The organism is Burkholderia sp. Bp8984, from assembly GCF_003853755.1.
GTDB lineage: Bacteria > Pseudomonadota > Gammaproteobacteria > Burkholderiales > Burkholderiaceae > Burkholderia.
Genome location: NZ_QTQN01000001.1, coordinates 286,079 through 401,095, shown reverse-complemented (window position 1 = coordinate 401,095; position 115,017 = coordinate 286,079). Strand labels below are relative to the sequence as shown.

At 67.7% G+C, this 115,017-nt stretch carries 97 protein-coding genes and 1 pseudogene (2 of these 98 only partly in view); 48 read left to right on the top strand and 50 right to left on the bottom strand.

Features of this window, described 5'->3' with window-relative positions:
• The 3 genes in view from gsiD to DID98_RS01710 are tightly spaced (each overlapping or abutting the next) and all read left to right on the top strand, a layout consistent with a single transcriptional unit that may run on beyond the window.
• Positions 1-33, top strand: partial view of a glutathione ABC transporter permease GsiD gene (gsiD, locus tag DID98_RS01720; protein WP_044842910.1) — the 3' portion only. 861 nt of this gene lie to the left of the window's left edge; 33 of the gene's 894 nt are visible here — the last part of the coding sequence; the start codon falls outside the window, past its left edge; the stop codon is at positions 31-33.
• Entirely contained in the window at positions 33-1,124 is a 1,092-nt protein-coding gene (locus DID98_RS01715; protein WP_124519656.1) for a P1 family peptidase, read from the top strand. The genes gsiD and DID98_RS01715 overlap by 1 nt, the downstream gene beginning before the upstream one ends.
• On the top strand, positions 1,121-1,948 hold the full coding sequence (locus DID98_RS01710; RefSeq protein ID WP_124519655.1) for a M55 family metallopeptidase: 828 nt from the start codon (positions 1,121-1,123) through the stop codon (positions 1,946-1,948). Before DID98_RS01715 ends, DID98_RS01710 begins: the two co-directional genes overlap by 4 nt.
• A 35-nt stretch (positions 1,949-1,983) precedes the next feature.
• Here DID98_RS01710 and DID98_RS01705 read toward each other — a convergent pair whose 3' ends face one another.
• Positions 1,984-2,763 carry an alpha/beta fold hydrolase gene (locus DID98_RS01705; protein WP_124519654.1) on the bottom strand — a complete coding sequence of 260 codons (780 nt, stop codon included), beginning with the start codon at positions 2,761-2,763 and terminating at the stop codon, positions 1,984-1,986.
• 142 nt (positions 2,764-2,905) lie between these two features.
• On the opposite strand from DID98_RS01705, the gene DID98_RS01700 reads away from it, so the two are divergent.
• A complete protein-coding gene (locus tag DID98_RS01700; protein WP_044842914.1) occupies positions 2,906-3,685 on the top strand; it encodes a helix-turn-helix domain-containing protein in 780 nt (259 codons plus the stop codon).
• A gap of 460 nt (positions 3,686-4,145) precedes the next feature.
• Here DID98_RS01700 and pcaG read toward each other — a convergent pair whose 3' ends face one another.
• Positions 4,146-4,739, bottom strand: a complete 594-nt coding sequence (gene pcaG / locus DID98_RS01695) for a protocatechuate 3,4-dioxygenase subunit alpha (protein ID WP_124519653.1) — start codon at positions 4,737-4,739, stop codon at positions 4,146-4,148.
• 3 nt (positions 4,740-4,742) lie between these two features.
• The gene (pcaH, locus tag DID98_RS01690) at positions 4,743-5,450 is read right to left on the bottom strand and encodes a protocatechuate 3,4-dioxygenase subunit beta (protein WP_124484995.1); all 708 of its coding nucleotides are present in this window, start codon (positions 5,448-5,450) and stop codon (positions 4,743-4,745) included.
• Positions 5,451-5,726: 276 nt separating this feature from the next.
• On the opposite strand from pcaH, the gene pcaQ reads away from it, so the two are divergent.
• From pcaQ to DID98_RS01670, 3 genes and pseudogenes are all read left to right on the top strand, one after another.
• Positions 5,727-6,740, top strand: coding sequence for a pca operon transcription factor PcaQ (gene pcaQ / locus DID98_RS01680; RefSeq protein WP_124519651.1), 1,014 nt, complete (start codon positions 5,727-5,729; stop codon positions 6,738-6,740).
• 107 nt (positions 6,741-6,847) lie between these two features.
• A pseudogene (locus DID98_RS01675) lies at positions 6,848-7,205 on the top strand (type II toxin-antitoxin system RelE/ParE family toxin).
• A 70-nt stretch (positions 7,206-7,275) separates the two neighbouring features.
• A complete protein-coding gene (locus DID98_RS01670; RefSeq protein ID WP_044842919.1) occupies positions 7,276-7,572 on the top strand; it encodes an XRE family transcriptional regulator in 297 nt (98 codons plus the stop codon).
• Positions 7,573-7,668: 96 nt separating this feature from the next.
• Here DID98_RS01670 and DID98_RS01665 read toward each other — a convergent pair whose 3' ends face one another.
• The 3 genes from DID98_RS01665 to DID98_RS01650 form a co-directional block, all read right to left on the bottom strand.
• A complete protein-coding gene (locus tag DID98_RS01665) occupies positions 7,669-8,943 on the bottom strand; it encodes an APC family permease (protein WP_124484993.1) in 1,275 nt (424 codons plus the stop codon).
• A gap of 138 nt (positions 8,944-9,081) precedes the next feature.
• Positions 9,082-13,587 (bottom strand): DEAD/DEAH box helicase, encoded by a 4,506-nt coding sequence (locus DID98_RS01660; RefSeq protein ID WP_124519650.1) that lies wholly within the window; start codon positions 13,585-13,587, stop codon positions 9,082-9,084.
• A gap of 291 nt (positions 13,588-13,878) precedes the next feature.
• On the bottom strand, positions 13,879-14,403 hold the full coding sequence (locus DID98_RS01650) for a metal-dependent hydrolase (protein WP_044842922.1): 525 nt from the start codon (positions 14,401-14,403) through the stop codon (positions 13,879-13,881).
• A 401-nt stretch (positions 14,404-14,804) separates the two neighbouring features.
• On the opposite strand from DID98_RS01650, the gene ggt reads away from it, so the two are divergent.
• On the top strand, positions 14,805-16,526 hold the full coding sequence (gene ggt / locus DID98_RS01645) for a gamma-glutamyltransferase (RefSeq protein ID WP_124519647.1): 1,722 nt from the start codon (positions 14,805-14,807) through the stop codon (positions 16,524-16,526).
• 124 nt (positions 16,527-16,650) lie between these two features.
• On the opposite strand, the gene DID98_RS01640 is transcribed toward ggt, so the two are convergent.
• Positions 16,651-17,574: an alpha/beta fold hydrolase gene (locus tag DID98_RS01640; protein ID WP_124519705.1), complete on the bottom strand. Its 924-nt coding sequence runs from the start codon at positions 17,572-17,574 to the stop codon at positions 16,651-16,653.
• Between the two features lie 335 nt (positions 17,575-17,909).
• On the opposite strand from DID98_RS01640, the gene DID98_RS01635 reads away from it, so the two are divergent.
• Both DID98_RS01635 and ppk2 read left to right on the top strand, forming a co-directional pair.
• Entirely contained in the window at positions 17,910-18,359 is a 450-nt protein-coding gene (locus DID98_RS01635) for a helix-turn-helix domain-containing protein (RefSeq protein WP_124519704.1), read from the top strand.
• A gap of 212 nt (positions 18,360-18,571) precedes the next feature.
• Complete coding sequence (gene ppk2, locus DID98_RS01630; protein WP_124484988.1) at positions 18,572-19,522, top strand: polyphosphate kinase 2; 951 nt, start codon at positions 18,572-18,574, stop codon at positions 19,520-19,522.
• A gap of 55 nt (positions 19,523-19,577) precedes the next feature.
• On the opposite strand, the gene DID98_RS01625 is transcribed toward ppk2, so the two are convergent.
• A complete protein-coding gene (locus tag DID98_RS01625; RefSeq protein WP_124485084.1) occupies positions 19,578-19,865 on the bottom strand; it encodes an H-NS family nucleoid-associated regulatory protein in 288 nt (95 codons plus the stop codon).
• A 221-nt stretch (positions 19,866-20,086) separates the two neighbouring features.
• Complete coding sequence (locus tag DID98_RS01620) at positions 20,087-20,674, bottom strand: YigZ family protein (protein WP_124484987.1); 588 nt, start codon at positions 20,672-20,674, stop codon at positions 20,087-20,089.
• Between the two features lie 761 nt (positions 20,675-21,435).
• Here DID98_RS01620 and DID98_RS01615 point away from each other — a divergent pair.
• Together DID98_RS01615 and DID98_RS01610 are read left to right on the top strand one after the other, a co-directional pair.
• Positions 21,436-22,497: a porin gene (locus tag DID98_RS01615; RefSeq protein WP_409333434.1), complete on the top strand. Its 1,062-nt coding sequence runs from the start codon at positions 21,436-21,438 to the stop codon at positions 22,495-22,497.
• 121 nt (positions 22,498-22,618) lie between these two features.
• The gene (locus DID98_RS01610) at positions 22,619-23,539 is read left to right on the top strand and encodes a LysR family transcriptional regulator (RefSeq protein WP_124484985.1); all 921 of its coding nucleotides are present in this window, start codon (positions 22,619-22,621) and stop codon (positions 23,537-23,539) included.
• 156 nt (positions 23,540-23,695) lie between these two features.
• On the opposite strand, the gene DID98_RS01605 is transcribed toward DID98_RS01610, so the two are convergent.
• The 8 genes from DID98_RS01605 to DID98_RS01565 all read right to left on the bottom strand — a co-directional run bounded on the left by DID98_RS01605 (position 23,696) and on the right by DID98_RS01565 (position 31,827).
• The gene (locus DID98_RS01605; RefSeq protein ID WP_124484984.1) at positions 23,696-23,989 is read right to left on the bottom strand and encodes a putative quinol monooxygenase; all 294 of its coding nucleotides are present in this window, start codon (positions 23,987-23,989) and stop codon (positions 23,696-23,698) included.
• Positions 23,990-24,122: 133 nt separating this feature from the next.
• The gene (gene pqqE, locus DID98_RS01600; protein WP_185500276.1) at positions 24,123-25,295 is read right to left on the bottom strand and encodes a pyrroloquinoline quinone biosynthesis protein PqqE; all 1,173 of its coding nucleotides are present in this window, start codon (positions 25,293-25,295) and stop codon (positions 24,123-24,125) included.
• Positions 25,267-25,542 carry a pyrroloquinoline quinone biosynthesis peptide chaperone PqqD gene (pqqD, locus tag DID98_RS01595; RefSeq protein WP_044842933.1) on the bottom strand — a complete coding sequence of 92 codons (276 nt, stop codon included), beginning with the start codon at positions 25,540-25,542 and terminating at the stop codon, positions 25,267-25,269. Before pqqD ends, pqqE begins: the two co-directional genes overlap by 29 nt.
• On the bottom strand, positions 25,539-26,291 hold the full coding sequence (gene pqqC, locus DID98_RS01590) for a pyrroloquinoline-quinone synthase PqqC (protein WP_044843142.1): 753 nt from the start codon (positions 26,289-26,291) through the stop codon (positions 25,539-25,541). Before pqqC ends, pqqD begins: the two co-directional genes overlap by 4 nt.
• 103 nt (positions 26,292-26,394) lie before the next feature.
• Entirely contained in the window at positions 26,395-27,306 is a 912-nt protein-coding gene (gene pqqB / locus DID98_RS01585) for a pyrroloquinoline quinone biosynthesis protein PqqB (protein WP_044842934.1), read from the bottom strand.
• Positions 27,307-27,390: 84 nt separating this feature from the next.
• Complete coding sequence (pqqA, locus tag DID98_RS01580; protein ID WP_124485082.1) at positions 27,391-27,462, bottom strand: pyrroloquinoline quinone precursor peptide PqqA; 72 nt, start codon at positions 27,460-27,462, stop codon at positions 27,391-27,393.
• Between the two features lie 399 nt (positions 27,463-27,861).
• Positions 27,862-30,063 carry a glycoside hydrolase family 3 C-terminal domain-containing protein gene (locus tag DID98_RS01575; RefSeq protein ID WP_124570070.1) on the bottom strand — a complete coding sequence of 734 codons (2,202 nt, stop codon included), beginning with the start codon at positions 30,061-30,063 and terminating at the stop codon, positions 27,862-27,864.
• A 504-nt stretch (positions 30,064-30,567) separates the two neighbouring features.
• Complete coding sequence (locus DID98_RS01565) at positions 30,568-31,827, bottom strand: oligosaccharide flippase family protein (protein ID WP_124484981.1); 1,260 nt, start codon at positions 31,825-31,827, stop codon at positions 30,568-30,570.
• A 575-nt stretch (positions 31,828-32,402) separates the two neighbouring features.
• Between DID98_RS01565 and DID98_RS01560 the strand changes: the two genes are divergently transcribed.
• The gene (locus tag DID98_RS01560) at positions 32,403-34,259 is read left to right on the top strand and encodes a serine aminopeptidase domain-containing protein (protein ID WP_124570065.1); all 1,857 of its coding nucleotides are present in this window, start codon (positions 32,403-32,405) and stop codon (positions 34,257-34,259) included.
• Between the two features lie 161 nt (positions 34,260-34,420).
• Here the strand turns inward: DID98_RS01560 and DID98_RS01555 are convergent, their stop codons facing one another.
• The gene (locus DID98_RS01555; protein WP_124519701.1) at positions 34,421-34,840 is read right to left on the bottom strand and encodes a hypothetical protein; all 420 of its coding nucleotides are present in this window, start codon (positions 34,838-34,840) and stop codon (positions 34,421-34,423) included.
• 127 nt (positions 34,841-34,967) lie between these two features.
• Here DID98_RS01555 and DID98_RS01550 point away from each other — a divergent pair, with 127 nt between their 5' ends.
• The 8 genes from DID98_RS01550 (at position 34,968) to DID98_RS01515 (ending at position 46,404) form a co-directional block, all read left to right on the top strand.
• Positions 34,968-36,194 carry a polysaccharide biosynthesis/export family protein gene (locus DID98_RS01550; protein ID WP_124519638.1) on the top strand — a complete coding sequence of 409 codons (1,227 nt, stop codon included), beginning with the start codon at positions 34,968-34,970 and terminating at the stop codon, positions 36,192-36,194.
• Between the two features lie 58 nt (positions 36,195-36,252).
• A complete protein-coding gene (locus DID98_RS01545; RefSeq protein WP_124519636.1) occupies positions 36,253-38,526 on the top strand; it encodes a polysaccharide biosynthesis tyrosine autokinase in 2,274 nt (757 codons plus the stop codon).
• Positions 38,523-39,857 (top strand): oligosaccharide repeat unit polymerase, encoded by a 1,335-nt coding sequence (locus DID98_RS01540; protein ID WP_124570063.1) that lies wholly within the window; start codon positions 38,523-38,525, stop codon positions 39,855-39,857. The genes DID98_RS01545 and DID98_RS01540 overlap by 4 nt, the downstream gene beginning before the upstream one ends.
• 380 nt (positions 39,858-40,237) lie before the next feature.
• The gene (locus tag DID98_RS01535) at positions 40,238-40,483 is read left to right on the top strand and encodes an acyl carrier protein (RefSeq protein WP_059666713.1); all 246 of its coding nucleotides are present in this window, start codon (positions 40,238-40,240) and stop codon (positions 40,481-40,483) included.
• 55 nt (positions 40,484-40,538) lie between these two features.
• A complete protein-coding gene (locus tag DID98_RS01530; protein ID WP_124519632.1) occupies positions 40,539-42,482 on the top strand; it encodes an HAD family hydrolase in 1,944 nt (647 codons plus the stop codon).
• Positions 42,483-42,485: 3 nt separating this feature from the next.
• A complete protein-coding gene (locus DID98_RS01525) occupies positions 42,486-43,640 on the top strand; it encodes an SGNH/GDSL hydrolase family protein (protein WP_124570060.1) in 1,155 nt (384 codons plus the stop codon).
• Between the two features lie 52 nt (positions 43,641-43,692).
• The gene (locus DID98_RS01520; protein ID WP_124519628.1) at positions 43,693-45,123 is read left to right on the top strand and encodes an MBOAT family O-acyltransferase; all 1,431 of its coding nucleotides are present in this window, start codon (positions 43,693-43,695) and stop codon (positions 45,121-45,123) included.
• Between the two features lie 111 nt (positions 45,124-45,234).
• On the top strand, positions 45,235-46,404 hold the full coding sequence (locus tag DID98_RS01515) for an acyltransferase (RefSeq protein WP_124570058.1): 1,170 nt from the start codon (positions 45,235-45,237) through the stop codon (positions 46,402-46,404).
• A 59-nt stretch (positions 46,405-46,463) separates the two neighbouring features.
• Here DID98_RS01515 and DID98_RS01510 read toward each other — a convergent pair whose 3' ends face one another.
• The 3 genes from DID98_RS01510 to DID98_RS01500 form a co-directional block, all read right to left on the bottom strand.
• A complete protein-coding gene (locus DID98_RS01510) occupies positions 46,464-47,543 on the bottom strand; it encodes a glycosyltransferase family 1 protein (RefSeq protein WP_124570056.1) in 1,080 nt (359 codons plus the stop codon).
• A 27-nt stretch (positions 47,544-47,570) separates the two neighbouring features.
• Entirely contained in the window at positions 47,571-48,719 is a 1,149-nt protein-coding gene (locus tag DID98_RS01505) for a glycosyltransferase (protein ID WP_124570054.1), read from the bottom strand.
• Between the two features lie 439 nt (positions 48,720-49,158).
• A complete protein-coding gene (locus DID98_RS01500; protein WP_124570052.1) occupies positions 49,159-50,208 on the bottom strand; it encodes a glycosyltransferase family 2 protein in 1,050 nt (349 codons plus the stop codon).
• Positions 50,209-50,642: 434 nt separating this feature from the next.
• On the opposite strand from DID98_RS01500, the gene DID98_RS01495 reads away from it, so the two are divergent.
• Positions 50,643-51,932, top strand: a complete 1,290-nt coding sequence (locus DID98_RS01495) for a nitrous oxide reductase family maturation protein NosD (protein ID WP_124570090.1) — start codon at positions 50,643-50,645, stop codon at positions 51,930-51,932.
• A gap of 125 nt (positions 51,933-52,057) precedes the next feature.
• Here the strand turns inward: DID98_RS01495 and DID98_RS01490 are convergent, their stop codons facing one another.
• Positions 52,058-53,632 carry a mannose-1-phosphate guanylyltransferase/mannose-6-phosphate isomerase gene (locus tag DID98_RS01490; RefSeq protein ID WP_124519616.1) on the bottom strand — a complete coding sequence of 525 codons (1,575 nt, stop codon included), beginning with the start codon at positions 53,630-53,632 and terminating at the stop codon, positions 52,058-52,060.
• Entirely contained in the window at positions 53,629-54,213 is a 585-nt protein-coding gene (locus DID98_RS01485) for a drug:proton antiporter (protein WP_124485079.1), read from the bottom strand. Before DID98_RS01485 ends, DID98_RS01490 begins: the two co-directional genes overlap by 4 nt.
• Positions 54,214-55,510: 1,297 nt before the next feature.
• Between DID98_RS01485 and DID98_RS01480 the strand changes: the two genes are divergently transcribed.
• Positions 55,511-56,902: a sigma-54 dependent transcriptional regulator gene (locus DID98_RS01480; protein WP_185500279.1), complete on the top strand. Its 1,392-nt coding sequence runs from the start codon at positions 55,511-55,513 to the stop codon at positions 56,900-56,902.
• A 63-nt stretch (positions 56,903-56,965) separates the two neighbouring features.
• Here DID98_RS01480 and DID98_RS01475 read toward each other — a convergent pair whose 3' ends face one another.
• The 6 genes from DID98_RS01475 to DID98_RS01450 form a co-directional block, all read right to left on the bottom strand.
• Entirely contained in the window at positions 56,966-59,440 is a 2,475-nt protein-coding gene (locus DID98_RS01475; protein ID WP_124570050.1) for a glycosyl hydrolase 2 galactose-binding domain-containing protein, read from the bottom strand.
• Positions 59,437-60,492, bottom strand: coding sequence for a DUF1839 family protein (locus DID98_RS01470; protein ID WP_124484966.1), 1,056 nt, complete (start codon positions 60,490-60,492; stop codon positions 59,437-59,439). The genes DID98_RS01475 and DID98_RS01470 overlap by 4 nt, the downstream gene beginning before the upstream one ends.
• The gene (locus DID98_RS01465; protein WP_124570048.1) at positions 60,489-61,460 is read right to left on the bottom strand and encodes an amino acid--[acyl-carrier-protein] ligase; all 972 of its coding nucleotides are present in this window, start codon (positions 61,458-61,460) and stop codon (positions 60,489-60,491) included. The genes DID98_RS01470 and DID98_RS01465 overlap by 4 nt, the downstream gene beginning before the upstream one ends.
• Positions 61,457-62,653 carry an acyl-CoA dehydrogenase family protein gene (locus tag DID98_RS01460; protein WP_124570046.1) on the bottom strand — a complete coding sequence of 399 codons (1,197 nt, stop codon included), beginning with the start codon at positions 62,651-62,653 and terminating at the stop codon, positions 61,457-61,459. Before DID98_RS01460 ends, DID98_RS01465 begins: the two co-directional genes overlap by 4 nt.
• Complete coding sequence (locus DID98_RS01455; RefSeq protein WP_044842951.1) at positions 62,650-62,901, bottom strand: acyl carrier protein; 252 nt, start codon at positions 62,899-62,901, stop codon at positions 62,650-62,652. Before DID98_RS01455 ends, DID98_RS01460 begins: the two co-directional genes overlap by 4 nt.
• A 168-nt stretch (positions 62,902-63,069) precedes the next feature.
• On the bottom strand, positions 63,070-63,852 hold the full coding sequence (locus DID98_RS01450) for a Crp/Fnr family transcriptional regulator (protein WP_185500280.1): 783 nt from the start codon (positions 63,850-63,852) through the stop codon (positions 63,070-63,072).
• A gap of 904 nt (positions 63,853-64,756) precedes the next feature.
• Here DID98_RS01450 and DID98_RS01445 point away from each other — a divergent pair.
• On the top strand, positions 64,757-65,539 hold the full coding sequence (locus DID98_RS01445; RefSeq protein WP_124484962.1) for a Crp/Fnr family transcriptional regulator: 783 nt from the start codon (positions 64,757-64,759) through the stop codon (positions 65,537-65,539).
• A 32-nt stretch (positions 65,540-65,571) separates the two neighbouring features.
• Positions 65,572-66,963, top strand: a complete 1,392-nt coding sequence (locus DID98_RS01440; RefSeq protein ID WP_185640813.1) for an undecaprenyl-phosphate glucose phosphotransferase — start codon at positions 65,572-65,574, stop codon at positions 66,961-66,963.
• Positions 66,964-67,036: 73 nt separating this feature from the next.
• On the opposite strand, the gene DID98_RS35680 is transcribed toward DID98_RS01440, so the two are convergent.
• The gene (locus DID98_RS35680) at positions 67,037-67,210 is read right to left on the bottom strand and encodes a hypothetical protein (RefSeq protein ID WP_185640812.1); all 174 of its coding nucleotides are present in this window, start codon (positions 67,208-67,210) and stop codon (positions 67,037-67,039) included.
• Between the two features lie 342 nt (positions 67,211-67,552).
• Here DID98_RS35680 and DID98_RS01435 point away from each other — a divergent pair, with 342 nt between their 5' ends.
• Both DID98_RS01435 and polX read left to right on the top strand, forming a co-directional pair.
• A complete protein-coding gene (locus DID98_RS01435) occupies positions 67,553-67,945 on the top strand; it encodes a TraR/DksA C4-type zinc finger protein (protein ID WP_124519602.1) in 393 nt (130 codons plus the stop codon).
• 167 nt (positions 67,946-68,112) lie between these two features.
• Complete coding sequence (gene polX, locus DID98_RS01430) at positions 68,113-69,906, top strand: DNA polymerase/3'-5' exonuclease PolX (protein ID WP_124570043.1); 1,794 nt, start codon at positions 68,113-68,115, stop codon at positions 69,904-69,906.
• Positions 69,907-69,939: 33 nt separating this feature from the next.
• Here the strand turns inward: polX and ald are convergent, their stop codons facing one another.
• The gene (ald, locus tag DID98_RS01425; protein ID WP_124484957.1) at positions 69,940-71,055 is read right to left on the bottom strand and encodes an alanine dehydrogenase; all 1,116 of its coding nucleotides are present in this window, start codon (positions 71,053-71,055) and stop codon (positions 69,940-69,942) included.
• A gap of 350 nt (positions 71,056-71,405) precedes the next feature.
• On the opposite strand from ald, the gene DID98_RS01420 reads away from it, so the two are divergent.
• From DID98_RS01420 to DID98_RS01395, 5 genes are all read left to right on the top strand, one after another.
• Positions 71,406-71,822 carry a DUF3995 domain-containing protein gene (locus DID98_RS01420; protein WP_124570041.1) on the top strand — a complete coding sequence of 139 codons (417 nt, stop codon included), beginning with the start codon at positions 71,406-71,408 and terminating at the stop codon, positions 71,820-71,822.
• A 638-nt stretch (positions 71,823-72,460) separates the two neighbouring features.
• On the top strand, positions 72,461-73,198 hold the full coding sequence (locus tag DID98_RS01410) for a gluconate 2-dehydrogenase subunit 3 family protein (RefSeq protein WP_124484955.1): 738 nt from the start codon (positions 72,461-72,463) through the stop codon (positions 73,196-73,198).
• Positions 73,198-74,976 (top strand): GMC family oxidoreductase, encoded by a 1,779-nt coding sequence (locus DID98_RS01405; RefSeq protein ID WP_124570039.1) that lies wholly within the window; start codon positions 73,198-73,200, stop codon positions 74,974-74,976. The genes DID98_RS01410 and DID98_RS01405 overlap by 1 nt, the downstream gene beginning before the upstream one ends.
• Positions 74,973-76,400, top strand: coding sequence for a cytochrome c (locus DID98_RS01400; RefSeq protein WP_124519594.1), 1,428 nt, complete (start codon positions 74,973-74,975; stop codon positions 76,398-76,400). Before DID98_RS01405 ends, DID98_RS01400 begins: the two co-directional genes overlap by 4 nt.
• Positions 76,401-76,609: 209 nt before the next feature.
• Positions 76,610-78,325: a cation:proton antiporter gene (locus DID98_RS01395; RefSeq protein ID WP_124519592.1), complete on the top strand. Its 1,716-nt coding sequence runs from the start codon at positions 76,610-76,612 to the stop codon at positions 78,323-78,325.
• 195 nt (positions 78,326-78,520) lie between these two features.
• Here DID98_RS01395 and DID98_RS01390 read toward each other — a convergent pair whose 3' ends face one another.
• The 3 genes from DID98_RS01390 to DID98_RS01380 form a co-directional block, all read right to left on the bottom strand.
• Complete coding sequence (locus DID98_RS01390) at positions 78,521-80,413, bottom strand: penicillin-binding protein 2 (RefSeq protein ID WP_124519590.1); 1,893 nt, start codon at positions 80,411-80,413, stop codon at positions 78,521-78,523.
• Positions 80,414-80,449: 36 nt separating this feature from the next.
• Positions 80,450-80,722, bottom strand: a complete 273-nt coding sequence (locus DID98_RS35675; RefSeq protein ID WP_185640811.1) for a hypothetical protein — start codon at positions 80,720-80,722, stop codon at positions 80,450-80,452.
• Positions 80,723-80,861: 139 nt separating this feature from the next.
• On the bottom strand, positions 80,862-81,209 hold the full coding sequence (locus DID98_RS01380) for a DUF3564 family protein (RefSeq protein ID WP_044842963.1): 348 nt from the start codon (positions 81,207-81,209) through the stop codon (positions 80,862-80,864).
• A 640-nt stretch (positions 81,210-81,849) separates the two neighbouring features.
• Between DID98_RS01380 and DID98_RS01375 the strand changes: the two genes are divergently transcribed.
• A complete protein-coding gene (locus tag DID98_RS01375) occupies positions 81,850-83,061 on the top strand; it encodes an SDR family oxidoreductase (RefSeq protein WP_124519586.1) in 1,212 nt (403 codons plus the stop codon).
• A gap of 82 nt (positions 83,062-83,143) precedes the next feature.
• Here DID98_RS01375 and hpaR read toward each other — a convergent pair whose 3' ends face one another.
• Positions 83,144-83,584, bottom strand: a complete 441-nt coding sequence (gene hpaR / locus DID98_RS01370; protein ID WP_044842965.1) for a homoprotocatechuate degradation operon regulator HpaR — start codon at positions 83,582-83,584, stop codon at positions 83,144-83,146.
• 153 nt (positions 83,585-83,737) lie between these two features.
• Between hpaR and DID98_RS01365 the strand changes: the two genes are divergently transcribed.
• From DID98_RS01365 to hpaI, 7 genes are read left to right on the top strand one after another with little or no spacing between them, the layout of a single operon-like run.
• Positions 83,738-84,427, top strand: a complete 690-nt coding sequence (locus DID98_RS01365) for a fumarylacetoacetate hydrolase family protein (protein ID WP_124570037.1) — start codon at positions 83,738-83,740, stop codon at positions 84,425-84,427.
• Positions 84,424-85,188 carry a fumarylacetoacetate hydrolase family protein gene (locus DID98_RS01360; protein WP_124519581.1) on the top strand — a complete coding sequence of 255 codons (765 nt, stop codon included), beginning with the start codon at positions 84,424-84,426 and terminating at the stop codon, positions 85,186-85,188. Before DID98_RS01365 ends, DID98_RS01360 begins: the two co-directional genes overlap by 4 nt.
• A gap of 22 nt (positions 85,189-85,210) precedes the next feature.
• Positions 85,211-86,674: a 5-carboxymethyl-2-hydroxymuconate semialdehyde dehydrogenase gene (hpaE, locus tag DID98_RS01355; RefSeq protein WP_124484947.1), complete on the top strand. Its 1,464-nt coding sequence runs from the start codon at positions 85,211-85,213 to the stop codon at positions 86,672-86,674.
• Positions 86,675-86,728: 54 nt separating this feature from the next.
• Positions 86,729-87,577 carry a 3,4-dihydroxyphenylacetate 2,3-dioxygenase gene (gene hpaD / locus DID98_RS01350; RefSeq protein ID WP_124519579.1) on the top strand — a complete coding sequence of 283 codons (849 nt, stop codon included), beginning with the start codon at positions 86,729-86,731 and terminating at the stop codon, positions 87,575-87,577.
• Between the two features lie 29 nt (positions 87,578-87,606).
• Entirely contained in the window at positions 87,607-87,999 is a 393-nt protein-coding gene (locus tag DID98_RS01345) for a 5-carboxymethyl-2-hydroxymuconate Delta-isomerase (RefSeq protein ID WP_124519577.1), read from the top strand.
• A gap of 20 nt (positions 88,000-88,019) precedes the next feature.
• The gene (gene hpaH, locus DID98_RS01340; protein WP_124484945.1) at positions 88,020-88,823 is read left to right on the top strand and encodes a 2-oxo-hept-4-ene-1,7-dioate hydratase; all 804 of its coding nucleotides are present in this window, start codon (positions 88,020-88,022) and stop codon (positions 88,821-88,823) included.
• Positions 88,824-88,835: 12 nt separating this feature from the next.
• Complete coding sequence (gene hpaI, locus DID98_RS01335) at positions 88,836-89,642, top strand: 4-hydroxy-2-oxoheptanedioate aldolase (RefSeq protein WP_124519575.1); 807 nt, start codon at positions 88,836-88,838, stop codon at positions 89,640-89,642.
• A gap of 155 nt (positions 89,643-89,797) precedes the next feature.
• Here the strand turns inward: hpaI and DID98_RS01330 are convergent, their stop codons facing one another.
• Positions 89,798-90,577 carry a helix-turn-helix domain-containing protein gene (locus tag DID98_RS01330; RefSeq protein ID WP_044842973.1) on the bottom strand — a complete coding sequence of 260 codons (780 nt, stop codon included), beginning with the start codon at positions 90,575-90,577 and terminating at the stop codon, positions 89,798-89,800.
• A 95-nt stretch (positions 90,578-90,672) separates the two neighbouring features.
• Here DID98_RS01330 and DID98_RS01325 point away from each other — a divergent pair, with 95 nt between their 5' ends.
• A complete protein-coding gene (locus DID98_RS01325; protein ID WP_124519573.1) occupies positions 90,673-90,924 on the top strand; it encodes a hypothetical protein in 252 nt (83 codons plus the stop codon).
• 46 nt (positions 90,925-90,970) lie between these two features.
• Positions 90,971-91,933 carry a zinc-binding alcohol dehydrogenase family protein gene (locus tag DID98_RS01320; protein WP_124519571.1) on the top strand — a complete coding sequence of 321 codons (963 nt, stop codon included), beginning with the start codon at positions 90,971-90,973 and terminating at the stop codon, positions 91,931-91,933.
• A 175-nt stretch (positions 91,934-92,108) separates the two neighbouring features.
• On the opposite strand, the gene DID98_RS01315 is transcribed toward DID98_RS01320, so the two are convergent.
• The 4 genes from DID98_RS01315 to DID98_RS01300 all read right to left on the bottom strand — a co-directional run bounded on the left by DID98_RS01315 (position 92,109) and on the right by DID98_RS01300 (position 97,402).
• The gene (locus tag DID98_RS01315; RefSeq protein WP_124519569.1) at positions 92,109-93,200 is read right to left on the bottom strand and encodes a porin; all 1,092 of its coding nucleotides are present in this window, start codon (positions 93,198-93,200) and stop codon (positions 92,109-92,111) included.
• Positions 93,201-93,353: 153 nt separating this feature from the next.
• Positions 93,354-94,421 carry an ABC transporter ATP-binding protein gene (locus tag DID98_RS01310; RefSeq protein ID WP_059450179.1) on the bottom strand — a complete coding sequence of 356 codons (1,068 nt, stop codon included), beginning with the start codon at positions 94,419-94,421 and terminating at the stop codon, positions 93,354-93,356.
• Positions 94,414-96,186, bottom strand: a complete 1,773-nt coding sequence (locus tag DID98_RS01305; protein ID WP_124519567.1) for an iron ABC transporter permease — start codon at positions 96,184-96,186, stop codon at positions 94,414-94,416. Before DID98_RS01305 ends, DID98_RS01310 begins: the two co-directional genes overlap by 8 nt.
• Positions 96,187-96,301: 115 nt before the next feature.
• The gene (locus tag DID98_RS01300) at positions 96,302-97,402 is read right to left on the bottom strand and encodes an ABC transporter substrate-binding protein (RefSeq protein WP_044842979.1); all 1,101 of its coding nucleotides are present in this window, start codon (positions 97,400-97,402) and stop codon (positions 96,302-96,304) included.
• A gap of 125 nt (positions 97,403-97,527) precedes the next feature.
• Here DID98_RS01300 and DID98_RS01295 point away from each other — a divergent pair, with 125 nt between their 5' ends.
• Together DID98_RS01295 and DID98_RS01290 are read left to right on the top strand one after the other, a co-directional pair.
• Positions 97,528-98,202 carry a response regulator gene (locus DID98_RS01295; protein WP_124519565.1) on the top strand — a complete coding sequence of 225 codons (675 nt, stop codon included), beginning with the start codon at positions 97,528-97,530 and terminating at the stop codon, positions 98,200-98,202.
• Between the two features lie 196 nt (positions 98,203-98,398).
• Positions 98,399-99,799, top strand: a complete 1,401-nt coding sequence (locus DID98_RS01290; protein WP_124519563.1) for a sensor histidine kinase — start codon at positions 98,399-98,401, stop codon at positions 99,797-99,799.
• 173 nt (positions 99,800-99,972) lie between these two features.
• Here DID98_RS01290 and DID98_RS01285 read toward each other — a convergent pair whose 3' ends face one another.
• The 8 genes from DID98_RS01285 to DID98_RS01250 form a co-directional block, all read right to left on the bottom strand.
• On the bottom strand, positions 99,973-100,839 hold the full coding sequence (locus DID98_RS01285) for an MOSC domain-containing protein (RefSeq protein ID WP_124519562.1): 867 nt from the start codon (positions 100,837-100,839) through the stop codon (positions 99,973-99,975).
• Positions 100,840-100,937: 98 nt separating this feature from the next.
• Positions 100,938-101,897 (bottom strand): ABC transporter substrate-binding protein, encoded by a 960-nt coding sequence (locus DID98_RS01280; protein WP_124519560.1) that lies wholly within the window; start codon positions 101,895-101,897, stop codon positions 100,938-100,940.
• A gap of 37 nt (positions 101,898-101,934) precedes the next feature.
• Positions 101,935-103,119, bottom strand: coding sequence for a cytochrome c (locus tag DID98_RS01275; RefSeq protein WP_124519559.1), 1,185 nt, complete (start codon positions 103,117-103,119; stop codon positions 101,935-101,937).
• A 50-nt stretch (positions 103,120-103,169) separates the two neighbouring features.
• The gene (locus DID98_RS01270) at positions 103,170-103,994 is read right to left on the bottom strand and encodes an ABC transporter ATP-binding protein (RefSeq protein ID WP_124484935.1); all 825 of its coding nucleotides are present in this window, start codon (positions 103,992-103,994) and stop codon (positions 103,170-103,172) included.
• Positions 103,988-105,094 carry an ABC transporter permease gene (locus DID98_RS01265; protein ID WP_124519558.1) on the bottom strand — a complete coding sequence of 369 codons (1,107 nt, stop codon included), beginning with the start codon at positions 105,092-105,094 and terminating at the stop codon, positions 103,988-103,990. Before DID98_RS01265 ends, DID98_RS01270 begins: the two co-directional genes overlap by 7 nt.
• A 4-nt stretch (positions 105,095-105,098) precedes the next feature.
• Entirely contained in the window at positions 105,099-106,133 is a 1,035-nt protein-coding gene (locus tag DID98_RS01260; RefSeq protein ID WP_124519557.1) for an ABC transporter substrate-binding protein, read from the bottom strand.
• Positions 106,134-106,168: 35 nt separating this feature from the next.
• Positions 106,169-107,014 (bottom strand): class II aldolase/adducin family protein, encoded by an 846-nt coding sequence (locus DID98_RS01255; protein ID WP_124484933.1) that lies wholly within the window; start codon positions 107,012-107,014, stop codon positions 106,169-106,171.
• 20 nt (positions 107,015-107,034) lie between these two features.
• The gene (locus tag DID98_RS01250) at positions 107,035-108,120 is read right to left on the bottom strand and encodes an LLM class flavin-dependent oxidoreductase (protein WP_044842988.1); all 1,086 of its coding nucleotides are present in this window, start codon (positions 108,118-108,120) and stop codon (positions 107,035-107,037) included.
• Positions 108,121-108,571: 451 nt separating this feature from the next.
• On the opposite strand from DID98_RS01250, the gene DID98_RS01245 reads away from it, so the two are divergent.
• Positions 108,572-109,918 (top strand): acyl-CoA dehydrogenase family protein, encoded by a 1,347-nt coding sequence (locus DID98_RS01245; RefSeq protein ID WP_124519555.1) that lies wholly within the window; start codon positions 108,572-108,574, stop codon positions 109,916-109,918.
• A gap of 97 nt (positions 109,919-110,015) precedes the next feature.
• Here the strand turns inward: DID98_RS01245 and DID98_RS01240 are convergent, their stop codons facing one another.
• Positions 110,016-110,939 carry a LysR family transcriptional regulator gene (locus DID98_RS01240; protein ID WP_124519553.1) on the bottom strand — a complete coding sequence of 308 codons (924 nt, stop codon included), beginning with the start codon at positions 110,937-110,939 and terminating at the stop codon, positions 110,016-110,018.
• 74 nt (positions 110,940-111,013) lie between these two features.
• Here DID98_RS01240 and DID98_RS01235 point away from each other — a divergent pair, with 74 nt between their 5' ends.
• Together DID98_RS01235 and DID98_RS01230 are read left to right on the top strand one after the other, a co-directional pair.
• Complete coding sequence (locus tag DID98_RS01235) at positions 111,014-111,580, top strand: cysteine dioxygenase (protein ID WP_124519551.1); 567 nt, start codon at positions 111,014-111,016, stop codon at positions 111,578-111,580.
• 122 nt (positions 111,581-111,702) lie between these two features.
• Complete coding sequence (locus DID98_RS01230) at positions 111,703-113,328, top strand: rhodanese-related sulfurtransferase (protein WP_124519549.1); 1,626 nt, start codon at positions 111,703-111,705, stop codon at positions 113,326-113,328.
• Between the two features lie 92 nt (positions 113,329-113,420).
• Here the strand turns inward: DID98_RS01230 and DID98_RS01225 are convergent, their stop codons facing one another.
• The gene (locus DID98_RS01225; RefSeq protein WP_044842993.1) at positions 113,421-114,566 is read right to left on the bottom strand and encodes a glycerophosphodiester phosphodiesterase; all 1,146 of its coding nucleotides are present in this window, start codon (positions 114,564-114,566) and stop codon (positions 113,421-113,423) included.
• 426 nt (positions 114,567-114,992) lie between these two features.
• On the opposite strand from DID98_RS01225, the gene DID98_RS01220 reads away from it, so the two are divergent.
• Positions 114,993-115,017: the 5' end (the start) of a phytoene/squalene synthase family protein gene (locus DID98_RS01220; RefSeq protein WP_124484928.1), read on the top strand. It continues 1,040 nt past the right edge of the window; only the first 25 of its 1,065 coding nucleotides appear in the window; the start codon lies at positions 114,993-114,995; its stop codon lies off the right edge, out of view.

Here is a 115,017-nt window from a genome sequence, read left to right as displayed (position 1 = left end):
GACGCGCTCGACCCGAAGCTGGAGCGGCGCTGATGCGAGCCGTGCCCATGTGGGCCGCGACGCTGCCGGCCGGGCCGCGCGGCACGATCGCCGACGTGCCGGGCGTGACGGTCGGCCATGCGACGCTCGATGCGGGCGACGTGCAGACGGGCGTCACCGTCGTGAAGCCGCACCCGGGCGACCTGTACCGCAGCAAGGTGCCGGCCGGCGCGGCCGTGATCAACGGCTTCGGCAAGAGCGTCGGGCTCGTGCAGGTCGACGAACTGGGCACGCTCGAAACGCCGATCGCGCTGACCAACACGTTCGGCGTCGGCGCGGTGGCGCAGGCGCAGATTCGCGCGGCGGTCGCGGAGAACCCGCAAATCGGCCGCGACTGGCCGACCGTCAACCCGCTCGTGTTCGAGTGCAACGACGGCTATCTGAACGACATCCAGGCGTTCGCGGTGACGGCCGCGCATCACGACGAAGCCTGCAATACCGCGGCGCGAGATTTCGCACGTGGCGCGGCAGGCGCCGGGCGCGGGATGTCGTGTTTCGACCTGAAGGGCGGGATCGGCTCCGCGTCGCGCGTGGCCGTCGCGGCCGGCAGGCCGTATACGGTCGGCGCGCTGGTGCTCGCGAATTTCGGCCGGCTGCCGATGCTGATGCTCGGTGGCGTGCCGGTCGGACGGATCGTCGCGCAGCGGCGTGCCGCAGCGGACGCTCAGCCGACGCACGCGGCGCCGCCCGAGCAAGGCTCGATCATCCTGCTGCTCGCGACCGATGCGCCGCTCGACGCGCGGCAACTGTCGCGGCTCGCGCGCCGCGCGGGCGCGGGGCTCGCCCGCACCGGCTCGGTCTACGGGCATGGCAGCGGCGACATCGCGCTCGCCTTTTCCACCGCGTACACGATCGCGCACGATGCGTCGACCGTCGCGCTGCCGGCCCTCGTGGCCGATGCGGCGCTCGATCCGCTGTTCATGGCCGCGGCCGAAAGCGTCGAGCACGCGATCGCCGACGCGCTGCTGCAGGCCGTGACCGTGACCGGCCGCGACGGCCACGTACGGCAATCGCTGCGCGATGCGGTGCCCGAGCTCGAGCGGTTATTCAACGCAGGCAACGAAGGACGTCCGAGCCATTCATGAAGATTCTGATCTCGACCGACATCGAGGGTGTCGCCGGCGTGTTCGCCCTCGAGCAGACGCGTGCCGGCAATCCGGAATACGAACGTGCGCGCCGCTGGATGACCGCCGAGGCGAACGCGGCGATCGAAGGCGCGTTCGCCGGCGGCGCGCAGGCCGTCTGGGTCAACGATTCGCACGGCAGCTTCCGCAATCTGCTGCCCGACGGGCTCGATGCCCGCGCCCGCGTCGTGCTCGGCAAGCCGCGCACGCTGGGGATGATGGCAGGCCTCGAGCAGCAGCCCGACCTCGTGTTCATGATCGGCTTTCATGCGAAGTCGCAGACGCGCGGCGTGCTTGCGCACACCATCAACAGCTTCGCGTTCACGCAGGTGTGGCTGAACGGCGTCGAACTCGGCGAAGCCGGGCTGTACGGCGCGCTGGCGCGCGAATACGGCGCGCACGTCGCGCTGGCGTCGGGCGACGACGTATTCGCCGAGGAAACCCGGCCGCTGTTTCCGGACGCGCGTTTCGAGACGGTCAAGACGGCCGGCGGCGCATCGAGCGGCGACACGCTCACGCCGGCCGCGTCCTGCGCGCGCATCGCGACCGCCGCACGCGAAACGGTCGCGCATGCGCTGTCGTCCGGCTGGCGTGCGGGCGCGCACCGGCCCGCGCCGGCCGCTTGCACGCTGCGCGTGCAGACGGCCGCGCTCGCCGATCTGTTCTGCGTGCTGCCGTCGCTCGAGCGGGTCGATGCGGTGACGCTGCGCTTCGACGGGCCGTCGGTCGAGCACGTGGTGCGCACGCTGAACAGCCTGTCGGCCATGTCGTTCATGCTGCGGTGATGCGTGCCGACCGGAGGCCGCCGATGCGCGGCGCGTCACGCACCGGGCGCGCGGTCTGCCGCCGTGTCGAGCAGGAACGCTTCCATCGCGGCGACCAGCGCGAGCGGGGTTTCGTTCATCGGGTAATGACCGGCATTGCGCAGCACGTCGACGGTCGCGTGCGGATAGCGCCGCAGATAGGTGCGCGCCATCAGCGCCGCGTCGAACGCCGGATCGTGTTCGCCGATCAGCACCTTCACCGGATGGCGGCCCGTGATCTCGTCGGTGAAATCCGTGTCGGCCCACGCGCGGAAGTACGCGCCGAACGCGTGCGGCGACGAACAGGATGCCGAATACGCGGCTTTCCACTCGACCCAGGCGGCGGGCAACCGGCCGCCGGTGCTGCGATCGATGATGGTGCGGCGATCGGCGAGCTGGTCGGCGGCGCGTTCGAATAGCGCGCGTCGCGCGGCGTCGAACGGCAGGCCGCCGCACGGCACCGGCGCGATCGGCACCAGCGCGCGTACCCGGTCGGGCGCCATGGCGGCGACCTTCTCGATCGCCATGCCGCCCATCGAGTGGCCGACGAGGCTGAACGTGCGCCAGCCGAGCGCGTCGGCGAGGGCGAGCGTGTCGGCGGCGATTTCGGCGATCGAGTACGCGCCGTGCGCGCCGCGCATGCCGCCGTAGCCGCGGTAGTCCATGAACACATAGGTGAAGCGTTCGTGCGACAGCCACGTCTCGACGGGCTCGAACGCACGCGCGTCGCCGAACCAGCCGTGCAGCACGAGAACAGGGTGGGGGCCGTCCCCCACGCGATGAAACGTATTGGGCATCTCCGCTCCGAAGAAGTCGCTATCCGGCCGATTCGGCCGTCGGGTCTTGCGGCCATCCGGTCGCGCAAGCGTGGAGCGGATCGTAGACCGATCGAAGGTGACCCGCCTTCGATATCGGGTCATTCATGATGGAATTCGGGCCTTGAGAAATACGCTGCTGGATCCCTACGAAGACATTCCCCGTAGCGTCGTGGTGACCGCCAACGACTACGCGGCGGGCACGACGTTTCCGGAGCACGCGCACCGGCGCGGGCAGTTCGCGTTCGCGTCGCGCGGCACGATCAGCGTGTCGACGCCGCACGGCCGCTGGCTGGTGCCGCCGCAGCGCGCGTGCTGGGTGCCGGCCGGCGTGCGGCACGAAATGACGATGACCGGGCCGGTCACGATGCTCAACACGTTCGTGTCGGACGACACGGCCGAGGCCGCGGGGCTGCCGGACCAGTGCGGCGTGTACGGCGTGTCGCCGCTCCTGCGGCAACTGATCGACGATGCGATCGACCTGCCGGCGATGTATGACGTCGACGGCCGGGCGGGCAAGCTGATGGCGCTGCTGGTCGCGGAAATCGCGACGATGCCGCGGCTGTCGCTGCACGCGCCGCTGCCGGCCGACGCGCGCCTCGCGAAGATCTGCCGGCATCTGTTCGCGTCGCCGTCGATCGCGGCCGATCTCGACCAGGTGGCGACCGACGCGGGCGTGAGCCGGCGCACGTTTACGCGGCTGTTCCGCGCGCAGACCGGCGTGAGTTTCGCCGCCTGGCGTCAGCAGGTCTGCATGCTGGCGGCGATTACCCGCCTGAGCGACGGTCAGCCGGTGACGCGGGTCGCGTTCGATCTGGGCTATGCGAGCGCGAGCGCCTTTACGTCGGCGTTTCGCCGCATCCTCGGCGAAACGCCGAGCCGGTATCTGGAGGTTCGCCGCTAGCCGGAGCGGAGGCGGCGGCGAGTGCGGCGGCGTGCTCCGGTCGCGGACGAAAAAAACGCGTCTGCCAGGTTTCGGTCAGACGCGCTTGAAGGCACTCGGTCAGAAAAATCCGCGCTCAGGCAGCGGGGCAGTGTTCGCGCATTGCGGGTGAAATTGTTGCCTGTTCCGATTCAATCCCGTCGGTGTCGGGCGGATAGCAAAGCATACGCCGTGTAACGCGCAAACGATATCGTGCGGGCCCGACGATTCATGTGCTGTCGCAGCATGCGTTTCAATCGCGCGTTTGATGCCGGAGGCGGGAGCAGTCAACCAAGGGCGTCGGCCGTCCCGATCGGGCGTGCTGCGGCACGGCATCGAATGTGGGGGCCCGAAAGCGAAAACCGCCGCACGACGCGATGCCTGTCGGTATCGCGCCACACGGCGGTTCGGTGCGGGCAGCCGGCGTGCGCCGGCTCACGCGTCACACGTCGAAGAACACGGTCTCGTCCGGCCCCTGCATGCGGATATCGAAGCGGTACACGACGGGCCGGCCCGGTGGCGCGTCGCGCTTCGCGACGAGCGTCGCGCGGCGTTCGGCCGGCACGAGGTTCAGCACCGGATCGGCCGCGTTCGCCGCGGCTTCGTCGTCGAAATACACGCGGGTGAACGCGTGGGTCAGGATCCCGCGCATCATCACGGTCACGTTGATGTGCGGCGCTTCGTCGGCGGCGGCGCGGCCCGGCTTGACCGTCTGGATAACGAAGCGGTGCTGCGCATCGGTGCCCGTGCCGACGCGTGCGAAGCCCGTGAAGCCGGACTTCGCGATGTCGTCGCGCGACGCGGGATAGCGGCCCGCGCCGTCCACCTGCGTGAATTCGAGCACCGCGTCGCTGACGACGTTGCCGTCGCCGTCGAACACCTGTCCGACCAGCAGCACGTGCTCGCCTTCGGCGTCGGGCGTGGCGATCACCGGCGTGAACAGGCTCTTCAGGTCGTAGTCGTATTGCTGCGGGCACAGGCCGTACGCGAAGTACGGGCCGACCGTCTGCGAAGGGGTTTGCTTCAGCGTCGTCATGGTTCAGCGCTCCATCGGGGTGGCGTCGCGGCCGCGCAGCACGATGTCGAATTCGTAGCCGAGCGCATAGCCTTCTTCGGTGATGTCCATCGAGAAGCGCGAGATCAGGCGGTCACGCGCCGCTTCCGGCGTGCCCTGGAAGATCGGGTCGTACGCGAGCAGCGGATCGCCGGGGAAGTACATCTGCGTGACGAGGCGCGAGCCGAAGTAGTCGCCGAACAGCGAGAAGTGGATGTGATTCGGGCGCCATGCGTTCGGATGGTTGCCCCACGGATACGCGCCGGGCTTGATCGTCAGGAAGCGGTAGCGGCCTTCGGCGTCGGTCATGCAGCGGCCTGCGCCGAGGAAGTTCGGGTCGAGCGGCGCGTCGTGCTGGTCGACCTTGTGCACGTAGCGGCCGGCCGCGTTCGCCTGCCATACCTCGACGAGCGTGTTGCGCACGGGCTTGCCGCCTTCGTCGAGCACGCGGCCGGTGACGACGATGCGCTCGCCGAGCGGTTCGCCGTTCTTCACGGCGTTCTTCGTCAGGTCGTGGTCGAGCGCGCCGAGATCGTCGGTGCCGTAGACGGGCACGTACTGGTCGCGCAGCTTTTCCTTCAACGGGATCAGCGGGCGGGTCGGGCCGCGCTTGACCGACGAACGGTACTCGGGGTGGATATACGCGGGATGCGACGGCCAGTCGCGCGGCGTGAGGATCGTGGGGGAATCCATCGGGCGTCTCCTGTCAGGTATTTCGCGAAGTGGATGGCAAGACTTTAGCCAATCCGGAAAGTTATGCAAAATGACCTTTTTTCGCGAATCGCATAACCGTTCGTTATGTTCGGCGGCGCCCATGGAAATCCGCCGGACAGCGGCGTGATCGCGTTGCTGCCCGGCGACCGGAGTCCATGCGCGGCGGCGTCATGCGTGACGCCGCGCCGAATGCTTGGGCGTTTCCGGAAAGTTATGCAAAATGGCGTGATATCACCATTCGCATAACCGCCCGTTATGAATAACCGTATCGCCGACGGCCGCGTCAAATTCCGGCACCTGCAGTGTTTTCTCGCGGTCGCGCAGTTGGGCGGCGTGCAGAAGGCGGCCGAAAGCCTGTCGATCACGCAGCCGGCCGTGTCGAAGACGATCGCCGAACTGGAGTCGATCCTCGGCGTGAAGTTGTTCGAACGCGGGCGGCACGGCGCGCAGCCGACCCGCGAAGCCCAACTGTTCATCCCGCACGCGAACGCGTGCGTGCTGGCGCTGCGGCAGGGTGTCGGGCTGCTCGCGCGCGAAGGCGGCGCGGCCGCGGCGACGCTCGAAATCGGCATGCTGCCGACGGTCGCGGCATCGCTCGCGCCCGCGCTGATGAAGGCGCTGACCGCACGCTGGCCGCGCATCGTGGTGCGGATCGCGACGGCTGCCAATACCGAGCTGCTGGAGCGTCTGAAGGCAGGGGCGATCGAATGCGCGATCGGGCGCCTGTCGGAGCCGGAACGGATGATCGGGCTCGCGTTCGAGCAGCTGTACAACGAACCGCTCGTCGCGGTCGTGCGCGCCGGCCATCCGCTGCTGGCGAGTGCCGCGCCGGCCGCCGAGCTCGCGCGCTATCCGGTCGTGCTGCCGCCGTTCGGCACGCTGATCCGCCAGTCGGCCGAGCAACTGCTCGGCGCGTGCGGCGCGCCGCCGCTTGATTCGTTCATCGAGGTGCTGTCGGTGTCGGTCGCGCGTGCGCTCACGCTCGAGAACGACGCGGTCTGGTTCGTGCCGCTCTATGCGGCCGAATACGACTTGTCGGCCGGCGCGCTCGCGCGGCTGCCGCTGCCTTCCGCGGGCACCGACGAGCCGGTCGGGCTCGTGCTGCGCACCGATGCGCAACCGTCTCCCGTCGCCCGGACGCTGATCGACGCCGTGCGCGACATCGCGCAGGCGCGGTTCGCCGATGCGCACACCCATCGCGCCCCCCGTAGCGCGCGCAAGCCGGCTCGCCGCCAGCGTCGAGACGCCGGGCAGGGCGTGGATGGATGACGTCCGGCTGCCGCTCACTCACCGTCATTCGTTAGCCATCCGGTCAGTAGCGGGTGTCGTCGTGCTTGGCGTATCGTACCTTTTTTGATACACTCGATGACACGACGATGGCGAGACAGCAGATTCAGATCACGCTCGACGTGCGGTTCTCCCGCACCGCGCGTGGCAACGAGCCGGTGCGCGAATGGCTCACGGCGCTCGGGCAGGTCGAGCGCAGGGTGATCGGCGAAGAGATCAAGACCGTTCAACTCGGCTGGCCGCTCGGCATGCCGCTGGTCCGGAAGATGTCGCAGGATCTGTGGGAAATCCGCGTGATGTTGCCGCAGCGAAGCGCGCGCGCTGTTCACGGTCGTCGGCGACACGATGGTGCTGCTGCACGCGTTCTTCAAGCAGTCGCAGGCCACGCCGTCCGACGATCTCGACGTGACCGTCGCGCGGCTGAAAGCGCTGACGCGCGCCATCTGAATTCCTCCGGCTGCGCCGGCACATGCGATCGGCGATGTGCCGGCCGGCCACGCCATGCACTGGAGTACCCATGACGACCACGAACAACCCGCATATCGGCAGCGATTTCGACAGCTTCCTCGAGGACGAAGGCCATCTCGAAGCGGCCACCGCCACCGCGATCAAGCGCGTGATCGCGTGGCAGATCGGCCAGGAAATGAAGGCGCAGCACATCACGAAGACCGCGATGGCCGCGCGGATGAAGACCAGCCGCGCCGCGCTCAACCGGCTGCTCGACGAAACCGACACGAGCCTCACGCTCGCGACGCTCGCGAGCGCGGCCACCGCACTCGGCAAGCGGCTCAGCTTCGAACTGGTGCCGGCCTGACGCCCGCGGCGCAGCGGTGCGCGGCCGGTTCGCGGTGTGCCGGCGCAGCGCGGCGAGCGCCCGTTTGCTCGTCCGCACACGGGCGCCGGCACGCGATCACGTGCGTCGCCCGGCCATCCGCAGATAAAGCAGCGCACCGCCCGCAAGCAGCAGCGGGCACAAGATGAACCACCCCGTCGTCAGGAACAGCCCGGCGACGGCGACCAGCGAAATCCACGCGCAGCGATATGCGATGCCGCCGCGCGGCAGCAGTTTCAGCGCGGCCGCCGCGCCGAGCCCGTACACCATCACGAAGCATCCGGACGTGACGAGCACGAGCGGCTTCGGCCCGACGTCCGAGAGCGTCGTCGCGGCCAGCGCGACGACGGCCAGCACCGCGATCACGCCAAGACTTCGGCGCGGCACGCCGCCGACCTGGCTGCCTTGTGCGAGCCACGCAGGCAGTGCGCCGTCGCGCCCGAGCGCTGCGCCGAGCTTCGCCGCGCCCGCGAAATACGCATTCATCGTGCCGAGCGTGAGCAGCAGCGCGGCCGCTGCCGCCAGCACCTGCGCGTGACCGCCGATGCCGCCCGCGATCAGTTCCGCGAGCGGCGCACCCGACGCGCCGGCCGACGGCCCGAGCACCGTGACGCTCGCGGCCGCGACCGACAGATACAGAAAGCCGACGACCACGACCGCGATCCCGGCCGAGCGCGGCATGTCGTGCGCGGGCCGTCGGAACTCTGCCGCGAGGTGCGTGATCGCTTCCCAGCCCGCGAAGCTCCACACGAGCAGTGCGGCAGCCTGGCCGACCGCGAGCCAGCCATGCGGCGCGAACGGATGCAGGTTCACCGTGCTTGCATGCGGCGCGGACGCGAGCACGGCGGCCAGCAGCAGCGTGACGAGCAGCGCCGACAGCACGAGCTGCATGCGGCCCGACACCGTGACGCCGAACGCATTCGCGGCCGACACCGTAGCGATCAGCGCGGCAGCCGTGACGATCACCGTGACGTGTCCGCCGCCCGTGACGGCGGCGACGTACGCGCCGCCGAACATCGCGGCGGCCGGCGCACCGGCCGGCACCGCGAAATAGAAACACCAGCCGACGATTGCCGCGGCCTTCGGCCCGAATGCGCGTCGCGCGTAGGTCGATACGCCGCCCGCGTCCGGATAGCGCGCGCCGAGTGCGGCGAAGGTGGCGGCAAGCGGCCCCGACAGCACGACGAGCGCGGCCCACGCCAGCAGCGATGCAGGGCCTGCAACCTCGGCCGCGAGCGCGGGCAACGCAATGACGCCGGTGCCGAGCACCGCGCCGATATACAGCGCGGCGCCCTGGAAAATCGTCAGCGAGCCCGCGTGATGAACGGCGGGCGAATCGGCATGCGAGGGCATGAAAGGCAGTCTCCTGAAGGCTCGTTATGGGCACGCTCGGGCGCGCAATGAATCGTTCGATGCTACCCGAACGTACGCGGTGCTGCCGCGCGGCGTTTAGTAGTCCGCGATGTGCCGTGTGTCAGCCGATGTCAGGAGTCAGTGGCGGCGTGCGAGCCGCAGGCGCGCATCCTCGCGCGCGGCAGGCGGCAGCTCGGGCGCGTAATGGAACGTGCCCGCCACGAGCGACGCGACCGGCACGCCGTCGCGGAACAGCACGCGATTGCCGGCCAGCGCGGGCACCTTGTCGCCGGGCAACAGCGTGCCGGCAAGGTTCAGCGGATCGGCGCCCGTCACGCACACGTACTGGCCGTCGCCCGGTTGGCGACGCAGCTCGCGCAGGACCGGGATCGCTTCCGGCAGCGCGAACTGCTCGCCCGCGAGCCCCGCGACGAAGCGGCCGCCGCGAATCTCGCCGCGCGCTTCGAGGCGTTGCAGCACCCGCACGAGTTCGCGCCAGCTCGGCAGCCAGTCGGCTTCGCGTTCGAGCAGCCGCCAGAACACCACGCCATAGCGGCGCAGCAGCGTCCACGCGATGTGTTCGAGCGCATCGGGATCGATCGCGGGCGCACCGCGCTTCGGTGCCGGGGTTGGCGCATCGTCCGGCGCCGACATGCGTTGCACGAGCGCCCAGCGGCCGGCGTCGTCCATCCCGCCGATCAGCGCGCCACCGCGCCGCGTGCGCGGCGCATAGGTCGCGCTGCGCTTGACCGCGGGCTTCAACAGCGCGCGCAACCCGGCGAAGCTGTCTGCATTCACGAGGCCGGCCGACACGAGTTCGCCGAGCGCCTGCTCGAGTTCGACCGGCAGCATGTGCAGTTCGTCGAGCAGCGCGTCGAAGAACATCGCGCCGTGTGCGGCAAGTGCATCGCGCACCTGCGTCGCACGCGCGGATAGCGCCGGCTGCGCGTCCGGGTCGCGCAGCGCCTGCCATGCGCCGAGGTGGCGGCGCGGCAGCAGCACGATCGGCGTCGTTTTCACGGGCGTGCCGGCCGCGCGCGCCGGCGCGCCGATGCGGGTCCACACGAGTTTGCCCGAGCGGCACAGCTCGTCGAGGCCGCCGGCCGTGTAGTCGGTCAGGCGCGCGGGCAGCAGCGCGTCTTCCCATGCGCTCGCCGCGGCTTCGTAGCCTTCGAGCTGCTCGACGACGGCCGCGAGCGCGTCGCGGCCCGTGCCGCGCGTGTCGGGCGTCAGGTGCTGCCAGTGGAACAGGAAGCGCATGAAATCGGCGCGCTCGACCGGCTCGATCTCGCGGCGCAGCCGCTTGACCGTGTAGCGATGAATGCGCGCGAGCAGGTGGCGTTCGCACCATTCGTCGGTCGTGGCGCCCGGCGTGAAGCGGCCATGCATCACGTAGCCTTCGCGCTCCAGTGCGGCGAGCGCGGTCGCGATCGCCGCGGACGGCAGGCCGAGCGGCTGCGCGATGGCGTCGAGCGTCGATGGCCCGAAGCCGGTGAGCCGCGCGCGGATCACGTCGACGAGCGCGGCATCGGCTTCCCAGGGTTGCGCGCAGGCGGCCGGCACCTTCAGCGCGGGCACGACGCGTGCATTGGGATGCAGCGCGCGCATGCAGACCAGCCGTTCGACCGGCACCCACAGCACGGCGCCGTCCGGCGTGACGAGTTGCGTCGCACGACGGCGCTCGGCCAGTTCCGCGAGCCGTTCGGGCCAGCCTTCGTGCGCGTGCGCTTCGCCGTCGGCGACGCACGCGAGCGTGAGCAGGGCGTCGTGCATTTCGTCGGCATCGCGTACGAGCGGCCACGCTTCGTCGCGCACCGCATCGATGGCATCGGCGTCGAGCGCGCCGAGATCGTCGGCCGATTCGGGATCGCTCCAGCGGCGCGACTGCACGGCCTGCGTGCGGCGCTCCTCGAGCGGCGCGTCGTCGAGGAACGCATAGGGCTTCGCGTTCAGGATCTCGGCCGCGAGCGGCGACGGCGCGGGCAGGTCGCGCGCGATCAGTTCGATCGCGCCGCTTTCGATCCGGCGCAGCAGCGCGAGCCAGCCGTCGGTATCCATCGCGTCGTGCAGGCAATCGTCGAGCGTCTGGTCGACGAGCGGATGGTGCGGGATCTCGCGTTCGCCGACGACGTTCTCCACGCACGCGACCTGGTCGGGGAACACGGTCGCGAGCAGGTCGTCGCTCTTCATCCGCTGCAGTTGCGGCGCGGTGCGCCGGCCGCCGGTGAAGCGCGGCAGCGCGAGCGAGGTCGTCGCGTTCCAGCGCCAGCGCACGCCGAACATCGGTGCGTCGAGCAGCGCCTGCACCAGCACGTGCTCGGCGCTCGCCGAGCGCAGGTAGCGCCACACTTCGTCGAGCGCGAAGCTGTGCGCGAGCGACAGCGAAAGAATGATCGCGTCGTCGGTCGCGGCGGCCTGCAGCTCGAAATTGAACGTGCGGCAGAAGCGCTTGCGCAGCGCGAGCCCCCACGCGCGGTTGATACGGCTGCCGAACGGCGAATGGATCACCAGCTGCGTGCCGCCCGATTCGTCGAAGAAGCGCTCCATCACGAGCGTGTCCTGCGTCGGCAGGGCGCCGAGCGCCGCGCGCGTGCGCGCGAGGTAGTCGGCGATCTGGCGGGCCGCGTCGGGCGACAGGCGGAGATCGTCGACGAGCCAGCGCAGCGCCGGCGCGAGGCGGCTTGCGGGCGGGGCGATCGCGGTGCCGCCGTTATCGCTGCGCGAGTCGGCCAACGCGTCGGCTTCGGCGGCCGCCTTGCCGGTTTTGCCGCGCGTGCCCGTCTTGCCCGCTGCGTCGTCGCTCGCGCGTTTGCGTGCTCCGGCCTCGGAGTGCCGATCGCCTTCGGCGAACAGCCCGTCGAGCCGCGCCCGCAGCCGGCCGACCGCCGCCGACAGCTCGTCGCTGCGCCCGAGCCCCTCGCCGAGCCAGAACGGAATGCCCGGCGCTTGACCTTGCGCGTCCTCGACGCGCACACGGCCGGTTTCCACGCGAATGATCCGGTAAGACTGGTTGCCGAGCTGGAACACGTCGCCCGCGAGGCTCTCGACCGCGAAATCCTCGTTGACGGTGCCGACCTGGATACCCTGCGGTTCGAGCAGCACCGCGTAGTCGGCCATGTCGGGAATCGTGCCGCCCGACGTCGTCGCGGTCATCATCGCGTTGCGGCGCCCGCGCACCGTGCCGCCGACCACGTCGCGATGCAGGTACGCACCACGCACGCCGCGGCGGCTAGTGAAGCCTTCGGCGAGCATCTTCATCACGTCGTCGAAGCGTTCGCGCGACAGGCGTGCGTAGGGCGCCGCGCGCGTGAAGCTCGCGTACAGCGCGTCCTCCTGCCATTCCGCGCAGGCGACTTCGGCGACGATCTGCTGCGCGAGCACGTCGAGCGGTGCCTCGGGAATCCGCAACGTGTCGAGCTCGCCGCGTTGCACGCAATCGAGCAGCGCCGCGCATTCGACCAGCTCGTCGCGCGACAGCGGGAACAGGCGGCCCTTCGGCACGCCGCCGACATGGTGCCCCGAGCGTCCGACACGCTGCAGGAACGGTGCGATCCCGCGCGGCGAACCGACCTGGCACACGAGATCGACGTCGCCGATGTCGATGCCGAGTTCGAGCGACGCGGTCGCGACCAGCAGCTTCAGCTCGCCGCGCTTGAGCCGCTGTTCGGCGTCGAAGCGATGCTCCTTCGCGAGACTGCCGTGGTGGGCGGCGATCGCGTCCTTGCCGAGACGGTCGGCGAGATGGCGCGCCATGCGTTCCGCGGTGCGCCGCGTGTTCACGAACACGAGCGTCGTGCGATGCGCGGCGGCAAGCGCGGCGATCCGGTCGTACACCTGTTCCCACACGTCGGTCGCCATCACCGGCTCGAGCGGCACGTTCGGCAGTTCGAGCGCGAGGTCGCGTTCGCGGGTGTGACCGGTATCGACGATCGTGCAGTCGCGCGGCGCATCGGCCGGGCCGCCGACCAGGAAGCGCGCGACCGCGTCGATCGGTTTCTGCGTGGCCGACAACCCGATGCGCGGCAACGCGCGGCCCGTCAACGCGTCGAGGCGTTCGAGCGACAACGCGAGGTGGCTGCCGCGCTTGGACGACGCAAGCGCGTGGATCTCGTCGACGATCACCGAACGCACGCTCGACAGCATTTGCCGCCCCGACGTGGACGACAGCAGCACGTACAGCGATTCGGGCGTCGTCACGAGGATGTGCGGCGCGCGCTTGCGCAGCGCCGCGCGTTCGGCCTGCGTGGTGTCGCCGGTTCGCACGGCGGTGCGGATCGCCGGCACCGGCAGGCCGAGCTGCGCGAGCGAGTCGGCGATGCCGGCGAGCGGCGCGTCGAGGTTCACGTGGATGTCGTTCGACAGCGCCTTCAGCGGCGACACATAGACGACGAGCGTCGCGTCGGGCAGCGCGCCGTCGTGCGCGAGCGCATCGCGCACGAGGTCGTCGAGTGCGCACAGGAACGCGGTGAGCGTCTTGCCGGAGCCGGTCGGCGCGGCGACGAGCGTCGACCGGCCGGCCTTGATGTGCGGCCATGCGAGTGCCTGCGCGCCGGTCGGCGCGGCAAACGTGCGGCGGAACCACGCGGCGACGGCCGGGTGGAACACGTCGAGCGCGTGTGCGGGGCGGGTGGCTGTGACGTCCATCGGAGCGTTGAAATGGGGTGCGAGCGCGCGGGCGGCCGCGTGCGAATCGTCAGTGTGCCAGACGTCGCGTGCGCGTGCCGGGCACCGCGCGCGGCGGGAATGCGCGCGCCGGAGATTCAGATGAGGCGCGGCGCCGGCATTTCAACGGGCGTGCGTGCGTAACGGAACCCGCTCGTTCGCGGGTGCTGGATCGAGGAGAGAAGGAAGTCGGGTTCGACGCGCGCCGGGCGGGTGCGGAGCACGAGTCGTGACGACATGTATCGGCGCGCGACTATGCGCTACGACGTGTCACTACACGCGATGCAGCCAGCCGAGCCAGTGTTCGAGGAACGGCGCGCGCGTCCACAGCGATTGCGCGAGCCACAGCGTGCCGCCCCAGGCGGCGGCCACGACGATCAGGTCGCAATGTCCGCTGTTCCACAGGTTCAGCGAATGGCGCCGCCAGATCCACGGCACGCCGAGCGGATTCGGCCAGTCGGCGAGCAGGTGCATCACGCCGCCGCACGCGAAGCCGAACAGCGGCGCCGCCCACAGCGGATGCGGATGATGCGTGAGCCCGTGCCAGCCGAGCGCGAGCAACGCGATCCAGCCGATGCCCCAGTGCGTGATGGTGCGGTGCGTGATCCACAAGCGGCGCTTGCGGGTCCACCACGCGACTTCGAGCCAGTCGGGCGCGGTGCCGCCCGCGACGCCGGCCGCGAACGCGGCGAGCAGGCCCGCGTGCCAGGGGCCGGTCGCGCCGGTTTGCGCGACGAGGACGGCGGCGGCGACGCCGGCCGCGAAGCCGGACGCGTGATGCGCATTGTGTGATGCCATAGGAAACGAGACGAAGAAGCGTGAAGCGGCCGCGGACGAGCGCGAACGATCGGGCGCGAAAGCGGGGCGCTATCTTCTCAGATCGGCCTGCTCAGCGGGCGGTTCGATCGCATTTTTTTACATGTGCCGGAGCCGCGCATGCGGCGCGTGCCGTGATTTCCGATCGCGCGGGTGCGCTGCGAATCCGCCGCATGCCATTTCGACTGATCCGCCGGCTCATTTTTTGCTCCGCCGTGTGACCGACCGTACACGATCCACGGCAATTCGTAGTGTGCCGCGAGTTTTCCGGCCGCATTCCCCGATTCACTACGAAACCGGCATAGGGCTGACCGTGCGCCAGCGGCTATAAGCGGATCAGGGGCTATTTCCAGCCCGCCGGAGACCTACATGGGGGACATGCAATGTCTATGCTGAATCGCTTCAAATCATCCGCCGTCGTGCTCGCGACGATGGCCGGCATCGGCTTCCTGCCGAACACGCCGGCCTACGCGAAAGGGCCGCAGCCGGCGGTCCTGACGAGCTCGGCGGTTGCGGTGGCCGACAAGTACAGCGCGGACGCCGCGGAGCGGATCTTCAAGGAAGGCGGCAACGCGATCGACGCGGCCGTCGCGATCGCGTTCACGCTTGCGGTTACATACCCGGAAGCCGGCAACATCGGCGGCGGCGGTTTCATGACGATCTACAAGGACGGCAAGCCGTATTTCATCGACTATCGCGAGCGCGCGCCGCTCGCCGCGACGAAGGACATGTATCTCGACAAGGACGGCAACGTCGTCAAGGGCATGAGCCTGTACGGCCCGCGCGCGGCCGGCGTGCCGGGTACGGTCGCCGGCATGTGGGAAGCGCAGAAGCGTTTCGGCAAGCTGAAGTGGAAGCAGGTGCTCGCGCCGGCGATCCACTATGCGCGCGACGGCTTCGTCGTCGACGAGCAGCTGGCGCAGCGCGGCGTCGACGCGTCGAAGGAATTCGGCGGCAAGACCAACTTCGACAAGTACTTCGCGTCGATGAAGGCCGGCACGAACTTCAAGCAGCCCGATCTCGCGGCGGTGCTCACGCGCATTGCGGATGGCGGCGCGGAAGGATTCTACAAGGGCAAGACGGCCGAGTTGATCGCCGCGTCGATGAAGACCGGCGACGGCAACGGGCTGATCACCACCGAGGATCTCGCGCAATACCGCGCGGTGTGGCGCCAGCCGGTGCAGGCGAAGTGGAACGGCTATGACGTGATCACCGCGCCGCCGCCGAGCTCGGGCGGCATCGGCCTCGTGCAGCTGCTGAAGATGAAGGCCGATCTCAAGCAGGAGTTCGAGGGCGTGAAGCTCAACTCGCCGCAATACATCCACCTCGTCGCGGAAATCGAGAAGCGCGTGTTCGCGGATCGCGCGCAGTATCTCGGTGACCCCGACTTCTACAAGGTGCCGGTCGCGCAGCTGACCGATGACGCGTATATCGCGAAGCGCGCGGCGGAGGTCAATCCGAAGGAACCGTCGGACACGAAGAGCGTGCAGCCGGGCCTCGGCACGTCGATGCCGGAGAAGGCGGAGACGACGCACTTCTCGGTCGTCGACAAGTGGGGCAACGCGGTGTCGAACACGTACACGATCAACGGCTATTTCGGTTCGGGGGTGGTCGCCGACGGTACCGGGATCGTGCTGAACGACGAGATGGACGACTTCTCCGCGAAGCCGGGTGTCGCGAACATGTTCGGCGTCGTCGGCAGCGACGCGAACGCGATCGAGCCGAAGAAGCGTCCGCTGTCGTCGATGTCGCCGACGATCATGACGAAGGACGGCAAGGTGTCGCTCGTGATCGGCACGCCGGGCGGCTCGCGGATCTTCACGTCGATCTTCCAGGTGATCAACAACATCTACGACTTCAGGATGCCGTTGAAGGAGGCCGTCGGCGCGATGCGTTTCCACCATCAGCTGCTGCCGCCGAACACGATCTTCTGGGAGCCGTACCACCCGATCGAAGGCGAACTCGCGAAACAGATCGAGGCCCGCGGCTACACGCTGACGGGGCAGGACTTCAGCGGCGACATCCAGGTGATCAAGATCGACGGCAGGACGCCGGAGGCGATGGCCGATCCGCGTGGGCGCGGGGTCACGCGGATCATTCGGTGACGTCGAGTAGCGGGTGAGTGACGCGTGCGCGAAAGCGGTCGCGCACGCGGTTCCGCGGCCGGCATGCAGTCCGGTGCCGGGCGGGTAGCCGCGTCGGATGGCTCGGACGCGCGGTGCAACGCGCTCAGGCGGTGGCGCGGATGAATCCGGCGATCCGGTCGGTCACCGCGTCGGGCGCATCCTCGAAGCAATAGTGCCCGACGCCGGCCAGCCGCTCGACGGGCGCCGACGGAAACAGCGCAGTGAACAGCGGCAGGAAGTGCTCGGCGCCGAGGGTGCGATCGGCGTCTCCCCAGATCGCGAGCGCGGGCTTGTCGCGTATCGCGCGTACCGCTGCAGCATCGGGCTCCTCGAACCGGTGCATGCCGTCGGCAAATCCGCGCGCCCATCCGATCGCGCCGATACAGTCGGCCGGTTGCGCGAACGGCGCACCGTATGCGGCGATCCAGGTATCGTCGATGACGGCATGATTCTCGAAACCGTTGAGCTTCAGCGTACTCAGGATGTTGAAGCCTAGCTGCCCGAGCACCGTTTCGAGTGTGTCGTCTGCCGCCGCGCGCACGATCCACTGGAACCACGGTGCGTCGCGACCGTTCGCGGTCACGCGCTCGACCAGATCGGGCTGGCCGAACGGCGTCGGCCCGTTCGCCGACACGATGCGCCGGATCCGGTCAGGGTGCCGCGCGGCGAGCCCCATGCCGACCGGGCCGCCGAAGTCGTGCATCACGAGCGTCAAGCGCTCGAGGTCGAGCGCGAGAACGAAGCGCTCCAGGTTGTCGATATGGTCCTGCAACCCGTAGTTGCGATCCTGCGGCGTCGCGCTTTTGCCGAATCCCATGTGGTCGGGCACGACGATGCGGTGTGTCGGGCTCAGTGCCGCGATCAGGTGGCGGAACAAGTAACCCCACGTGGGTTCGCCATGCAGGCACAGAACCGTTTCGCCGTCGCGCGGGCCTTCATCCACGTAGTGCATCTGGAAACCGGGCGCGTCGCTGAAGTGCGGAGCGAATGGAAAGGTGCCGTCGAACGTGGCATCGGATGAAATCATCGAGCGCTCCTTCGTATGGTCGTGGATAGTGGTTTCATGTTGAAACCATTTGGAGCGTAGGACATGAGGTTTCAAGTTGCAACTGAATGAATGATCAGGACACGGTCGAACGCCTCGACGACGGGATGACTTCAGGTAAGAAAAATCGAAAATTCGGCAATTTTTGGCATCGAAATGCATGACCAGACTAACCCCGACTAACCAATTCCGATGAGGAACCCGGTTTCGTTCGTGCTCCTCGAACAATGGACGCACGGCGATTGATTTTCAGTATTGTTGGTTTTATATTGAAACCTTCATTGCCCATGGCACCATCCGCCGTTCGACTTCCATCGATGACCAGACGAACCACCCACGAAGATTCCCCTTGCGGCGTTGCCCGCCCGCTGGATGCGATTGGCGACTGGTGGTCGCTGCTGATCGTCCGCGATGCATTCGACGGGCTGCGCCGTTTCGGCGAATTCCAGAAAAATCTCGGCCTGGCGAAGAACATCCTCGCCGCGCGTTTGCGCAACCTCGTCGCGCACGGAATCATGGACATGGTGCCGGCCGCGGACGGCGGCGCACATCACGAATACGTACTGACCGAAAAGGGGCGAGGCCTGTTTCCGCTGCTCGTCGCGCTGCGGCAGTGGGGCGAGGATTTCTTCTTCGAACCGGACGAGGCGCACGTGCTTCTCGTCGACCGCAAGACCGGCTTGCCCGTCAGGAAACTGGAGCTTCGCTCGCAGGACGGCCGCGTGCTCGGGCCCGAGGACACGGTCGTGCTGCCGCCGCCCGGTTGATGCATCGCCAGCGGGCGGGCGTCACCGCGTCAGCGGCGCATGTGCGCTCCCGTTCTGCTCGGGAGCGGTTAGACCGCGTTCAAGTACGCTCTCGGCGAGCGCGGCCCGGATTCCGCTTCTGAGGGGCGGATCGACCCCTTTTTCATCAATTTGACGCGAGACGCTGGGATAATGGTGGTGTTTGGCTGCGCCAATTGAAGGAAGGAGGCCCCATGGGCGATAACGATACCCGCACCGAGTCCGACGACTTCACCGATACGGCATCGCTCGAATCGCGCCAGCGCCGTTTTGAGGAAGACCTCGTCGACGCGTACGACGAAGAACTCGAAATGGAGCTCGACGACCGCCGCTTCGACAACGACGAGGATCTGCTGTTCTCGCCGGAGCGCCGCGAAGCGCGCAAGCAGTATTTCCGCGAGCTGTTCCGGCTGCAGGGCGAACTCGTGAAGCTGCAGGACTGGGTCGTGAGCACGGGGCACCGGCTCGTCGTGATTTTCGAGGGGCGCGACGCTGCAGGCAAGGGCGGTGCGATCAAGCGCATCACGCAGCGCCTGAATCCGCGCGTGTGCCGCGTGGCGGCGCTGCCGGCTCCGAACAATCGCGAACGCACGCAATGGTATTTCCAGCGCTATGTCGCGCATCTGCCCGCCGGCGGCGAGATCGTGCTGTTCGATCGCAGCTGGTACAACCGCGCAGGCGTCGAGCGCGTGATGAATTTCTGCACCGACGACGAATACGAGGAGTTTTTCCGCTCGGTGCCCGAGTTCGAGAAAATGCTCGTGCGCAGCGGGATCCAGATCGTCAAGTACTGGTTCTCGATCACCGACCATGAGCAGGAGCTGCGCTTCCAGAGCCGGATCGAGGATCCGTTGAAGCAGTGGAAGCTGAGCCCGATGGATCTCGAGAGCCGCCGCCGCTGGGAAGCGTATACGGCCGCGAAGGAAGAGATGATGCTGCGCACGCACATCCCCGAGGCGCCGTGGTGGGTCGTGCAGGCGGTCGACAAGAAGCGCGCGCGCCTGAACTGCATCCATCACCTGCTGACCCAGGTGCCGTATCACGAGGTGCCGCGGCCGACGATCGATCTGCCTCAGCGCGAGCATCACGAGGACTACATTCGCCGTCCGACGCCGGACAGCATGATCGTCCCGGACGTTTATTGAGCGGTTCGGGTCGACTGCATCGACCACGGAGGCGCGCCGTGCAACGCGGCGCGCGTTAATCCCGGATCAGGAACGCGGCGCGGTCGCGCCCGGCGATCCAGGCGGGCGCACGACCGCGGCCGCTCCAGGTCGCGCCCGTCGCCGGATCGCGATATTTCGTGCCCATCGTGAACAGCTTTACGCGATCGCTGTAACCCTGCCCGAAGATTTCCCGCGCGGTCAGCGCATGGTCCGTCACGAGCTGGCGTACCTGCACCAGTGCCGCTTGGCGTTCGCGGCGGCGCGCCACCCGGATGCGTCGATCGAGTTCCGCGAGCTGGGCTTGCAGTTTTTGCAGTTGCATGCGTCCGATATCCCCGTAGCTGAATTCTGATTGTTGGCGATCGTTGGCGACGCGCGGTGTGCCGCATGTCTGCACGCCCGGCCAGGCGTTTGCAGGACGCGTCGCGAGGAACACGGAGGAGATTAAGCTTCGGCGCGCGGGTTTTCTATCGGACGCATCTGAATTTTCACGGGAATCTGTGTGAAACCCGTGGCGGCGAGGCCGGGCGGGTTGCCCGATCCTCACAGGTCGGGGAAGCCCGAGCGCCCCTGCGTCAGGTCGAACAGTTCGGTCTTCGCTGCTGCCTCGGCCGTTTCCGGCAGCTTGATCACGAGCTTCACCGTCATCCCGTACGCGCTGTCCACCAGCGCGTAACCCGCCTGCTCGATCCAGCGGCGCACCCGCGCTTCGTCCGGGTAGCCGATTTCGATCGCGATCCGCGTGTGGCGAATGCGTTCGACGCGCTCGGCGTCGAGCAGCGCCGACGCGATCGCATCCGTATAGGCGCGCACCAGGCCGCCCGCGCCGAGCTTCACGCCGCCGTAGTAGCGGACTACCGCGCCGAGCACGCCGTCGAGATCGTGATGACGCAGCACTTCGAGGATCGGTCGGCCGGCAGTGCCCGACGGTTCGCCGTCGTCGGACATGCCGGACTGGCCGCCGGCGAGCAGGGCCCAGCACACGTGGGTGGCCGCCGGGTGTTCGTCGCGCAGGCGCTGCAGCGCCTGCATCGCGGCATCGCGGTCCTCGACGGGGATCGCGAACGCGATGAAGCGGCTCTTGCGGATCTCGAGTTCCCGGGTGTACAGGGTGGCAAGCGAGTAAGTCATGTTCCGGGAAACGGTGAATGTATAGGAATCAAGGAGATAGGGGCTCCTGTGCGGCGCGCTCCTGATGGCAGGCGATGCATGCCGCAGCAGGCCCGGCAGGGCGCCTGAACGGGATGAGCAACGGGTCACGACGGAATTTTACCGTGGCGCGCGTCGAGAGATTCGGCGCGGTTGCCGCGCCGGCCGCTCCGGAGCGTGAAAACGCGTGCGACGAACGCGACCGCCGGGTGACGATCGCTTAATGGAGCGCTTCGCCCGGGTTCAAACATCGGACGTGAAGCGCGGTCTGGACTTTCCGGAGGACGAAAGCCGGAGGAAGGAGTTCCGGGCCTGGCAAGTGGGGACCTGGCGTGCGCCGGTCGGCTCGACCTGAGCGCGAAGCATCGGGCGCGGCGGAGGGTGTCGCGATCGCATGCGCAATCGATTCTCGTCGGCGACGGATCGCGGCTCGGGTCGTGGCTCGAATCGCGGCGCATCTGCCGATGCACCGAACGAGTGTAGGCGAACCGCGATGCGTTGCGTAGCCGGGAGATGCAGAACATTGTGTTCTCGCGGGCCGAACGTCGAAGCGTCATTCCGTGCGCTAGACTCGTGCCGTCGATGCGTGCCGCCTGTCGCGCGATCGGGCATGACGGCGGCGTGCGCGTGCGTACCTGCATTGCGCGGGATGATTGAAAGGTCCGGTCGTTGTGATTCGGATTGCGAAGCAATGAAGAAGGCGGTTCATGTTCGGAAAGCGTCTCTATGCCCCGGCCCTGTTGATGATTGCGCATGTGCCGATCGCGTGCGCGCAGAGCAGTGTCACGTTGTTCGGCGCGCTCGACGTGGGACTGAGTTACGTCAGTAACGAAGGTGGCCACGGCAATGCGAAATTCGACGACGGGATTTTTACGCCGAGCCTGCTCGGCTTGCGCGGAAGCGAAGATGTCGGCGGCGGCTCAAAGGTCATTTTCCAGCTGGTCAGCCAGATTTCACCGGGTACCGGCGCGCTGATCGGCAATGGCCTGTTCGCGCGTACCGCGTACGTCGGTGTGCAGAACGACCGGCTGGGCACGCTGACGTTCGGCAACCAGTATGAATTCATGGCCGATACGCTGTTCTTCAGCGGCACTGACGCGGCGGCCGATGTCGCCGGACTGTACAACCTGCGCAACGGACCCTTTCGCAAGCTCGCGCTGCCCGGCAACCCGACCGGCGCGTTCGACTGGGACCGGATGGCGGGCAGTCAGCGTGTAGCGAACGCCGTCAAGTTCGTGAGCCCGGTCATCCATGGGCTGAAGGCGGGTGCGCTTTATGCGTTCGGCGGCGTGCCGGGCTCGATCGGCGCGGGCAATACGGTGAGCGCCAGTCTCGACTACGAGGCCGGACCGTTCGGCGCCGCCGCCGCGTACACCAACGAGAAATATGGCGCACAGCCGGGCTCCGTCGCGACGAGTGTGCGTAACTGGGGCGCAGGGGCGCACTACCGGATCGGACGGGCGAACCTGAGCGCGCTGGTGACGACCGTTCATAACGCTGCGTCCGGTGGCTCGGTGTGGATGGCCGAGTCGGGCGGTACCTGGCAACTCTCCGGTCCGGTCAGGATCGGCGCGGATTACATGTACATGAAGGGCAATGCGGCGCTCGACAACGACCACGCTCACCAGGTCACGGCGACGGTGCAGTACACGCTGTCGAAGCGAACGATGGTGTACGCGACCGGTGTGTGGCAGCGGGCAAGCAGCGGTGCCCGGGCGCAAATCAACGGTGTGATGGATCCGGATGGCGCGTCGTCCGGCGCGAACCAGGCCATTGCCCGCATCGGCCTTCATACGCTTTTCTAGCGGTGTGCACATCGCGCAGCCGGTGTCGGCGGCGGTGCTCATGCAGCGCGAACGCTGCAGGGCGCGGCACCGGTATCGGCAGGAAACCGGCCGGATCGGCCAACCGGAGGCTTGCTGTCTGATGCAGATACTTCCTGACCTCGAGGCGTGGGCGATTTTCGCGCACGTGCTCGAAACGGGCTCTTTCGTCAGGGCCGCGGAGGCGCTCGACCTCTCGCAGCCGACCGTGTCGAAAGCCATTTCCCGACTCGAACGCCGGCTCGGCACGGCGCTCTTTTATCGAAACTCGCGTCAGGTTTCGCTGACGGCCGCCGGCGAAATCGCCAAATCGCGAGCGATTCGCATTCTCAGCGAAGCCGCGGCGGCGGAGACCGAGGCGTCGTCGCACGCGACGGAACTGCGCGGCCTGGTGCGCGTTGCCGTGCCGATGTCGTTCGCGAGCCGCCACGTCGCGCCGTTGATCCCCGCCTTTCTCGAACGCTATCCGCAGGTGGAGATCGACCTTTGCGTCACCGACCGCATCGTCGATGTGGTCGGCGGCGGGTTCGACGTGGCGGTGCTCATCGCGGAACTCGCCGACTCGTCGCTGCGGGCGCGCCGGCTCTGTGCGGTGAATCACCCGCTGGTGGCTTCGCCGGCCTATCTGAAACGATGGGGGCGACCGACGCATCCCCGCGACCTGGCCCGGCATGCGTGTCTCGTCTACACGGGGTTGGCGACGCCCGAGCTATGGCAATTCCGTCATGCGTGCGGAGACGCGTTCGCGGTCACGGTGCGCGGCATCATCCGCAGCAACAGCGCCGACGTGATCGTTCCCGCGCTGCTGGCTGGCCGGGGCGTCGCGTTGCAACCCGAGTTCGTCGTCAGGGACGCGTTGATGCGAGGCGAACTGGTGGACGTATTGCCCGAGTGGCGGATCGATCCGGTGGGCGTGAATCTCGTGACGCCGCCGAGCAGCTTGCGGCCGTTGCGCGTGACCGCGTTCCTGGACTATCTGGCGGAGCGCCTCGCTGCCGCGCCATGGGCGGTAGCCGGCGCGTGACGGGCCGTCGGTGCGCAACGTTGCAAAAACGGATTCGATGGGTTGCCGGACACCGCGTCGCTCCTCGCTGAATCCGGGGCGACGACGCGGCGCGCGGCGAGATGTCCGGCGTCGCGCGCACGCGCACGAAACGGTGGTCAGCGCGGGAAAGGAGGGTCAGGCGAGGCGAGACAGTTTGAAGACTTCCGAGCGCTCGACATTCTTCACGCCGTTGGCGTGGAAATTCAGGATGTGTGCGCCTTGCGTGTGATGCTTTTCGCGCAGGGCGGGATCTGCCCAATGTTCGACAAAAACGAACCGGCGCGGATCTTCGCTGTCGACATGCACCTCGTAGCGCAGATTGCCTTCTTCATTCTGCGACGGACCGGCAAGGGCGATCAGGTCTTCGCGCAATTGCGCCTCCTGCCCCGCCTTGGCGTACAGCACGGCGACGATATGAAGGTCGTTCATGGTCTGCTCCGGTAATGGGTCTGACGATCGCTTTCGATCGAACGAATTATAGTGAGCCGGCCCGACGCGATGCGCGAACATTGCGTTCCAAATCAGGAAACACCGGCGATCGGCGGCGAGCGCGCGGCGCCGTTCAGGTCTTCGTCAATTCACGCGAATTGCGTACGTTGCGAAACACGAGTTGCGTCATGGGTTGCAGCGGCGCGAGCGCGGCCTCGCGTGCTTTCTCGATCAGGCCGTGATGAGGCGACTTGCCGCAGACGGGATCGGTGAGGCTTGCATCGCCCGTCATCAGATACGCCTGGCATCGGCACCCGCCGAAGTCCTTCTTCTTCTCGTCGCACGACTTGCAGGGTTCGGGCATCCAGTCGTCGCCGCGGAAGCGGTTGAAGCCGAACGATTCGTACCAGATGTGTCGCAGGTCGTGATCGCGCACGTTCGGAAAGGCGATCGGCAGTTGCCGCGCGCCGTGGCACGGCAGTGCGGTGCCGTCCGGCGTGACGATCAGGAACAGGCTGCCCCAGCCGCTCATGCAGGGCTTCGGCCGCTCCTCGTAATAGTCGGGCGTGACGAAGATCAGCCTGCATGGGTTGTTCGCGGCGGCGAGCTTCGCCCGATACGCGTTCGTGATGCGCTCCGCGCGCTCGAGCTGTGCGCGGGTGGGGAGCAGCGCCTGACGGTTCAGGTAGGCCCATCCGTAATACTGGCACGTCGCGAGCTCGACGTAGTCCGCGTCGAGCGCGATGCACAGCTCGATGATGCGGTCGATGTCGTCGATGTTGTGGCGGTGCGTGACGAAGTTCAGCACCATCGGATAGCCGTGCGCCTTGACCGCGCGGGCCATCGCGAGCTTGTGGGCGAATGCCTTTTCCGATCCGGCCAGCATGTCGTTGACCGTCGCGTCGCTCGCCTGGAAGCTGATCTGGATGTGATCGAGGCCGGCTTGGCGAAACGCATCGATCTTCTGTTCGGTCAGGCCGATACCCGACGTGATCAGGTTCGTGTAGTAACCGAGGCGGCGCGCCTCGCCGATCAGTGTGGCAAGATCCGGACGGACGAGCGGTTCGCCGCCCGAGAAGCCGATCTGCACGGCGCCCATCTCGCGCGCTTCGGCCATGACCCTGAACCACTGTGCCGTGTCGAGCTCCGCGCCCTGGCGCGAGAAATCGAGCGGATTCGAGCAGTATGGGCACTGCAGCGGGCACCGGTACGTCAGTTCGGCCAGCAGCCACAGCGGCAATCCGGTTGCCGCCCGCGCGGCGTCGGGCGTCACCGGCTCACGCGAGTTCGATCCAGTGTTGGGCACGGGCGGTCTCCATGAAATCCTCGACGTCGGTACCGAGTTCGGGCACGTCGGGGAATTGCCGTTCGAGATGCGCAACGATGTCCGCGACGGTGCGCGTGCCATCGATCAGCCCGCCGATCGCACTCGCGCTTTCGTTGAATCTGACCATGCCTTCGGGGTACAGCAGCACGTGCGCATGCTGGGCCGGCTCGAACTGGAAGCGAAAACCCGGCCGCCAGCGCGGCACGCGATTCCTGTCGAAATTCATGGTGCGATTCCCTTGTGCCAGACCGGCTGGTCGGTGACGGTGTGATAAGGCGGCCGGTGCAGTTCGTAGGCCATCGACATCGCGTCAAGCATCGTCCACAGCACGTCGAGCTTGAACTGCAGGATATCCAGCATCCGCTGCTGGCTCTCGTAGGTCGTGTAATGCCGCAGCGTGATGTCGAGCCCGTGCTCGACGTCGCGGCGCGCCTGACCGAGGCGCGTGCGGAAATACGCGTAGCCGTCCGGATCGATCCACGGGTAGTGGCGCGGCCAGGTGTCGAGGCGCGACTGGTGGATCTGCGGCGCAAACAGTTCCGTGAGCGAGCTGCTCGCAGCTTCCTGCCAGTTCGCGCGGCGCGCGAAATTCACGTAGGCGTCCACGGCGAAACGCACGCCGGGCAGCACGCGTTCCTGCGAGCGCAACTGCGCGCGGTCCAACCCGACCGCTTCACCGAGCCTCAGCCACGCCTCGATACCGCCTTCGTCGCCGGCGGTTCCGTCGTGATCGATCAGGCGCTGGACCCACTGGCGGCGAACCTCGCGGTCGGGGCAATTCGCGAGGATCGCCGCGTCCTTCAGCGGAATGCTGACCTGATAGTAGAAGCGGTTCGCGACCCAGCCCTGGATCTGCTCCCGGGTCGCGCGGCCTTCGAACATCGCGACGTGGTACGGGTGGTGGATGTGATAGAAGGCGCCCTTGGCACGCAGCGCCTGCTCGAACTGGGCGGGAGTGAGAGCGGGTTGGCTCATCGACGGTTCCATGACGTTGGGGACACTGGAAGGGCGTGCGTCGTACCGCAATCGACGTCGTATGCGTCACGATGTGCGTCGCGGAAGCGGGACCATGCGTTTTTTATAGCACGATGTCCATCCCGTCAAAGGCGACCTCGATCCCGCGCTGCCGCAATTCCGCGCGTTCGGGAGAACCTTCGTCGAGGATCGGATTGGTGTTATTGACGTGAATCAATACCTTGCGCGGGCCCGGCACCCGGGCCAGCACGTCGAGCATGCCGCCCGGACCGTTCAGTGCGAGATGACCCATTTCGCGGCCGGTGCGTACACCGACGCCGCGTCGCAGCATCTCATCGTCGTCCCACAGCGTGCCGTCCACGAGCACGCAGTCCGCGTCGTTCATCCGTTGCAGCAGCGCGTCGTCCACCGTGCCGAGCCCGGGTGCATGGAACAACGTGCCGCCGGTGCGGCGATCCTCGACGAGCAGGCCGATGTTGTCGCCGGGATGCGGATCGAAGCGATGCGGCGAATAGGGTGGCGCCGCACTGCTCAGCGGCAGCGGCGTGAAGCGCAGGTTCGGGCAGGCCGGCACGGTGAAGCTGTCGCCGAGCACGATGCGGTTCCAGACCAGCCCGCCGTTCCAGTGCGCGAGCATGTTGAACAGCGGAAAGCCGCTGATGAGGTCATGGTGGACCATGTCGGTACACCACAGCTGCAGCGGACAGCCTTCGCGCAGGCTCAGCAGGCCGGCGGTATGGTCGATCTGGCTGTCCATCAGCACGACGGCGGCGATGCCGGTGTCGCGCAGCGCGCGGCCCGGCTGCAACGGCGGGAAGGCTTGCAGCTGCGCGCGAATGTCGGGGGACGCGTTGCACAACACCCAGTTCGCGCCGTCGTCGGACAGCGCGATCGACGACTGGGTGCGGGCCTGCGCGTCGATCGTGCCCGCGCGAAAACCCGCGCAGTTCGCACAGTTGCAGTTCCATTGCGGAAAGCCGCCGCCCGCGGCGGATCCGAGGATGTGTATGAGCATGACGGTGCGACGAGGGGCCGGGGTGCGAAGCAAAGAAAAAGCCTCGGCAGACCGAGGCTTTCCTTTCCGGATGGCGTGCCCGAATCAGCGATTCGACACGTACATCGTGACTTCGAAACCGAGTCGCAGATCAGTGTAGGCAGGTTTGGTCCACATGGGAGAACTCCTTTGCAATGACGACTGACGACGAAGCGCGCCCGCGGACCTGCCGACATGTTCTACTCCGACCATCGGCGACGAGACCGTGTTGCGGCTTCACTACGCTATCACATTCGTGCGGTGGGCGGCCGGCACGAAGTCCGGTAAATCGCACGTTCACATCCTAGCCGAACGGGGCGCACGAGCAAGTCAATCCGGGCATGGATGGCATTCCCGGTTTTCATTCATGTGCGCATCGCGCACGCATTGCCGACACCTGGTCGACAATGTGAACGAAACGCGGCGATTGTGCATCGTTTGCCGGCCGGTGGCGCCTCTTTAATCGTACGAATCGACGCGTTGTGCGCGGGTGCCGGGCGGCGTTCCACCCGACACCGGCATCGTCAGGCCGGCTGCCTAGCTACCCTGCAGCCGGATATCGCGCGACGACGCGCCGACATACACCGTCCCGCCCGGCACGACCTTCCAGCCATTGCGCGACGTATCCCACACGCTCTGCATCCGCGGCGACACGGTCACGCGGACATGCCGTGCCTCGCCCGGGTTCAGCAGGATCTTTTCCCAGCCGACCAGCCGCTTCGGCGGCTCGTCCTTGTAAGGCACGCCGAGATAGACCTGCGGCGTTTCCGCGCCGGCGACACGCCCGTCGTTGCGCACGGTAAACGCGACGCTCAGCGAGCCGTCCCGTTGCCGCGACACCGACAACCCGGAATACGCGAAGTGCGTGTACGACAGCCCGTGGCCGAATTCGAACATCGGCTTGATGTTGCGAGCGTCGTACCAGCGGTAGCCCATGTTCAGCTTCTCCGCGTAGACGGGGTCGTTGTCGAATGCGCCGCCTTGCCCCCACGTCGGCGTGTCCTGGTCGCGCGCCGGGAACGTGACGGGCAGCTTGCCGGACGGGTTGACCGCGCCGAACAGCACGTTCGCGATGGCCTTGCCGCCGCCTTCGCCCGGATACCACGCCTCGACGATTGCCGACACGTTGTCCTTCCACGGCATCAGCACCGGGTTGCCGCTCTGGACGACGACGATCGTGTGCGGGTTCGCCCGCGCGACCGCTTCGACGAGCGCATCCTGATTCGACGGATTCGCGAGGCTCAGGCTTTGCAGATCGCCGAAATCCTCGCCGGCCGGCTGCGCGACCACGACGATCGCGACGTCCGAGCGGCCCGCGAGCGCCGCGGCCTGGTCGATTTCCTGCTGCGTGTACGCGCGGAACGGCGACTGCTGGTCGCTGTTGCCCGCGAACGTGACTTGTGCCGCCGGCGCGAGCGCGCGGATCGCCGCGACGATCGGCACGTCGACCTTGAGCCACGGATTGCGCCACCAGCTGCAGCCGGTCGACGCCCCGAACGTCAGGCCGCCGCAGCCCGCGAACGAACCGGTGACCGGATCGCGCGTGTTGCCCGAGCCGCCGCCCGACAGCACGGCCGCGTCGGCGTGGCCGCCGATCACCGCGATGCGCGACAAGGCCGCCGCCGCCAAGGGCAACTGGTTGCCGTCGTTCTTCAGCAGTACGATCGACTGCTCGGCGACGCTCTGCGCGAACCGGTTCGCGGCCGCGAAATCGATCGTGCCGCCGCCCTTGGCCGGATCGTCCATCACGCCGACGCGGATCATCACCGCGAGCTTGCGGCGCACCATGTCGTCGAGGCGCGCGGTCGATACCGAGCCGTTCGCGATCGCCTGCTTGACGGCCGCCGGCGTCAGGTAGACCGACGGGCCGACGTCTTCTTCCTCGTCGAGCCCGGCGTTGATCGCGGCGGCCGTGCTGTGCGTCGCGCCCCAGTCGGATTGCACCTGGCCCTGGAAGCCCCATTCGTTCTTCAGCACGTCGTTCAGCAGATGCGTGTTCTCGCACGCGTATGCGCCGTTCAGGCGGTTGTAGCTGCACATCACGCTGCCGGGCTGCCCGCGCTTCGCGGCGATCTCGAACGGCAGCAGGTAGAGCTCGCGCAGCGTGCGTTCGTCGATCTGCGTGTTGCCGCCCATCCGGCCATGCTCCTGTTCGTTGCCGGCATAGTGCTTGATGGTCGCGATGACCTTCTGCCGCTGCGTGGCGAGCGTGCGCTCCGCGAGCAGGTCGCCTGCGAGCAACGGATCCTCGCCGAGATACTCGAACAGCCGGCCGCCGCGCGGCTCGCGCGCGAGATTGGTGCCGCCGCCGAGACCCATGCCGAACCCTTGCGCGCGCAACTGGATCGCAACCTGCTTGCCGTAGTCGTACGACAGGCGGCGATCCCAGCTCGCGGCGACGGCGATCGTGGCGGGGAAGGTCGTGCTCGCGAGCGACGTGCTGCCGGAGCCGGTCGCGGAGTCGACCATGTTGAGATCGGGAATGCCGAGCCGCGGCACGCCCTGGATGTAGCCGGCACCGCCGTTCGGCACCTTCGACATTTCGTATTGCGAATGGATGAACTGCAGTTTCTCGTCGAGCGTCATCTTGCGCACGAGGACGTCGGCGCGCCGCTGCGCGGCGGACGACGCGAATGCGTCGGCGGCGTCGCCCTGTGAATTGAAATCGGCATTGCCTGCGTAGGCGGTGGTGCAGAGGGTCGCTGCCAGCACGACGGCCGGCCAGTGTTTGTCCCGCATGTTGCTCTCCATGATCGTATTGCCGGTTGTTCGGATGATGTCTGGAGCTGCGCACGTCCGGTGGATTCGCACCGGACGCATTCGGCTGGCGATGCAGGGTGGTTGCGCGTCGGCATGCCAGGCCAGGCGGGGAATCGTTACGGCCGGTTGGGCCCGATCGGACAACGCGGACGGCGACGCGGACCGTCCGACACGGCCGAATCGGATGTAGCGATTCTCTGCAGTGGCCAATCGTACGAATGTAGTTTGACTACAGCATCGGTGTTTCTACTGATACGTATGATCTTTTTTCGATGCGGGTGTGCGATGTGGGGAAAAGTCGGTAAGCGTTCCTGATTGTGCGTGTGCAGCAGGGTAAGAAGTACCCGGGGGCGGTCGTTTCGAGGGAGGCGGATTGGGGGCGGCGACGGGGGCGTGTGGGGGAGTCGTTGCGTGTGCATCGAATGGAACCCCGTCGAATTCCGGTCGCCTCGGGGAAAACCGGCAGCACGGACGCTGCGCCAGCTAACCGCGCCGAGCGACGGGACTGCCCGGCAGCGGAATCCCGGCGCGATAGACGACGGTCGCGAGCGCCGCTGCGACCGCAGCCTCGGCCGTCAGCACGGCGGCGGCGGCGCCCAGTTCGGCGAAGTACTTCGCGAGCACCGGCACGAGCACGATGTTCAGAATGCCCGATGACATCAGGACACGCGTGAATTCGGACTTCATTCCGAGCGGCAGCATCGTCTGCACACCAAAGAGGTCGGTCATCCCGGCCATGAATGGAATGAAGGCCATCCAGCGCAGCACCTGGACCGTCGGTTCGTACGAAGGGCCGTACAGGATGCGCACGGCGAGCGGCGCGCCGAAGAAGATCGCGAGCGAGATGCCGAGCACCATCGCGACCTGCACCACGAACAGCTTGCGCAAGAACGAGAACGCGTCGTTTCGCGCATGCCGCATCAGATAGCTGATGCGGGGATAGGTGGCGGCCTTCAGCGGCTGGAGCATGCTGAGCGCCGCGCGGATCAGCTTGTCGCCGGCGGCGAAGTAGCCGGCTGCGACGTTGCCCGACACGAAGCCGAGCAGCACGGTGTTGGTCGACGCATAGAACGCGATCGACGTCGATGCGAGGAACACCTGCCAGCCGCCTTTCAGCGATTCGGCGATGTCGGCGAAACCTACGCGAACGAAGTCGATTTCGCGCTGGGCATACAGATAGACGGCCAGTACGAGCGCGGACAGCGTCGGGACGGCCGCGTTGACGATCATCGCGCGGTCGATGTCCGCCGGGCTGTGCACGAGCGCGAACATCGCGGGCAGGCTCAGGATGCGGCCGACGAACAGGATCACGCTCAGCGCGCGCAACTTCTCCATGCCCTGGAAATACCAGCCCGGCGTGAACGCCACGCCGGCCACCATCCCGAAGCCGATCAGCAGCAGGTCGCGGTCTTCGCCGAAGCGGCCGACCAGCACGATCAGCCCGACCAGCACGATGAAACAGATCACCGCGATGCCGATCTGCGCATACAGCGTCGCCCAGAAGATGCGGGAGCGTTCGGCGCGGTCGTCGCGCGCGAGCGCGATGCGCGGCGTGGCGGTCAGGTCGAAGCTGTAGCTCGTGCAGTTGGTGAGGTACGCGATGACCGCGAGCGAGAACGCGAGCTGCCCGTAGCCTTCCGGGCCCAGCGCGTGCGTGAGCAACGGTGCGATCAGCAGCGGCACCGCATACATCGAAATCTGCAGCGTCAGCAGCAGCAGGAAATTCTTCTTGAGGTTTGACATTCGCTTGGTCGGCGCCGTGGGTGTCGCAGGGTGGCGAGGTGCGGGCCGCCGTGCGCTCGCGCGGCCGGTCGGCGCTGATCCGGCTGCGTGGGTTCGCGGCCCGTTCCGGCTGGCGCCGGTTTCGTCCGGCGATGCCGGACACGGCCACATCGCATGGCGGTCATGATACGGGGCTAGCGGGACGACTGTGTTCGCGAGCCTACCTTTCGCGGATTCGGCGCACACGCGCGGCGCGAATCCCGACAGCGGGCGCCTCGTTGTATCGCCACGGTAATGAATGCATTTGTAAGCTGGCGCACCGAAGGGCGCTCGGGCCGAGTGCTCTAATCGAACGACTGTTTGCGTGCGCGGCAGACATGGCTTGACGACGACTCGGGCCGGCAACCTGCCGCCGCCAGGCAACGGGGCAGGGCAACGCATCGCGAAGGGACGGGTTGCGCAGGGGCGCGGCGGAGGTCCGTTGCGTGAAGGCCGTGCGCCGTAGAGCGGTCACACGACCGTGGAGTGGCCGATTCCGGTGTGCCGCCGGACGCGTGTCCGCATCCGATAACAAATACCGAGCCGAGGAGTACCGATTGAAGCCGATAACGTTCGGCAGCTGCGTGGGGTGGCTGCACGAAGGACATACGACACAAGGCGTGATCCTGTGCGAATCGCTGGGTCACGAGGCATCGTGGACGCACAAGCTCATGCGGGCGATCGCGGAGCGGCTGGCCCGCGAGGGTGTCACGGTATTGCGATTCAACTACCCGTGCACCGGCGACTCGGCGGGCGACGATCGCGACGCCGGTCGGTATGTCGCGAGCATCGCCAGCATTCACGACGCGATCGACCTGTTGCGCGATCAGGTTGGCGTAACCACGCTGACGCTCGTCGGGATCCGTGCGGGAGCGTTGTTCGCGATGCTGGCCGCCGCGGGCGTGGGCCCGCGCCCGGCGCCGCGCGTCGACGCCCTGGTGGCGCTGGCGCCGGTCGTGCGCGGTCGCGCCTACCTGCGCGAGCTGTCGTTCGTGCATCGCCAGTGGCTCGATATCACGTCGCCCGCGATCCGCGCCGCGCATCGCGACGAACCGTGCATGAACGTGCTCGGACACCGGTTTCCCGACGACTTCGTCGATGCGCTGAAGGCGGTCGATCTGTGCGACGTCGTGCGCGATGCGCCGACATTGCCTGGCGCGATGCTGCTTATCCAGCCCGATCAGGGCGACGGGCCGGCATTGCGCGAAGCGCTGTTCGAGCGCGGTGTGGACGTGGCGAGCGATGAATTCCGCGAATGGCCGACGACGATGCTGGACGGCACGCGCTCGCGCTTGCCGCTCGCGGCGATCGACACGCTCGCGAACTGGATCGCCGAACGCGCGCCGCGTATGTCGGCTGGCGCCGAAACCCCGATGCAAACGGATTCGGCGTGGAATGGCGAGTCGGCCGTCGCGCTGGACCTACACGACATGACCGAGCAGGTCGTCGCGGTCGGTCCGGACCGGCTCGTCGGCGTGCTGTGCCGTCCCGCCGACACGCGGCCGGCGAATCCGGTCGGCCCGGCGCTCGTGATCGCGAACACGTCGACGAACCCGCGCAGCGGCGAAGGGCGCTTCAGCGTGCGCCTCGCGCGCGCGCTGGCACGCACCGGCGTGACGACACTGCGGATCGACGTGCATGGCGTCGGCGATAGCGGGCCCGCCGCGCTGGACGACCAGTCGGGCGTCGTGTATTCGGCGCGGTCGAGCGACGACGTGGCCGCTGCCGCGGACTGGCTGCGCGCGCTCGGTCACCCGGAGGTGGCCGCGGCGGGCATTTGTTCCGGCGCCTATGCGGCGTTGCATGCGGCCGTGAAGACGCCGTCGCTCGGCGGCGTGATCGCGATCAATCTCGCCCGCTTCGTGTGGCCGGCCGGACTCTCGCTCGAGGCAGTGCAGAAGCAGCGGAACAACTCGGTGCGCGGTTACTGGCTGTCGGTGCGCGACTGGCAGAAATGGAAGCGCCTCGTGCGGGATCGGCGCGACCTGCGGCCGATCGTGCGGGCGGTGGCCGCGAATGCGATCGCGCGGGTCAGCGTGCCGGCGAAGGCGCTTGTCGCGCGCGCCGGCTGGAAGCCGGGTATCGGCACGCCGCGCGGCGTGATGCACGAGCTTGCGCAGCGCAACGTATGGACGACGCTGGTGTACGGCGCGCTTGATCCCGGCATCGACGATGTCCGGCGTCACTTCGGTGCAATCGAGCGCGCGTTCCGGTGCTCGCGTCACGTGCGTCTGTACCTCGAGCCGCAGGTCGACCATGCGGTGTACGGCGCGGTGGGCACGGACATCGTGATCGACCGGTGCATGCAGGCGCTCGGTCGCGACTCGATCCGGCCGGTCGCGCGCGTCGCCGATCCGGCCGCACCGGAAGCGGCCGCGCGATCGTACACGAGCGTGTCCGTCGGCCGGTCGTGATGCGCGCCGCGTCGCACGCGGCGGCGCATCGGGGTGCGATCCCCTCTACGCATGAAGATCGGCGTTCGGTGGGGTCCCTCACAGACGTGCCGTTCGCCGTGGTGTCCAATTCCGTATCAGTGCATCGCCGGTCATGCCGAGGCATGACCGGCCGGGATGCTTCAGTCCGGATCGTCCGGTTGCTCATAGGGCGACTTCGCGTAGGGCGACGCATACAACCTGTCGCTGCGCCATACGTCGTCGGCGGGTGCACTGGCCGCTTGCGGGCGATGCGGCCGCCCCGGCACGAGCGGCCGGCGCAGCGCGCCGCGAGCGCGCGTTTCGGGCTGGACGGCGGTGCTGGCGACGGGACGCGCGGAAGCGGACATCGCGACTCCGGAGGCGGCTGCAGCGGGTTCGACGGCGTCGCTTGTCGCGGCGGCTTGCGCCGATCGCTGCAGCGGTACGGGCGGGAGCGCCGCCGCCGATGCGAACGTTGGCGCGTTGGCCGGGACGGCGGGCAACGTCTGCGCATCGACGGCGCGGACGATGCCGGCCGAGGCGATGCAGACGAGTAACGAAAGCGACGAAGAGCAGTTCATGACGAATCGTACGGTTTGACGTGCGGTGTAGAGGGAGGCGTGGCACCGTGATGCGAGCCGCGCCGGCAAGCGTAATGCCGGAATTCGCCGCGTTCGGCGGGTTACCGCACAGTTTTGGAAGGGCACGATGTCAATCACCACGCAACCCGAATCGACGCACGGAGCGTTGCAGGCACGCATGGCCGGCACCCGTCGCGCACCGTGGCTGTCGCGCATGGCGATCGTGGCGGCCGCGTGCGCATTGAGCGCATGTGCGTTGTCGCCGGGCATGACGTACCGGGCGCCTGCCGACCGTGACGCGAATGCGCGCGTGAGCGCCGATGCATCGGGCGCGGGCGGCCTCGACGGTGTGCAGAACGTGTCGAGCGAGGAGCTGATCGAAATCACGCCGGCGTTCGTCGCGCAGCAGCATGCGAGCCGGCCGGCCGATGTCGATGCGGAAATCCGCCAGCTGTTCGGCAAGCCGAAGCCGTACACGATCGGCCCCGGCGACGTGCTCGGCATCGTCGTATGGGACCACCCCGAACTGAACCTGCCGACGACGCAGACGACGGCGGGCGGCGACGGTGTCGGTGCCAGTTCGGTCGCGACCGGCTACACGGTCGACGCAAACGGCAACGTGCAGTTCGCGTATGCCGGCCTCGTGCACGTGGCGGGGCTGACCGAGGCGCAGGCGCGCGCGCTGCTGACGAAGCGTCTCGGCGAATATGTGCGCAAGCCGCAGATCGCGCTGCGCGTGCAGACCTATCGCAGCAAGCGTGTCTATCTCGATGGCGAGGTGCGCACGCCGGGTCTGCAGATCGTCAACGACATGCCGATGACGTTGCCCGAGGCGATCGACCGCGCGGGCGGCTTTACCCCGACGGCCGATCGCTCGCAGGTCTCGGTGACGCGCGGCGACAAGACCGTGAACGTGAGCCTGCCGGCGCTGATCGCCGCGGGCGTGAACCCGTCGAACATCCTGCTGCGCGACGGCGATCTCGTGCGCGTGCGCGCGGCGAGCGACGCGAAGGTGTTCGTGCTCGGCGAGGTGTCGCGGCCCGCGACGCTGACGCTGACCGACGGCCGGATGAGCCTCGGCGAAGCACTCGGCGACACGGGCGGCGCGAGCCAGTACACGTCGGACGCGCGCCAGGTGTTCGTCGTGCGTCGTGGCCCGGACAACCGCCCGCGGGTGTACCACCTCGACGGCAGTTCGCCCGCGTCGTTCGCGCTGGCCGATCAGTTTCCGCTCGAGCGTCGCGATGTCGTGTTCGTCGATGCGTCGTCGCTGGTGCGCTGGAGCCGCGTCGTCAACCTGCTGATTCCGTCGTCCGCGCAGGGTGCGCTGACGGCCAAGGCGATTTCGCCGTGACCCTCATGACCCATTTCGTCATCGCGACCGCGCGTCGCGCCTACGGGACTGATGCCGTATGACTTCCTCGACCCTGCCCGACCCGCACAGCGGGCCCGCCCTGCGGCCGTCCTATCCGGTGCGCCGCTACTGGGGCATGCTGTACGGCGGCCGGCGCCTGATCCTTGGCACGGCGCTCGCGGGCGCACTCGTTGGCGCCGTGTATGCGCTGTGTGCGGCCCCCGTCTACCGGACCGACATCCTGTTCCAGGTCGAGCAAAGCCCGACTGACTCGAAATCGACGTCGCCGACCGGTGATCCGTCGTCGGTATTCGACCTGAAGACGGATGCGTCGACCGAGATCGAAGTGTTGAAATCCCGCGCGGTGCTCGATCGCGCGATCGACAGCACCAATCTGGCCGTCGACGCCAGGCCGCATTACCTGCCGCTGATCGGCTGGCGGTTCGTGAACGCGGCCGACGGGCTGTCGTCGCCGCTGCCGGGCGGCTATGTGTACGGCACCGAGCGCATCGACGTGCCGACCTTCGACGTGCCGAAGCGCCTGCTCGGCAAGCGGTTCGCGCTGACCGTCGGCGACGACGGCGCCTACACGCTGCAGGGTACGGGCTGGTTCGGCCGCAAGGGGCCCGCATGGCAGGGCCGCATCGGGCAGCCGCTACATGTCGAGACGCCGCAGGGGCCGCTCGACATATTCGTACGCGGTGTGGCCGGCAAGCCCGGCGCACGCTTCGACCTGACGCGCTACAGCGACGAGGAGGCGACGGCCTGGCTGCAGAAGAACGCGCTGATCTCGGAGCGCGGCAAGCAGTCGAACATGGTCGGCGTGACGCTTGACGGCACCGATCCCGTGCACGACAGCCGCGTGCTGAACGCGATCGGCGACGCATACCTGGCGCAGAACACGCAGCGCAAGTCCGAGGCGGCCGACAAGCTGATCCGCTTCATGGACGCCCAGTTGCCGCAGCTCAAGGCGCAGCTCGAAAAGGCGGAAAGCCGCTTCAACGCGTTCCGGGCCTCGCACGGGACGGTCAATACGAGCGACGAGGCGCTGGCGTTGCGCCAGCAGTCGGTCGACATCGAGACGCGCGTGCAGACGCTGCAGCAGCGGCGCGAGGAATTGCTGACGCGCTTCATGCCGAAGCATCCGGCCGTGGTGGCCGTCGATGCTCAGCTCTCCGACGCGCAGCGTTCGCTCGACACGACACGCAAGCAGATCCAGCAACTGCCGACCGTCGAACAGGGCGTGCTGCAGTTGCAGCGCGACGTGGCCGTCGACACGGCGCTGTACACGAACCTGCTCAACACGCGCCAGCAGATGATCCTCGCGCGGGCCAGCAAGACCGGCACCGTGCGGATCGTCGATACGGCGAAGGTCGCCGAGCAGCCGATCGGCCCGCATCGCGGGGTCGCCGTGATCGCCCTGCTGATGGTGGGCCTGCTGGCAGGCGCGGCAATCGTGATCGTCCGGCAGCGCATCGTCGGCACGATCGGCGATGCCGAGGAAATCGAATGGACGACGGGACTGCCCGTGTTCGCGACCGTGCCGCACAGCCCGGGCGCGGCGCAAGCGGAGCTGCGCCCGAAGGCCGGACGGCGTGGCGCGCGCGCGCAGGTGCCGTCGGTCGCCGTGCAGGACGCGGCGCTCGAAAGCCTGCGCAATTTCCGTGCGGCACTGCAACTGTCGATGCCGGACGCGTCGAATCCCGTCGTGTTGATTTCCGGGCCGACGACGGGTGTCGGCAAGTCGTTCGTCGCCGCGAATATCGCGTCGCTCGTCGGCGCGGCGAAGCGGCGAGTCCTGCTGATCGATGCCGACCTGCGCAAGGGGTCGCTGCACGAACGATTCCGCTACAGCCGCGCACCGGGCCTGTCGGACGTGGTGGCTGGCACCCATCGGCTCGACGAGGCGATCAAGCGCGGCATCGTGCCGGGCCTCGATTTCATCGCGATGGGCAGCGTCGTGCCCGATCCGGGCGAGCTGCTGCTGCAGCCCGCGCTCGCCGAACTGATCGAGCAGGTCGCATCGCGCTACGACATGGTCGTGATCGACGGCCCGCCGTTGCTGCCGGTGGCCGATGCGCTGGTGCTCGGCCGCCTCGCGGGAACCGTGTTCCTCGTCGCGCGCAGCGGCGTGACGACACTGGCGGAACTCGACGAAAGCGCACGACGGCTCGAACAGGCGCATATCGACGTGCGCGGCGTGGTCCTGAACGATTACAAGGGCGCGCCGGGACGGTACGACTACGGCTATGCGGATACGAACACGCATCAGGCCGCGGCGGTCGCCAAGGGAATGGCGGTATCGCGACAACAGATGGAACGGGCTTCATGAGACGGCGGCGTGCGGGCGACGGCAGGCTCCGTCCGCGACAGAGCGGGGCGACGGCGCGCAGGGCGGCGCGTGTCCGTCGCGAGGCAGGTGCTTACACAGGTTACTGGTGGGAAGATCCCGCCCGCCTCGTGCTGATCTTCATCCTGCCGTTGTACGGGATGTTGTCGCTGAGTCTGCTGGTCAATCAGAAATCGATCGCGCGGCTCTACTTCGACGGCTATTACGCATTGGTCGGCGCGTTGTTCCTGCTGGTCGTCGTGGTGACGGCGTGGCTGGCGACGACCGAGGCGCAGTCGCGCCGGGGGCCGCCGGCCGCGCCAGCCGAGTTGCCCGCCGGCGTACTCGATTTCGTGTTCGTGCTCGCGCTGTTCGGCAATCTCATGCTGCTGGGCGGGATTCTCGCGCGTCCGGCGTTGTTGCTGGCGTTCCTGCACGGCGAAGCGAATGCGTATGTCATGCTCGAGCAGAAAGGGCACTTCACGGGCCTGAGCTCGTTCACGCAGGCAGCCGCGCCGTACGTCGCGTTGTATTTCTACGTGTTCAAGACGCCGGTCAAAGGGGTGAACCGCTACAAGGTTTACCTGGGCGTGCTCGCGGTGCTGACGCTGCTGCGCAGCTTCATCTTTGCCGAGCGGCTCGCGTTGATCGAGGTGGCGCTGCCATGCGCGCTCATGATCGTGCGGTTCCGGCTCGGCGGCCGGTTCTCGCGACTGCTGACGCTCGGGCCGTACGCCGCGATTCCGTTGCTGTTCGGGCTCTTCATCGCGAACGAGTACAACCGGTCGTGGGAAGCCTATTACGTCACCATCTACGACAACCTTTTCGATTTCGCGCTCGAACGTCTCGGCCTCTATTACTCGACGGCGCTGAACAACGGTGCGGGGATACTGAGCGTGCTCGGCTGGGACCGCGGCCATCCGATGTTCACTTTCGACTGGCTGCTGCATTTTCCGATCATCGGCGCACCGTTGCAGCCGTGGCTCGACTCGACCGACAGCATCACCGTGTTCCTGAACAGCTACGCCGACCCGGAATTCAACAATCCCTCCGGGATCTTCGTTCACTTTTACGAATGGGGCTGGTTCGGGCTGCTCGATGCGGTTGTCCTCGGCTGGGTGTTCGGACGGAGCTACGCAGGCTGGCGGAGCGGAGCCGGGTTCTGGTGTTGCGCGCATGCCGTGCTCTACGTTTCGATCATGGAGATTCTTCGAATTCCGAATTTGTTCAGCGGACGGAATTTCGTGCCGATTGTCTTGCTGATCGCCGTGTTCCGCTATTTCGTCAAGCGACCGGCATCGGTCCCGCCGGCCACCCATCCTGCCGCACCGTGAGGCGCACGCGGGCGCGCTGACGTGTCGATCGACGGCCTGGTTCGCAGCGTATCGCAGCACGAATGCCGCCGATGACCAGTCGACGTTCGGCCTCGCGTCGCGGTGCCTGTCGTGCGCGAAACGGCGGGCAGCCGCGTGCCCGTTCGACATCGCGTTCGCGAGTCGAAACCTGCGTTCCAGCCAGGTCACCTCCCGGAAAAGTAGCTTTTCGCACGTTAATGATTCGATCGCCGGGCTAGCATTTGCACGATGGTCGAGGTTGTCGTGCCGCTGCGGACCACGGACCGCTGACCGATGCAATGCGATGACCTGCACGCGAACAACCTCGACCGAGCACATCGCATCGTTCATTTTTCCCTACGTCAAAGGATGCCTTCGCCGTGAGCCAATCTGCCGTCTATGCCAAGTTGACCGACGTGTTGCGTGACGTATTCGACGACGACGAGCTGGTGGCAACGCCTCAACTGACCGCCGCTGACGTCGACGGCTGGGACAGCCTGTCGCACATCCGCCTGGTTCTGAGCGTCGAGCGCGCGTTCGGAATCAAGCTTGCCGCAGCCGATATTTCCGGCCTCAAGAACGTCGGTGAATTTGCAGATCTGATCAGCAAGCGCCACGCCGCATGATGCAGGTCGGCCCGCATGTCCCGTCCAGAACCCGCTTTGCCGAGAGCGCCCTTCGATGAAAGATGATTTGTACACTGCGCTGGCCTGGTTGCCGCGCCCGCCTGACGATTTCTCCGCGCGATGCCGCACGCTCGTCGAATCGATCGACGATGATCCGGGTGCCGGATTGGGCCGCCGCTTACGCCAACTGGCCAACTGCGCGCTCGGCGAAAATCAGTTGATCAAGCTGGGGCGCGCGATCGTTGCCTTGCAGGGCGCGGGGCGCACGCTCGCGCCGCTCACGCCGTTCCGGCTCGGGCTGGTCGGCAACGGCACGCTCGATCATCTCGTGTTGCCGCTCGTCGCCAGCGCCGCGCGTCATGGCGTCGCGCTGGAGATCGTGTCGGGGCACTACGGGCAGGTCATGCAGGAAGCCCTTGCGCCGGATTCGACGATCAATCGCGCGCAAGTCGATGCCGTGCTGGTGGCCCTGGACTACCGTGGGCTGCCGCTCAACGCGCAACCGGGCGACGAGGAAGCGGCGCAGCACAGCGTGGCTGCGGCACTGGATCAGATCGATGCACTGCGGGCCGGCTTCAGGCAGCACGGCAATGCGCCGTCGATCGTCCAGACGCTCGCGCCGCCGTCCGACACGCTGTTCGGCAATCGGGATGCGCTGATTGCCGGCACGCCGCTCAATCTCGTCGAACGTTTCAATCGAGCGCTCGCGCAGCGTGTGGCGGAATCGAATGACATCCTGTTCGACGTTGCGCATGTCGCGGGGACGGTCGGACTGGCGAACTGGCATTCGCCCGCCCAATGGAATCTGGCCAAGTATCCGTTTGCCGGCGACTACGTGCCGCTCTATGCGGATCACGTGGGCCGGCTGCTGGGCGCGGCGCGCGGCAAGAGCCGGCGTGTGCTGGTACTCGATCTCGACAACACCCTTTGGGGCGGGGTGATCGGCGACGACTTGCTCGAAGGCATCAAGGTGGCGCAGGGCGATGCGGTCGGTGAAGCCCATCTCGCTGTACAGCAGCTCGCGCTTTCGCTGAGGGCGCGCGGCATCGTGCTCGCGGTGTCGTCGAAGAACAACGACGATACGGCGCGTCTGCCGTTTCAAAAGCACCCTGAAATGCTGTTGCGTGAGCAACACTTTGCGGTGTTCCAGGCCAACTGGAACGACAAGGCTACCAATATTCGCGCGATTGCCGACGAGCTGTCGCTCGGTATCGATTCGATGGTGTTCCTCGACGACAATCCGGTCGAGCGGAATCTGGTCCGTACGACGTTGCCCGAAGTCGCCGTTCCCGAGTTGCCCGATGATCCTTCGCTGTACGCGCGGACCCTTGCCGCCGCGGGCTATTTCGAGTCCCTCGCGTTCTTGCCGGAAGATCAGAAGCGCGCCGACATGTACCAGGACAATGCGCGCCGCGTGGCGCTGCGCAGTCAGGCCGGCGACATGGATGCGTACCTGCGTTCGCTCGACATGAAGATCGATTTCGCACCGTTCGACGATACCGGACGGGCACGCATTGTTCAGTTGATCAACAAGTCGAACCAGTTCAATTTGACGACGCGCCGCTATACCGACGCGGAGATCCACGCGCTCGAAGGTGACGGGCGGGTTTTCACGCTGCAGGTTCGCCTGACGGATACGTTCGGCGACAACGGCATGATCTCGGTCGTGATTTGCCGGCCCGACGAACGTGCGCCGAGTACCTGGCAGATCGATTCGTGGCTGATGAGCTGCCGCGTGCTGGGGCGCCAGGTCGAGCAGATGGTGTTGCGCGAAGTGCTGCAGCATGCGCGCCAGCGCGATGTCACGCGCGTGATCGGGCGTTACATCCCGACCGACCGCAATGCGCTGGTCAAGGATCATTATGCGAAGCTCGGTTTCGAAGCCGTGAGCGAAGAGCCGGACGGCACGACGGTCTGGGAAATGGCCAGCGACCGCGAGATCGCGCCGGGTCATTTCGCCGTGACGCGGGCGGGTTTCGATACGATTGCTGCCGCCTGAATCATGAAAAACACCGTATCACTCACGTCGTTGCGCGAGACGGATGACGTTGCGGCTTCTCGCAAGCTGCCGCGCCGTGACTATGTATTGCTGCCGTTGATCGTCGTGGCGACGGTGGTCTGCCTTTTCGTTGCCGCCGAATTCGCGACGAGGGCGATCTGGAGCGCGGGTACGCGCGGGGGCGAATGCCATGTGGCCGATGCCAGGGAGGGCATGCGCAACGTCCCGAACTGCACGATGACGGTCAAGACTCCGGAAACGCCGTGGATCACTTACCACTACAACGCTTGCGGTTTCCGCTCGACCGAGGGTTGCGGACCGAAGCCGGCCGGTACGCGACGCGTTGCGTTGCTCGGCACGTCGTTTGCCGAAGGCACGAGCCTCCCGTACGACCAATCGTTCGCGGCGCTGGCGGAACATGACCTGAGCAGGATGTGTGGCGCACCGGTGGAGGTCCAGAATCTCGGTGTCTACGAGCTGCCGTTCCGCAAGGTGCTGAACCGGATCGGGCCGGCGCTGGCCTTGCAGCCGGATGCAGCGGTACTCACGGTTGCGCCGTTCGATCTGGAAAAGATCAATCTGCCGGACGTCGCGGATGCGCCCGCGGCTACCGTCGCGCCGGAACCGCGCAGCGACCTGATGGCGCGTGCCAAGGGCTGGCTGAGCGGCAGCCGTGCCGTCGCCGTCGCACAGCACTACATGTTCGAAAATCCGGACATTCAGGTGCCGATGTATCTGAAATACGGCGACAAGGCCGATTTCCTTCGGCCGCCATTTTCGACCGCCTGGCGCGAGCGGCTCGAGACGTTCGACAAAGTGGCCGCAACGGTCGCGGACAGGTTTCGCGCGACGGGCGTGCCGGTGGCGCTGATGCTGATTCCGCAACGGACGCAGGCCGGGCTCCTGGCCGCGAAATCGCTGCCCACGGGCATCGATCCATTGGCGCTCGATCACGCGATGGCCGAAATCGCCGCGAAGCACGGCATGCGCTACATCGATCTGGCCTCGAGCCTGAAGCAGTCGGCGAACCCGGCCGATTACTACTATCCGGTCGACAACCATCTGAACGCCGCCGGCGCGCGCGTTGTCGCGCGAAGCATGGTGACGGCGCTTACCGCCGGCGGGGCACCCGCGTTGTCGGCATGCGGGTCACATTGAACCTGGCGGCGCATGACGCCGCCATCGTTTCGAACCGTTTTCAGGCCGCCCGATGAATATTCCATCCTTCCAGTTCTTCGCCTTTGCAGCCGTCGCCGCGCTGATCTTCAACCTGTCTCGCTCGCTGACCTGGCAAAACGCGGTATTTCTCGTCGTCAATCTGCTGTTCCTGGCGACGTTTTCCCGCGATCCGGTCGCGTGGATTCCGTTCGCCGCATTCCTGCTCGTCGGTTATCTGAGCGTCCGGGGCATGCAAACGAAGCAGTGGCTGGCTGCGTTCGCGCCGATCGTTGCGATCGTGATCGCGCTGTTCTTCTGGCTCAAACGCTATACGTTCGTGCCGTCCGCGTTGCTGCTGTCGCACCCTTACGCGACGATCGGCGTGTCCTACATCTTTTTCCGGATGCTCCATCTCATCATCGACGCTCGCAGTCCGGGCCTGTCGGTTCGCGTGACGCCGGTGGTGTATCTGAATTACGTGCTCAACTTCACGTCGCTCGTGTCGGGGCCGATTCAACGCTTTCAGGATTACAGCGTGACGCAGACGAGCGAGCGGCCGGGACCGGATGCAATCGACTACGGCGTCGCGCTCGAGCGCATCATCGTGGGATTCTTCAAGGTGGCGATCGTGTCGGCGGCACTGTCGCACCTCCATCATCAGGCGCTTGCGCAACTGTCGCCGATGCAACCGCTCGGCGAGCGCATGCTGACCGGGCTGGCGATCGCCGCGATCTACCCGGTCTATCTGTATTTCAACTTCTCCGGCTACACGGATGCGGTCGTCGGTGTAGCGCGCTTCTTCGGGATCTCACTGCCGGAGAATTTCGACCGGCCGTTCTCGTCGACCAACTTCATCGGATTCTGGAGTCGCTGGCACATCACGCTTTCCGGCTGGCTCAAGACCTACGTATACAACCCGCTGCTGATGACACTCATGCGTCGCTTTCCGTCGCGCTCACTGGAGCCGTATCTGGGTGTCGTCGCGTTCTTCGTGACGTTCTTCCTGGTCGGCGCCTGGCACGGCCAGACGTCGATGTTTCTGTTCTTCGGTGTCCTGCAGGGCGGGGGCGTCAGCGTCAACAAGCTGTATCAGATCCGCATGACCAAATGGCTTGGCAAGAAACGGTACGTCGCGCTGTGCAACACGCCGCTCTACGCCCATTGCGCGCGCGGGCTGACGTTCACGTTTTTCGCATTCAGCCTGTTGTGGTTCTGGTCGACCTGGAGCGAAATCCAGACCATCGCGACGACGCTCGGCCCGGCGCTCGTCGCGTTCGTATGGCTGCTGGTATTCGTGGGCGCGACGGTGACGCTTGCCTTGCTCAACGCTGTATACGAGCGTGTGACGCAAGGCGGCATGGCCGGACTGTTCCTGTCGCGTTACGCCCGTACCTCGTGGTGCACGGTATTGGCGGTCGTGACCGTGCTGGTGCTGGTCATTTCCGATTCGCCCGCGCCGGACATCGTCTACAAGACTTTCTGACCCGCGGCGGCGGCACGGCGATCGTAGGGTGCCGGGTCGCCGGAAACGTGAAGTGTGCGCCGACGCGCGCCGAACCTGCAAGATCGATATTTCCCGGAGCCACTCACTTTCATGGCCAGTCACAAGCAGAAGTTCGAAATCCTGGACGGCTTGCGAGGCATCGCTGCGATAAGCGTGATGTTCATGCATTTCCTGCAGGAACTATCGAGCACGATCCTGCAGGGTGCCTATCTTTCCGTCGACATGTTTTTCATGCTGAGCGGCTTCATTCTTTCGTATTCCTATGGTGAAAGATTACGCCAGGACGCATGGCGTGGCGAGTATCTGAAGCGCAGGTTAATACGCCTGTACCCGATGATTTTCATCGGGTTCGCGATCGGCTTCGCGAGCCTGATCGTCATGCAGGCCAATTCGTCCGCCCGGTTCTCATTGGGCAACCTGGCGGCCGCCACCGGCCAGAATTTTTTTCTCGTTCCATACCTCGGTCGCTTTTCGGTGTCGGGTTTCGTCGGCGCGGCGAATCACAGCTTGCCGTCCGTCAATGATCCTGGCGTATTCCCGCTGAATCCACCTGCCTGGTCGCTGTTCTTCGAGTTGTTCGCGAGCGTCATCCTGATCGCGGCAATCAAGATGACCGCGCGGAATCTGTCGAGATGGGCCTACGCCTGTCTCGTCGCATTCCTCGTATATGGGTTCCTTGCCAGTCTCGATAACGCCAAGCTGGCGATCATGATGAACCAGGGCTGGGCGGCGGATAACTTCGTCGGCGGCTTCTTCAGGGTGGGCTACGGGTTCTTGTTGGGCATCGCGATTGGAAAGATGTACGAATCGGATCTTCCGGCGAAGCCGCATTGGTTCGTCGCCAGGCTCATAAAGAACGACTACATGCTGTTTGTCGTTTTCCTGCTGGTCGTCGCGTTTCCGTCGTCGATCAAGGGGATGTATTCAGTGGCTATCCTGCTGTTCGTCGCACCTGCGCTGGTTTACCGGGGGGCCATGCTCGCGCCGAGCGGCAAGACGATTGCAAGGCTCAGCGCGTTCCTCGGCTGGATCTCGTATCCGCTTTATTGCGTGCACTATCCGATCGGAAGGCTGGTGTTCGCGTATGCGCCACAGGCCGACATCCACGTTGTCCGAACCGCGATGATCGCCGCGTCTCTTTCGATCGTGTCCGCCGCCATCCTGGCGAAATTTGTTGAAGAACCGATCAGGTCGTATCTGGGCAAGCGCATGTTCGGAAATCATCGGGCCGCCACCGGCAACCCGGTCAACGTCGGGTAAACGGAGCAGTTCGCGCAGCACGCCGGCGTCGTTGTGGCGCCGGCGTGCGGGAGTCGCTTTTACAGCCCCTTGAAGATCTCCGTCATCATCTCGGCGCTTCGGCTCCAGCGATATTTCTCCGCGTGCAGGCTTCCCTTGCGTTTGAGCTCGGCCCTGAGCTCGGCGGAATCGAGCAGGCTCCGCAATTTCTGCGCGATGTCGTCCTGCGAAAACGGATCGCAGTACAGCGCCGCATCGGCACAGACTTCCGGCAGTGCGGCCGATTTGCCGACAACCGCCGGACAGCCGTAGCGCATCGCCTCGAGAGGCGGTATGCCGAAGCCTTCGTAGATCGACGGATAAAGGAAGCACGCTGCGTTCTGATACAGCGCCTTCAATTGCTCGTCGCTGACGTAGCCCACGTACTTGATGTTCGGCTCGGATGCCGAGAGATGATCCTGCTTGCCGAACACGGTGGCGTTCTGCATGCCGACGATGACGAGATCGACCGACGGATCGTCGATCTGCCGGAATGCCGCGATCAGCCGCCCGAAGTTCTTGGTCGGATTCATGCTGCTGACCGCGAGCACGAAGCGGCCGGGCGTCAGCGCATGCTTGGCGAGCACGCTCGCGTCCGCTTCCAGGGCATCGAGATGATCCGCACCGAGCGGCACGACGCTGATCTTCTCCGCGGAGACGCCGCAGTGATGCGCGAGGCGATCCCGCGAGAAATAGGAGTTGGTCAGCACGCAAACGGAGGTTCGCGCCAGGATCCAGAACATGATCCGGTACCACACGCGAAATGGCCGGGAGAAATGCGCGGGCGTGTCGAACACCGCCGCATCGTGCATGTAGATGATCTGGTTGCCGATGAAAATGGATGCCGAATTGCTGAGATTGACGATGCGTCCGCGGCGAGCGAACAGCGGGAGCACCAGCTGCTCCCAGACCACGCCCTTGTAAAAACCGACCTTGACCGTCCTCGCACCGCTTACCTCGACGCCGGGCTGCGGAGGCACCAGCACGGTCACCGGATCCTGAGGCTGAAACTTGATCAGTGCGGCGATCAGCTCGCGCGCGACGCGCTGCACGCCGGTCGTCTTCTGCGTGGTGAATCGGCCGTTGTATACGAGTTGCTTCGGTTTCTTGAAAGCGATCATGTCGATAAGGGGATGTCGAAATCGGAATCAGGCTTTGACGTGATCGGGAACAACCGGCTTGAAGTCGTGCGTGTCGACTCGCGCCCCGTCGGTGTCGAGTCCGTAAAGGGCGTGCCACTGACGGAAGATCGCGTTCATCGAAAATCGCTGAATCGCCCGTTGCCGGGCAGCTGCGCCCATTTCCTCGCGAAGCTGCCGGTCGTCGCGCAGCAGGGTCAGATATGCGGCCATCTCGTCGGCGTTCGACGCGACATAGCCGGTCACGCCGTGAATCACCACGTCGCGATTGCCCACGACATCCGTCACCACGGCCGGTATGCCGGCGACCTGCGCTTCGATCAACGCGACCGGCATGCCTTCCCATCGGGAGGTCTGGACGTAGATATCCAGTTCCGACGTCAGCGCGAGCGCGCGTGCGCGGGTGACCCAGCCGCTGCAGACGACTGCCCGGCGCTGGCCGGGGTCCGGAATCTCGGCGGCATCGCCGCCGATCCAGAGAAACTCGACGTCCACGCCGTGCAGCGTGTCGGCAAGGCGCACGAATGCTTCATGATTTTTCTGGAACGACGCCCGGCCGCTCATCCCGATGACGACTTTGCGATCGTCGCGCGTTCGACGCGGTGGGATCTCAGCCGCATTGACGCCGTTTTCCACCAGGACTGCCGACTTCGCCCGGACCTTTCCCCGGATCTCGGCGAGTTCGCTGCCGGAGCACGCGACGATGGTTCCGCCGATGTGCGCCGCGATGCGCTCGAAGCTCAGGTAGGCATACTGCTTCATGCGCGACACGTCGCGGCGCAGGAACGAGAGTCCGTGCGGCGAGTAGAGGACCTTCGCATTCGGGGCGGCGATCCGGGCGGCGATTCGCCCCAGCACGCCGGCCTTCGACGAGTGCAGATGAATCGCGGTCGGCTTGCTGTCGCGCAGGTTCCGGACCAGCGCACGCAAGCTCCGCAGATCCTGTTTGACGCTCACCTCGCGCGCCATGTCGACGTACACGAGCTTCACGTCAGGCAGGAACAGCGTTGAAAAATCGGTCGGGGTTTCCGGTCGGATCGAATGCAGAACCGTCACGTCGACGCCGGTCGCCGCGGCATGGTTGGCGAGATGGGTCAGCATCGAAAGCACGCCGCCACCAAACGCTTCGGCGATATGAACGATCTTTTCTTGGGTCATCTTTCGGTCTAGCGATCCGATCGCACATTCATCGCCCGTTGTGACGATGAGCCGCCCGCGAATCGTGTTGTCTCGGTGTCGAGTTCGTTAAACTATGCATTCCTGATTGATAAATGCATGGCTGCCGTGGCCATTGGATCCTGCTGTCGCAGTCGCTTGTTCGAGCTGACGAGGCAGCCGGATGGTTTCCGCCGATGGAATATCGGGTCGACGTTGCCGGAGCGTGCCGAACACGACGCAGCGTGACGAACCAATGCCGCGTTCTACGTATCGGCTCGATTCCTCCGAACATCGGATACCGGCGTTCGACTACGACGACTGGAGACGAGACAACGACGAAATCCGGTCAGTGCGCGTGAATCCACTGGTCCGGATCATTGTGCAGCGCATGCGCGACCCGCTGGGTGCGATGGCTTACCGAAGGCGCGACTCGGCGACGCTATCGAGCGTCGGCGTGATGGCCGGATGACTTCCGCACGCGCGCGAGCGGATTGGAGATATAGCGAATCGCACGGTTGCTGAGCGTTGCCGACGGCAGCAAGCATGCGAGTGACAGCCCGGCCACGGCCGTTTTCTTGGCGGGCCCCCAGAACGGGTTGCGCAGCACGGTTTGCCAGTAGCGCCCGGATTCGCACAGGAACCAGCGCCAGCGCCGCACGAGTGGGGCGTGATAGAGCGTGCTTGCGAAGCGGGCCTTCTCGATCGCGAAGTCGAGCGGCGCGATCGGCAATGCTTCGTGCAGCCGTGTGCCGGCAAGCATGCGCAGCGTCGCCCATCGGCGTTCGGCTTTCAGCGCGCCTGTCGCGGCGTCTTCCGAATTGGTGAGGGCGAGGGCCGGCGTGTCGGCGGACGGGCGCGTCCCCGGCTGCTGATGGACGCGATAGCCGCCGAGCGTTGCATCGATCATGTGTACGGCGCCGAGCAACGCGATACCGTAGATCGCATAGAAATCCGCGCCATGCAGGTTGTCCGGGGTGACGGGTACCGGAAAGATGCGCTTGAGTGCATCGACCCGATACGCGTTGCCCGATGCGGGCGGCGACGGGTACAGCCAGCCCGCGCGCAACAGGCGGCCGCAATCGGTGTCGACGGCCGACTGCGGCACGCTCGCCCCGGTCATTGCACCGTCCTGCGCGATCACGTCGAGCCGGAAATGCACCTTCACGAAGTCGCCGGACGCGAACGCGGCGAGCACGCGGGCCGCGGCGTCGGCATAGAGCAGGTCGTCAGCGTCGAGCAGGATCACGTAGCGCGTCGTGACATGTTCGAGCGCGCGGTTGTATGCGGCGACCTGACCGCGATTCTCCTGGAACACCGCCGTCACGCGCTCGCCGTACGAGCGAATGATGTCGCGCGAATCGTCGGTCGAACCGTCGTCGACGACCAGCACGCGTACACCGTGCGCGCCCTGCGCGAGCGCCGAATCGATCGCGTCGCGCAGGTATGCGCCGTGGTTGTAGTTGCAGATTGCGATGGTCAGGTCGGTCATGAACGGATTCTGGACGAGCGAAGTGCGGACGATCCGGGGGCCCGGCGGGCAGGGTTCGGTGCCCCGGCGCACGGCACGCCGAGACCGCGACGCGGGATCGGGTGCGACCGGTGCTGTCGGGCGATCCCGGCGCACGGTCGCGTCGCATGGTGGCCATGATACGTGTCGCAGACCGGCACTCGGTTCGCGAGCCTACCGTTCCGCGATTCGCTTCATTGGAAGCGCGATGAATCGTCAACGGCATGTCGGATCCGCCGCGCAGGCGGGATGTATTGGTCTGTTGACGCACTGAAACGCGGCGGGTTCGAATGATCCAATCGAACGTAGTACACCGCCTGTTTCGGCGGTATCGCGGGCCGACAACTCGGCCGGCATGCAGCGATTCGGGCGCGCCGGCGGACGCGCGCGAAGTCATTCCAGGGAGTCGACTCGACATGCATAGATCACACGGCCCGATTCTTGCGCGTGTGGCGCTTGCCGCGATGTGCGTGGCAGGCGGGCTGGCTTGGCCGGGCAGTGCCGCGGCGGCATCCGGCACGCCTGCGCCTGGTGCGTTTCATTCGGCTGTACCGGATGCGTACGTTCGTCCCGCTGGGGACGCGGCCGATCAGGCCGACATGCTGCAACATGCGCTGGACGCGTTGCAGCCTGGCCAGCGACTGGTGTTCGCGCCGGGGCGGTATGTGGTCGGCCGGTCGCTGGTCGTGCGTCAGCGGAATGTGGTGTTGTCGGGCTACGGCGCGACGCTGATCGCGACAACCCCCGGCGACCAGACGGTCGATATGCGCGGCGAGGGTACGACGCTCGTCGGTTTTCGGCTCACCGGAACCGGCACGGCACGCCTCACGACGCCGGAGTCTTCGAAGGTCGAGGTGACGGGGCGCGGCGTGCAGGTGCTCGACAACGTCATCGACGGTGGCGCGGGCGGCGGGATCTTCGTGTTCGGCGGCGCTGACGTCGCGATCGTCGGCAACGAGGTGCTGTCGACGCTGGCCGACGGCATTCACATGACGCACGGCTCGCACAACGTGCTCGTGCAGGGCAACGTCGTGCGCGGGACCGGCGACGACATGATCGCCGTGGTGAGTTACCAGGCGGAAGGCGTGCTGACGCGCAACGTGCTGATTACCGGCAACTCGCTGGAGGGCAACCCGTGGGGCCGGGGCATCACGGTGGTCGGCGGTGCGAACGTCACCATCTCGAACAATATCGTGCGCAACGTACAGGTGAGCTCGGGCATTCTCGTCGCGCAGGAAGACAGCAATCGAACTGCCGGCTCGTCCGACATCCGCATCGAGGGCAACTCGATCGCGGATATCCAGACAGCGACGGGCCGGGCCGATCCTCGTCCGGTCACGCAGCAGGCGGCGATCGAGGTCAGCACGTGGTCGGGTTCGGTGTCGCGCGTGACCGTGATCGGCAACCGCGTGTCGCATGCGCGATTCGACGGCATTCGCCTGTGGGGAAACGTGTCGGGTGTGCGGCTCGCGGACAATCAACTGTCGGGGATCGGCGGAATGCCGGTCCGGGTCGACCCCGCGCACGATTGCGCGACCGGCCGACCGGCGGGGGCGTCGGGAGGGCAGGCGAGGGGCGCGCCGTGTGCGGCTGCGCGTCAGCCGTTGTCGGCGGCAGGTGACGCGATCGGCGCGGATTCGTCGTTGTTGCCGCGCGTGCGCGAATCGGTCAGGCAAGCGCGCTGGTCGCAAGGCGGCATCGACTGATCGTGCGTCGGGTGGGCCGCGGTTCGGCGACGCCATGCGGCGAACAGGCGGCGAATAGGCGGCCACCCCTTGTTCGCGCGGCGGCGCGCATCGCCATCGCGCACGCCGCCTCGATCCGCATGCGCTTACCGGATGACGTTGCGTTCCGAGGCTTCCTCGTCCGGTTCGCGCGAGGCGATCGACGGGCGCTGCCGCACGCTCTCGACGACCGGCCTTCCATACTGATCATCAAACCGCACGATATCGTCTTCGCCGAGATAATCACCCGACTGCACCTCGATGATCTCGAGCGGAATCCGGCCGGGATTCTCGAGGCGGTGGACCTCGCCGACAGCGATATAGGTCGATTCGTTTTCGCTGAGCAGGAAGGTCTCGTTGCCGCGCGTGACCTTCGCGGTGCCGCGCACGACGATCCAGTGCTCGGCGCGGTGATAATGCATCTGCAGCGACAGCCGCTTGCCGGGTTCGACGACGATCCGCTTCACCTGGAACCGCTCGCCGAGATCGATCGAATCGTAGTGGCCCCACGGCCGCTGCACCTTGCGGTGTTCGCTCGCCTGCGGGCGCTGCTCGGTCTTCAGGCGCGCGACGATGTTCTTCACGCGCTGCACGTCGTGCTTGTTCGCGACCAGCACCGCATCGGGCGTCTCGATCACGACGACGTCCTTCATCCCGACGCACGCAATCAGCCGGCCCTCCGAGCGCACGAGACTGTCCTGCGTGTCCTCGAACACGATCGGGCCGCGCGCGACGTTGCCCTGATCGTCCTTCGGCATGATTTCCCAGATCGCATCCCAGGTCCCGACGTCCGACCAGCCTGCGGACAGCGGTACCACGATCCCTTCGATGCCGAGTTCGGGGTGCTCCGCGAGGCGTTCCATGACCGCGTAGTCGATCGAGTCGGACGGGCACGCGTCGAAGGCCGCCGCGTCGATCCGGAAGAACGGATGCTCGGCGGTGCCCGCGCGCCATGCCGCGTCGCAGGCCGCATGGATGTCGGGTGCGAGCGCGCGGATCGCCTTCAGCCAGGTCGATGCGCGCGTGACGAAAATCCCGCTGTTCCACCAGTAATCGCCCGAATGCAGGTAGCGCTCGGCGAGCGCCGCGTTCGGCTTCTCGACGAAGCGCCCGATCGCATAGCCGCCTTGTCCACCGAGGCGGCCGGCGCGCGGTTCGCCGACCTGGATGTAGCCGTAGCCGGTTTCCGCGCGGCGCGGCAGCACGCCGAGCGTGACGACCGCGCCTTCCTGCGCGTAGCGCGCCGCGCGGCCGACCGCTTCCTGGAATGCGGCGACGTCGCCGATCACGTGATCGGCCGGCATGACCGCGAGGATGGGATCGTCCGCGAGCACGCTGGCGTCGAGCGCCGCGAGCGTCAGCGCGGGCGCCGTATTGCGCGCGGCCGGTTCGAGCAGGATGCGGGCGGGGGCCGCGCGCCCGAGCACCTGCGCGGCGCTCATGATGCGATGCTGTTCGCCGCACACCAGCAGCAGCGTGTCGCCGAGCGCCGCGTTCGCGATGCCGTTCAGGCGGCGCGCGGTCGCCGACAGCGGCGATTCGTTCGAGGTCAGCTCGATCAGCTGTTTCGGATACTGCTCGCGCGACAGCGGCCAGAGGCGCGTGCCGGAACCACCGGCGAGTATGACGGGCAGGACGCAGGGCAACTCGGGATCGGGAACCGGGCGAAGGTTGGCGTTCATCGATTAGCTCCGGTATCGGCGGGCAGCCGGTTGTGTACGCGGCCGTCGACGCGCGTGTCCTCGTTGCGCGATCGCGGCGCCGAGACGGTCCGAGACAGCAACTGACGCAGCGCGCCGGCGGCGCGGTCGGCGGGCCGGACGAGACCGACGAACGGCGCGCCCTGTTCGAGATAGGGACCGTAGGCCTTGCGGAATCCGAAACGTTTGTAGAAGGACTGGCGTTGCGCGGGAACGTGCGTGCGCACCGCCACGTCGGGCCATGCGGCCTGCGCGGCCGTGAGCGCACGCTGCATGAGTTGCTCGAGGGTGCGGTCGTCGCGACATGCCTCGCTCGTCAGCACCTTGTCGATCACGACGTCCGGATCGGCGTCGTCGCCGGGCAGCACGCGCGCGTAGGCGACGACTTCCGTCGTGTCGCCCTTGTGCATGCACGCGAACACGTGCAGCGCATGCGCATCCTTGCCGTCGATGTCGAGATACGTATGCGCATCCTCGACCACCAGCACTGCGTTGCGCGAGCGCAGGATTGCATAGAGATCGACGGCGCTCAGATGTTCGAATTCACAACAATGCCATTCCATGATGCGGTCCTCGTGTGAAGCCTTCAGCACGCCGAGCCGCATGAACGCGTTTGTCCGGTGCGGCTCGCCGATGTCCATGATGCGGATGCGGGGCGCGCCGGTCTGTTCGAAAGCATACTCACACTCTCGTTATGCGCGTTTCGTGCGGGCGATGCCGGCAGCGCGAAACGGGCCGTGACGTGAGCGGGGCACTGTGCGGTATCACACAGTGGCCGCATGCCGGCTTTCCCATAATTGATTCGTCGCGATTGTCCGCTGCGAACAGCGCAGCGGGCAGTCCGCATCGAACGCGATTGAAGAATCGGGGGCTGTACTTGAGATTGCGATCGTTCACGGCGGGTCGGCCGCGCATCGCGACCGGCTGCTCGCAGGCCGGCATCCGCCGCATCGTCGATGTCGTCGCGATGCGCGCATCCTTCATCGGGACGCAATCGTTTCGACGCGCCGGCCAACACGCGCATACTTGCGACGGTGCGCTGCCCGATGCTTTCGCGCTGCATGCGGCCCTGCACCAGCACAGTGCCCGTCGCGCCGGCCTGTCGGCAGCGATCATGGGTGGCACGACACGCATGGACGCCATGCTGCATCGCGTCAGGAGACGGACGGCACGACCGGCTGCTTCGTTACGATGTTGTAACGAACACGCGCGGTTCGCCCGCGTTCGATGCGTGATGGCGGCGTCGCAGGGGGCGCGCGATTATCCACGGATGCAAAACGCTTCCCGGATTATTTGCGCGATTCAAGCGAGAATCGGGGGCAATGGAAGGCGCCGATCTTGCGGAAAAGTGGTATTTGGCACTGATTGACGGGAATGGTCGTGGATAATCAAATCTGAGGCGCTAAACGCGCGCCGCGCGCGCCGGGGCGGCAGCGTAATCGGCTGAATCGATTTTATCTTTTGGTAACAAGGCCATCTCGATACGGGGTGTAGATTCAGGAACGGATGAAATGAGGCCACCATTCCGAAAGCGGGTTGGCGGCCATCCGGTTCAGCATCGGGCGCGGCTGTCGTGTACGACGCGACGCAAATGCGGACGGAAATCCCGTTTGCCGACGCGCTCCGCCTGACGGCGCGTCGTATGAAAGCCGGAACGCCGCGGCTCCCGCGGCCGCGCGTTCCCTTCGAGTTCGATGACAACGAGGCCGGATGACATTCGGCTCGACCTCCGGGGGCTCTCGCCGTGTGCAGTTTCGATCTTCGCCAAAGCTGCGGAAACCCAGCGCGGACAGGTGGCCATGCGCCGCCGGCCGCAGCGCACGCGAACGGTTCGCGGAGTGGAGAAAGTGATGGTTCGCTATGAATATGCCAATAACGCGCGATAAGAGCGCCGGCGGGGAGAGGATTACCGGGCAGCGTCCTCTGATTTACTGGACCCAGTCGCCGTCCGTCATGCTGCGCAAGGAACTCGCGCGACGCGACTGGAAAGTGACGCTCGTCGCGCACGCCAGCGAATTGCGCGATACCTCCGGCGAAATCACCTGCGGCATCCTCGACCTGAGCGGCGGTCACGCCGACGCGATCGGCAGCATCGCGTCGACCTGCGCGTCGATGCGCGACGTCGTGTGGGTCGCGCTCGTCGAGACCGGCCAGACCGCCTCGCCGAACGTGCGCGCGCTGTTGCGCGACTATTGCTTCGACTACATCACGTTGCCCGCGTCGCACCAACGCATTGCCGATACGGTCGGCCATGCGTACGGAATGGAATGCCTGTTCGCGCGCGATCGGGAACGCCTCGAATCGCAGGAGAACGGCATCGTCGGCACCTGCAGCGCGATGCTGCGGCTGTTCGATACGGTGCGGCGCTTCGCGCGCACCGACGCGCCCGTGTTCGTGTTCGGCGAGACGGGAACCGGCAAGGAACTGACGGCCGTCGCGATCCATCGTCATTCGGAACGGCGCAACGGCCCGTTCGTCGCGGTCAACTGCGGAGCGATCCCGCCCCACCTGCTGCAATCGGAACTGTTCGGTTATGAGCGCGGCGCGTTTACCGGCGCGAACGCGCGCAAGATCGGCTACGTCGAAGCCGCAAACGGCGGCACGCTGCTGCTCGACGAAATCGGCGACCTGCCGCACGAGAGCCAGGCGAGCCTGCTGCGCTTCCTGCAGGAGCGCGCGATCCATCGCCTCGGCGGCAGCGACCCGGTGCCGGTCGACGTGCGGATCGTCTCCGCGACGCACGTTGACCTGCGCGAAGCGATGGAAGAAGGGCGTTTCCGCGCGGACCTGTTCCACCGCCTTTGCGTGATGCGCATCGACCAGCCGCCGCTGCGCGCGCGCGGCAAGGACATCGAGCTGCTCGCGCATCACATGCTCGAACGCTTTCGCGGCGACGCGCGCCATCGCGTGCGCGGCTTTTCGACGGATGCGATCACGGCGCTCTACAAGCATGACTGGCCGGGCAACGTGCGCGAACTGATCAACCGCGTGCGGCGCGCGGTCGTGATGACGGAAGGGCGCCTGATCACCGCGCAGGACCTCGAGCTCGAATACTGTCTCGACGCGGCGTCGCCGTCGGTGGCCGACATCCGCAAGTCGATCGAGCGCGAAGCGATCGAAACCGCGCTGCTGCGCACGCGCGGACGCGTCGCCGCATCCGCGCGCGAGCTCGGCGTGTCGCGTGCAACGCTCTATCGCTGGATGGAAGCGTACGGCATCGAGCGGCCGCGCAGCACGGGGTCGTCGGACTGACGCGCGCGGTGCGGCCGCGCGAGCGTGTGCGCGTGCGTGATCCGGGTCCCGCGCCCGCTCGCGTCAGCCGGTCAACGCCGCCCGCACGGTTCGCGCGGCGTTGACCGCGCGGATTTCGACGGTCGGTGGCGCGCCGGCGGCAGCATGGCCGCCGGTGTTCGCGAGCGGCACGAGCGCGACACGCGCCGGCGTGCCGGGCGCGAGATCGAACCAGTCGTCGCGCGGCACGAAGCCCGGTGCATCGATCTGCACGTGACGTGCGACGTGGCGCGTGCCGATGTCGACGTGCCACGTGTCGCCGGTGCGCGACACGCATGCCTCGATGCCGGGTTCGCGACGGGCGAACACGGCCGGGTGCGTGCGGGACGGGAAGTAGAACGCCTGCGACAGCAGTGTGCCGTCGTCGGCGCGCAGTGTCGCGACGACGGTATCGTGCTCGCACGGGCCGAAGCGATACGCGTAGGTCCAGTCGAAGAAGCGGCCGAGCAATTCGGCCGAATCGAGCCGCACCGTGTCGTGCGCGGCGATCCGGACCGGAGCGCCGGCACGCGCGAGCGGCGTGCGGCCGTCGCGCAGCGCGACCAGCTCGACGGCCGCCGACAGCGGCGCCGGCCGCTCGTTGATCACGTGCACGTCGAGCCCGTTCAGCCCTTCGTCGACGAGCAGGACCTGCACGGGCTGAAGTACCTGGCGCAGCGCATACCACGCCGATTTCGGCCGATGCGCCGCATCGAGCAAGCCCCATCCGGCGCCCGCCATCACATCCTGGAACTGCCAGACGAGCGCACCCGCGCAGCGTGAGCCGGTGCGCCGCCACTCCGAGAACGTGTCCCGCATCAGTTCCGCGATCACCGCGCGCGACAGCTCGAAGTAGCGCGACGGATCCTCGCGCCGCAGGCGGTCGGGCGCCACGTCGTACAACGTCTGCAGATAATGATCGCGAATATCGTCGAAATCCCACGACGTGCCGGGGTCGCGCGGCACGGCCGCTTTCCACCGCGGCTCGTGCACGCCCGGCCAGCCGAGGCTGGCGAGCATCGCATCGCACGGCACGTTCGCGAACGCGAGGCATTCGCTCGCGAAGCGCACGTCGGCGCGACGCGCGTCGTCGAGCGGGCGAAGGTACGCGCCGACACCGTAATAGTGCGACACGCGCTCGCGCGGCATGAACGGCAGCACGCCGCCGTCGGGCGAGTCGGGGACGTACAGCGCGTCGGGCCGCCGTGCCGCCGCGTGGTCGGCGAGGCGCTCGGCGGTCAGTTCGAGGAAGCGCTGCTTCGGCCCGAGACCCGACATCGCGCCCTGCTGCGCAATCTCGCTGCCGCCGCACAGCACCGCGAGCGACGGCGACGCGCGTACGCGCGTGAGGAACTGCTCGGCTTCGCGACCGACGGCGTCCGCGAAGGCGCGATCGTCGAGCGCATAGTCGAAGTTCGCGAACATGAAGTCCTGCCAGACGAGCAGTCCGAGCCGGTCGCACCACGCATGGAATGCGTCGGCCTCGTAGGTCATCGTGCCGCCGACGCGGATCATGTTGAAGCCGGCGTCGCGCGCGTATCCGAGCAGCCGGCCATAGGTCGCGTCGTCCGCGTGCAGCGCGAGCGGTGCGGCGCTGCTCCAGCATGCGCCGCGCGCGAACACGCGCACGCCGTTGACGCGCAACCCGAACCCCTTGCCGTCGTCGCCCGCGTCCGGTTCGATCCTGCGAAAGCCCGTCGCGCCGAGCGGCCGCCGTTCGGCACCGATGTGCAATGCGACGTCGTAAAGCACCGGTTCGCCATGCGTGTGCGGCCACCAGCGGCGCACGTTCGGCACTGCGACGGTCGCATCGAGCCGGTCGGCGCCGCGGCGTTCGAGCGTCGCGTGGTGCTCGCCGCACGACAGCCGGGCCGCAAACGCCTCGGGCAGCGGCCCGGCGAATGTGAGTGCCGCATCGAGCCAGCCGGTATCGCCGTCGATGCGGGCGTGCAGGTCGCAATGAACGAGAACGGGACCGTCGGCAGGGTCCAGCACGTCGACGGGCCGCCACGGACCGGTCGGCACGCAGCGCGGAAACCAGCCGGGCATGTGCCCGAGCAGCGCCGTGCGAACGGTGCGCAACGTCGCCGGCTCGGCGAGCCGCGTGCGCCAGCGTGCGCGGCGCGGTGCGCGCACATCGCGCAGGTGCGGCGCGAGGGCGCGGAAGCAGACGGTCAACCGGTGCGTGCCGTCGAGCGACACGGGCACGTCGTGCGCGACGAACATGCTGTCCGAGCGCAGGATCGGCGTGTCGTCGAGCCATGCTTCGGCGAGCGTCGCGAGGCCGTGAAAGCGCAGCACGCGCGGCCCGTGGCCGTGCAGTTCGACGCGATACCAGTGGTCGCGCTCGTCGAGCGACGCGGTGTCGTCGGCCCGGCCGGCCAGCGCGAGCGCCTGCGCGACCGTGCCGGGGACGGGGGCGGCGATCCAGCCGTCGGCCGGAAGATCGAGCGGCCCGCGCGCGGTACCCGCGGGCGTGGCGAGCAGCGACCACGCGAGCGCGGCATGCGCGCGCGTCACCGCACCAACGGCACGGCGGCCGCGTCGACGCGCACGGGCGCCGCGTGCTGCAGCGGCGGGGCGATCTGCCGCGCGCAGTCGATCAGGTCGGCGTAAGCCGCTTCGATCGCTTCGAGCGTCGCGTCGCCGCGCTCTTCCTTGCCGCGCGCACACGCCCGCGCCAGCCGGAACTCCAGCACCATCGCCTCGGATGCGATGCGGTCGCAGGCGGTACGAATCTCGGCGAACGGCCCGACGCAGCCGCTCGCCTGCAGCCAGCGCGCGTAATGGCCGAACAGTTCGAAGTTCGCGCCGAGTTGCCGCACCGAATTGAACGAGTACGCGTGGAAGCGTTCGAGCGGGGAATCGGCGAGCGATTTCGCATCGAGCTGCAGCTGGCGCCGGAACGCCGTGACCGGATTGACGACCGGCAGCCGGCGCAGATGCCGCTGCAGCGACGCGAGCGAGACCTCGCACAGCGCGCGCTCGTCGAGCGGTGCGAAACGCCGCTTCGCGCACTCGACGTACGGCGGCAGCGGCATCGGCGAACAGCCGCCGACGAGCCCGTTGTAGTCGAAGTCCTCGGCCACGTAATAGCCGCTGTTGTGGAAGTAGCCGATCTGGCGGCGCGTGCGATCGATCGAGTCGATGCCGATCGTCGTCTTCGTATGCTGCGTACGGTAGCTGCTGCCGCGCGTGTCCGGCAGGAACCACGCGTCGACCTCGACGATCATCAGGTGACCGCGCGCGACCTGCGTCTCGATGTGCTGGTCGAGCGGCTCGTAGATCGAGTGTTCCTGCACGACGATGCCGTACAGCCGCTCCAGTTCGTCGTGCGGAAACTTGAAGAACGTGAACTGGTCGCCCTCGAAGTCGAGCGCGATCGTAAACGGCAGCGCCGCGTACGGGTTGAGGCCCCACCAGCGGAGCACCTCGAGCCACATGTCGACATAGCAGTTGGTCTGTTTCCAGACCATCTCCTGACTGTGCAGCGGGTGCGGCCGATAGTGGCGTGCGCGGTGGCGCACGTCCTCGAACGACGCGTCCTCGCCGTCGCGGGACACGAATTTCATCGCGTACCCCACAGCACGTCGCGAACGTCGGCCGGCCATGCGTCGAGGTCGAAACCGTGATGACGGAACAGCGCGAGCGTCAGCCGCTCGAGGCCGAAGCCGACGCAGCCCGTATGCGCGACGTCGCCCGTCGCGGTGCGGATGTCCCACAGCAGCCCGAAGTGATCCATGTGGTAGTTGAAGCTCAGGCACGCGGTCTGGCGGTCGTCGTGCTCGATCGGGATCAGCAGCTCGAACTTCAGGTTCTGCTCGCGCTGGCTGTTCGCGACGATCTTGCCGCCGCGCCCGAAGAACGGATCGTTCGCGAGATCGATCGCGTTCGGCAGTTGCAGCGCCTCGATCATCCGTGTGCCGCGCTCCATCCACGTCGCGCGGAACGCGACGATCTGCTCGGGCGTGCCGATGCGTATGTATTCGCGCATCCGGAACAGCTGCATGCGGGTCGGGTCGAGCGACGGCTCGTGGCGGAAGCAATACGAGAACACGTCGACGATGCGGCCGTCGTCGGGCAGCGCACCGGCGCGCGCGACGACCGGATAGACCGGATAGCAGGCGGCCGGCGTCATCACGACGTAGGTCGGCTTCTGGCTTTCGGTCCAGTCCTCGCCGCGGTCGAGACACTGCAGCAAGCGCTGGTGCCGCTGTTCGTCGCCGCAGAACGCATGCACGCTGCCCGCGAGTTGCGGGAAGCTCTTCATGTATTCGCTGCGCTCGAATTCGGTGCGGCTCATCGCCGGCGGGAAGCGCAGCACTTCGGCTTGCTGGTCGGCGCCGAGGCGCGTGACGAAGGCGTCGAGCGCTTCGACGACGCGCTCGAACCGCTCGCTGCGGCCGAACAGGCCCTGGATGCCGGTCGACACGAGCAGTCCCGCATCGATCAGCTCGTCGCGCAGCGGATTGACGCCCGCGCGGTCGAGCGGCGCGTCGGACGGGGTGGCGGCGGAAGGCACGGAGAGGCGATCGTTCACGAATGTTTCTCCAGCGTCGCGGGACGCAGTGCGAGCAGCAGGCTCGAGGTATTGGCGGCAATGCGGTCGTTGCTGATCATCAGCGGCGCCGCGTGCAGGTCGCGCAGGTGGCGGCCGATGCTGAACGGCGTGCCGTGCTTGTAGCCGGCCATCCCGCAGATCATCATCGCCTGCTGGGCGACTTCGAGCGCGGTCGACGACACATAGGTCTTCAGCGTGTTGATCTCGGCGGCCCAGGCCATGCCGGCCGACCACGAGCGGGGCGACGCGCTGGCATAGAGGCGCAGCACGCTGTCGACGCGGGCCTGCATCGCCTGCATCAGCGCAAGCGATTCGGCGATGCGCCGCGACGCGGGCGACGGCGCACCGTCGGTCTGGCGCGCCTGCGTGCGGAAGAACTGGTGCGCGCGATGGAACGCGTCGCCGGCCACGCCGATCCACACCGCCGCCCACAGGATGTGCGAAACCGGCACCATCGTCTGTTCGGCGATCTGCGCGAACGGCACGGGCAGGCATTGCACGGTCGTGCCCTGTGCATCGAGCACGAAGCCGTTGCTGCACGTGCCGCGCATGCCGAGCGTGTCCCATTCGCCGCGGCGCGTGAGCGTATAGCCGTCGCGCAGCACCGTGACGAGCACCTGCTCGGATGCCGGCGCGTCGGCGTCGCGCCGCGCGGTCGCGAGGATGCCGTCCGCGTAGTCGCCGTACGAGATCGTCGGCGCGGATTTCTGCAGCCGGAATTCGCCGCCGTTGGTCTCGAGCGCGCACTGGCTCGCGCGCAGGTTGCCGCCGACGCCGTCCTCCGACGTCGCCGACGCGAGCAGCCACTGATGGCGCACGAGCTGTTGCAGGAACAGCTTGTGCCAGCCCTGGTCGGCCGCGTGATTGACGATGCAGGCCACCTGGATCTGGTGCATCGCGAACACCATCGCCGACGACGCGCAGGCCTGGCCGAGGATCGAGCATGCCGATGCGACGTCGGCCAGCGACGCGCCGGCGCCGCCGAGCCGGGTCGGGACCATTGCGCTCAGCAGGCGGCGCGCACGCATGGCCTCGATCGCCTCGACAGGGCAGCGCGCGTCCCGGTCGACCGCATCCGCGTGCTGGGCGGCGATTTGCGCGACGGCGTGCGCGGCCTCGTCGAGCCGGCGTGGTTCGTCGTCGGCCGCGAGTTCGGGAAGCAGCGCGCTCATGCGGAATGCTCGGCGCGTTGCAGGGTCGCGATGGTGTCCGCGAGCGCGTCGACGCTGCGGAACAGATTGCGGTTCAGCATCTCGTCGGGAATCTCGATGTTGAACTGCTTCTCGATCGCGAGCATCAGCTGGATCGTATCGAGCGAGGAGAGGCCCGCTTCGTAGAGGTCATCCCCGTCACCGATCGAGTCGATCGCGGCTTCGAGGTGGGCGACGTGCTTGAGGATGGTTCTGATTTCGTTTTTCACGTGCTGCTCCGGCGTGTGAGGTGTCGTCCGCAAGGGCGGACGCGCGCAGCGCGCTGACATCCCCCCGGCAGTCCGGCATCAGTAGACCATTCGCACGCCCGGCGTTCTGTTCGCCACCCTACAATCGGCTGACTCGCGTCGCACGCGTGCGACGACACGCCGTGCGCATCACGCGCGTGCCGCGGCGCTCACGCCCGAGTCGGCCGACAGGATGCGCTTCATCTCGTCGCGCACGATCGCGCGGCAGCCGCACGACATTTTCTCGAGGCCCGCAAGGTCGGCAAGCTCGATCGAGCTCCGGTACTGACGGATCAGGCCGAGTTTCTGGATCTCCCCGGCCGCATCCGTGACCGTCTCGCGCCGCACGCCGAGCATCTGCGCGAGCATGCTGTGGGTGATCTGGATCTCGATGCTGCGCGACCGGTCGTACGCGAGAAGGAACCATCTGCATAACTGATGTTTGAGCACGTGATGTCGGCTGCAGAACGTGATCTGCGAGACCTGGGCCATCAGCAGCCGCACGCAGACGAACACCAGATGGCGAATCACCGGCGACGCGTCGAACGCGGCGGCGAAGATGCGCCGGTCGAGCCGGTAGACGAAGCCGTCGCGGCATGCGACGGCACGGCACGGCATCCGGCCGCTGCCGCCGATCACGTCGTCGCAGACGACGCTCTCGCTGCCGATCTCGGCCACTTCCAGCGTCATGCCGCCGGACGACACGTACTGCAGCGAAATCGCCGTCGTGACGGGCAGGTAGACCGCGGTGAGCATTTCACCCGGTTCGCACAGCACCTGGCCCGATTTCAGGTGAACGAGTTGGAGGTTGGCAATCAGCGTCGCGCGTTCGTCGCGGTCGAGGGCCGCGAGGAACCGGTTGGCGTCGAAGCTGTGGGAAAGCTCGATCATGCCGCTCGCATGGGCGACGGCGTCATTGGCCTGGTGGGTCACGGCGGATCCTCGTAGGGAGCGATCGCACATCGCGCGACGCCATCCACGGGGATTTAGCACGCACGTGCGGATTCGTGTTCATAGAAATTCGAATGCCGATGGCGGAAAAGGCTAGCACGCAATTCAATTCGATAAATTGCGCATTACGTCACTTCACAATGTTTGACGATTTGGGGTAAATGAAAAGGTTATAGGTATTTGAAGATCGTCTTCGTATGAATTAATTGCACTGGAGGGTGAATCGCGAATTCGGTGCTGATCGAGAATCAATCCGGCAACGAAGTGCATCGTACAAGAAAAATATCTAGAATGCATTGAACATTATTTGACAATTTAGATTCGCGGGTATGATTTATTAATTGAATCATGGTGTTGCGTGAGATATGTGCGTTTGATTACAGTGTTGTAAATTAATCCGGCGATTCATATTTGAGACAGTTTCAAACGACCATTCGAGCGTGCGGCACGCGACTCTGGCCCGGTTGAGACATCATGGAAACAATTGAAAACCGGGTGTAAGTTATTGAACGATAAGACTCCCGCGCCGCTGCCGGTTCCACTGCCGGCCCCGCGCTCAATGATCAGTCGAATTGCCGGCTGCGTCCGCGACGCAAGCGGGTGTCCGGAAATGAGACGTTTTTTGCGGTTTTCGACCGGCTATTCGGGGGCGCTAAATCGCAAGTCATTTATATATTAAGGATGGAGCGGGTATTGGCACGTAAATCGCTTATCGAAACGGGCGTGTCGAAACGGGACTGCCGATTCGATCCAGCGGCGAGACGCTGTGGGTCGATTGGATCGAGGGTTGTGGGCCGCAACCCGCGTCGCCGTCCGGGCGCGCATCGCGATAACGAATTCCGCTGACGCGGCTGCATGCGGCGCGGACGATAAAAGGGATACAGACATGCTTCATCTTCACTCGAGCTACTCGGCGAATGCCATCCTCGATGCCCTTCCGGAGGACAGCATCCGTGCCATCGCACCGCACCTCGAACTGGTCCGGATCAAGGCCGGCATGCTCGACCGTGTCGGGGAACCGATGCGCCACCTGCATTTCCCGACCACCGCCATGATGTCGGTGCAGCACCTGATGGAGGACGGAGCGATGGTCGAGGTCGCCGTGGTCGGCCGCGAAGGTGTGGTCGGCCTCGCGACGCTCGTCGGCGGCACCGCGGTATCGAATCGCGTCGAAGTCCGTATCGGCGGGATGGCCTACCGCGTGCCGACCTGCGTGATGCGCTCGGAATTCGAACGTTCGCCGGCGACGTATCGGCTGCTGCTGAACTATTGCCAGGCGACGATGGCGCAGATTTCGCGCAGCGCGTTGTGCAACCGGCATCACTCGGTCAGCGAGCAGTTGAGCCGCTGGCTGCTGCTCGCGCATGACCGGATCGACGGCGACGAACTGGCCGTCACGCAGCAGACGATCGCGAACATGCTCGGCGTGCGTCGCGAAGGCGTGACGGAAGCGGCCGGCAACCTGCAGGAAGCCGGGCTGATCCGTCAGCGTCGCGGCCGCATCACCGTGCTCGATCGCGACGGTCTCGAGCGCCAGGCATGCGAGTGCTACGAGCTGATTCGCGCGGACTATCGCCGGCTGCTCGGCACGCGGGCCGGCGCGCGTGCGTTGCCGGTGCGGCCGCGCATGCAGGACCTGCACGGCGGTTTCCCCGCGCACGGTGTGTGACGATGCATGCGATGGCGGGTGGAACGAATGCGATGCGACGCGCCGCGATCGCCGCGGTCGATGTTGCGCTGGTGCTGGCAGGGGCGCTCGCCGCGCAGGCTGCGATGGGGCTCGCGTGGCACGATCTGTCGGACGCGCAGCGCGGCACGGTCGCATTGCTGTGCGTGCTGACCGTCGCGCTGTTGCCGCGCAGCGTGCGCGTGACGCGCGGCGCGGCGTCGCCGCACGACGGCGGTGCCGTGCTGACGCGCACGGTGGTGGCCGTCGTGTGCGTGGGCACGCTGACGGTGGCCGGCACGATGTGGATCATGAACCGCGGCGGCACGGTCACGACGCGCTGGATCGCGCGGACGGTGCTGTCCGGCGACGCGGCACTGCTGCTCGGCAGGCTGGCACTCTGCGCGCTGGCGATGAAGCGTGGCGATCCGCGCACGCGGCAGCGGCGGGTTGCGGTCGTCGGGGCGACCGCTTACGGACGGGTGGCGATCGAGCGCATGCAGCTCGAACCGGCCGGGCCGTTCGCGGCTGCCTGCGTGTTCGACGACGATGCACCGGCCGCGGCCACGACTGACGGGATCGGCGGCGTGCCGGTGATCGACGACTGGGGCGCGTTGCGGCGCATGATCCGCGGCGGCGAGATCGACGAAGTGTGGCTCACGCTGCCGATGTCGCACGAGTCACGCATCCAGCGCATCGTGCGCGAACTGCGCGACGAGTTCGTCGAGCTGCGGCTGTTGCCGGACGTGCGGCAGATGGCGGTCGTCGAGCGATCCGCGACCGATGTGCTCGGCATGCCGGCCATCAACCTCGCGACCACGCCGCGTTCCGCGCCGGAACTGTGGGCGAAGTTCGCGTTCGACCGGCTGTTCGCCGGCGCCGTGCTGATTCCGCTGCTGCCGCTGCTCGCGGCGCTGGCGATCGCGGTGAAGCTGTCGTCGCCGGGGCCCGTCTTGTTCAGGCAGCGCCGCAAGGGCGCCGACGGGCGCGAGTTCCATATCCTCAAGTTCAGGACGATGCGCGTGCATCGCGTACAGCCCGGTATCGTGCGACAGGCCTCGCGCAACGATGCGCGCATCACGCCGGTCGGCGCGTTCCTGCGACGCACGTCGCTCGACGAGTTGCCGCAGTTCTTCAACGTGCTGTTCGGCCAGATGTCGGTGGTCGGCCCGCGTCCGCACGCGATCGAACACGACGACTTCTACCGGCAACTGATCGACTGCTACATGTATCGCTATCGCGTCCGGCCGGGAATCACGGGATGGGCGCAGGTGAACGGCTATCGCGGCGAGACGCGCAAGGTCGAGGCGATGGCCGCGCGCGTGAAGTTCGACCTGTTCTACATGCAGAACTGGAGCTTCTGGTTCGACATGAAGATCATCCTGATGACGGTCGTGCGCGGCTTCGTCGGGCGCAACGCATTTTGATGAAGAGGATTACGAAGTATCGAGCGTCGACTCGTGCTTCCGGCCTCGATACGACGCGTCCCGCAACCGCGCTTCAGCTGTGCGCCGGCGGCTGAGCGGCTGCCGGCAACGCAGCGGGCGAGACGGCGGGGCTGGCGTCGGGCGCGGCTTGCGCGCTCGACGGCTGGATGGCGTGCTGGATCGTCGGCACGACCATCGTCGGGAACAGGGCCGCAAGGGCCACCCAGATGACGACGCCGAACAACATGACGTTCTCCCGGAAAGCCGCGGATTCGCCGCGCATGCTCTCAATCTACGACGCAACTTTTTACAGGGGATTGATCGACCTCAACGGCGGCTGCGTCAGACGAATGCTGCCTCGCGGGGTTTTCGCATCGGTCCCCGGTTTCTGATGCGCGATGCGGGCGCTGACGCCGGTCAACACATGCGTGTGCATTGGGTTTATGCTGCGTCGAATGCGTCCCGCACTTCATGTGGCCGGACGCGCATCCGGGCACGACGAGCCGGGCATCCCGGGCCGCCGTGCACCGGCGCGACAACCGCGCGCCGCATGCCTCATTGCGCGGAACCCGGAAAAGGAGGGACGGCGATGGCGCTCGATCGAGAACAACGGCAGACGCTGCAGCGACGGCTGACCGAGAGCGAGCTGGCGTTGCGTGCGGAGATCCGGACGAGCGAGGACCAGCGCGCGTCGGAGTCCTATGCGGAGCTTGCCGGCGCGGCGCCGGACGAGGGCGACGAGGCCAATGCCGATCTGTTCGTCGACATGGATCACGCGCTGATCGGGATGAAGCTGGCCGAGTTGCGCGCGATCGGGCGCGCGCAGCAGCGCATGCGCGACGGCAGCTACGGCGAGTGCATCGATTGCGATGCACCGGTCGGCTACGAGCGACTGCTCGCGCGCCCGACCGCCGAGCGTTGCACGCATTGCCAGTCGATATACGAGCGGCGCTACGCGACGACACCGCGCGCATCGCTGTGACGTCGGTGCAGGGGCCACGCAAGCAGCGAGCCCCGCGCGGAACGACACGGGCAATCGGCGCAGGATGACCAACGGGCACCCGCCGCCGTCGACATGCGGCGCCGGGCGGGCCGACGCCGGCACGCCGGCGCACGGCGCCATCCACGTGGAAGGGAGCCACGCCGATCATGCCGATCCACAATGCCGAGTGCGCGGCCGTCTTCACCGAAATCGCCGACATGCTCGAGATCCAGGGCGCCAACCCGTTCCGGGTGCGTGCCTACCGCAACGCGGCCCGTACGATCGCCGACTACGGGCGCGACATTCCGGCGATGATCGAGAGCGGCAGCGATCTCGGCCGGATTCCATCGATCGGTGCCGATCTCGCGGCGAAGCTGCGCGAGATCGCCGCGACCGGTACCTGCGAACTGCAGCAAACGCTGCGCCATGCGTTGCCGGGCGCGATCGTCGAACTGCTCGACGTGCCGGGGCTCGGCGCGAAACGCGTCAAGGCGCTGCATGACGCACTGCACGTCGACTCGCTCGAGCAACTGCGCGTCGAAGCGAAGAGCGGGCACGTGCGCGCGCTGCCGGGTTTCGGCGCGAAGACCGAAGCGCACCTGCTCGACGCGCTCGACGAGCGCCTGAAGCGCGAGCCGCAGCGCTTTCTGCTGCCGGATGCCGCGCAATCGCTGATGCCGTTGCTCGAGCGCTTGCGCAAGGTGGGCGGCGTCGGCGAAGCGGTGCCGGCCGGCAGCTTTCGCCGCTGCCGCGAGACGGTCGGTGATCTCGACATCCTCGTGACCGCACGCGATCCGGCCGCCGTGGCCGATGCGTTCGTCGGCTATGGCGAGGTCGCACGCGTGCTCGCGAACGGCAAGACGCGTTCGAGCGTCGTGCTCGGCAACGGGCTGCAGGTCGACCTGCGCGTCGTCGACGCCGACGCGTTCGGCGCGGCGCTCGTCTACTTCACGGGATCGAAAGCGCACAACATCGCGCTGCGCCGGATCGCGCAGGCCGGCGGGCTGAAGATCAACGAATACGGCGTATTCCGCGGCGACGAGCGGATCGCGGGCGCGACGGAGGCATCCGTCTACGAGGCGATCGGCCTTCACTGGGTGCCGCCCGAGTTGCGCGAGGGCCGCGGCGAGATCGACGCGTCGCGCGTCGGCGCGCTGCCGGCGCTGGTCGAACGCAAGCACGTTCATGGCGATCTGCATGCGCATACCGACGCATCGGCAGGGCGCGACAGCCTGCGCGCGATGGCGGACGCGGCGCGTGCGCGCGGGCTCGCGTATCTGGCCGTCACCGATCGCACGCCGGAGTCCGGCGGCGGCCGTACCGATGCCGACTGGCTCGTACGGCAGATCGACGAGATCGACCGCCTCAATGCGTCATTCGACGACTTCGTGCTGCTGAAGGGCGTCGAGGCGGGCATTCGCGAGGACGGCAGCCTCGATGTGGCCGACGACGTGCTCGGCCGGCTCGATCTCGTGGTCGGCGCGGTACGTGACCGCTTCGACCTGCCGGGCGACGCGCAGACCGAGCGGATGCTGCGCGCGATCGATCACCCGTATTTCACGATCCTCGCGCATCCGACCGGCCGGCTGCTCGGCGAACGCGACGCATGCGAACTCGACGTGCCGAGCGTGCTCGCCGCGGCCGCCGCGCGCCACTGCTTCGTCGAACTCGACGGCGACCCGCGGCGGCTCGATCTGCCGGACGTCTGGTGCCGCGAGGCCGCCAAGGCCGGCGTCGCGGTGGCGATCGGCTCGGACGCGCGGTGCGCGGACGATCTGGACAATCTTGGATACGGTATCGGCCAGGCGCGGCGCGGGTGGCTCACGCGACAGGACGTGCTCAACACGCGCACGCTCGCGCAACTGCGGCCGCTGCTGGCGCGCACGATGGGTGCTAGTGGTGCGAGTGGCACAACCGGCACAAGCATCGCGTCGAAGCGCGGCCGCCCGACGCGCGCGTGACGGCGCACGTGCGCGCCGTCACGCATGCCGAAGTCAGGCCAGCACGTCTTCCGCCGGTACGTACGGCAGCCCGAGCGCCAGCGCGACGGCCTCGTACGTGATGTGGCCGTCGCACACGTTCAGGCCCGCGCGCAGATGCGGGTCGTCGGCCATCGCGCGTTTCCAGCCCTTGTCGGCGAGCGCGAGCGCATGGCCGAGCGTCGCGTTGTTCAACGCGAACGTCGATGTGCGCGCGACCGCGCCAGGCATGTTCGCGACGCAGTAATGCACGACGCCGTCGACGACGAAGGTCGGCTGCGCATGCGTCGTTGCATGCGAGGTCTCGAAGCAGCCGCCCTGGTCGATCGCGACGTCGACGACGACGGCGCCCGTGCGCATCGTCGCGATCATGTCGCGCGTGACGAGCCGCGGCGCCGACGCGCCCGGCACGAGCACCGCGCCGATCACGACGTCGGCGTCGCGCACGGCTTCGTCGATCGTATGCGCGTTCGAGCAGACGGTCGCGATCCGGTTCGCGAAGACCAGATCGAGCTGGCGCAACCGGCCCACGTTCGTGTCGAGCACGGTGACGCGCGCGCCGAGGCCGACCGCCATCTGCAGCGCACCGGTGCCCACCACGCCCGCGCCGAGCACCACGACGTGCGCGGCCGGCACGCCGGGCACGCCGGCCATCAGCACCCCGCGGCCGCCGCGCGGGCTTTCGAGGTGCGTCGCCGCGACCTGGATCGACATGCGGCCCGCGACCTCGCTCATCGGCGCGAGCAGCGGCAGTCCGCCGCCCGGGCCCGTCACGGTTTCGTACGCGATGCAGACCGCGCCGGACTTCACGAGCGCGGCCGCCTGCTCGGGATCGGGGGCGAGATGCAGATACGTATAAAGAATCTGTCCGCGCCGCAGCATCGCGCACTCGGCCGCCTGCGGCTCCTTGACCTTGATGATCATGTCGGCGCGCGCGAAGAGGTCGCGCGCGTCGTCGCACAGTGCGGCGCCGGCGGCCGTGTAGTCGTCGTCGAGCAGACCGATTGCCGTGCCCGCGCCGCGCTGCACGAGCACGCGATGGCCGTGTCGCGTGAGCTCACGTGCGCCGGCCGGCGTGAGGCCGACGCGGTATTCGTGATTCTTGATCTCCTTCGGCACACCGATCAGCATGAGTTGTCTCCATGGGTATTTGTCATGGTTGTCGTGCCCGGGCGCGCCGCGATCGTCCGATCGTGCGTGCCGGCGAACGGCACGTGTGCGACGGTTGCGCATGCACGGTTCGCGTGCCGTACTGGAATAAGAGGGTAGCGGTGCCCGGAGGGAAGTCAAGCGGCGGCCCGATGCGACGGCGCGTGCACTGCACCGCAACACGCGGCATGGCGTATTGCGACCGGACGTCGCACTGCATGCGGCACGCGGTTTGGGTATCGTCTCGTGTGGCGCGGAGCGGGGCCGCGCGCCGGATTCCTTCCGGCTGGATCACGACACGACGACACGATGAGACAAGGAAGCTTACCGACATGACGGGCGCGTATTTCAGCGTGCCGACGCTTTGTGCGATCGCACTCCTTCACGTCTATTGGGCGTTCGGCGGACAGCTCGGCAAGCGTGCGGCCATTCCGGAACAGGACGGCGTACCGCTGCTGCGGCCGACCGTGCCCGGCACGCTCGCCGTCGCGGCGGCGTTGCTGGCCGGCGCAAGCGCGGTGGCGTCGCGCGCGGGCTGGCTGTGGCAGAACCTGTATCCCGGCGCGATCACGTTCGCGATCGTTGCGCTCGCACTGATCTTCGCGGTGCGCGCCGTCGGCGATTTCCGCTACGTCGGCTTCTTCAAGCGGGTTCGCGGGTCGCGTTTCGCGCGCATGGACAGCCTCTGTTACTCGCCGCTGTGTTTGGCACTTTCGTTGTCGATCGCGTCGATGCTGTGGCCGTGGTGAGCACTGCGGCGAGCGGGACGGCCGTTTTGCTGCGAGCCAAGCGGTAACGCGCGTCGCGGGCGCCGCATCGGAAAGCACCGGGCGGCGCGGGCACGGCAACCCTGAAAAACGACGGGCGCCGGTCGGGCGACGCCCGCGCGTGCGTCCGGCCCTGCGATCGACGCCGCGGCCGCGCCACGGCTCTTGCGTATTCCGGAAAACGATTTCCTCATTATTGCGATTTTCGATGTAATGAATTGCACCGAACCCTTTGGAAATGGAACCGGTTCCATCTATAATTCGCGGCATTTGTCGCCGGGCCCGAATTGAGGGTCGTGCACGTTGCGCTTGCCGTCGGCCGGCGCGGTGTCTAAGTTGAATAGGCCATGGCGATGAGGGGCAGATGCGGGCGGCAAGCCCGTATTTGTCCGACGATAAGACCCGCGAAGAGGTCGACCCCGCGCGGCTGCCGGAACCGGCGCGCCGCGCGGCTGCATGACGGGCGCCACCGCGCAGTGCGCGGCCGGCGCCTGCATCGAGCTTGCTCGCAACATCGCAAGAAAGGACGGCCGGCCGCGCGCGGCATGGCTGCCGTGTCGGGCATGCCGCATCCGGAATGCGGTTCCCGAATCACGCTCCCCAACGATCAACATCCGACCATGTCCACGCCACCCGACAAACCCAACTCGCGTCGCCGCTTCCTGCGCACGTCGGTCGCGCTCGTGCCGATCGCGTCGGTCGCCGGTTGCGACCTGCGCTCGTCGTCGTCCTCGACCGCGGCCGGCAATGCCTCCACTGCGTCGGCCGGCGCCGAACGCGCGCCGTACAAGCCGACCTTCTTCGATGCGAAGGAGTGGGCGTTCGTCCAGGCCGCCGTCGACCGGCTGATCCCGGCCGATGCCGAAGGCCCGGGCGCGCTCGAATCGGGCGTGCCCGAATTCATCGACCGCCAGATGGAAACCCCGTACGCGCACGGCGCGACGTGGTACATGCAGGGGCCGTTCCAGCAGGGCGTGCCCGAGCTCGGCTACCAGCTCAAGCTCGTGCCGCGCGACATCTACCGGCTCGGCATCGCGGCGGTCAACCGCTATTGCGAAAAGGCCCACGGCAAGGCGTTCGCCGACCTCGACTCGCCGACCCGCGACACCGTGCTCGGCGAACTGGAAAAAGGCGGCGCGCAGATCGACGACGTGCCGTCCGCGGTGTTCTTCGGCCTGTTGCTGCAGAACACGCGCGAAGGCTACTTCTGCGATCCGGTGCACGGCGGCAATCACGACATGGCCGCGTGGAAGATGATCGGTTTTCCGGGCGCGCGCGCCGACTTCATGGATTTCGTCAATCAGAACGGCAAGCCCTATCCGTACGGCCCCGTCTCGATCAACGGGGAGCGCACCTGATGGCCGCAGAAAAGAAGCCGCACGTCGATGCGGTGATCGTCGGCTTCGGCTGGACCGGCGCGATTCTCGCGAAGGAACTGACCGAAGCGGGCCTGAACGTCGTCGCGCTCGAGCGGGGCGAGTATCGCGACACCTATCCGGACGGCGCGTATCCGAACACGATCGACGAGCTGACCTACAACGTCCGCAAGAAGCTGTTCCTCGACCTGTCGAAGACGACCGTGTCGATCCGCCACGGCGTGCAGGACACCGCGCTGCCGTACCGGCAGCTCGCCGCGTTCCTGCCGGGCGAGGGCGTCGGCGGCGCGGGGCTGCACTGGTCGGGCGTGCATTTCCGGATCACGCCGGAGGAACTGCGCCTGCGCAGCCACTACGAGGAGCGCTACGGCAAGAAGTTCATCCCCGAGGGGATGACGATCCAGGACACGGGCGTCACCTACGACGAACTCGAGCCGTATTTCGACTTCGCCGAGAAGGTGTTCGGCACGTCGGGGCAGGCGTACAAGGTCGGCGGCAAGGTGGTCGGCGACGGCAACGTGTTCGAGGCGAACCGCAGCGACAACTTCCCGCTGCCCGCGCAGCTCAATACGTATTCGGCGCAGCGCTTCTCCGACGCCGCGAAGTCGCTCGGGCTGCATCCGTACCGGCTGCCGTCGGCGAACACGTCGGGTCCGTACACGAACCCGTACGGCGTGCAGATGGGGCCGTGCAACTTCTGCGGCTACTGCAGCGGCTACGCGTGCTACATGTACTCGAAGGCATCGCCGAACCTGAACATCCTCCCGGCGCTGAAGCAGGTGCCGAACTTCGAGCTGCGCTCGAAGTGCCACGTGCTGCGCGTGGACCTCGACGACACGAAGAAGCGCGCGACGGGCGTCACCTACGTCGACCCGGCCGGCCGTGAAGTGCACCAGCCGGCCGATCTCGTGATCGTCGCCGCGTTCCAGTATCACAACGTGCACCTGCTGCTGCTGTCGGGCATCGGCAAGCCGTACGACCCGATCTCGGGCGAAGGCGTGGTGGGCCGCAATTTCGCGTACCAGAACCTGTCGACGATCAAGGCGTTCTTCGACAAGGACACCTACACGAACCCGTTCATCGGCGCGGGCGGCAACGGCGTCGCGGTGGACGACTTCAACGCGGACAACTTCGACCACGGCCCGCTCGGTTTCGTCGGCGGCTCGCCGCTGTGGGTGAACCAGGCCGGCGTGAAGCCGATCAGCGGCATCGCGACGCCGCCCGGCACGCCGCAGTGGGGCGCCGCGTGGAAGAAGGCCGTGAAGGACAACTACGCGCACACGATCTCGATGGACGCGCACGGCACGAACATGTCGTACCGCGACGTGTACCTCGACCTCGATCCGACCTATCGCGATTCGTACGGCCAGCCGCTGCTGCGGATGACGTTCGACTGGAAGGACAACGACATCAGGATGGCGCAGTACGTGACCGGACAGATGAAGAAGATCGCGGAGGCGATGGGGCCGAAGGCGATCGGCGTGTCGACGCGCGAGTTCGGCAAGCACTTCGATTCGCGCGCATACCAGACGACCCACCTGGTCGGCGGCGCGATCATGGGCACCGACCCGAAGACGAGCGTGCTGAACCGCTACCTGCAGTGCTGGGACGTGCACAACGTGTTCGTGATGGGCGCGTCGGCGCTGCCGCAGGGCATCGGCTACAACCCGACCGGGATCATCGCGGCGCTGGCCTACTGGTCGGCACGTGCGATCCGCGAGCAATACCTGAAAAATCCCGCCCCGCTGGTGACCGTATGAAGAGGACAGTGAACCACCACAACGCCGCGCGCCGGATTTCCCCGCTGCGGCGCGCACTGGCGATCGGCACGGCATGGGCGGCGTTCGGTCTCGCGGGCGGCGCCGCGTTCGCGCAGCCGGTATCCGCGCCCGCCGCGGCTTCGGGCCCGGCCGCCGCACCGGTCGCGCAGTCTGCCGACGCCAACCTCGTCAAGCGCGGCGAATATCTGGCCCGCGCGGGCGACTGCATCGCGTGCCACACCGCGAGCGGCGGCAAGCCGTTCGCGGGCGGGCTGAAGTTCGACACGCCGATCGGCGGCATCTACTCGACGAACATCACGCCGGACCCGAAGACGGGCCTCGGCGGCTGGACGTATGAGGACTTCACCCGCGCGGTGCGCGAGGGCGTGCGCAAGAACGGCGACACGATGTACCCGGCGATGCCGTACCCGTCCTATGCGCGCCTGACCGACGACGACATGAAGGCGCTGTACGCGTACTTCATGCACGGCGTCGCGCCGGTCGAGCACGCGAACCGCGCGGTCGACATCGTGTGGCCGCTGTCGATGCGCTGGCCGCTGACGTTCTGGCGCAAGATGTTCGCGCCGGCGCCGAAGCCGTTCGATGCGGCGCCGTACAGCGATCCGGTGGTCGCGCGCGGCGCGTATCTCGTGCAGGGGCTCGGCCATTGCGGCGCGTGCCACACGCCGCGCGCGGCGACGATGCAGGAACGCGCGCTGACCGACGCGGGCGGCCTCGACTTCCTGGCCGGCGGCGCGGCGATCGACGGCTGGGTGCCGACGAGCCTGCGCGGCGAGCCGCGCACCGGGCTCGGCACGTGGAACGAAACGGAGATCGTGCAGTTCCTGAAGACCGGCCGCACGCTGCGCACGGCCGCGTTCGGCGGGATGACGGACGTGGTCGGCCACAGCATGCAGCACATGAGCGACGGCGACCTGACCGCGATCGCGCGCTACCTGAAGACGCTGCCGCCGCGCGTGCAGGGCGAGCAGCCGCACGTGTACGACGCGGCCGCGGCGAAGGCGCTGCAGACCGGCGACGCGAGCAAGCCGGGCGCCGCCGTCTATCGCGACAACTGCATGGCGTGCCACCGCAGCGACGGCCACGGCTACACGCGCGTGTTCCCGGCGCTCGCCGGCAACCCGGTCGTGCAGGGCGACGATCCGACGTCGCTGATCCACGTCGTGCTGGAAGGCAGCGCGCTGCAGGGCACCCATACGGCGCCGTCGACCTTCACGATGCCGCCGTTCGGCTGGCGCCTGTCGGACCAGGAAGTCGCGGACGTGTCGAACTTCGTGCGCACGAGCTGGGGCAATACGGGCGCGCCGATCACGGCCGCGCAGGTCGCGAAGGTGCGCAAGGGCACGCCGTCGACGCGGCCCGAGCCGCCGCCGGGCGCGCGGTTCCCGCAGGCGTCGCGCTGACGCACGCGGCGGGGTATCCGGCCCCGCCCGATCGATCCGCCTCGCGGCGCCCACCGGCCCGCGGGGCGTGTTCCGCCCGCCCGGGGTTGTACCCCGCACTGGCGTGCCGACGCGTGAATTTTTCGCCGTGGCGCGCCAATTTTTCGCCTCATCCCTTATCCTTCCATTCTTGAACCTTACTAAATCGTTACAAGAACTCGGGAGGGGGGATGCCTCATGACATCAGCCTGATTGCGTTGCTCGCGGCCGGTTTCGGTCTCGCGATGATCTTCGGTTACCTCGCGTCGCTGCTGAAAATGCCGCCGCTCGTCGGCTATCTGCTCGCCGGGATCGTGATCGGCCCCGGCACGCCCGGTTTCGTCGGCGACCTGTCGCTCGCGCAGCAGCTCGCGGAAGTCGGCGTGATGCTGCTGATGTTCGGCGTCGGCCTCCATTTTTCGCTCGGCGACCTGCTCGCGGTGAGGAAGATCGCGCTGCCGGGGGCCGTCGTCCAGATTATCGTCGCGACGCTGCTTGGCGGCGGGCTCGCGCTCACCTGGGGCTGGAGCCTCGGCGCGGCGCTCGTGTTCGGGCTCGCGCTGTCGGTCGCGAGCACGGTCGTGCTGTTGCGGGCGCTCGAGGGGCGCGGGCTCGTCGAGACGGTCAACGGACGCATCGCGGTCGGCTGGCTCGTCGTCGAGGATCTCGTGATGGTGCTCGTGCTCGTGCTGCTGCCGCCCGTCGCGGGGCTGCTCGGCGGCACGCCGCCCGGCGATGCGCACGCGGCCGGCGGCAGCGTGTGGGGCACGCTCGGCGTCACGATGCTGAAGGTCGCCGCGTTCATCGCGCTGATGCTCGTGGTCGGCAAGCGCGTGTTCCCGCGCATCCTGTGGCTCGTCGCCCGTACCGGTTCGCGCGAACTGTTCACGCTGTGCATGATCGCCGCGGCGGTCGGCATCGCGTTCGGCGCGGCAAAGCTGTTCGACGTGTCGTTCGCGCTCGGCGCGTTCTTCGCCGGGATGATGATGCGCGAGTCGGAGTTCAGCCGGCGTGCCGCCGACGAGACGCTGCCGCTGCGCGACGCGTTCTCGGTGTTGTTCTTCATTTCGGTCGGGATGCTGTTCGACCCGAAGGTGCTGCTCGCCGAGCCGCTGCATGTGATCGAGGTCGCGGCGATCGTGCTGATCGGCAAGACGCTCGCGGCGGTCGCGCTCGTGATCGCGTTCCGCTATCCGCTGAACACCGCGCTGACGGTCGGCGCCGGCCTCGCCCAGATCGGCGAGTTCTCGTTCATCCTCGCGGGGCTCGGCCGTGCGCTCGGGCTGTTGTCGGCCGAGGGGCAAAGCCTGATTCTCGCGGTCGCGCTGATCTCGATCGCGATGAACACGCTGCTGTTCGCGATGATCGATCCGGCGCTCGTATGGATCCGCAAGCATTCGGCGTTCGCGCGCAAGCTCGAGGCACGCGACGATCCGCTCGCCGCGCTGCCGATGTCGACGCCGCAGACGCACCTGACCGGCCAGGTCGTGATCGTCGGCTACGGCAAGGTCGGCACGCGGATCGCGCATGCGCTGGACGAGCGCGGGATCGCCTATGTCGTCGTCGAGCAGAATCGCGAGCTCGTCGAGAAGCTGCGCGCGGACGGCGTCGCGGCCGTGTCGGGCGACGCGATCGAGCCGATCGTGCTCGTGCAGGCGCATATCGCGCGCGCCGGGATGCTGGTCGTCACGCTGCCGGACGTATTCGACGTGCGGCAGATCGTCGAGATCTCGCGCACGCTCAATCCGGCGCTGGAGGTCGTGCTGTGCACGAACAGCAGCGACGAGGCCGACCTGCTGTCGAGCGAGGGCATCGGCATCGTGTTCATGGGGGAGAGCGAACTCGCGCGCGGGATGACCGAGCACGTGCTCGGCAGGATGGCGAAGCCGGTGGCGGCCGCGCATTGATGGTTAGCGGCCGGGATCGCTCGGATCGACAGGATCGCTGCGACTGCGCGGATCGCCGGGATTACAGGATTGCGCCGGCCTCTCGGAACGGCGCGTGCGGCGGGTTCTACGTAGCGAATAGCCGATCTCGATCGGTCAGCCGACCTGTTCGCCGCCGCGCCACGCCCCGGCGACTTCACCAACGCCCAGGCGGCTTCAGCCCGCCGCCTTCGTCTGTACGGCCGTGCCGGATTGCGCGGCCGTTTTCACAGGTGCCGACGCCTGTTGCCCGGCTGCCGTCTTTGGTTGCACGGCGGCCTTCGGCGCCACGACCGTCTTTTGCGGCGCGGCAGCCTTGAGCGGCGCATTCGGTGTCGGCTCGACCGGCGCGTCCGGCGGCACGCCGAGCAGCTGCAGCGAGCCGCTCGTGACCGACGAGAACACCGGGCCGGCCACCGTGCCGCCGTAATAACCCTTGCCGCGCGGCTCGTCGATCATCACCGCGACGATCAGGCGGGGGTTGCTCATCGGCGCCATCCCCGCGAACAGTGCGCGGTACTTGCCCTTCGCATAGGTTGCGCCGACCTGCTTGCGCGCCGTGCCCGTCTTGCCGCCGATCCGGTAGCCGTCGACGCGCGCGCGGCGCCCCGTGCCGCCTTCGCCGACGGCCGACTCGAGCATCGAACGGATCGCCGCCGCGGTCTGCGGCGACGTCACGCGATGGCCGCGATGGGCCTCGATCGTCTGCGGGTCGGAACCGTTCCTCAGCAGCGACACAGGGTGCAGCGTGCCGTCGCCCGCATAGGCGGTGTAGGTCTGCGCGATCTGCAGCAGCGACATCGACAGCCCGTAGCCGTACGCCATCGTCGCCTGCTCGATCGGCCGCCAGCGCTTGTAGCCGCGCAGGCGGCCCGACGCGACGCCCGGGAACGTCAGTTCCGGCGCGCGGCCGATCCCGTATTCCTGGTACTTGTTCCAGATCGTTTCGGCGGGCAGGTTCAGCGCAAGCTTCGCGAGCGCGACGTTGCTCGACTTCTGCAGTGCCTGCGAGACGGTCAGCGAGCCGTGGTTCGACGTGTCGTGGATCACGGCCGGGCCGATCTTGTAGGTGCCCGGCGACGTGTTGATGATCGTGTTCGGCGTGACCTTGCGCTCGTCGATCGACAGCGCGACGACGAGCGGCTTGATCGTCGAGCCCGGCTCGAACGTGTCGATCACCGCGCGGTTGCGCAGCTGCTGGCCCGTGAGGCGTGCACGGTCGTTCGGGTCGAAGGTCGGATAGTTCGCGAGCGCGAGGATTTCGCCGTTCTGCGCATCGAGCACGACGACGCTGCCGGCCACCGCGTTGTTCTCGAGCACCGCGGCCTTGAGCTGGCTGAACGCGAGTTGCTGGATCCGCCGGTCGATCGTCAGTTCGATCGTCGCGCCGTGCTGCGCGGGCACGAGCGGGCGCGTGTCGGACACGATGCGGCCGAGCCGGTCGCGGATCACCTCGCGCTGCCCGGACGTACCCGACAGCCGCCCGTTCGCCGCGAGCTCGACGCCTTCCTGGCCCTTGTCCTCGACGTTGGTGAAGCCGACCACGTGCGCGGCCGATTCGCCCTCCGGATAGAAGCGCTTCGAATCGGCGATCTGCGTGATGCCGTCGATTTCGAGCTTGCCGAGCCGGCTTGCGGTCTCGGCGTCGATCTGCCGCTTGAGCAGCACGAACGTACGGTCGTTGCGCAGGCGGCGCTTCACCTCCGCGAGCGGCATGTCGAGCAGCTTCGCGATCTGCGGATAGTCGATTTCGGCGACCTGTTTCGGGTTCGCCCAGATTTCATAGGTCGACAGGCTGACCGCGAGCATCGCGCCGTTGCGGTCGACGATGCGCCCGCGCATCGCGTCGAGCTCGATCGTGCGCTGGTACCGCTTCTGGCCTTCCCCGACATAGAAATCCTGGTTCGCGACCTGCACCCAGAACGCGCGTCCGATCAGCGCGGCGAAACCGAGGGACACCATGATCACGACCAGCTTCGAGCGCCACATCGGCAAGCGCGACGCGAGCATCGGGTGCTTGGTCGCGGCGGCGTACGGATCGGCGGGGTGGGTCTTCTTTTTCACGCGCATGCAAGGGCCGGGTCGGGCCGCCGGACGGGCGGCAAGTCAATCGGAATAATGTGATTGTAATAAATGAGTAAACGTCGTGTGGGGAAACTGTGCTTCGGCCCCGTAAAAGATGCGCGTCGGCGGCCGGGCTTCGGGCGGAAAAGGCGGGATGAAGGCGGGAACGAAGGCAGGAACGAAGGCAGGAACGAAGGCAGGAACGAAGGCAGGAACGAAGGCAGGAACGAAGGCAGGAACGGCGGCGCGGGCATTGCCCGATGTCGCCGCCGAATCGGAATGGCGCGGCGGGTCTTGACCGCGGATGCGACTCAATCAACCCGGCCCCGATTATTTTCGGGACGGAAAAATAAAAACGCCTCGAAGAGAGGCGCCGTTATTTCTGAATATCGAAATGAATATCACGGAAACCGGAATAAACCCGAAAACCGCAGAGGATTGCCGTCAAAAATACCTATCGCGCGACGGAAATGAATTCGTGGTATTCCGGCTCCGCCGTGGAGCGATCGACCGCCTGCAGGCGCCACGCGCCGTCGGGGTGCTCGCCGGCGAGCACCGCGGGACCTTGTTCGCGCTGCATCGCGCTGAACGACAGGCCCTTCAACTGGCACACGGCATTCCCGCTGTCGGCGGCGCAGAGGGCCATCGCGCCTTCCACGTCCCGAACCTTGCCCCAGGCCGGTAGATCGATGCCCTGGTGTGCCTCGCGCGACCACAGCCGCTCGTCGGTATCGACCCACAACACCGCGTACGAGTGCCGGGTTGCCGATTCGCTGCCATTAATCCGGATAGTGAGGCGCATTGGAACGTCTCCTGGAAAGTAGAAAATGACACATTCGACCGATTTGGTTTGGATAGTCTAGATAGACTGCAGTGAAACGCAAGCGATAATCCTCAATAAATCCGCATTGTGTCTATTGGTGTCTCGGATGAAAGGACGTCTGACGATACGCGCGGATTCCGGCCCCGCGCGCAAACGCAGACGACACCGCGATCTGCATGCCGCGGCCTCGCTCCGGGTCTGCCCGGGATATGCGATGACTAGGCCGGGGCGCGTCGATGTGTCGCGCCGAAGCGCTGGCCCGCAGCACGCCGGCGAACCTCCGTCGCAAGCTGCCCGACCGGGCGTTTCACCGATTTGACGAGCCGGCCGGCACGACACACCCCGACATTCGTGCACAAATCCACACACTTTCACGAAACTTTCAGGACAGACTTGCGGACGATCCGGCCCCACACTTGGATTTTCCCGATCCTGCGCCGCGGACGTCCGTCCGTGGCGGGCCGCCGCCTCGTGTCAGAGACGCGATCGACGCGATCGCGGGCCGCAGCCGGTCGGGACTGCCGGGGCGAGCGTCGGCCCCGGCCCGGCCGACCGCCGTGCGCAGCGCCGCGATCCGGGGCTGCCGCGCCGTCCGGCCGATTCTTCGAAGGAGACTATCGTGCTGATCTGGAAAACCGCGTTGTCGCTCAACTGGCGCACGAGCCTCGTGTCGCCGGCCAGCGCACCGGTCGCGGCGGCCAACGTCGGGCGGCTGGTGCTCACCGGCGCCACCGGCTTCATCGGCAGTACCGTGCTGACGGCGCTCGTCAACGCAGGCTTGCTCGAGCGCATCGTGTGTGTCGTGCGCGCCGGGAATCGCGGCCACGCGGTCGCGCGTTTGCGTGAAGCGGCGCTGCGCGCGGGGCTCGCGCCGTACTGGGCATCGCGTCTCGGCGACGCGAACGTGGTCGTCGGTACACTCGGCGACGTGTGGCAGGGCGCCGACGCGCCGCGTCTCGCCGGCGCGACGCACGTGATTCACTGCGCGGGCCACGCGTCGCCGGCCGACGGCAGGCATCTGCGGGCTGACCTCGCCGATTCGCTGCGCTTTGCCGAGCGGTTCGCGCACGCACCGCAACTGCAGCGTTTCGTGTACGTCGGCACCGCTTATGCGCATGCGGGCCGCGGCGGGATCGTTTACGAGGAGATGGCGGGTGCGGCGGCGAGCGACGCGGCGCAGGGCAGCGACGGGCTGCACGGCGCGGTGCTCGCGGCCGGCTACCTGCAGGCGAAGGCGGAAACGGAGCAGCGCCTGCGCGCGCTCGGGCTGCCGCTCGTCGTCGTGCGTCCGTCGCACGTCGTCGGTCACACGGTGCTCGGCACGCGGCCCGCGCCGAACTCGTTCTGGATGTTCCGCGTCGCGCACGCGGCGCGCCGCTTCACGGCACGGCCGATGACGCGCATCGACATCGTGTCGGTCGACGACGTCGCACGCGCGACGATGCTGCTGGCCGTGAAGCCGACGCTGATGCACGACGTGTACCACGTGTCGGCCGGCGACGAGGCGCCGCAGGTCGCGCAGATCGTGCGTGCGATGGACGAGGCGGCCGGCATGACGGGCGCGCCGCGTTACGCCGCGTGTGCGCCGGCCGACCTGCCGTTCGTGGTGCGCGACGTGCTCGGGCGGTCCGATCCGGCGCTCGAGCGCGTGATCGGCCGGGCGTTGCAGCGTGGCGCGGAGTTCGCGACGGTCGATCGCGTGTTCGACAACCGCCGCGTGCGCGACGAAATCGATTTCGAGCCGCTGCCGTTCATCGATTACGTCGAGGAATGCATGCGCACGTCCCGCGGCGTCGCGGTGACCGAACTGATGCGCGGGGCGCTGCACTGACGGCCCGCGCGATCCGCGGCTTGCCGGTTCCCGGGTTCGGGTTCGCCCGCCGCCGCTCGCCGCGGTCCGGCCGCGGCGGGCCCTACGACGCGTTGCCGAGTTCGATCAGCCGGTCGAGCGCGCGGTAGATGTCGTCCAGGCCGTCCTGGCCGAAACGCGCTTCGAGCTGGCGATACTGCTCGTCGATGCGCGGGCCGATTTCGGTCACCAGCTTCCTGCTTTGCGGCGTCAGGCTCACCAGCAGCCGGCGCTGATCTTCCTGCGCGCGTGTGCGCGTGATCAGGCCGTCGCGCTCCATCCGTTCCAGCACGCCGGTGAGGCTCGGGCTGAGGATGCAGCAGCGGCGCGCGATCTGTCCCGCTTCGAGCGCATTCGCCGGCTCGCCGTCGAGCACGCGGATGATCCGCCATTGCTGTTCGGTCAGCGCGAATTCCTTGAGAATGGGGCGGAACAGGCCCATCAGCGTTTCGCGGGCCTCGAGCAGCAGCATGGCCAGGTTGCGATGGTCGAGCGTACGGTTCATCGGGGGTGGGGAATGGACGGGGACGCATCAATCTTAACAGCCGACGGTGCTGAATTTCATGTATCAGGGTAATCGCGGTTGCCAGTGTCCGATTGTTTACTTAAGATGTTAACTATTGACGATGCGCCGCGACGCGCGGCAGGGGAATGACGCATGGAGCTGTCTTGCAGGACCGCCGCGGCGCCGCCGCTGCCGGTCGCCATCGGTACCGTCTACGGTGCGCTGCTCAACGAGCGCGCCGCACTCGACGCGCTCGGCGATGCCGTGCACGCACCGCCTTACGGTCGTCCGCCGCAGGCGCCGATCCTTTACATCAAACCGGCCAACACGCACGCGGCCGATGGCGCGGCCGTCGTGGTGCCCGCGGGCGTCGATGCGCTGGAGATCGGCGCGTCGCTGGCCGTCGTGTTCTCGCGGCGCGCGACGCGCGTGCCGGCCGCGCAGGCGCTCGACTACGTGCACGGCTTCACGCTCGCGAGCGACGTGTCGGTCCCGCATCCCGATTACTACCGTCCGGCCGTGCGCTTCAAGTGTCGCGACGGCTTCTGCCCGCTGGGCCCGGCGATCGTGCCGGCGGCCGCGCTCGGCGATGTCGACGCGATCGGCCTGACCGTGCGGATCGACGGCGACGCCGTGGTGTCCGGGTCGACCGCCACGCTGATCCGCCCGGTGCGGGAACTGATCGCCGACGTGACGGCGTTCATGTCGTTCGACGCGGGCGACGTGCTGCTGCTCGGCGTCGCGGGTCGCGCACCGCGTGCCCGCGCGGGCAGCACGATCGGGATTACCGCCGCCGGCATCGGCACGTTGCGGCATACGCTGATTGCGGAGGAAGCACGATGAAGACGGCGCGCGTGATCTACAACGGCGCACTGCATGCGGCCGAACCGGCCGGCGACGGCGCGATCCGCCTCGACACGGGCCGCGTGGTCACCGAGGACGTGGTGACGTGGCTGCCGCCCGTCGCGCCGCGCACGACGTTCGCGCTCGGCCTCAACTACGCGGACCACGCGAAGGAACTCGCGTTCAAGGCGCCGAGCGAGCCGCTGATCTTCCTGAAGGGGCCGAACACGTTCATCGGCCACCGCTCGCGCACCGTGCGCCCGGCGGACGCGACGCACATGCACTACGAGTGCGAACTGGCCGTCGTGATCGGCCGCCCGGCGCGCAACGTGAGCCGCGCGCAGGCGCTCGACCACGTCGCGGGCTACACGGTCGCGAACGACTACGCGATCCGCGATTACCTCGAAAACTACTACCGCCCGAACCTGCGCGTGAAGAACCGCGACACCTGCACACCGCTCGGGCCGTGGTTCGTCAGCCGCGACGAGATCGGCGACGCGGGCGACCTGACGCTGCGCACGACGGTGAACGGCCGGGAGACGCAGCGCGGCAGCACGCGCGACATGATCTTCGACGTGCCCGCGCTGATCGAGCACATCAGCAGCTTCATGACGCTCTCGCCGGGCGACCTGATCCTGACCGGCACGCCGGAAGGGCTGGCCGACACGAAGCCGGGCGACGAGGTCGTGACCGAAATCGAAGGAATCGGCCGGCTCGTGAACACGATCGTCGGCGAAGCAGACTACTATCGCGCCGGCTGAGCCCGTCGCCCAAGGAGAGCACATGACCATCAAGCACTGGATCGGCGGCCGTGAGGTCGAGAGCCGCGAGACCTTCACGACGCTGAATCCCGCGACGGGCGACGCGATCACCGACGTCGCGTCGGCCGGCGAGGCCGAAGTCGACGCGGCCGTGCGCGCGGCGAAGGACGCATTCCCGAAGTGGGCGAACACGCCCGCGAAGGAGCGCGCGAAGCTGATGCGCAAGCTCGGCGAGCTGATCGAGAAGAACGTGCCGATGCTCGCCGCGCTCGAGACGCAGGACACCGGCCTGCCGATCGCGCAGACGAGCAAGCAGTTGATTCCGCGCGCGTCCGAGAACTTCAACTTCTTCGCGGAAGTGTGCGTGCAGATGAACGGCCGCACGTATCCGGTCGACGACCAGATGCTGAACTACACGCTGTACCAGCCGGTCGGCGTGTGCGCGCTGGTGTCGCCGTGGAACGTGCCGTTCATGACCGCGACGTGGAAGACGGCGCCGTGTCTCGCGCTCGGCAACACGGCCGTGCTGAAGATGTCGGAGCTGTCGCCGCTGACGGCCGACCAGCTCGGCCGGCTCGCGCTCGAAGCCGGCATTCCGCCAGGCGTGCTGAACGTCGTGCAGGGATACGGCGCGACGGCCGGCGACGCGCTGGTGCGCCATCCGGACGTGCGCGCGGTGTCGTTCACGGGCGGCACGGTCACGGGCAAGCGGATCATGGAGCGCGCGGGCCTGAAGAAATACTCGATGGAGCTCGGCGGCAAGTCGCCCGTGCTGATTTTCGACGATGCCGATTTCGACCGCGCGCTCGACGCGTCGCTGTTCACGATCTTCTCGATCAACGGCGAGCGCTGTACCGCGGGCTCGCGGATCTTCGTGCAGCGCACGATCTACGACCGCTTCGTGCAGGAATTCGCGCGCCGTGCGAACAACCTGGTGGTCGGCGATCCGTCCGATCAGGCGACGCAGCTCGGCGCGATGATCACGCGCCAGCACTGGGAGAAGGTGACCGGCTATATCCGGATCGGCGAGCAGGAAGGCGCGCGCGTGGTGGCAGGCGGCGCGGACAAGCCGGCCGGCCTCGCCGACCATCTGCGCAACGGCAATTTCGTGCGCCCGACCGTGTTCGCCGACGTCGACAACCGGATGCGCATCGCGCAGGAAGAGATCTTCGGGCCGGTCGCGTGCCTGATTCCGTTCGAGAACGAGGAGGAAGGGCTGCGGCTTGCGAACGACACGTCCTACGGGCTCGCGTCGTACATCTGGACGCAGGACGTCGGCAAGGTGCATCGCCTCGCGCGCGGCATCGAGGCCGGGATGGTGTTCGTGAACAGCCAGAACGTGCGCGACCTGCGCCAGCCGTTCGGCGGCGTGAAGGAGTCGGGCACCGGGCGCGAAGGCGGCGAGTACAGCTTCGAGGTGTTCGCGGAGATCAAGAACGTGTGCATCTCGATGGGTTCGCATCACATTCCCCGCTGGGGCGTGTGACGGGCGCGGGTCGTGGCGCCGCCAGCAAGAACGAACGATACGGAGACTTGAACGATGGGCAAACTGTCCCTCGCCGCGAAGATCACGCACGTGCCGTCGATGTACCTGTCGGAGTTGCCCGGCAGGCATCACGGCTGCCGCGAAGCGGCGATCCGCGGCCACCAGCTGATCGGCGAGCGCTGCCGCGCGCTCGGCGTCGATACGATCGTCGTGTCGGACGTGCACTGGCTCGTCAACGCCGGCTATCACGTGAACTGCAATGCGCGGTTCGCGGGTACGTATACCAGCAACGAGCTGCCGCACTTCATCCGCGACATGCAGTACGCGTATCCGGGCAACCCGGCACTCGGCCGCCTGATCGCGGAGACGGCCAGCGCACGCGGCATCGCGACGCGCGCACACGAGATCGACAGCCTCGAACTCGAATACGGCACGCTCGTGCCGATGCGCTACATGAACGCCGACCAGCACTTCAAGGTCGTGTCGATCGCGGGCTGGTGCATGTGGCATACGCTCGACGAAAGCCGGCGCTTCGGCGAGGCGCTGCTCGAGGCGATCGAGAAGAGCGATTCGAACGTCGCGTTCCTCGCGAGCGGCTCGCTGTCGCATCGCTTCAACGACAACGGCAGTCCGGAGGAATCGATTCACGAGATCAGCCGCGAGTTCTTCCGGCAGGTCGACCTGCGCGTGGTCGAGCTGTGGAAGCAGGGCGATTTCAAGACCTTCTGCGCGATGCTGCCCGAGTACAACACGCATTGTCACGGCGAAGGCGGCATGCACGACACGGCGATGCTGCTCGGCCTGCTCGGCTGGGATCGTTACGACAAGCCCGTCGAGATCGTCACCGACTATTTCGCGAGCTCGGGCACCGGGCAGATCAACGCGATCTTCCCGCTCGCCTGAGCGCCACATCACTTATCCGGAGCGTTGCCATGCCACACATCGTCGTCGAATACACCGCGAACATCCGCGACGACGCGCGCATTCCCGCGCTGCTGCGCATGATCAACGCGACGCTGATCGCGCAGGGCGGCGTGTTTCCGACCGGCGGCATCCGCTCGCGCGCGATCGAGCTGCAGGATTACTGCGTCGCCGACGGCACGGAGGACGACGCGTTCGTCCACGTGACGCTGAAGATCGGCTCGGGCCGCAGCGACGAGACCAAGCAGGCCGCGTGCGACGCGCTGTTCGATGCGATCAAGGCGCATTTCTCGGAGCTGTATGCGAAGCGCTATCTCGCGCTGTCGATGGAGCTGACCGAGTTCAGCGAAAGTGGCTCGTACAAGCACAACAACATTCACGCCCGCTACAAGCGGGCCGGCTGAACCCCATTCCCGATCCGACCATGCTCGAACCCGCCATCATCGACCAGCTCGCGCAGCGTCTGCACGACGCCGAGCGCGAACGCAAGCAGATCCGCCAGATCTCGCTCGACCATCCCGACATCACGATCGACGACGCGTATGCGATCCAGCGCGCGTGGGTCGCCCTCAAGCTCGCGGAAGGCCGCACGCTCAAGGGGCACAAGATCGGCCTCACGTCGAAGGCGATGCAGAACACGTCGCAGATCGACGAGCCCGATTACGGCGCGCTGCTCGACGACATGTTCTTCGACGACGGCGGCACGATCCCGGCCGGGCGCTTCATCGTGCCGCGCGTCGAGGTCGAACTCGCGTTCGTGCTCGGCAAGCGGCTCACCGGCCCGAACTGCACGATCTTCGACGTGTACGACGCGGTCGATTACGTGGTGCCCGCGCTCGAGATCATCGACGCGCGCAGCCAGTCGATCGACCCCGATACGAAGCGGCCGCGCAAGGTGTTCGACACGATCGCCGACAACGCGGCGAACGCGGGCGTCGTGATCGGCGGGCGGCCGGTGCGGCCGCAGGACGTCGACCTGCGCTGGGTCGCGGCGATCATGTCGCGCAACGGCGTGGTCGAGGAAACGGGCGTCGCGGCCGGCGTGCTGAACCATCCGGCCAATGGCGTCGCTTGGCTGGCGAATCGGCTGTCGCGCTTCGACGTCGCGCTGGAGCCGGGGCAGGTCGTGCTCGGCGGCTCGTTCACGCGGCCGTGCGCGGCGCGCTCGGGCGACACGTTCAGCGTCGACTACGGCCCGCTCGGGACGATCCAGTGCTATTTCGCGTGAGGTGAGCGAGCGATGCAGATTCCGTCGAATGTCTTCAAGGCCGCGCTCGAGCGTGGCGACGCGCAGGTCGGGTTGTGGCTCGGCCTCGCGAATCCGTACAGCGCCGAAGTCGTCGCGGGCGCCGGTTTCGACTGGCTGCTGATCGACGGCGAACATGCGCCGAACACGGTGCCGACGATCCTCGCGCAGTTGCAGGCGATCGCGCCGTATCCGTCGCATCCGGTCGTGCGCGTGCCGTGGAACGATCCGGTGATCGTCAAGCAGGTGCTCGATCTCGGCGCGCAGACGCTGCTCGTGCCGATGGTGCAGAGCGCCGACGAAGCGCGCGCGGCGGTGGCCGCGACGCGTTATCCGCCGCACGGGATTCGCGGCGTCGGCAGTGCGCTCGCGCGCGCGTCTCGGTGGAACCGCGTCGGCGACTATCTGCATCGCGCGAACGACGAAATGGCCGTGCTCGTGCAGGTCGAGACGCGTGCCGGGCTCGACGCGATCGATGCGATTGCGCGGGTGGAGGGCGTCGATGGCGTGTTCATCGGGCCGGCCGATCTGGCGGCCGATCTCGGGCACCTCGGCAATCCGGGGCATCCGGACGTGCAGGCGGCGATCGACGGCGCGATCCGGGCGATCAAGGCGGCAGGCAAGGCGCCGGGCATTCTCAGCGCGGATGAGGCGGCGGCGCGGCGGTATCTGGAAGCGGGGGCGTTGTTCGTTGCGGTGGGGGTCGATACGACGCTGCTGGCGCGGAGTGCGGAGCGGTTGGCGGCGCTGTTCAAGGGGAGCGATGGGGAGGTGGTGAAGAAGGGGGATGGGACGTATTGAGCGAAGCGGACGGGATAAGGAATCTGCTGCGCAACCGGGCAGCCCCGGCCGCTGCGCAACTCGACCGGACAGCTGCCCGGTTGGATCGGGCGATGATTTGAATCGCACGGAATACGAGAAATCGGTTTGCGTCATCGCCGCGCATCGCGCCGACCTTATCGTCCCGCTTCCATATACCTTCCCGGCGTCGTCCCCGTCGCCCGCCGGAACATGTCGATGAACGCGCTCACGTTGTCGTATCCGAGATCGAGCGCGATCGTCGTGACCGGCACGCCGTCGGCGATTTTCTCCAGCGCCCGCAGCAGCCGTGCCTGCTGACGCCACTGCGCGAACGTCAGCCCTGTCTCGGCGACGAAGCGGCGGCTCATCGTCCGGGCACCGATGCCGGCCCATGCTGCCCATTCCTCCAGTCGCCGGTTGTTCGCGAGGTTCGTGGCGAGCGCATCGGTGATCTTCATGAGCCGCGGGTCCTGCGGCCGTACCAGCCCCAGTGCCTCTACCTGTGACGACGCGATCTCGTCGAGGATCACGTCGGCAATGCGCGCCTGCGCGGCATCGAGTTCCGCATCGCCCCAGCTTGCCGCGCGCTGCACTGCTTCGCGCAGCAGCGGCGTGGTGCGGATCGCGCGCGGCGCGTCAGGCAACCCCGCGCAGCGCGCTTCGGCGACGAACGCCGACCAGCCGGAAATCGGCCCGAACGAGCGCAGCGAATGCCGGCAATGCGGCGGAATCCAGATCGCATGAATCGCCGGTACGACCCAGTCCTGGTCGTCGAGGCCGATCGACACCACGCCGCTCAGTGCGCCGACGAGCTGGCCGCGCGCGTGCGCATGCGGCGGCGTGATGCGCGGGTCGCGCTGCGACAGCACGGCGGCGACGACGAACGGGCCGTCGTCGGACGTGACGAATCGGGCGGGCAGGAGTGGATCGGTCATGGCCGGATTTCAGTATCGAATGACTGTTATACCGGAGATCGGCCGGCTGCGCACGCCTAAACTGCGTCCATCGATGACAACCGGAGTACGACGCGATGCGAGCCGAACAGATGCTTCCCGACCATGCCGACCGGATCAAGGCCGGCGGAACGACGATCCGCAAGGGCACCGTCGGCGCGTTCCTGGTCAATGCGCGCGTGCTGACCGATCCGGATGCGGCGCCCGCCGAGCGCGCCCGTGCCGAAGCCGACGCGCTCGACGCATTGCCCGCGCTGCGTGCGCTCGGCCTGTTCGACGTGCTGGAAGTGCGCGATCCAGCACTGCGCGCGTGGCTCGACGCACGCTGATACACGACGGAACCGTCGATCGAGATCCATCAATCAAGGAGTCGGCATGAAAGCAGCAGTCGTGACGGGCGCCGGCGAGCGCCCCGTTCATATGGAGTTCGAAGCGCCGCATGCGATACCCGGCCACCGTCTGATCGACGTGACGGCGTCCGCGTTGAGCCGTCTTGCGCAGGCGCGCGCGGCGGGCACGCACTATTCGTCCGGCGGCGGCTATCCGTTCGTCGTCGGCGTCGACGGCGTGGGGCGCGGCGACGACGGCCGGCGCGTCTATTTCTTCGGCGCGCCCGCGCCGTTCGGTGCGATGGCCGAATGCACGATCGTGCCCGACGCGCAGTGCGTGCCGCTGCCGGACGACCTCGACGACGTGGCGGCCGCCGCGATCGCGATTCCCGGCATGTCGTCCTGGGCCGCGCTGACCGAGCGTGCGCGGCTGGTCGCGGGCGAAACGGTGCTTGTCAACGGCGCGACGGGCGCCTCGGGCGGGCTCGCGGTGCGGATCGCGAAGCATCTGGGCGCCGCGAAGGTGATCGCGACGGGCCGCAACGTGGCCGCGCTGGACGCGTTGCTGAACGCCGGCGCGGACGCCGTCGTGTCGCTGCAGCAGGACGACGCGCATCTGGCCCGCGCGCTCGAACCGCATTTCCGCGCGGGTGTGGACGTCGTGCTCGACTATCTTTGGGGGGCGAGCGCGCTCGCACTGCTGATTTCCGCCGCGAAGGCGACGCCCGACGGCCGTCGGTTGCGCTTCGTGCAGATCGGCTCGATCGGCGGCGCGGACGTGCTGCTGCCGGGCGCCGTATTGCGTGCCACCGCGATCGAATTGCTGGGCAGCGGTATTGGCAGCGTGTCGCTGCCGGGGTTGCTGGCTTCGGTGCGCGGCGTATTCGACGCGGCGGGCCCGGCGGGGCTGACGCTCGAAACGCGTACGGTGCCGCTGTCGGCGGTCGGCGAACACTGGGGCGACGCGAACAGTCGGGTGCGCCCGGTATTCACGATGCGCGGCGATTGACCGTCCGCAGGCCGTGGACGTGACGCGATCGGTGCGCGCACCATCGGCAGCCGGGCGTCCACCGTCGCGTTGAGCCGTTCGACGAATGCGAACGTGCAGTGCGAAGACGGGCGGTGGTGCGTACCGACAACGGGCGGCGCGACATGAAAGTCACCCGCCGCCCGCGTCGTCACACTCAGAACCGCTGCTGAATCCCCGCCGTCACGCCGACCTGCGTGGTGCCATACCCGGCGAAATCGCGCGACACGCCGACCTTCTGGTCGTGCTTCGCGATCGCGAACGCGCCGGCCGCATACAGCACCGTGCGCTTCGACAGCGCATATTGCGCCCGAACCGATACCAGCGTCGGGTCGGCATCCGTGCCGCCCTTGATGTTCTGGTGATAGACGGCCGCGATCAGCGAGAACGTCGGCGTGAACTGGTACGACCCGCCGAGCCAGTACATATCGCTCAGCTGGTTCGCCGCCGCGGTGCGAAACGTGCGCTTGTAGTTGCGATAGCCGGCCATTGTCTTCAGGTTGCCGAAGTCGTAGCTCAGGCCCGCGTGAATCCCCTGGATGTAGTTGACGGTATCGGCCGGCGTGACGCTGTCGGCCGCGCCGTTCTGCCGGTCGAACGTGAGCACCGCCGCGAACGGGCCGGTCTCGTAGCCGAGCGCGAAGTCGTATTTCGAACTGGTCTTCACGCTGCCCGGCACGTTGCCGAAGCCATACAGCGCGCCGAACTTGAAGCCGCTGAATTCACCGTCGTAACGCACCGCATTCGACGAGCGCGTGAACATGCCGTCCTTGCGCCCGCCGGTCGCCATCGACGACGACGCCCACGAATAGTTTTGCGAGTAACCCATCGGGTCGAACGGCATCATGTAGTCGTACGTGACGGTGAAGTTGCGGCCAAGCGTCAGCTCGCCCCATTTGCCTTTCAGGCCCACCGTCGCACGGCGCGCGAAGATCGAGTCGGGGCCGTCGTCGGACGCGCCATTCGCGAGATCGATGCCGCTTTCGAGGCGAAACACGGCCTTCAACCCGCCGCCGAGATCCTCGACGCCGCGCAAGCCCCAGCGCGACGTGTTCTTGTTGCCCGACTTCAGCTTGAACGAATTGCCGCCATCCGGTGCCGCATGGCTCGTGTATTCGATGCCGGCGTCCATGATCCCGTAGATCGTGACCGACGACTGCGCGTGCGCGGCCGGCGCGGCGAGACAGGCTGCCGCGGCCGAACCGGTGAGGACTACTGTTCGAATAGAACGTTCTGCGCGTGACTTCATTTTGACGGTGTCTCCTTGGTTGTTGTGGGTTGGTCGAAACGGAAAACGCGTACTCGGTGCGCCATCGGCGGACGCCATGAGGCGTCCGCCGATTCGAGTCGCAAAAGCATGTTGAATGCACGCGCGGAGGCACATGAGCCGCCGCGAAGCGGGTCAGCCGGCTTTCGCGAACGCCCAGCAGTCGTTGGTCGGGAATTCGATCCAGTGCTTGCCGGCCGCGCGCGGCACGTGGCCGAACGCGCGCAGGCGCATCTCGCCGCAGTGGAACAGGTATTCCCAGCGGTCGCCGAGATACATCGACGTGACGAGGTCGGCCTGCAGCCGGTTCGCGCCCGGGCCGTCGGCGACCTGCACGCGTTCGAGGCGGATCACGGCCTGCGCGTCCTGGCCCGGCGCGAACGTGTCGCGGGCGAGCGCCTGCAGCTCCCAGCCGTCGCCGGCGAGCGTCACGCGTTCGCCGTCGACGGCCGCGACGCGCGCGTCGATGCGGTTGTTGCTGCCCATGAATTCGGCCGTGTACAGCGAGCGCGGCGCGCCGTACAGCTCGGCCGGCGTGCCTTCCTGTTCGATGCGGCCGTTGCGCAGCAGCAGGATGCGGTCGGACATCGCCATCGCTTCGGTCTGGTCGTGCGTCACGCAGAGCGCCGACAGCCCGAGCGACACGATCAGCTCGCGCAGCCACGCACGCGCTTCCTCGCGCAGCTTCGCGTCGAGGTTCGACAGCGGCTCGTCGAGCAGGATCACCGGCGGGTTGTAGACGAGCGCACGCGCGATCGCGACACGCTGCTGCTGGCCGCCCGACAGCTGATGCGGAAAGCGCTCGGCGAGGTGGCCGAGGCCGAGCTGGTCGAGCGCGGTCTGCACGCGGCGCTTCTGTTCGGCCGGCGCCACGCGGCGCAGCTTGAGCCCGTAGCCGACGTTGTCGGCGACGGTGCGGTGCGGCCACAGCGCGTACGACTGGAACACGAGGCCGAGCGAACGCTGTTCGACCGGCAGGTCGACGTGCCGCGCGCCGTCGAAGAACACGCGGTCGTCGAGCTGGATGCGCCCGTCGGACGGCTGTTCGAGGCCGGCCACCGCGCGCAGCAGCGTGGTCTTGCCGCTGCCCGACGCGCCGAGCAGGCACACGACTTCGCCGGCCTTCAGTTCGAACGACACGCCCTTGAGGATCGGGTTGGCGCCATAGCTGAGATGCAGGTCGTCGACGATGAGCTTATCCATGAAGTTTCACTCCGAAGCGCAGGGCCACGCCGAGACCGGCGCCGACCATCGCGATGTTGATGACAGAGAGCGCGGCAACCTGGTCGACGGCGCCGGTCGCCCACAGCGACACGAGCAGCGCGCCGATCACTTCGGTGCCGGGCGACAGCAGATAGACGGCGGTCGAGTATTCGCGCTCGAAGATCATGAAGATCAGCAGCCACGCGGCGAGCAGGCCGAAGCGCACGAGCGGCAGCGTCACGTCGAGCGACACGCGGCTGCGCGTCGCGCCGACGCTGCGGCCGGCTTCCTCGAGTTCCGGGCCGACCTGCAGCAGCGCGCTCTGGATGAGCCGCATCCCGTATGCGAGCCACACGACCGTGTATGCGATCCAGATGCTCCACATCGAGTTCTTCAGCTCGCGCAGGCCCGGCACGAACAGGAAGATCCACAGGAACGCGAGACCGGCGAGCAGGCCCGGCACCGCGCGCGGCAGCAGCACGAGGTAGTCGAGCAGTTTCGTCGCCCAGTCGTTGCGGCGATGGCCGGCGAAGGCGACGAGCGAGTAGAAGCCGATCGCGAGCGCACCGCCGATCACGCCGATGCCGAGCGTGTTGACGATCGCGCGCACGAGGTTGTCCTGCTCGAACAGCTCGATGAAGTTCTGCAGCGTCAGCGCTTGGGCGAGCGCGACGCCTTCGCCCCAGTTGGTCACGAACGCGCGCAGCACGATGCCCGAGATCGGGACGATCACCGTCAGCATCAGCCACAGCGCGACGATCGCGAGCGCGACCCAGCGCCATACGCCGAGCGGCAGCACCGTCGCACGGCCGGCCTTGCCCTTCACCGTGACGAAGCGGTTCGCGGTCTTCAGCAGGCGGCGCTGCAGCAGCACGAGCGGGAACGTGATCGCGACGATGCACACCGCGACCGCGGCCATCAGGTGATACGAGGGCACGCCGAGCTTGTTGGTCAGCTTGTACAGGTAGGTCGCGAGCACGAGGTGGCCTTCCGGATCGCCGAGCACGAGCGGCAGCCCGAACACCTCGAAGCCGAGGAAGAACACGAGCACGCCGGCGAACAGCAGCGCGGGCATCGTCATCGGCAGGCTCACGTCGAGCGCGACGCGGAACGGCCGCGCACCCGTCACGCGCGCCGCTTCCTCGACGTCCGAGCCGAGGTTGCGCAGCGCGGCCGACGAGTACAGGTACACGTGCGGCACGTGCGTGAGGCCGACGATCATCGTGATCGCGAAGATCGAGTACACGTTCCAGGGTACGTTATGCACCCCGAACAGTTCCTTGAACCAAACGGAATAGAAGCCGACCGGGCCGGCCGCGACCACGTAGCCGAACGCGAGCACCATCGGCGACACGAACACGGGCGTGAGCAGCAGCGGCTCGAGCCAGCGGCGGCCGGGCAGGTCGGTGCGCACCATCAGGAACGCGAGGATGCCGCCGAGCGGGATCGAGATGAACAGCATGCCGCCGGCGATGATGAACGAGTTCTTCACGGCCGACCAGAAGTCCGGGTCGGTGAAGATGAAGCGGAAGCCTTCGACGCCGAGCGTCTTGTTCGCGTCGAAGAACGGCGCGGACAGCAGGCTCTGGAACAGGATGAAGCCGAGCGGCAGCGCGACCGCGACGGTGAGCACCGCGACGACGATCCAGCGCAGCATGCCGGCGAGCGGCTGCAGGTTGCTGACCTGCAGCGCGGGAATCGCGCCACCCTGGCCGGTGGTGGGCGGAACGGCCGGCGCCGCTCCGCGTGTGCTGGTTGAAAGCATGAGTTCGCCCCTGCGGCCATCCGGATGGCCGCCTCTAGGAAGTCGGTAAGGGGAAGGGGGCCGCCCGCGCGGCGTGCGGCGGGCGGCCGTCGGTCGGCCGAAGCCGATCAGTGGATCAGCTCTTGATCGCCTGCTGCCATTGCTTCAGGAACGCGAGCCGCTTCGACTGGTCCAGATAGACGAGCAGGCCGGTGCCGATCGGGATCGGCTTCAGCGAATCGCCGAGTTCCTTCGTGAGGCTCGCGGCCGACGTTTCGCCGGTCACGTCCGTGCGAATCGCGTACAGGTTCGCCTGGTTCGCGATCAGCGTCTGGCCGCGCTTCGACAGCAGGTAGTCGACCCACAGCTTCGCGGCGTTCGGGTTCTTCGCCTTCTTCGAGATCGTGGCCAGGCGGCTCACGACTTGTGTGTAGTCCTTCGGGAATACGTAGCCGATCGACTTGTCCTTCTTCGCCTTCGCGTACGCATACGAGCCGATGATGTTGTAGCCGATCAGGTTCTCGCCCGACGAGATGCGCTCCATCATCGCGCCGGTGCTCGACTGCAGCTTCGGACCGGTCGCGCCGATCGCCTTCACGAGCTCCCACGTGACCTTCTCGTTCAGGTGCGCGTCCTGCGTCAGCGCGTTGAAGCCGACGCCGGATTTCTCGACGTCGTACGTCGTCAGCTTGCCTTTGAACTTGTCGGGTTGCGACGTGAGCAGCTTGATCAGGTCGGTGCGCGTTTTCGGCACCTCGTTCTCGGGAATCAGCCGCTTGTTGTAGACGATCGCGAGCGGCTCGAACGTCGTGCCGTACGCCTGCTTCTGGTATTGCGCCCATTGCGGCACGTTCGCGCTTTCCGGCGAATCGTACGACGTCATCAGGCCGTCGTTGACGAGCTTGACCTGCAGGTCCATCGCCGAGCTCCACAGCACGTCGGCGCTGGTGCTGCTCGCGGCGTTCTCGCTGATGTAGCGGTTGTACAGCTCGGTGCTGTTCATGTCGTTGTACTCGACCTTCACGCCATACAGGCTTTCGAAGTCCTTGATCAGCGGGCGCACGAGGCCCGTGTCGGTCGTCGAGTAGACGATCAGCTTGCCTTCCTTCTTCGCGGCGTCGACGACACCTTGGTAGTTACCCGGATACCCGGCCGGAACCTGCGCGGTGGCGGCGCCGGCGGCGGTGCCCAGGACGATCGCCAGCGCGGCGGCGAGCTGCTTCGGTGCAAACGGCATGTCTTCCTCCAGTTATGCGTGTGTGTTGTTCGAGTGACGCGGATGTTAATTGCGAGGCACTTTCAGCCTGCTTTCATTTCGGTTCACAATAGTGTCCTTTGTGTCATGGATTTCCCGAGGTCCCCATGCGTGTGCTGCTCGTCGAAGACAACCCGAACCTTGCGCAGTCGTTGAACGACGCGCTGAGTGCCGCGCGCTTCGCGGTCGATCACATGGCGGACGGGGAGGCGGCGGATCACGTGCTGCGCACGCAGGACTACGCGCTGGTGATACTCGATCTCGGGCTGCCGAAGCTCGACGGGCTCGAGGTGCTGCGGCGGCTGCGCGCGCGCCGCAATCCGGTGCCGGTGCTGATCCTCACCGCGCACGGCTCGGTCGAGGACCGCGTGAAGGGGCTCGATCTCGGCGCCGACGATTACCTCGCGAAGCCGTTCGAGCTGACCGAGCTGGAGGCGCGCGCCCGCGCGCTGATCCGGCGCAGCCTCGGCCACGAGCATTCGCGGGTCGAGTGCGGGCCGCTTTCGTATGACAGTATCGACCGCAGCTTCCACCTCGCCGGCGAACCGCTGCCGCTCACGCCGCGCGAGCGCTCGGTGCTGGAGGTGCTGGTCCTGCGCAACGGCCGCGCGATCAACAAGGAGACGCTGTCGGAGAAGATCTTCGGGCTCGACGAGTCGGTCAACGCGGATGCGATCGAGATCTACGTGTACCGGCTGCGCAAGAAACTGGAGAACACCGGTGTCGCGATCGTCACGCTGCGCGGCCTCGGATACTTGCTCGAAGCGAAGGCGGCCGGATGAATCACCGCCGGGCTTGCCTTCTTTGCATGGGGCCGCGGTACGCGCCAAAGCGCTGCGCGGGATCGGCACGTTCGCTGCTTGCCGCGGGCGCGCCAGCCATCCGCGGCCGGCCTGGCAAAGCCGGCCGGCTGCACGGGCGCGGAGCGAGGCCGCACGCGTTTTCCGCCACGCTGGTCGGTGCAGCCCGGCGGGCAGCATGGTGACACGCCCGAACCTGCGCGCGCAGGTCGCGCTGTGGCTGCTGCTGCCGCTGCTCGGGCTGCTCGCGCTCGACTCGTGGCTCACGTACCAGCGCGCGATGAGCGCCGCGCACGTCGCGTTCGACCGCACGCTGTCGTCGTCGCTGAAGTCGATCCGCGAAGGCGTGCGGTTCAACGAGGGCGAGATCGAGGTCGACCTGCCGTATCTCGCGCTCGAAATGTTCGAGTCGGGCGACGGCGGCAAGATCTATTACCTGATCCGCGAGGACAACGGCCGCACGATCACCGGCTATCCGGACCTGCCGCTGCCGCAGGGCGACGGCACGCTGTTCGTCACGCGCTACTACAACGTCGTCTATCGCGGCGAGCAGTTGCGCATGGCCGCGCTGCGCGTGCCGGTGCACGACGTGCCGACCGCGCAGACGCGCATCGTGTGGGTGATGGTCGGCGAGACGATCGAGGCGCGCCAGGCGCTCGCGCGCGAGATCCTGATGGGCTCGCTGCTGCAGGAGGGGCTGCTCGTCGTGCTCGCGCTCGGGATCGTGTGGCTCGGCGTCGGGCGCGGGCTGCGGCCGCTGAACCGGCTGTCGGCGACGGTCGCCGCGCGCAGCGACGGCGATCCGACGCCGCTCGATACCGGCGGCATGCCGAGCGAACTCGCGCCGCTCGTCGAGTCGATCAACCAGTACATCGGCCGCACGCAGCGGATGCAGGTCGCGCGGCGGCGTTTCTTCGCGGACGCGGCCCATCAGCTGAAGACCCCGCTCGCGGCGGTGCAGGCCGGCGTCGAGCTGGCGTTGCGGCCGGACGAGCAGCCGCGCGTGAACGTGCATCTGCGGCGCGTGAACGGCGCGGTGCGGCAGGCCGTGAAGATCGTCCAGCAGCTGCTGTCGCTGTCGCGGCTCGATTCGGACAGCGGCCAGGCGGTCGCGCACCAGCCGGTCGCGCTTCACCGGCTCGCGCGCAGCGTGACGCTCGACTGGTCGCCGGTCGCGCGCGCGCGCGACATCGATCTCGGCTTCGAGCACGAGGCGGATGTCGACGTGCTCGGCCAACCGGACCTGCTCGGCGAATTGATCGGCAACCTGATCGACAACGCGATTCGTTATTCGGGCGACCGCGCGGTGATCACGGTGCGCGTGTCGCGCGATGGCGACCATGCGCGGCTCGACGTGATCGACAACGGGCCGGGCATTCCGGCCGGCGAACGCGACGCGGTGTTCGAGCGTTTCCATCGCGGCAGCAAGACGCAGACGGTCGAAGGCACGGGGCTCGGGCTGTCGATCGTGCGCGAGATCGCGCGCGTGCATCAGGGCAGCGTGACGCTGGCCGATGCGGCGGGAGGCGGGTTGATCGTGACGGTGATGTTGCCGACGGTGCCGGCGGCGGCGCAGTAGAAGGGCTGGTTCGCTTGGTCGCGGAGAATCGCGGCGAATGTGAGCGAATGGCGGCGAGCGGCATCTCCGAGGGAGGGAGGTGGGCGCGCCGGCAACGTCGCGGCGGATGTCTTCGACGCATCGCCCTCGGCGGCGATGCATACGACGCGCCGTCCGCCGCCCCGCTCAGTCGCTCAATCGCCGAATCCGATCTCCGCCTCGAGCGATTGCCCGACCTCCAGCCAGGCTCCCGCGCCTTCGACCACGATCGCATTGATGCCGAAGGTCAGCGCGTCGTCGTAGTTCGGATTCGCGCGATACGTCTGCATCGTGTCGGTCGGCTCGTGCGGCCACGCCGGGTTCGGCGCGCCGGTCACCTGGTCGATCGTCGGCATCGGGCAACGCGTGCACAGCTTCACGAGGCGCAGCCGCACGGGTGTGTCGCCTTCGGCGTCGAGATGCTCGACGAAATCCTCTTCGTACGCATCGAGATCCGACACGACGATGTTCGGGCGGAAGCGGTTCATCGGAATCGCCGGCGCGCCTTTCGCGACGAGCTTCGCGTTCAGGTCGTCGAGCGACGACTGGCCGATCACGAGCAGCGGATAGCCGTCCGCGAACTGCGTGTGCGTGTCGATGTCGCCGGTCCATTTGCGGTTGCAGCCGCGGCGCGCATCCGCGCCGAAGCGCGCGAGCTTCAGCGGCGTGCCGAGGAATTCGGTGAGCCATGCGGCTGTCGCGGCGCCCGTGTCGATCGCGTCGACGGTGTCGCGCCAGACGGTCGCGGCCATCTTCGGCGTGGCCGGCGTCGCGTCGCCGTCGAGCGGCGTGCGGATCTCGGGCATGCCCGGCGCGTTCAGCACGAGCGCGTCGTGCTCGAGCGCGGTGCGGATCAGCGCGAGGCGCGGGTGCGTGCGCTGCGTGATCATCATCCCGTCCGGGGTGGTGATCAGCCAGTGGCGATCGTACGCGAGGCCCGTTTCGAGCAGTTGCGCGCGCGACAGCACGATGCCGGCGCAGGATTTGATCGGGTAGACAAAGAGTTCGGAGATGGCTGGCATGACGCTGGCTGACATGGGCAGGATGGTCGAATCGCGATTGTGCCAGATCGTGCGAAAGCCGTTTGGGCGGTGGCCGGCCGCCGCACGGCCGCGACCGGTCACGCCAGCGGAAAGCCGAGGTCGAAGGTCGTGCGCACGTCGAGCGGCTGGCGCAGCAGCCCGGCCTTCAGGTAGAAGTCGGCCGTGCGCTGCTGCCCGGCGATCACCGTCGCGTCGATCGGCTGCCAGCGCGTGTTGCGGCGCTCGAACTGCAGCTTCGCCGCCGCCGGCGGGATGCCGATGATGCGCGCGAGTGCCGCGGAATACGCGTCGACGTGCCGGTACGACCAGACCTGCGCGCGCACCACCCGTTGCAGGAAGTCGTGCAGCACCTCTCGCTTCGACGCGATCGCCGCGTCGGTCGCCGCGATGTAGCTGAAGCCCGACCACAGGCCGCGGCCGTTGACGAGCACGCGCGCGCGGCCGCTCGTTTCCGCGAGGGCCGTATAGGGTTCCCACGTCGCCCACGCATCGATCGAACCGGTTGCGAGCGCAAGCATCGTGTCGGCCGGCGGCAGGAAGCGGAACGAGACGGCGTCGGACGGCAGGCCGGCCGCGTCGAGCGCCTTCAACGTGACGAAATGGCCGATCGAGCCGCGCGTGGTGCCGATGCGCTTGCCTTTCAGGTCTGCGGCGTCCTTCAGCGTCGCGTCGGGCCGCACGAGCACGGCGGTGCCGTACGGGTCGGACCGGTTCGCGCCGATCACCTTGATGCGGGCGCCCGAGGCGAGCGCGAAGATCACCGGCGCGTCGCCGATCGGCCCGCAGTCGACGGCCGCCGCGTTCAGCGCTTCGGCCAGGGGGGCGGCGGCCGGGAATTCGGTCCATGCGATGTCGTACGCGAGGCCGTTCAGTTCGCCGGCCGCTTCGAGCAGCGCGCGCAGGCCGCCTTTCTGGTCGCCGGCACGCAGCAGCGGCCGCGCGTCCGATTGCGCATGCAGCGTGGCCGGCGCGGCGGCGAGGGTGGCGGCGGCGAGGGCGCTCGCTTGCGCGAGGAAGTGGCGTCGGGTCGGATTCATCGTGAAGTTCGGTTCGTCGGGAAAACGGTTCAGGGATTCAATGCGGGAGCCCGGCCTGCACGTCGCGTACGGGTTCAGCGTCCACGCGCAGCAGCAGCGCGGTCAGCGGATCGACGTTCGCGGCGTCGGCCGGCGCTCGCGCCGCGGCATCGGAGCGGCACAGCAAGTCGTCGGCCGACCAGCCCGCGCTGCCCGGCAACGCGCGCGCCCGCAGCCAGCCGCGCCGGTCGGCAAGCAGTTGCGTGCCGCCGAACGCAGCGGGCGGCACGCCGGCAATCGTCGCGAACGCTTGCCATGCATCGGGCGTCGATGCGACGCAGTTCGCGCGCGTGCCGACCGGCGGTGGCGGCGTGGACGGATCGCCGGCGGTGACGAGCAGCGTCTGCCAGCGCGGGTCTTCCCGAGGCGGCGTGCCGCCCGGCGCGAGCGCGACGATGCGCACACGCTGGCCTTCGCGCCAGCGCTCGAGCGGTTGCGGCGCGGCGCTGCCGCAGCGCACGTCGAGCGCCGGCAGCGGAACGGGCACGGGCCACGCCCCTTCCGCCTGCGCGCCGCTGCCGGCCGACAGCGCTTTCAGGTAATCGAGCACGGCCCAGGTGTCCGCCGGGCCGAGCGTCGCGGCAAAGCCCGGCATCGAAGCCGCGCCGCGCGCGTCGCGCGTACCGTGGCGCATGCGCCAATACAGTTCGCCGTCGAGCCGGCGGGCAAGCAGTGCGCCCGCGAAGGTCGGCGGCCAATGCGCGAGGCTCGCCGCGAGCGGGCCCTCGCCGCGGCCGTCCGCGCCGTGACAGGCTGCGCAATGCTGCGCATACAGATGCGCGCCGCGCATCAGGTTCACGACGGAAAACGCGGCGGGACTGCGCTGGAAACTCGTGGGCGCCGCCGGCGCGAGCCACAGCGACGCCGGCGGCCACGGCGCGAACCACGCGACGGCCAGCGCGGCGATCGCCGCTGCCGCCCGCCACTTGCGCGACACGAGTGCGATGCAGCCGAGCGCCGCGGCGAGCGTGGTCATTGCGACGGCGAATGCAAGCTGTCGCGTGAGCCCCGCGTCGATGCGCAGCGTTTCGAGCGCGATGCGGTGTGCCCAGGGCCACGCGGCCTGTCCGTCGGCATTGCCGGTCAGGCCGATCGCATGCAGCACCCGGGCCAACGCGATCTGTGCGCGATACAGCAGTTGCAGGAACAGGAGTGCCCAGTCGGCGAACGGCGGCGCGTTCATCGGCGCGGCCCTTGCCGCGCACCGGCCATCCTGCGAAAGGCACTGCGCATCTACCAGCTCGCATCGAGTCCGAGATGCCGCAGCGCTTCGTGACGCAGTTCGGCGAGACGCGGGTCGCCGCGATGGCGCGGATACGGCAGGTCGACACGCAGTTCCGCGACGATGCGTGCGGGCCGCGGCCCGAACACGATCACGCGCTGCGCGAGAAACAGCGCTTCCTCGACATCGTGCGTGACGAGCAGCGCGGAGAACCCGTCGCGTTGCCACAGCGCGGTCAACTCGGCCTGCATCGTCAGCCGCGTCAATGAATCGAGCTTGCCGAGCGGTTCGTCGAGGATCAGCAGGCGTGGATCGTTGACGAGCGCGCGGGCGAGCGCGACACGCTGCGCCATCCCGCCCGACAGCTGATGCGGAAACACGTTCGAGAATTCCTGCAACCCGACGCGCGCGAGCGCATCGTCGACGCGATGCTGCGACGTGCGGGCCACGCCGCGCGCTTCGAGGCCGAGCGCGACGTTCGCGCGCACGCGGCGCCACGGGTAGAGCGTCGGATCCTGGAACACGACGATGCGCGACGGATCGGGCCGCTCGATCGGCGTGCCGTCCTGCGCGATCGTGCCTTGCCGTGCGGCGTCGAGGCCCGCGACGAGCCGCAGCAGCGTCGATTTTCCGCAGCCGCTCGGGCCGAGCAGCGCGACGAATTCGCCGGCCGCGACCGACAGCGTGACGTCGTCGAGCACCGGCAGCGGGCCGCCGGGGCCGTCGAACGCATGGCTCACGCGGCGGATGTCGATGCGCGCGCCGCGCGGCGCCGTGGCGTCGAGCGCGGCGGGCGGCGTGGCAACGGACGATTCGAGAACGGCGGCGCTTACCATTTGACGGTTCCTTTCTGCCACGCGAGCACACGGTCGCGCACCGCGAACAGCAGCGCGATCAGCCCGGAAAACAGCAGCGCCATCACGATCAGCGCCGCATACATGTTCACGTACGATGCCCAGCCCTGCGCCCAGCTCAGGTACCAGCCGAGCCCCGACTTGACGCCCATCATCTCGGCGACGACCAGCACCGTGAACGACGCGCTCAGCCCCATGAAGATGCCGACGAACACGTGCGGCAGCGCGGCCGGAATCGCGACGCGCAACACGAGGAAGCGCGCGTTCGCGCCGAGCGTGCGCGCGACGTCGTAGTACTGCCGGTTTACGCTCGCGACGCCCGACCACGTCAGCACCGCGACCGGGAAGCCGGTCGACAGCGCGATCAGGAACGCGGCGGCCGAATAGCTCGTCGGGAAGAAGTAGAACGTGAGCGGCAGCAGCGCGGTGGCCGGCACGGGGCCGAGCACGCGCAGCACCGGATGCACCCAGTAGCCGATGCGGCGCGACCAGCCGATCGATACGCCGACCGCGAACCCGACCGCGACGCCGTACGCAAACCCGAGGGAAAGCAGCTTCAGCGTGTTGCCGGCGCTGCCGGCAAGGCGCGGCCAGTCGTCGGCGTAGACCTCGATCAGCGCCTGCGGCGGCGCGAAGAACGGCGTCGGCAGCCAGCCGGTCTTGGCCGTGACGACTTCCCACACGGCGAGCACGAGCGGCAGCGCGACGAGCCACGGGCCGGCCGGGCGCACGCGGGCGAGCCGCGCACGCGTGGCCGGCACGCGATGGCCGAGCGTCGCGGCGGCCAGCAGCAGCGCGCCGATCGCCCACGCGGCGATGCCGAACGTGTCGGTGTACGCCCAGTCGGTGAAACCGACGACGCGGTTCGGCCACACGTAGGTCACCGCGCCGAGCGCGGCCCACGCGAGCGCCGCGACGACGCCGGTCGGCCAGCTGCGTGCCCGGCGGGCTTCGGCCGCGAGCGTCGCGTCGCAGGCCGTGCACGCGGGACGGGACGCGGCAGTCGCGGGCGCCGCCGCGGTGGCGGCATTGCCCGAGGTGGACGCGGTGCGCGCGGCGGACGCGTGTTCGATCGTCGACATCGCGTCACCCCAGCACGTTCGCATAGACCTGCTGCGCGAAGCGCTGCGGGTCGGTGCTCTTCTTCAGCACGCTGATGCGGCGGAAGTCGTCCGCGTAGAACGCGATTTCCTGCTGCAGGTCGACGTTGGTCGGATGGTGCGAGTAGGTCAGCGTCGCGTACAGCTTGCGCAGGTCGTCGGGGTTGATCTTCGGTGAATACTTCGCGAATGCCTTCGCGGCTTCGTTCGGGTTGTCGTGCGTGTACTCGGTGGCCTGCACGATCGAGCGCGCGAGTGCGGCGGCCGCCGGCCGGTCGTTGCGCACGAGGTCGCCGCGCGCGCCGATCACGCAGCACACCTTGCGCGCATATTCGCCGGACAGGTTCGTCGCGAGTTCGGTGTACGCGCCGTTGCTGCGCTTCTCGAGCAGATAGAGGTTCGGGTCGCCGTCGGCGATGGCCTGGATCTCGCCCTTGTCGACCGCGACGCCGAGCAGGTCGGCCGGATACTGCCGCCACGTGATGTCGCGTTCGGGATCGATGCCGTTCTTCGCGAGCAGGATAGAGAAGAAATGCTTGCCGGGCGCCGCGAGATCGCTGACGCCGACCGTCTTGCCCTTCAGCGCCTGCAGGGTCGTCACGCCCGCGGTCTTCGACCCGAGCAGCCGCACGCAGCCGCCGTGCGAGCTGCCGATGATCTTCACGTCGAAGCCGGCTTCGAGCGGCTTCAGCCAGCGGTGGATCATCCCGACCGCGGCATCGGCCTTGCCGGTCGCGATCGATTCGAGCAGCTGGTCGGTCGATCCGCTGTAGTTGATCAGTTCGACCTTCAGCCCGTTCTTCTCGAAGAAGCCGTTCTCCTGCGCGACGACGATCGGCGTCAGGCAGAACGCGTTCTGGTTCCACGCGAACGTGAGCTTCTTCAGCGGCGGCGCCGACCAGGCCTTGCGGCCGAGCGTGATCGCCGGTGCGGCGAGCGCGGCGGCCCCGGCCGCGCGCAGCAGCCGGCGGCGCTTGTCGTCATGGGCGCCGGTCGGCGCGGGTGCGGTGGTTTTGGTCATGGTGTGGTCTCCGGTTCCGGTCGTGCGGCGGGCGCTCAGTCGAGCAGGTCGGGTTCGTCGGCGACGACGCGCGCGAACAGGCTGTCGAACGCGTGCAATGCGCCGTCGGGGCCGCCGATCTGGCCGTGCGTGTGTCGCGCGGTCGCATGATCGATCGGTTGCGGCGTGCCGGCCGCTTCGGCCAGCAGCTGCGTGTGCGCGGCGTTGTCGAGCGCGATGTACCACCACGCGGCGGCCTCGACCGTCGGGCCGGCCGTCAGGATGCCGTGGTTCTTCAGGATCACGCCCTTGTGCGTGGTGCCGTCGGGCTTCGCGAGCGCATCCGCGATCCGCGCGCCTTCGCTCGTATCGACGACCATCCCGGTGAAGTCGTCGAACAGCGCGTGGTCCTCGTAGAACACGCACGCGTCCTGCGTCAGCGGGTCGAGCGGGCGGCCGAGCGTCGACCACGCCTTGCCGTAGGTCGAATGCGTATGCGCGGCCGCGACGAGGTGCGGATGCGCGTCGTGAATCGCCGCGTGGATCGCGAACGCGGCCTTGTTCAGCGGCCGGTTGCCGATCGCGGTTTCGCCGCGCGAATTGACGAGCAGCAGGTCCGACACCTTGATCTGCGAGAAATGCACGCCGAGCGGATTCACCCAGAAGTGGTCGGGCAGTTCCGGGTCGCGCGCGGTGATGTGGCCGGCGAGGCCCGACGCGAAGCCGAAGCGCGCGAACAGGCGGAACGCGGCCGCGAGCCGCTCCTGCCGGTGGCGGCGCTCGGCGGCGACGTCGAAGCGCGGCGCGGGCGGATCGAACCAGAAATGCTGGCGCGGCGTGTCGGCGAGGACGAGGCCCGACGCGGTGCGCACGGGCGAGGACGAAGACAGGACGGCGGACATGGTCGGCATCTCCCCGTGCGTCAGGCCGCGCGGCGCGCCGCGTCGCGTGCCGCGACGGCGCTGCGCACGCGCGGAATCAGTTCGCGGCCGTAGTCGATCGCGTCTTCGAGCGGATCGAAGCCGCGAATCAGGAACGTCGTCACGCCGAGGTCGTAGTAGTCGAGCAGCGCGTCGGCGACCTGTTCGGGCGTGCCGACCAGCGCGGTCGAATTCGAGCGCGCGCCGGTGAGCTTCGCGATCTCGGTCCACAGCCGCTTGTCGACGCGCGCGCCGCGTTCGGCCGCGGCGAGCAGGCGCCGCGCGCCTTCGCTCTGCTGCGGGCCGCCGGTGGCGAGGCCGGCCGCTTCGCGCAGCCGGCGGGTTTCGTCGAGGATCCGGTGCGCGCGCGCCCAGGCTTCGTCTTCGGTCGCCGCGAGGATCGGCCGGAACGACACGGAGAAGCGCACCTGCCGGCCGTGCTTCGCGGCTTCGGCGCGCACGCGCGTCGTCAGGTCGCGCACCTGGTCGAGCGATTCGCCCCACAGCGCATAGACGTCCGCGTGCTTCCCGGCGACTTCCAGCGCCGCTTCCGAGGCGCCGCCGAAGTAGATCGGCACGTGCGGCTTCTGGAACGGCTTCACTTCCGAAAAACCCTGCGTGAAGCGGTAGTGCGCGCCGTCGTGATCGAACGGCTGCGTGTCGGTCCAGATGCGGCGCAGGATGCCGAGGTATTCGTCGGTGCGCGCGTAGCGTGCGTCGTGGTCGAGGAAATCGCCGTCGCGCTGCTGCTCGCTGTCCGAGCCGCCGGAGATGAAGTGCACGGCGAGCCGGCCGCGGCTGAACTGGTCGAGCGTCGCGATCTGCCGCGCGGCGAGCGTCGGCGCGGTGAAGCCGGGGCGATGCGCGAGCATGAAGTGGATGCGCTCGGTCGCCGCGGCGGCGAACGCGATCGTCAGCGTCGCCGACGGGCCGGTCGAGTGGTGCGGGACGAGGATCCGGTCGAAGCCGGCCGTTTCGTGGGCGCGGGCGAAGTCGCGCACGTAGTCGGGGTCGACGACGGGGCCGGCAGGCGGATGGATTTCCGACTGCTTCTGGCTCTGGATCATGCCGATGAATTCGACGCTCATCTGGGTCTCCGATGCAAGGACGGCCCGGCGCGGCCAGCGAGGGCCGGCCGGGCGGGAATGGAGCGCAGATTACCGCCGGGATCATGCGGAACGGAAATAATCAATCCCGAATTGAATATCAGATTTGCATGGTTTGGGCGCGTGTGCGTTGCGCATACGCTATGGGCTCACGATCGGGCCGGACGGGGCGCCGGCTGCGTGTCGAGCGGGGCTTGCGCGCCGGATCAACACGACGGGAGCCGGATCGGCATCGGGTTCGGAAGCAGCGGCTCGGGTCGAAGGCAGAGGTGTGCGGCGGATGCGTGCGCGAGCACCTCGGATCCACGCCACGCGCCCCCGGCGAATCCAGCGCCGATCGCCGCCGTCTCCACGAGCCACCGCCGCCATTCGCCGAGCGATCTTCGCCACGACGTTTTATCCCGTTACCCAGTCACCGAGGGAATCCGTACCGATGTCCGCCAGCCTTGCCGCTTCCTCGCCGCTATCGCAGCTATCGCCGCAGTCGTCCCAGTCGTCGCTGCGCCACCTGCCTGCCGACGATGCGCGCGTTACCGCGCTGCTCGCGCGTCTCGCGCCCGAACTCGCGGCTGACGCCGCCCGCAACGACGTCGACGGCCGTTTCCCGCACGAGAATTTCGCGCGGCTGCATCGCGCCGGGCTGATCGCGCAGGTCGTGCCGCGCGAGCACGGCGGCGCGGGCGCGACGCTCGCGCAGGCGAGCCGGATCGTGGCCGCGGTCGCGCGCGCCGATCCGGCGACCGCGCTGGTGCTGACGATGACCTATCTGCAGCATCGCGCGCTCGGCCGCGCGGACAACCGCTGGCCCGCGCGCCTGCGGCGTGCGGTGTTCGACAGCGCGGTTGCCGACGGCGCGCTGATCAACGCGCTGCGCGTCGAGCCGGCGCTCGGTTCGCCGTCGCGCGGCGGCCTGCCCGAAACGATCGCGCGTCGCGACGGCGACGGCTGGCGGCTGTCCGGCCACAAGCTGTACAGCACCGGCATTCCTGCGCTGCGCTGGCTGGCCGTGTGGGCCCGCACGGACGAACCCGAGCCGCGCGTCGGCGTGTTCCTCGTGCGGCGCGAGCGCGACACGGAAGTCGATGCGCGCATCCGCGTGATCGAAAGCTGGAATCACCTGGGCCTGCGCGCATCGGGCAGTCACGAGGTGGTGTTCGACGACGTGCGGCTGCCCGCGGATCATGCGGTGGACGTGCGCGCGCCCGATGCGTGGGCCGTGTCGGCCGCGAGTCATGCGGATGTCGATGCGCAGGCCGACCAGCAGGCCTGGATGGTCGCGCTGCTCGGCAGCCTCTACGACGCGGTCGCCCGCGCGTCGCGCGACTGGCTGCTCGATTTCGCGACGACGCGCGCGCCGAGCGGGCTCGGTGCGCCGCTCGCGACGCTGCCGCGCGTGCAGGAGGCCGTCGGCGAGATCGAGGGGTGGCTGCATGCGAACCGCGTGCTGCTCGACGAGCACATCGCGCGCACCGATGCGGGCGACCCGCCGACGGTGACGACGAGCGGCCTCGTCAAGCGGACCGTGACGGAACAGGCGATCCGCACGGTCGAGCATGCGTTGAAGCTGTCGGGCAATCACGGGCTGAGCCGCCACAATCCGCTCGAACGCCACTATCGCGACGTGCTGTGCAGCCGCGTGCATACGCCGCAGGACGATGCGATCGCGGTGGCCGCCGGACGGGCCGTGCTCGACGCGGCGGCGCGACGCGCTGCCGCGAACGCGGAAGCGGGCGGAACGTCACGCGACGCGCCGGCATCCGGGCGCAACAGCGATGCGTGAGCGGGGCGGCGGGATGGTGGGCGCAAAGGCCAACGCAAAGGCCGACGCAAACGCAAACGCAAACGCAACGCCGCCGCGCAGGCGCCGTCGCGCGTGGTCAAGCGGCTTCGTCGTGCCCGGCCGCATCCGCCGGCAGCGCAAACGCGGTGCGCGCATGCGCGGCCACGGCCAGGAGCGGCGCCTTGAAGCGCGCGGCGTCCTGCCGGTGCAGCAGCCACAGATCGATCTGCGGCTTGAAATCGGCGAGCGGGACGATGTCGACCGCGTCGCGCAGCGGGCTGCCTTCGACGAGCGGCAGCGGCATCAGCCCGATCCCGAAGCCGTTCGCGACGCTCTGCAATTGCAGGTCGCGGCCGTAGGCGTCGAGCGTGACCGGCATCGGCAGCCCCTGCGCGTCGAGCGCGCGGCGCAGCCCCGCACGAAAGCCGCAGCCGTCGGGATTGAGCACCCAGCCGCGCGCATGGCAGTCGGCGAGCCGGTAGCTGCGGCGCGGCCAGTCGCCCTTGCGGCCGACCGCGACGAGCCGCGTGGCCAGCAGCCGCTCGCCTTCGACCTGCGGCGGCAGCACCATCTCGCGGGCCAGAAACACCAGCGCGGCGTCGAGTTCGCGGTGCGCGACGCGTTCGACGAGCATGCCGCCCCACGCGGTCGTGACCTGCGTGGCGAGCGCCGGCCATTGCGCGGCGAGCTGCGCGATCAGGCCGGGCAGCATCAGCTCGCCGAGCCCTTGCGTGAGGCCGACGCGGAATTCGCCGGCGGGCGGCCGCTGGCCGGCCGTCAGTTCGCGCAGCGCGTCGACTTCGCGCAGGATCGCGCGGCACTGCTCGAACACCTGCAGGCCGATGTCGGTCGGGCGCGGCGGCTTCGTGTTGCGGTCGAGCAGCGTGACGCCGAGCGCCTCCTCGAGGTTCTGCACGCGCCGCGTGATCGCGGGCTGCGTCATGCCGAGCTCGGCCGCGGCCTGGCTCAGCGTCTGGCCGCGAACGACCGCTGCAAAAGCATCGATATCGCTAATTTTCATGTTTGTTCTGCATGGTATTTCGGGTGCATCATGACGATCCATCATATTCGGCATCATATTCGAGGAGGCAGCCGATGAGTACGCTTTCGTTGCAGCAGACGCCGCTGCGTCCGTTCGTCGACGGGCTGGGCGCGCTGCTCGCGTCCGGCGCGAACGAGGCGCGCATCCTCGACGAGGGCGGCGCGCTGCTGGCCGCGCTCGTCGCGCACGACGACTGGCTGCCCGACGCGTTCGCGCAGCCCGATCCCGAGCGTTACCGCCAGTACCTGCTGCATCTCGATCCCGGCGCGCGGTTTTCCGTCGTCAGCTTCGTGTGGGGGCCCGGCCAGACGACGCCGATCCACAACCACACGGTGTGGGGTCTGATCGGGATGCTGCGCGGCGGCGAGTTTTCGCAACCGTACCGGCTCGACGCGGCCGGCAGGCCGGTGCCGGCGGGCGACGCGGTACGGCTGCAGCCGGGCGACGTCGAGGCCGTGTCGCCGCGCATCGGCGACGTCCATCGCGTGACCAACGCGTTCGACGACCAGGTGTCGATCAGCATCCACGTGTACGGCGCGAACATCGGCCAGGTCGAACGTGCGGTGTTCCTCGACGACGGCACCGTGAAGCCGTTCGTGTCCGGCTATTCGAATGCGTGACCGGACGCGTGACGCCGCAAGTCGCGGGCGCCCCGTTGCGAGGGCGCGCCCGCGGGCATCGAGCTGCATCCGTTTTCCGTGTGCTTTCTTCACCGACTCCAACAGAATCCGACAGAGACATCGTGACGCAATCCGTTGATTCCACTCCCCGTTTCCCCGTCGCGTCGTACCAGGACGTACGCGCGCGCCTGCTGGCCCGCGACGAAATCGCGCTGATCGACGTGCGCGAGGAAGATCCCTACGCGCAGGGCCACCCGCTGTGGGCCGCCAACTTTCCGCTGTCGAAGCTCGAACTCGACGCATGGACGCGCATTCCGCGCCGCGACACGCCGATCGTCGTGTTCGGCGAAGCCGGCGGCGAGGATCTCGCGCCGCGCGCGGCCGAGAAACTCGCGCAGCTCGGCTATACCGACGTGCGGCTGCTCGACGGCGGCCTCGCGGGCTGGCTCGCCGCGGGCGGCGAACTGTTCATCGACGTGAACGTGCCGAGCAAGTCGTTCGGCGAATGGGTCGAGGCCGAGCGCCATACGCCGTCGCTGTCCGCGCAGGAGGTGCGGGCGCTGATCGATGAAAAGGCCGACGTCGTGATCGTCGACGCGCGCCGCTTCGACGAATACCAGACGATGAACATCCCGACGTCGACGAGCGTGCCGGGCGCGGAACTCGTGCTGCGCGTGCGCGCGCTCGCGCCGAATCCGGCAACGCAGGTGGTGGTGAACTGCGCGGGCCGCACGCGCAGCATCATCGGCACGCAGTCGCTCGTCAACGCGGGGGTGCCGAACCCGGTCGCGGCACTGCGCAACGGCACGATCGGCTGGACGCTCGCCGGCCAGACGCTCGAGCACGGCGCCGCGCGACGCTTTCCGGACGAGATCGCACCCGCGCAGCGTGAGGAAGCACGCCGCGCCGCGCGCGCGGTGGCCGAGCGCGCGGGCGTGCCGCGCATCGCGCTCGCGGAGCTCGCCGCGCTCGACGAACCGGGCCGCACGCTGTACCGCTTCGACGTGCGCACGCCGGAGGAATACGAGGCCGGCCATCTGCCGGGCTTCCTGGGCACGCCGGGCGGCCAGCTCGTGCAGGAGACCGACCATCACGCGGCCGTGCGCGGCGCGCGGATCGTGCTCGCCGACGACGACGGCGTGCGCGCGGACATGACCGCGTCGTGGCTCGCGCAGATGGGCTGGGACGTGCGGGTGCTCGAGCCGGCCGGCACGGCGGCGTTCACCGAGCGCGGCCAGCCGCCGCGCGACGTGCCCGCGACGCCGCAGGTGAGCGAGGTGTCGCCCGCGACGCTCGCGGGCTGGCTGAAGGAGGCGGCCGCTGGCGAGCTCGCGATCGTCGACGTGACGGCCAGCGCGAACTACGTGAAGCGCCATATCCCCGGCGCGTGGTTCGTCGTGCGCGCGCAGTTGCGCGACGCGCTCGCCGCGATTCCGCCGGCGCGGCGCTATGTGTTCACGTGCGGATCGAGCCTGCTCGCGCGGTTCGCGGCGGACGACGCGCGCGCCTTGCTGCCGGCTTCCGCGGCGATCTCGGTGCTGACCGGCGGCACGGCCGCATGGATCGACGCGGGGTTGCCGCTCGAGCACGGCGAGACACGCCTCGCGTCGCCGCGCGTCGATCGCTACCGGCGCCCGTACGAAGGCACCGACAACGCGGCCGCCGCGATGCAGGCGTATCTCGACTGGGAATACGGGCTGGTCGACCAGCTGAAGCGGGACGGCACGCACCACTTCCGCGTGATCTGACCACGGCGCGGCAACCGGCGTGCGGTACGCGATGCGCCGCGCCCGGTTGCCGGATGTTCAGCGGCTCATCGTATGCGGCACGTTCAGCGCGCTCAACGCTTGAACGTATCGACGGCCGTGCGGCCGACGGCCGGATCGTCGGTGAAGAAGCCGTCGATGCCCGCGCGCAGGTAGGCCTGGATCTCGCGCACCGAGCCCGCGGTGTTGCGCGTGGCCGGTGTACCGCCGTCCTTCAGCGACGCGGGCAGGAAGTTGTTCTCCGGACGGAACGTATACGGATGCACGACGAGGCCGGCTGCGTGCGCGTCACGCACGTACGACGTCGGCTGCTGCAGCGTGCCGTCCGCGGCCACCGCGATGATCGACGTCTTGTACGGGCCGACGCCGTTCGCATAGGACGCGATCTCGCGCATCCCGTCGCGCGTCGACAGGTCGCCGTAGGTGCGCTTGTCGTTCGCTTTCACGAAGTCGTACGGACGCTGGCCGGCTTCGTCCATCAACTGCACGAGCTTCCAGTTCGGCTGGCTCGACTTGATCCGGTTGCGGATCGCCTTCAGGTTCGCGACCTCGAACGACTGGATGTAGACGGTCGCCGTGCGCGCCGTGTACGGATCCTTCTGCAGCGCGTCGACGAGACGGTCCTCGAGCGGCAGGCCGATCGACTGGAAGTAGGTCGGGTGCTTGGTTTCCGGATACAGGTGGATCGTGCGGCCGGTCTGCGCGGACATCTGTTTCGCGAGCGCGACGATCTCGTCGAAGGTCGGAATCTCGAACTGGTCGTTGTACGCGGTGTTCGCCGGGCGCACCTGCGGAATGCGCTCGCGGGCACGCAGCGTCTTGAGCTCGGCGAGCGTGAAGTCCTCGGTGAACCAGCCGGTCAGCTGCGTGCCGTCGATCGTCCTGGTCGCCTTGCGGCTCGCGAACTGCGGCAGCGTCGACACGTTCGTCGTGCCGGAGATCTCGTTCTCGTGGCGCGCGACGAGCACGCCGTCGCGGGTCGCGACGAGGTCGGGCTCGATCACGTCCGCGCCGTCCTCGATCGCCTTGCGGTACGACGCGAGCGTGTGCTCGGGGCGCAGCGCGCTCGCGCCGCGATGGCCGACCACCTGGACCTTCGCGGAGATCGGCCGGGCGGAATCGGACGCCGAGACGTCGTCGCCGCCGCAGGCGGCAAGCAGGACGGCGGCGGCACAGGCGAACGGGATGCAGCGCAGGGCGGTCGGGCGCGGGAAGAGCATGTCGATGAACCTTCGGAACGGAAGTCGGTGAAAGGGCAAGCGGTCCGGCGATGCGGGGCCGCGTGAGCGAACGGGACGCGATCGTCGCACCGGATCATTACATATGTATTACTTGCGCCTTTCTGTTTTGTTGTCGCGTCAGGCGCGAGAATTGCGGGAACACGTCGCGGTCGAGACGGTGCGATCCGCCCGTCGCCGCCAGCCGGCGCCGCGATCGTCGCGCCGACGCGGTTCGGCGGTCACGCGCCCACTTCGTCGGACGGATCGCGAGCGTGGTCGCCGGATGCACTAAACTTGCGGGACTTTTGCATCGCCGCGCCGGGCCGACACCCGCCCGCGCACGGCGATGCGGCGACTCGCGGGCCGGCGCGGGCGCCCGGCGCCCGCGTGCGTCCGGGGCCCGCGCCGGCCGATTTTTACCGACCCATGACGACGCATACCGATCCCGCCT

What these genes read in the sequence shown, in the direction of transcription:
- DID98_RS01715 (WP_124519656.1), top strand. Translation starts at nt 33, where the DNA reads ATGCGAGCCGTGCCCATGTGGGCCGCGACGCTGCCGGCCGGGCCGCGC.
- DID98_RS01710 (WP_124519655.1), top strand. Translation starts at nt 1,121, where the DNA reads ATGAAGATTCTGATCTCGACCGACATCGAGGGTGTCGCCGGCGTGTTC.
- DID98_RS01705 (WP_124519654.1), bottom strand. Translation starts at nt 2,763, where the DNA reads ATGCCCAATACGTTTCATCGCGTGGGGGACGGCCCCCACCCTGTTCTC.
- pcaG (WP_124519653.1), bottom strand. Translation starts at nt 4,739, where the DNA reads ATGACGACGCTGAAGCAAACCCCTTCGCAGACGGTCGGCCCGTACTTC.
- pcaH (WP_124484995.1), bottom strand. Translation starts at nt 5,450, where the DNA reads ATGGATTCCCCCACGATCCTCACGCCGCGCGACTGGCCGTCGCATCCC.
- pcaQ (WP_124519651.1), top strand. Translation starts at nt 5,727, where the DNA reads ATGAATAACCGTATCGCCGACGGCCGCGTCAAATTCCGGCACCTGCAG.
- DID98_RS01670 (WP_044842919.1), top strand. Translation starts at nt 7,276, where the DNA reads ATGACGACCACGAACAACCCGCATATCGGCAGCGATTTCGACAGCTTC.
- DID98_RS01665 (WP_124484993.1), bottom strand. Translation starts at nt 8,943, where the DNA reads ATGCCCTCGCATGCCGATTCGCCCGCCGTTCATCACGCGGGCTCGCTG.
- DID98_RS01660 (WP_124519650.1), bottom strand. Translation starts at nt 13,587, where the DNA reads ATGGACGTCACAGCCACCCGCCCCGCACACGCGCTCGACGTGTTCCAC.
- DID98_RS01650 (WP_044842922.1), bottom strand. Translation starts at nt 14,403, where the DNA reads ATGGCATCACACAATGCGCATCACGCGTCCGGCTTCGCGGCCGGCGTC.
- ggt (WP_124519647.1), top strand. Translation starts at nt 14,805, where the DNA reads ATGTCTATGCTGAATCGCTTCAAATCATCCGCCGTCGTGCTCGCGACG.
- DID98_RS01640 (WP_124519705.1), bottom strand. Translation starts at nt 17,574, where the DNA reads ATGATTTCATCCGATGCCACGTTCGACGGCACCTTTCCATTCGCTCCG.
- DID98_RS01635 (WP_124519704.1), top strand. Translation starts at nt 17,910, where the DNA reads ATGACCAGACGAACCACCCACGAAGATTCCCCTTGCGGCGTTGCCCGC.
- ppk2 (WP_124484988.1), top strand. Translation starts at nt 18,572, where the DNA reads ATGGGCGATAACGATACCCGCACCGAGTCCGACGACTTCACCGATACG.
- DID98_RS01625 (WP_124485084.1), bottom strand. Translation starts at nt 19,865, where the DNA reads ATGCAACTGCAAAAACTGCAAGCCCAGCTCGCGGAACTCGATCGACGC.
- DID98_RS01620 (WP_124484987.1), bottom strand. Translation starts at nt 20,674, where the DNA reads ATGACTTACTCGCTTGCCACCCTGTACACCCGGGAACTCGAGATCCGC.
- DID98_RS01615 (WP_409333434.1), top strand. Translation starts at nt 21,436, where the DNA reads ATGATTGCGCATGTGCCGATCGCGTGCGCGCAGAGCAGTGTCACGTTG.
- DID98_RS01610 (WP_124484985.1), top strand. Translation starts at nt 22,619, where the DNA reads ATGCAGATACTTCCTGACCTCGAGGCGTGGGCGATTTTCGCGCACGTG.
- DID98_RS01605 (WP_124484984.1), bottom strand. Translation starts at nt 23,989, where the DNA reads ATGAACGACCTTCATATCGTCGCCGTGCTGTACGCCAAGGCGGGGCAG.
- pqqD (WP_044842933.1), bottom strand. Translation starts at nt 25,542, where the DNA reads ATGAATTTCGACAGGAATCGCGTGCCGCGCTGGCGGCCGGGTTTTCGC.
- pqqC (WP_044843142.1), bottom strand. Translation starts at nt 26,291, where the DNA reads ATGAGCCAACCCGCTCTCACTCCCGCCCAGTTCGAGCAGGCGCTGCGT.
- pqqB (WP_044842934.1), bottom strand. Translation starts at nt 27,306, where the DNA reads ATGCTCATACACATCCTCGGATCCGCCGCGGGCGGCGGCTTTCCGCAA.
- DID98_RS01575 (WP_124570070.1), bottom strand. Translation starts at nt 30,063, where the DNA reads ATGCGGGACAAACACTGGCCGGCCGTCGTGCTGGCAGCGACCCTCTGC.
- DID98_RS01565 (WP_124484981.1), bottom strand. Translation starts at nt 31,827, where the DNA reads ATGTCAAACCTCAAGAAGAATTTCCTGCTGCTGCTGACGCTGCAGATT.
- DID98_RS01555 (WP_124519701.1), bottom strand. Translation starts at nt 34,840, where the DNA reads ATGAACTGCTCTTCGTCGCTTTCGTTACTCGTCTGCATCGCCTCGGCC.
- DID98_RS01550 (WP_124519638.1), top strand. Translation starts at nt 34,968, where the DNA reads ATGTCAATCACCACGCAACCCGAATCGACGCACGGAGCGTTGCAGGCA.
- DID98_RS01545 (WP_124519636.1), top strand. Translation starts at nt 36,253, where the DNA reads ATGACTTCCTCGACCCTGCCCGACCCGCACAGCGGGCCCGCCCTGCGG.
- DID98_RS01540 (WP_124570063.1), top strand. Translation starts at nt 38,523, where the DNA reads ATGAGACGGCGGCGTGCGGGCGACGGCAGGCTCCGTCCGCGACAGAGC.
- DID98_RS01530 (WP_124519632.1), top strand. Translation starts at nt 40,539, where the DNA reads ATGAAAGATGATTTGTACACTGCGCTGGCCTGGTTGCCGCGCCCGCCT.
- DID98_RS01525 (WP_124570060.1), top strand. Translation starts at nt 42,486, where the DNA reads ATGAAAAACACCGTATCACTCACGTCGTTGCGCGAGACGGATGACGTT.
- DID98_RS01520 (WP_124519628.1), top strand. Translation starts at nt 43,693, where the DNA reads ATGAATATTCCATCCTTCCAGTTCTTCGCCTTTGCAGCCGTCGCCGCG.
- DID98_RS01515 (WP_124570058.1), top strand. Translation starts at nt 45,235, where the DNA reads ATGGCCAGTCACAAGCAGAAGTTCGAAATCCTGGACGGCTTGCGAGGC.
- DID98_RS01510 (WP_124570056.1), bottom strand. Translation starts at nt 47,543, where the DNA reads ATGATCGCTTTCAAGAAACCGAAGCAACTCGTATACAACGGCCGATTC.
- DID98_RS01505 (WP_124570054.1), bottom strand. Translation starts at nt 48,719, where the DNA reads ATGACCCAAGAAAAGATCGTTCATATCGCCGAAGCGTTTGGTGGCGGC.
- DID98_RS01500 (WP_124570052.1), bottom strand. Translation starts at nt 50,208, where the DNA reads ATGACCGACCTGACCATCGCAATCTGCAACTACAACCACGGCGCATAC.
- DID98_RS01495 (WP_124570090.1), top strand. Translation starts at nt 50,643, where the DNA reads ATGCATAGATCACACGGCCCGATTCTTGCGCGTGTGGCGCTTGCCGCG.
- DID98_RS01490 (WP_124519616.1), bottom strand. Translation starts at nt 53,632, where the DNA reads ATGAACGCCAACCTTCGCCCGGTTCCCGATCCCGAGTTGCCCTGCGTC.
- DID98_RS01485 (WP_124485079.1), bottom strand. Translation starts at nt 54,213, where the DNA reads ATGGAATGGCATTGTTGTGAATTCGAACATCTGAGCGCCGTCGATCTC.
- DID98_RS01480 (WP_185500279.1), top strand. Translation starts at nt 55,511, where the DNA reads ATGAATATGCCAATAACGCGCGATAAGAGCGCCGGCGGGGAGAGGATT.
- DID98_RS01470 (WP_124484966.1), bottom strand. Translation starts at nt 60,492, where the DNA reads ATGAAATTCGTGTCCCGCGACGGCGAGGACGCGTCGTTCGAGGACGTG.
- DID98_RS01460 (WP_124570046.1), bottom strand. Translation starts at nt 62,653, where the DNA reads ATGAGCGCGCTGCTTCCCGAACTCGCGGCCGACGACGAACCACGCCGG.
- DID98_RS01445 (WP_124484962.1), top strand. Translation starts at nt 64,757, where the DNA reads ATGCTTCATCTTCACTCGAGCTACTCGGCGAATGCCATCCTCGATGCC.
- DID98_RS01440 (WP_185640813.1), top strand. Translation starts at nt 65,572, where the DNA reads ATGCGACGCGCCGCGATCGCCGCGGTCGATGTTGCGCTGGTGCTGGCA.
- DID98_RS35680 (WP_185640812.1), bottom strand. Translation starts at nt 67,210, where the DNA reads ATGTTGTTCGGCGTCGTCATCTGGGTGGCCCTTGCGGCCCTGTTCCCG.
- DID98_RS01435 (WP_124519602.1), top strand. Translation starts at nt 67,553, where the DNA reads ATGGCGCTCGATCGAGAACAACGGCAGACGCTGCAGCGACGGCTGACC.
- polX (WP_124570043.1), top strand. Translation starts at nt 68,113, where the DNA reads ATGCCGATCCACAATGCCGAGTGCGCGGCCGTCTTCACCGAAATCGCC.
- ald (WP_124484957.1), bottom strand. Translation starts at nt 71,055, where the DNA reads ATGCTGATCGGTGTGCCGAAGGAGATCAAGAATCACGAATACCGCGTC.
- DID98_RS01420 (WP_124570041.1), top strand. Translation starts at nt 71,406, where the DNA reads ATGACGGGCGCGTATTTCAGCGTGCCGACGCTTTGTGCGATCGCACTC.
- DID98_RS01410 (WP_124484955.1), top strand. Translation starts at nt 72,461, where the DNA reads ATGTCCACGCCACCCGACAAACCCAACTCGCGTCGCCGCTTCCTGCGC.
- DID98_RS01405 (WP_124570039.1), top strand. Translation starts at nt 73,198, where the DNA reads ATGGCCGCAGAAAAGAAGCCGCACGTCGATGCGGTGATCGTCGGCTTC.
- DID98_RS01400 (WP_124519594.1), top strand. Translation starts at nt 74,973, where the DNA reads ATGAAGAGGACAGTGAACCACCACAACGCCGCGCGCCGGATTTCCCCG.
- DID98_RS01395 (WP_124519592.1), top strand. Translation starts at nt 76,610, where the DNA reads ATGCCTCATGACATCAGCCTGATTGCGTTGCTCGCGGCCGGTTTCGGT.
- DID98_RS01390 (WP_124519590.1), bottom strand. Translation starts at nt 80,413, where the DNA reads ATGCGCGTGAAAAAGAAGACCCACCCCGCCGATCCGTACGCCGCCGCG.
- DID98_RS01380 (WP_044842963.1), bottom strand. Translation starts at nt 81,209, where the DNA reads ATGCGCCTCACTATCCGGATTAATGGCAGCGAATCGGCAACCCGGCAC.
- hpaR (WP_044842965.1), bottom strand. Translation starts at nt 83,584, where the DNA reads ATGAACCGTACGCTCGACCATCGCAACCTGGCCATGCTGCTGCTCGAG.
- DID98_RS01365 (WP_124570037.1), top strand. Translation starts at nt 83,738, where the DNA reads ATGGAGCTGTCTTGCAGGACCGCCGCGGCGCCGCCGCTGCCGGTCGCC.
- DID98_RS01360 (WP_124519581.1), top strand. Translation starts at nt 84,424, where the DNA reads ATGAAGACGGCGCGCGTGATCTACAACGGCGCACTGCATGCGGCCGAA.
- hpaE (WP_124484947.1), top strand. Translation starts at nt 85,211, where the DNA reads ATGACCATCAAGCACTGGATCGGCGGCCGTGAGGTCGAGAGCCGCGAG.
- hpaD (WP_124519579.1), top strand. Translation starts at nt 86,729, where the DNA reads ATGGGCAAACTGTCCCTCGCCGCGAAGATCACGCACGTGCCGTCGATG.
- DID98_RS01345 (WP_124519577.1), top strand. Translation starts at nt 87,607, where the DNA reads ATGCCACACATCGTCGTCGAATACACCGCGAACATCCGCGACGACGCG.
- hpaH (WP_124484945.1), top strand. Translation starts at nt 88,020, where the DNA reads ATGCTCGAACCCGCCATCATCGACCAGCTCGCGCAGCGTCTGCACGAC.
- hpaI (WP_124519575.1), top strand. Translation starts at nt 88,836, where the DNA reads ATGCAGATTCCGTCGAATGTCTTCAAGGCCGCGCTCGAGCGTGGCGAC.
- DID98_RS01330 (WP_044842973.1), bottom strand. Translation starts at nt 90,577, where the DNA reads ATGACCGATCCACTCCTGCCCGCCCGATTCGTCACGTCCGACGACGGC.
- DID98_RS01325 (WP_124519573.1), top strand. Translation starts at nt 90,673, where the DNA reads ATGCGAGCCGAACAGATGCTTCCCGACCATGCCGACCGGATCAAGGCC.
- DID98_RS01320 (WP_124519571.1), top strand. Translation starts at nt 90,971, where the DNA reads ATGAAAGCAGCAGTCGTGACGGGCGCCGGCGAGCGCCCCGTTCATATG.
- DID98_RS01315 (WP_124519569.1), bottom strand. Translation starts at nt 93,200, where the DNA reads ATGAAGTCACGCGCAGAACGTTCTATTCGAACAGTAGTCCTCACCGGT.
- DID98_RS01310 (WP_059450179.1), bottom strand. Translation starts at nt 94,421, where the DNA reads ATGGATAAGCTCATCGTCGACGACCTGCATCTCAGCTATGGCGCCAAC.
- DID98_RS01305 (WP_124519567.1), bottom strand. Translation starts at nt 96,186, where the DNA reads ATGCTTTCAACCAGCACACGCGGAGCGGCGCCGGCCGTTCCGCCCACC.
- DID98_RS01300 (WP_044842979.1), bottom strand. Translation starts at nt 97,402, where the DNA reads ATGCCGTTTGCACCGAAGCAGCTCGCCGCCGCGCTGGCGATCGTCCTG.
- DID98_RS01295 (WP_124519565.1), top strand. Translation starts at nt 97,528, where the DNA reads ATGCGTGTGCTGCTCGTCGAAGACAACCCGAACCTTGCGCAGTCGTTG.
- DID98_RS01290 (WP_124519563.1), top strand. Translation starts at nt 98,399, where the DNA reads ATGGTGACACGCCCGAACCTGCGCGCGCAGGTCGCGCTGTGGCTGCTG.
- DID98_RS01285 (WP_124519562.1), bottom strand. Translation starts at nt 100,839, where the DNA reads ATGCCAGCCATCTCCGAACTCTTTGTCTACCCGATCAAATCCTGCGCC.
- DID98_RS01280 (WP_124519560.1), bottom strand. Translation starts at nt 101,897, where the DNA reads ATGAATCCGACCCGACGCCACTTCCTCGCGCAAGCGAGCGCCCTCGCC.
- DID98_RS01275 (WP_124519559.1), bottom strand. Translation starts at nt 103,119, where the DNA reads ATGAACGCGCCGCCGTTCGCCGACTGGGCACTCCTGTTCCTGCAACTG.
- DID98_RS01270 (WP_124484935.1), bottom strand. Translation starts at nt 103,994, where the DNA reads ATGGTAAGCGCCGCCGTTCTCGAATCGTCCGTTGCCACGCCGCCCGCC.
- DID98_RS01265 (WP_124519558.1), bottom strand. Translation starts at nt 105,094, where the DNA reads ATGTCGACGATCGAACACGCGTCCGCCGCGCGCACCGCGTCCACCTCG.
- DID98_RS01260 (WP_124519557.1), bottom strand. Translation starts at nt 106,133, where the DNA reads ATGACCAAAACCACCGCACCCGCGCCGACCGGCGCCCATGACGACAAG.
- DID98_RS01255 (WP_124484933.1), bottom strand. Translation starts at nt 107,014, where the DNA reads ATGTCCGCCGTCCTGTCTTCGTCCTCGCCCGTGCGCACCGCGTCGGGC.
- DID98_RS01250 (WP_044842988.1), bottom strand. Translation starts at nt 108,120, where the DNA reads ATGAGCGTCGAATTCATCGGCATGATCCAGAGCCAGAAGCAGTCGGAA.
- DID98_RS01245 (WP_124519555.1), top strand. Translation starts at nt 108,572, where the DNA reads ATGTCCGCCAGCCTTGCCGCTTCCTCGCCGCTATCGCAGCTATCGCCG.
- DID98_RS01240 (WP_124519553.1), bottom strand. Translation starts at nt 110,939, where the DNA reads ATGAAAATTAGCGATATCGATGCTTTTGCAGCGGTCGTTCGCGGCCAG.
- DID98_RS01235 (WP_124519551.1), top strand. Translation starts at nt 111,014, where the DNA reads ATGAGTACGCTTTCGTTGCAGCAGACGCCGCTGCGTCCGTTCGTCGAC.
- DID98_RS01225 (WP_044842993.1), bottom strand. Translation starts at nt 114,566, where the DNA reads ATGCTCTTCCCGCGCCCGACCGCCCTGCGCTGCATCCCGTTCGCCTGT.